This is a genomic window from Gilvimarinus sp. F26214L, from assembly GCF_054401055.1.
In genome coordinates this window covers 75,662-191,004 of record NZ_JBTIYG010000007.1, presented here as the reverse complement: position 1 = coordinate 191,004, position 115,343 = coordinate 75,662, and the positions used below count along the sequence as shown (strand labels likewise).

At 59.9% G+C, this 115,343-nt stretch carries 99 protein-coding genes (1 of these 99 cut by a window edge); 44 read left to right on the top strand and 55 right to left on the bottom strand.

Annotated features, from left to right (window positions below; genetic code table 11):
• Positions 1-1,331 carry the 3' portion of a choice-of-anchor D domain-containing protein gene (locus ACURWW_RS10130; RefSeq protein ID WP_445617147.1) on the top strand. Its footprint begins 1,171 nt before the window's first position, so 1,331 of the gene's 2,502 nt are visible here — the last part of the coding sequence; its start codon lies off the left edge, out of view; its stop codon occupies positions 1,329-1,331.
• 96 nt (positions 1,332-1,427) lie between these two features.
• Here the strand turns inward: ACURWW_RS10130 and ACURWW_RS10125 are convergent, their stop codons facing one another.
• A complete protein-coding gene (locus tag ACURWW_RS10125) occupies positions 1,428-1,943 on the bottom strand; it encodes a winged helix-turn-helix transcriptional regulator (protein ID WP_445617146.1) in 516 nt (171 codons plus the stop codon).
• Positions 1,944-2,087: 144 nt separating this feature from the next.
• On the opposite strand from ACURWW_RS10125, the gene ald reads away from it, so the two are divergent.
• Positions 2,088-3,206 carry an alanine dehydrogenase gene (gene ald, locus ACURWW_RS10120; protein WP_445617145.1) on the top strand — a complete coding sequence of 373 codons (1,119 nt, stop codon included), beginning with the start codon at positions 2,088-2,090 and terminating at the stop codon, positions 3,204-3,206.
• Positions 3,207-3,274: 68 nt separating this feature from the next.
• Here ald and ACURWW_RS10115 read toward each other — a convergent pair whose 3' ends face one another.
• Positions 3,275-4,195, bottom strand: coding sequence for a LysR family transcriptional regulator (locus ACURWW_RS10115; protein ID WP_445617144.1), 921 nt, complete (start codon positions 4,193-4,195; stop codon positions 3,275-3,277).
• A 183-nt stretch (positions 4,196-4,378) separates the two neighbouring features.
• Between ACURWW_RS10115 and ACURWW_RS10110 the strand changes: the two genes are divergently transcribed.
• Both ACURWW_RS10110 and aptA read left to right on the top strand, forming a co-directional pair.
• A complete protein-coding gene (locus ACURWW_RS10110) occupies positions 4,379-5,824 on the top strand; it encodes an NAD-dependent succinate-semialdehyde dehydrogenase (protein ID WP_445617143.1) in 1,446 nt (481 codons plus the stop codon).
• Positions 5,825-5,891: 67 nt separating this feature from the next.
• Positions 5,892-7,202: an omega-aminotransferase AptA gene (gene aptA / locus ACURWW_RS10105; RefSeq protein WP_445617142.1), complete on the top strand. Its 1,311-nt coding sequence runs from the start codon at positions 5,892-5,894 to the stop codon at positions 7,200-7,202.
• 69 nt (positions 7,203-7,271) lie between these two features.
• On the opposite strand, the gene ACURWW_RS10100 is transcribed toward aptA, so the two are convergent.
• The 3 genes from ACURWW_RS10100 to ACURWW_RS10090 form a co-directional block, all read right to left on the bottom strand.
• Complete coding sequence (locus ACURWW_RS10100; protein WP_445617141.1) at positions 7,272-8,909, bottom strand: tetratricopeptide repeat-containing sulfotransferase family protein; 1,638 nt, start codon at positions 8,907-8,909, stop codon at positions 7,272-7,274.
• 120 nt (positions 8,910-9,029) lie between these two features.
• Complete coding sequence (locus tag ACURWW_RS10095; RefSeq protein ID WP_445617140.1) at positions 9,030-11,435, bottom strand: TonB-dependent receptor; 2,406 nt, start codon at positions 11,433-11,435, stop codon at positions 9,030-9,032.
• 101 nt (positions 11,436-11,536) lie between these two features.
• On the bottom strand, positions 11,537-12,397 hold the full coding sequence (locus ACURWW_RS10090) for a carbon-nitrogen hydrolase family protein (RefSeq protein WP_445617139.1): 861 nt from the start codon (positions 12,395-12,397) through the stop codon (positions 11,537-11,539).
• 328 nt (positions 12,398-12,725) lie between these two features.
• On the opposite strand from ACURWW_RS10090, the gene ACURWW_RS10085 reads away from it, so the two are divergent.
• The gene (locus ACURWW_RS10085; protein WP_445617138.1) at positions 12,726-13,949 is read left to right on the top strand and encodes an MFS transporter; all 1,224 of its coding nucleotides are present in this window, start codon (positions 12,726-12,728) and stop codon (positions 13,947-13,949) included.
• 21 nt (positions 13,950-13,970) lie between these two features.
• On the opposite strand, the gene ACURWW_RS10080 is transcribed toward ACURWW_RS10085, so the two are convergent.
• A complete protein-coding gene (locus ACURWW_RS10080; RefSeq protein WP_445617137.1) occupies positions 13,971-15,776 on the bottom strand; it encodes an aminotransferase-like domain-containing protein in 1,806 nt (601 codons plus the stop codon).
• Between the two features lie 214 nt (positions 15,777-15,990).
• On the opposite strand from ACURWW_RS10080, the gene ACURWW_RS10075 reads away from it, so the two are divergent.
• Positions 15,991-17,514 carry a carboxylesterase/lipase family protein gene (locus tag ACURWW_RS10075; RefSeq protein ID WP_445617136.1) on the top strand — a complete coding sequence of 508 codons (1,524 nt, stop codon included), beginning with the start codon at positions 15,991-15,993 and terminating at the stop codon, positions 17,512-17,514.
• Between the two features lie 152 nt (positions 17,515-17,666).
• On the opposite strand, the gene ACURWW_RS10070 is transcribed toward ACURWW_RS10075, so the two are convergent.
• The 3 genes from ACURWW_RS10070 to ACURWW_RS10060 form a co-directional block, all read right to left on the bottom strand.
• Positions 17,667-18,098: a hypothetical protein gene (locus tag ACURWW_RS10070; protein WP_445617135.1), complete on the bottom strand. Its 432-nt coding sequence runs from the start codon at positions 18,096-18,098 to the stop codon at positions 17,667-17,669.
• A 297-nt stretch (positions 18,099-18,395) separates the two neighbouring features.
• Positions 18,396-18,737, bottom strand: coding sequence for a rhodanese-like domain-containing protein (locus tag ACURWW_RS10065; RefSeq protein ID WP_445617134.1), 342 nt, complete (start codon positions 18,735-18,737; stop codon positions 18,396-18,398).
• Positions 18,738-18,755: 18 nt separating this feature from the next.
• Positions 18,756-19,967 (bottom strand): sulfite oxidase, encoded by a 1,212-nt coding sequence (locus ACURWW_RS10060; protein WP_445617133.1) that lies wholly within the window; start codon positions 19,965-19,967, stop codon positions 18,756-18,758.
• Positions 19,968-20,356: 389 nt separating this feature from the next.
• Here ACURWW_RS10060 and ACURWW_RS10055 point away from each other — a divergent pair, with 389 nt between their 5' ends.
• A complete protein-coding gene (locus ACURWW_RS10055) occupies positions 20,357-20,845 on the top strand; it encodes a class I SAM-dependent methyltransferase (protein ID WP_445617132.1) in 489 nt (162 codons plus the stop codon).
• Between the two features lie 10 nt (positions 20,846-20,855).
• Here ACURWW_RS10055 and ACURWW_RS10050 read toward each other — a convergent pair whose 3' ends face one another.
• The 3 genes from ACURWW_RS10050 to ACURWW_RS10040 all read right to left on the bottom strand — a co-directional run bounded on the left by ACURWW_RS10050 (position 20,856) and on the right by ACURWW_RS10040 (position 24,647).
• Positions 20,856-22,133: a PQQ-dependent sugar dehydrogenase gene (locus ACURWW_RS10050; RefSeq protein WP_445617131.1), complete on the bottom strand. Its 1,278-nt coding sequence runs from the start codon at positions 22,131-22,133 to the stop codon at positions 20,856-20,858.
• A 14-nt stretch (positions 22,134-22,147) separates the two neighbouring features.
• Positions 22,148-22,570, bottom strand: a complete 423-nt coding sequence (locus ACURWW_RS10045) for a DUF2231 domain-containing protein (RefSeq protein WP_445617130.1) — start codon at positions 22,568-22,570, stop codon at positions 22,148-22,150.
• 265 nt (positions 22,571-22,835) lie between these two features.
• Positions 22,836-24,647 carry a redoxin domain-containing protein gene (locus ACURWW_RS10040; RefSeq protein WP_445617129.1) on the bottom strand — a complete coding sequence of 604 codons (1,812 nt, stop codon included), beginning with the start codon at positions 24,645-24,647 and terminating at the stop codon, positions 22,836-22,838.
• A gap of 443 nt (positions 24,648-25,090) precedes the next feature.
• Between ACURWW_RS10040 and ACURWW_RS10035 the strand changes: the two genes are divergently transcribed.
• Positions 25,091-26,911 (top strand): ABC transporter ATP-binding protein, encoded by a 1,821-nt coding sequence (locus tag ACURWW_RS10035; RefSeq protein WP_445617128.1) that lies wholly within the window; start codon positions 25,091-25,093, stop codon positions 26,909-26,911.
• Between the two features lie 46 nt (positions 26,912-26,957).
• On the opposite strand, the gene ACURWW_RS10030 is transcribed toward ACURWW_RS10035, so the two are convergent.
• Together ACURWW_RS10030 and ACURWW_RS10025 are read right to left on the bottom strand one after the other, a co-directional pair.
• Positions 26,958-27,407 carry a hypothetical protein gene (locus ACURWW_RS10030; protein ID WP_445617127.1) on the bottom strand — a complete coding sequence of 150 codons (450 nt, stop codon included), beginning with the start codon at positions 27,405-27,407 and terminating at the stop codon, positions 26,958-26,960.
• A gap of 13 nt (positions 27,408-27,420) precedes the next feature.
• The gene (locus ACURWW_RS10025) at positions 27,421-28,065 is read right to left on the bottom strand and encodes a YceI family protein (RefSeq protein ID WP_445617126.1); all 645 of its coding nucleotides are present in this window, start codon (positions 28,063-28,065) and stop codon (positions 27,421-27,423) included.
• A 227-nt stretch (positions 28,066-28,292) separates the two neighbouring features.
• On the opposite strand from ACURWW_RS10025, the gene ACURWW_RS10020 reads away from it, so the two are divergent.
• Together ACURWW_RS10020 and ACURWW_RS10015 are read left to right on the top strand one after the other, a co-directional pair.
• Positions 28,293-29,168, top strand: coding sequence for an NAD-dependent protein deacetylase (locus tag ACURWW_RS10020; protein WP_445617125.1), 876 nt, complete (start codon positions 28,293-28,295; stop codon positions 29,166-29,168).
• 128 nt (positions 29,169-29,296) lie between these two features.
• Positions 29,297-29,587: a putative quinol monooxygenase gene (locus ACURWW_RS10015; protein WP_445617124.1), complete on the top strand. Its 291-nt coding sequence runs from the start codon at positions 29,297-29,299 to the stop codon at positions 29,585-29,587.
• 45 nt (positions 29,588-29,632) lie between these two features.
• Here ACURWW_RS10015 and ACURWW_RS10010 read toward each other — a convergent pair whose 3' ends face one another.
• Positions 29,633-30,151, bottom strand: coding sequence for a CinA family protein (locus tag ACURWW_RS10010; protein WP_445617123.1), 519 nt, complete (start codon positions 30,149-30,151; stop codon positions 29,633-29,635).
• A gap of 197 nt (positions 30,152-30,348) precedes the next feature.
• On the opposite strand from ACURWW_RS10010, the gene ACURWW_RS10005 reads away from it, so the two are divergent.
• Positions 30,349-30,597, top strand: coding sequence for a GlsB/YeaQ/YmgE family stress response membrane protein (locus ACURWW_RS10005; RefSeq protein ID WP_445617122.1), 249 nt, complete (start codon positions 30,349-30,351; stop codon positions 30,595-30,597).
• 65 nt (positions 30,598-30,662) lie between these two features.
• Here the strand turns inward: ACURWW_RS10005 and ACURWW_RS10000 are convergent, their stop codons facing one another.
• From ACURWW_RS10000 to ACURWW_RS09990, 3 genes are all read right to left on the bottom strand, one after another.
• The gene (locus ACURWW_RS10000; protein WP_445617121.1) at positions 30,663-31,520 is read right to left on the bottom strand and encodes an acyl-CoA thioesterase; all 858 of its coding nucleotides are present in this window, start codon (positions 31,518-31,520) and stop codon (positions 30,663-30,665) included.
• A gap of 158 nt (positions 31,521-31,678) precedes the next feature.
• Positions 31,679-31,975: a hypothetical protein gene (locus tag ACURWW_RS09995; protein ID WP_445617120.1), complete on the bottom strand. Its 297-nt coding sequence runs from the start codon at positions 31,973-31,975 to the stop codon at positions 31,679-31,681.
• A gap of 3 nt (positions 31,976-31,978) precedes the next feature.
• Positions 31,979-32,971 (bottom strand): LysR substrate-binding domain-containing protein, encoded by a 993-nt coding sequence (locus ACURWW_RS09990; protein ID WP_445617119.1) that lies wholly within the window; start codon positions 32,969-32,971, stop codon positions 31,979-31,981.
• 150 nt (positions 32,972-33,121) lie between these two features.
• Between ACURWW_RS09990 and ACURWW_RS09985 the strand changes: the two genes are divergently transcribed.
• The gene (locus ACURWW_RS09985; protein ID WP_445617118.1) at positions 33,122-33,829 is read left to right on the top strand and encodes a glutathione S-transferase family protein; all 708 of its coding nucleotides are present in this window, start codon (positions 33,122-33,124) and stop codon (positions 33,827-33,829) included.
• A gap of 58 nt (positions 33,830-33,887) precedes the next feature.
• Here the strand turns inward: ACURWW_RS09985 and ACURWW_RS09980 are convergent, their stop codons facing one another.
• A complete protein-coding gene (locus ACURWW_RS09980; protein ID WP_445617117.1) occupies positions 33,888-34,166 on the bottom strand; it encodes a hypothetical protein in 279 nt (92 codons plus the stop codon).
• Positions 34,167-34,387: 221 nt separating this feature from the next.
• Between ACURWW_RS09980 and ACURWW_RS09975 the strand changes: the two genes are divergently transcribed.
• Positions 34,388-36,232 (top strand): DUF885 domain-containing protein, encoded by a 1,845-nt coding sequence (locus tag ACURWW_RS09975; RefSeq protein ID WP_445617116.1) that lies wholly within the window; start codon positions 34,388-34,390, stop codon positions 36,230-36,232.
• Positions 36,233-36,238: 6 nt separating this feature from the next.
• Here ACURWW_RS09975 and ACURWW_RS09970 read toward each other — a convergent pair whose 3' ends face one another.
• Positions 36,239-36,670 carry a secondary thiamine-phosphate synthase enzyme YjbQ gene (locus ACURWW_RS09970; protein WP_445617115.1) on the bottom strand — a complete coding sequence of 144 codons (432 nt, stop codon included), beginning with the start codon at positions 36,668-36,670 and terminating at the stop codon, positions 36,239-36,241.
• Positions 36,671-37,006: 336 nt separating this feature from the next.
• Between ACURWW_RS09970 and ACURWW_RS09965 the strand changes: the two genes are divergently transcribed.
• From ACURWW_RS09965 to ACURWW_RS09935, 7 genes are all read left to right on the top strand, one after another.
• Positions 37,007-37,582 carry a TetR/AcrR family transcriptional regulator gene (locus ACURWW_RS09965; protein WP_445617114.1) on the top strand — a complete coding sequence of 192 codons (576 nt, stop codon included), beginning with the start codon at positions 37,007-37,009 and terminating at the stop codon, positions 37,580-37,582.
• Between the two features lie 32 nt (positions 37,583-37,614).
• A complete protein-coding gene (locus ACURWW_RS09960; protein WP_445617113.1) occupies positions 37,615-37,902 on the top strand; it encodes a YciI family protein in 288 nt (95 codons plus the stop codon).
• A 746-nt stretch (positions 37,903-38,648) separates the two neighbouring features.
• Entirely contained in the window at positions 38,649-39,674 is a 1,026-nt protein-coding gene (locus ACURWW_RS09955; protein WP_445617112.1) for a hypothetical protein, read from the top strand.
• Positions 39,675-39,819: 145 nt separating this feature from the next.
• Positions 39,820-40,299 (top strand): GNAT family N-acetyltransferase, encoded by a 480-nt coding sequence (locus tag ACURWW_RS09950; RefSeq protein ID WP_445617111.1) that lies wholly within the window; start codon positions 39,820-39,822, stop codon positions 40,297-40,299.
• 37 nt (positions 40,300-40,336) lie between these two features.
• Positions 40,337-40,777, top strand: coding sequence for a DUF1499 domain-containing protein (locus tag ACURWW_RS09945; protein WP_445617110.1), 441 nt, complete (start codon positions 40,337-40,339; stop codon positions 40,775-40,777).
• A gap of 15 nt (positions 40,778-40,792) precedes the next feature.
• Complete coding sequence (locus ACURWW_RS09940) at positions 40,793-41,242, top strand: GNAT family N-acetyltransferase (RefSeq protein ID WP_445617109.1); 450 nt, start codon at positions 40,793-40,795, stop codon at positions 41,240-41,242.
• 37 nt (positions 41,243-41,279) lie between these two features.
• The gene (locus ACURWW_RS09935; RefSeq protein ID WP_445617108.1) at positions 41,280-42,383 is read left to right on the top strand and encodes an alpha/beta fold hydrolase; all 1,104 of its coding nucleotides are present in this window, start codon (positions 41,280-41,282) and stop codon (positions 42,381-42,383) included.
• A gap of 61 nt (positions 42,384-42,444) precedes the next feature.
• On the opposite strand, the gene ACURWW_RS09930 is transcribed toward ACURWW_RS09935, so the two are convergent.
• The gene (locus tag ACURWW_RS09930) at positions 42,445-42,831 is read right to left on the bottom strand and encodes a hypothetical protein (RefSeq protein ID WP_445617107.1); all 387 of its coding nucleotides are present in this window, start codon (positions 42,829-42,831) and stop codon (positions 42,445-42,447) included.
• 322 nt (positions 42,832-43,153) lie between these two features.
• Here ACURWW_RS09930 and ACURWW_RS09925 point away from each other — a divergent pair, with 322 nt between their 5' ends.
• Together ACURWW_RS09925 and ACURWW_RS09920 are read left to right on the top strand one after the other, a co-directional pair.
• The gene (locus ACURWW_RS09925) at positions 43,154-43,525 is read left to right on the top strand and encodes a VOC family protein (protein WP_445617106.1); all 372 of its coding nucleotides are present in this window, start codon (positions 43,154-43,156) and stop codon (positions 43,523-43,525) included.
• Between the two features lie 75 nt (positions 43,526-43,600).
• The gene (locus tag ACURWW_RS09920; RefSeq protein WP_445617105.1) at positions 43,601-44,134 is read left to right on the top strand and encodes a DinB family protein; all 534 of its coding nucleotides are present in this window, start codon (positions 43,601-43,603) and stop codon (positions 44,132-44,134) included.
• Between the two features lie 93 nt (positions 44,135-44,227).
• Here ACURWW_RS09920 and ACURWW_RS09915 read toward each other — a convergent pair whose 3' ends face one another.
• Positions 44,228-44,371, bottom strand: a complete 144-nt coding sequence (locus ACURWW_RS09915; RefSeq protein ID WP_445617104.1) for a DUF3096 domain-containing protein — start codon at positions 44,369-44,371, stop codon at positions 44,228-44,230.
• 282 nt (positions 44,372-44,653) lie between these two features.
• Between ACURWW_RS09915 and ACURWW_RS09910 the strand changes: the two genes are divergently transcribed.
• The 6 genes from ACURWW_RS09910 (at position 44,654) to ACURWW_RS09885 (ending at position 50,602) form a co-directional block, all read left to right on the top strand.
• On the top strand, positions 44,654-45,898 hold the full coding sequence (locus ACURWW_RS09910) for a sterol desaturase family protein (RefSeq protein ID WP_445617103.1): 1,245 nt from the start codon (positions 44,654-44,656) through the stop codon (positions 45,896-45,898).
• 14 nt (positions 45,899-45,912) lie between these two features.
• Positions 45,913-46,500 carry a CPBP family glutamic-type intramembrane protease gene (locus tag ACURWW_RS09905; RefSeq protein WP_445617102.1) on the top strand — a complete coding sequence of 196 codons (588 nt, stop codon included), beginning with the start codon at positions 45,913-45,915 and terminating at the stop codon, positions 46,498-46,500.
• A 114-nt stretch (positions 46,501-46,614) separates the two neighbouring features.
• Complete coding sequence (locus tag ACURWW_RS09900; protein WP_445617101.1) at positions 46,615-47,664, top strand: type III polyketide synthase; 1,050 nt, start codon at positions 46,615-46,617, stop codon at positions 47,662-47,664.
• 2 nt (positions 47,665-47,666) lie between these two features.
• Entirely contained in the window at positions 47,667-48,404 is a 738-nt protein-coding gene (locus ACURWW_RS09895) for a methyltransferase domain-containing protein (protein WP_445617100.1), read from the top strand.
• 181 nt (positions 48,405-48,585) lie between these two features.
• Positions 48,586-49,722, top strand: coding sequence for an NAD(P)/FAD-dependent oxidoreductase (locus tag ACURWW_RS09890; RefSeq protein ID WP_445617099.1), 1,137 nt, complete (start codon positions 48,586-48,588; stop codon positions 49,720-49,722).
• Positions 49,723-49,828: 106 nt separating this feature from the next.
• Positions 49,829-50,602, top strand: a complete 774-nt coding sequence (locus ACURWW_RS09885; RefSeq protein WP_445617098.1) for a DUF599 domain-containing protein — start codon at positions 49,829-49,831, stop codon at positions 50,600-50,602.
• Here the strand turns inward: ACURWW_RS09885 and ACURWW_RS09880 are convergent.
• Entirely contained in the window at positions 50,559-51,038 is a 480-nt protein-coding gene (locus tag ACURWW_RS09880; protein WP_445617097.1) for an LEA type 2 family protein, read from the bottom strand. The two genes, ACURWW_RS09885 and ACURWW_RS09880, sit on opposite strands and share 44 nt — an antisense overlap.
• 178 nt (positions 51,039-51,216) lie before the next feature.
• Here ACURWW_RS09880 and ACURWW_RS09875 point away from each other — a divergent pair, with 178 nt between their 5' ends.
• On the top strand, positions 51,217-52,839 hold the full coding sequence (locus ACURWW_RS09875; protein ID WP_445617096.1) for a hypothetical protein: 1,623 nt from the start codon (positions 51,217-51,219) through the stop codon (positions 52,837-52,839).
• Positions 52,840-52,964: 125 nt separating this feature from the next.
• On the opposite strand, the gene ACURWW_RS09870 is transcribed toward ACURWW_RS09875, so the two are convergent.
• From ACURWW_RS09870 to ACURWW_RS09845, 6 genes are all read right to left on the bottom strand, one after another.
• Complete coding sequence (locus ACURWW_RS09870; RefSeq protein WP_445617095.1) at positions 52,965-54,014, bottom strand: hypothetical protein; 1,050 nt, start codon at positions 54,012-54,014, stop codon at positions 52,965-52,967.
• A 254-nt stretch (positions 54,015-54,268) separates the two neighbouring features.
• The gene (locus tag ACURWW_RS09865) at positions 54,269-58,585 is read right to left on the bottom strand and encodes an AAA domain-containing protein (RefSeq protein ID WP_445617094.1); all 4,317 of its coding nucleotides are present in this window, start codon (positions 58,583-58,585) and stop codon (positions 54,269-54,271) included.
• A gap of 43 nt (positions 58,586-58,628) precedes the next feature.
• Entirely contained in the window at positions 58,629-59,273 is a 645-nt protein-coding gene (locus ACURWW_RS09860; RefSeq protein ID WP_445617093.1) for an OmpA/MotB family protein, read from the bottom strand.
• Positions 59,270-60,079: a MotA/TolQ/ExbB proton channel family protein gene (locus ACURWW_RS09855; RefSeq protein WP_445617092.1), complete on the bottom strand. Its 810-nt coding sequence runs from the start codon at positions 60,077-60,079 to the stop codon at positions 59,270-59,272. Before ACURWW_RS09855 ends, ACURWW_RS09860 begins: the two co-directional genes overlap by 4 nt.
• 11 nt (positions 60,080-60,090) lie before the next feature.
• Positions 60,091-61,230: a hypothetical protein gene (locus ACURWW_RS09850; protein WP_445617091.1), complete on the bottom strand. Its 1,140-nt coding sequence runs from the start codon at positions 61,228-61,230 to the stop codon at positions 60,091-60,093.
• 360 nt (positions 61,231-61,590) lie between these two features.
• Positions 61,591-63,078, bottom strand: a complete 1,488-nt coding sequence (locus ACURWW_RS09845) for a GEVED domain-containing protein (protein ID WP_445617090.1) — start codon at positions 63,076-63,078, stop codon at positions 61,591-61,593.
• A 408-nt stretch (positions 63,079-63,486) separates the two neighbouring features.
• Here ACURWW_RS09845 and ACURWW_RS09840 point away from each other — a divergent pair, with 408 nt between their 5' ends.
• The gene (locus tag ACURWW_RS09840) at positions 63,487-64,467 is read left to right on the top strand and encodes a transposase (protein ID WP_445617089.1); all 981 of its coding nucleotides are present in this window, start codon (positions 63,487-63,489) and stop codon (positions 64,465-64,467) included.
• Between the two features lie 348 nt (positions 64,468-64,815).
• On the opposite strand, the gene gcvA is transcribed toward ACURWW_RS09840, so the two are convergent.
• Complete coding sequence (gene gcvA / locus ACURWW_RS09835) at positions 64,816-65,715, bottom strand: transcriptional regulator GcvA (RefSeq protein ID WP_445617088.1); 900 nt, start codon at positions 65,713-65,715, stop codon at positions 64,816-64,818.
• Between the two features lie 141 nt (positions 65,716-65,856).
• Between gcvA and ACURWW_RS09830 the strand changes: the two genes are divergently transcribed.
• Together ACURWW_RS09830 and ACURWW_RS09825 are read left to right on the top strand one after the other, a co-directional pair.
• A complete protein-coding gene (locus ACURWW_RS09830; RefSeq protein ID WP_445617087.1) occupies positions 65,857-66,552 on the top strand; it encodes an FMN-dependent NADH-azoreductase in 696 nt (231 codons plus the stop codon).
• A 16-nt stretch (positions 66,553-66,568) separates the two neighbouring features.
• The gene (locus ACURWW_RS09825; RefSeq protein ID WP_445617086.1) at positions 66,569-67,075 is read left to right on the top strand and encodes a DoxX family protein; all 507 of its coding nucleotides are present in this window, start codon (positions 66,569-66,571) and stop codon (positions 67,073-67,075) included.
• A 19-nt stretch (positions 67,076-67,094) separates the two neighbouring features.
• Here the strand turns inward: ACURWW_RS09825 and ACURWW_RS09820 are convergent, their stop codons facing one another.
• The 3 genes from ACURWW_RS09820 to ACURWW_RS09810 form a co-directional block, all read right to left on the bottom strand.
• Positions 67,095-68,117 carry a hypothetical protein gene (locus tag ACURWW_RS09820; protein WP_445617085.1) on the bottom strand — a complete coding sequence of 341 codons (1,023 nt, stop codon included), beginning with the start codon at positions 68,115-68,117 and terminating at the stop codon, positions 67,095-67,097.
• Between the two features lie 225 nt (positions 68,118-68,342).
• A complete protein-coding gene (locus ACURWW_RS09815; RefSeq protein WP_445617084.1) occupies positions 68,343-69,602 on the bottom strand; it encodes a hypothetical protein in 1,260 nt (419 codons plus the stop codon).
• A gap of 214 nt (positions 69,603-69,816) precedes the next feature.
• Positions 69,817-70,275, bottom strand: a complete 459-nt coding sequence (locus ACURWW_RS09810; protein ID WP_445617083.1) for a nuclear transport factor 2 family protein — start codon at positions 70,273-70,275, stop codon at positions 69,817-69,819.
• A gap of 196 nt (positions 70,276-70,471) precedes the next feature.
• Between ACURWW_RS09810 and ACURWW_RS09805 the strand changes: the two genes are divergently transcribed.
• Complete coding sequence (locus ACURWW_RS09805; RefSeq protein ID WP_445617082.1) at positions 70,472-71,752, top strand: amidohydrolase; 1,281 nt, start codon at positions 70,472-70,474, stop codon at positions 71,750-71,752.
• Positions 71,753-71,778: 26 nt separating this feature from the next.
• On the opposite strand, the gene ACURWW_RS09800 is transcribed toward ACURWW_RS09805, so the two are convergent.
• The 4 genes from ACURWW_RS09800 to ACURWW_RS09785 form a co-directional block, all read right to left on the bottom strand.
• On the bottom strand, positions 71,779-73,374 hold the full coding sequence (locus ACURWW_RS09800; RefSeq protein WP_445617081.1) for an MFS transporter: 1,596 nt from the start codon (positions 73,372-73,374) through the stop codon (positions 71,779-71,781).
• A gap of 145 nt (positions 73,375-73,519) precedes the next feature.
• Positions 73,520-74,197: a 7-cyano-7-deazaguanine synthase QueC gene (gene queC / locus ACURWW_RS09795; protein ID WP_445617080.1), complete on the bottom strand. Its 678-nt coding sequence runs from the start codon at positions 74,195-74,197 to the stop codon at positions 73,520-73,522.
• A gap of 34 nt (positions 74,198-74,231) precedes the next feature.
• Positions 74,232-75,224 carry an SDR family NAD(P)-dependent oxidoreductase gene (locus ACURWW_RS09790; protein ID WP_445617079.1) on the bottom strand — a complete coding sequence of 331 codons (993 nt, stop codon included), beginning with the start codon at positions 75,222-75,224 and terminating at the stop codon, positions 74,232-74,234.
• Between the two features lie 89 nt (positions 75,225-75,313).
• Positions 75,314-76,138 (bottom strand): mechanosensitive ion channel family protein, encoded by an 825-nt coding sequence (locus ACURWW_RS09785; RefSeq protein ID WP_445617078.1) that lies wholly within the window; start codon positions 76,136-76,138, stop codon positions 75,314-75,316.
• 196 nt (positions 76,139-76,334) lie between these two features.
• Here ACURWW_RS09785 and ACURWW_RS09780 point away from each other — a divergent pair, with 196 nt between their 5' ends.
• Complete coding sequence (locus ACURWW_RS09780) at positions 76,335-76,652, top strand: hypothetical protein (RefSeq protein ID WP_445617077.1); 318 nt, start codon at positions 76,335-76,337, stop codon at positions 76,650-76,652.
• A 60-nt stretch (positions 76,653-76,712) separates the two neighbouring features.
• On the opposite strand, the gene ACURWW_RS09775 is transcribed toward ACURWW_RS09780, so the two are convergent.
• Positions 76,713-77,843 (bottom strand): PepSY-associated TM helix domain-containing protein, encoded by a 1,131-nt coding sequence (locus ACURWW_RS09775; protein WP_445617076.1) that lies wholly within the window; start codon positions 77,841-77,843, stop codon positions 76,713-76,715.
• 22 nt (positions 77,844-77,865) lie between these two features.
• Positions 77,866-79,962, bottom strand: coding sequence for a TonB-dependent receptor (locus ACURWW_RS09770; RefSeq protein WP_445617075.1), 2,097 nt, complete (start codon positions 79,960-79,962; stop codon positions 77,866-77,868).
• 163 nt (positions 79,963-80,125) lie between these two features.
• Here ACURWW_RS09770 and ACURWW_RS09765 point away from each other — a divergent pair, with 163 nt between their 5' ends.
• The gene (locus ACURWW_RS09765) at positions 80,126-80,824 is read left to right on the top strand and encodes a hypothetical protein (RefSeq protein WP_445617074.1); all 699 of its coding nucleotides are present in this window, start codon (positions 80,126-80,128) and stop codon (positions 80,822-80,824) included.
• Between the two features lie 741 nt (positions 80,825-81,565).
• Here ACURWW_RS09765 and ACURWW_RS09760 read toward each other — a convergent pair.
• Positions 81,566-83,101: a hybrid sensor histidine kinase/response regulator gene (locus ACURWW_RS09760; protein WP_445617073.1), complete on the bottom strand. Its 1,536-nt coding sequence runs from the start codon at positions 83,099-83,101 to the stop codon at positions 81,566-81,568.
• A gap of 252 nt (positions 83,102-83,353) precedes the next feature.
• Between ACURWW_RS09760 and ACURWW_RS09755 the strand changes: the two genes are divergently transcribed.
• Positions 83,354-83,809 carry a YaiI/YqxD family protein gene (locus tag ACURWW_RS09755; protein WP_445617072.1) on the top strand — a complete coding sequence of 152 codons (456 nt, stop codon included), beginning with the start codon at positions 83,354-83,356 and terminating at the stop codon, positions 83,807-83,809.
• Between the two features lie 9 nt (positions 83,810-83,818).
• Here ACURWW_RS09755 and sodC read toward each other — a convergent pair whose 3' ends face one another.
• Entirely contained in the window at positions 83,819-84,352 is a 534-nt protein-coding gene (gene sodC, locus ACURWW_RS09750; protein ID WP_445617071.1) for a superoxide dismutase [Cu-Zn] SodC, read from the bottom strand.
• 449 nt (positions 84,353-84,801) lie between these two features.
• Here sodC and ACURWW_RS09745 point away from each other — a divergent pair, with 449 nt between their 5' ends.
• From ACURWW_RS09745 to dauA, 3 genes are all read left to right on the top strand, one after another.
• Positions 84,802-85,509, top strand: coding sequence for a sortase domain-containing protein (locus ACURWW_RS09745; RefSeq protein WP_445617070.1), 708 nt, complete (start codon positions 84,802-84,804; stop codon positions 85,507-85,509).
• A gap of 338 nt (positions 85,510-85,847) precedes the next feature.
• Positions 85,848-87,662, top strand: coding sequence for a phosphoenolpyruvate carboxykinase (GTP) (locus ACURWW_RS09740; RefSeq protein ID WP_445617069.1), 1,815 nt, complete (start codon positions 85,848-85,850; stop codon positions 87,660-87,662).
• 215 nt (positions 87,663-87,877) lie between these two features.
• Positions 87,878-89,626: a C4-dicarboxylic acid transporter DauA gene (dauA, locus tag ACURWW_RS09735; RefSeq protein ID WP_445617068.1), complete on the top strand. Its 1,749-nt coding sequence runs from the start codon at positions 87,878-87,880 to the stop codon at positions 89,624-89,626.
• 74 nt (positions 89,627-89,700) lie between these two features.
• Here the strand turns inward: dauA and ACURWW_RS09730 are convergent, their stop codons facing one another.
• The 3 genes from ACURWW_RS09730 to ACURWW_RS09720 all read right to left on the bottom strand — a co-directional run bounded on the left by ACURWW_RS09730 (position 89,701) and on the right by ACURWW_RS09720 (position 94,997).
• On the bottom strand, positions 89,701-92,796 hold the full coding sequence (locus ACURWW_RS09730) for an efflux RND transporter permease subunit (RefSeq protein WP_445617067.1): 3,096 nt from the start codon (positions 92,794-92,796) through the stop codon (positions 89,701-89,703).
• 157 nt (positions 92,797-92,953) lie between these two features.
• Positions 92,954-94,027 carry an efflux RND transporter periplasmic adaptor subunit gene (locus tag ACURWW_RS09725; RefSeq protein ID WP_445617066.1) on the bottom strand — a complete coding sequence of 358 codons (1,074 nt, stop codon included), beginning with the start codon at positions 94,025-94,027 and terminating at the stop codon, positions 92,954-92,956.
• Between the two features lie 181 nt (positions 94,028-94,208).
• Positions 94,209-94,997 carry an enoyl-CoA hydratase gene (locus ACURWW_RS09720; RefSeq protein ID WP_445617065.1) on the bottom strand — a complete coding sequence of 263 codons (789 nt, stop codon included), beginning with the start codon at positions 94,995-94,997 and terminating at the stop codon, positions 94,209-94,211.
• Positions 94,998-95,142: 145 nt separating this feature from the next.
• On the opposite strand from ACURWW_RS09720, the gene argS reads away from it, so the two are divergent.
• On the top strand, positions 95,143-96,879 hold the full coding sequence (gene argS / locus ACURWW_RS09715; protein WP_445617064.1) for an arginine--tRNA ligase: 1,737 nt from the start codon (positions 95,143-95,145) through the stop codon (positions 96,877-96,879).
• Positions 96,880-96,915: 36 nt separating this feature from the next.
• Here the strand turns inward: argS and dinG are convergent, their stop codons facing one another.
• Both dinG and ACURWW_RS09705 read right to left on the bottom strand, forming a co-directional pair.
• Complete coding sequence (dinG, locus tag ACURWW_RS09710; protein WP_445617063.1) at positions 96,916-99,060, bottom strand: ATP-dependent DNA helicase DinG; 2,145 nt, start codon at positions 99,058-99,060, stop codon at positions 96,916-96,918.
• Between the two features lie 137 nt (positions 99,061-99,197).
• The gene (locus ACURWW_RS09705) at positions 99,198-100,403 is read right to left on the bottom strand and encodes a 1-acyl-sn-glycerol-3-phosphate acyltransferase (protein WP_445617062.1); all 1,206 of its coding nucleotides are present in this window, start codon (positions 100,401-100,403) and stop codon (positions 99,198-99,200) included.
• 336 nt (positions 100,404-100,739) lie between these two features.
• Between ACURWW_RS09705 and ACURWW_RS09700 the strand changes: the two genes are divergently transcribed.
• On the top strand, positions 100,740-101,954 hold the full coding sequence (locus tag ACURWW_RS09700; protein ID WP_445617061.1) for a diguanylate cyclase: 1,215 nt from the start codon (positions 100,740-100,742) through the stop codon (positions 101,952-101,954).
• On the opposite strand, the gene ACURWW_RS09695 is transcribed toward ACURWW_RS09700, so the two are convergent.
• The 9 genes from ACURWW_RS09695 to ACURWW_RS09655 form a co-directional block, all read right to left on the bottom strand.
• A complete protein-coding gene (locus ACURWW_RS09695; RefSeq protein WP_445617060.1) occupies positions 101,951-102,961 on the bottom strand; it encodes an aspartate carbamoyltransferase in 1,011 nt (336 codons plus the stop codon). The two genes, ACURWW_RS09700 and ACURWW_RS09695, sit on opposite strands and share 4 nt — an antisense overlap.
• 113 nt (positions 102,962-103,074) lie before the next feature.
• On the bottom strand, positions 103,075-104,520 hold the full coding sequence (gene sbcB, locus ACURWW_RS09690; protein ID WP_445617059.1) for an exodeoxyribonuclease I: 1,446 nt from the start codon (positions 104,518-104,520) through the stop codon (positions 103,075-103,077).
• Between the two features lie 359 nt (positions 104,521-104,879).
• Positions 104,880-106,385, bottom strand: coding sequence for a fumarate hydratase (locus ACURWW_RS09685; RefSeq protein ID WP_445617058.1), 1,506 nt, complete (start codon positions 106,383-106,385; stop codon positions 104,880-104,882).
• A gap of 223 nt (positions 106,386-106,608) precedes the next feature.
• A complete protein-coding gene (locus tag ACURWW_RS09680; RefSeq protein WP_445617057.1) occupies positions 106,609-107,373 on the bottom strand; it encodes a hypothetical protein in 765 nt (254 codons plus the stop codon).
• A 329-nt stretch (positions 107,374-107,702) separates the two neighbouring features.
• A complete protein-coding gene (gene sodB / locus ACURWW_RS09675; RefSeq protein WP_445617056.1) occupies positions 107,703-108,287 on the bottom strand; it encodes a superoxide dismutase [Fe] in 585 nt (194 codons plus the stop codon).
• Positions 108,288-108,583: 296 nt separating this feature from the next.
• Complete coding sequence (gene groL, locus ACURWW_RS09670) at positions 108,584-110,230, bottom strand: chaperonin GroEL (RefSeq protein ID WP_445617055.1); 1,647 nt, start codon at positions 110,228-110,230, stop codon at positions 108,584-108,586.
• Between the two features lie 74 nt (positions 110,231-110,304).
• Positions 110,305-110,595 (bottom strand): co-chaperone GroES, encoded by a 291-nt coding sequence (locus tag ACURWW_RS09665; RefSeq protein ID WP_445617054.1) that lies wholly within the window; start codon positions 110,593-110,595, stop codon positions 110,305-110,307.
• Positions 110,596-110,846: 251 nt separating this feature from the next.
• The gene (locus ACURWW_RS09660) at positions 110,847-111,305 is read right to left on the bottom strand and encodes an FxsA family protein (RefSeq protein WP_445617053.1); all 459 of its coding nucleotides are present in this window, start codon (positions 111,303-111,305) and stop codon (positions 110,847-110,849) included.
• A 148-nt stretch (positions 111,306-111,453) separates the two neighbouring features.
• Positions 111,454-112,479 carry a DUF481 domain-containing protein gene (locus tag ACURWW_RS09655; RefSeq protein WP_445617052.1) on the bottom strand — a complete coding sequence of 342 codons (1,026 nt, stop codon included), beginning with the start codon at positions 112,477-112,479 and terminating at the stop codon, positions 111,454-111,456.
• 104 nt (positions 112,480-112,583) lie between these two features.
• Between ACURWW_RS09655 and ACURWW_RS09650 the strand changes: the two genes are divergently transcribed.
• From ACURWW_RS09650 to ACURWW_RS09640, 3 genes are all read left to right on the top strand, one after another.
• Complete coding sequence (locus ACURWW_RS09650; RefSeq protein WP_445617051.1) at positions 112,584-112,889, top strand: MGMT family protein; 306 nt, start codon at positions 112,584-112,586, stop codon at positions 112,887-112,889.
• Positions 112,890-112,991: 102 nt separating this feature from the next.
• The gene (locus ACURWW_RS09645; RefSeq protein WP_445617050.1) at positions 112,992-114,587 is read left to right on the top strand and encodes an AmpG family muropeptide MFS transporter; all 1,596 of its coding nucleotides are present in this window, start codon (positions 112,992-112,994) and stop codon (positions 114,585-114,587) included.
• Between the two features lie 35 nt (positions 114,588-114,622).
• Positions 114,623-115,216, top strand: a complete 594-nt coding sequence (locus ACURWW_RS09640; RefSeq protein ID WP_445617049.1) for an arylesterase — start codon at positions 114,623-114,625, stop codon at positions 115,214-115,216.
• The last annotated feature ends 127 nt before the right edge of the window (positions 115,217-115,343 follow it).

The following is a 115,343-nucleotide window of genomic DNA, read 5'->3' as shown; positions in this document are numbered from 1 at the left end:
CGCCGGGGCGCGTCTGGAATGAAACCAGCGATAATGGTTACAGTCGCGCGGCGCTGCCGTTCGCATTGCAGCAGAAGAATGCCAACTGCATTCACAACGGCGTAATGACTTTTCTGTTCAAGAACGACGGCTCGGTTTCCGAGGTGGCCTATCAGATCGCCGGCGAGACCTGCCTGTATTTCAAGGTGGATATGTGGGGCCAACTGGACGCAAGCTATACCCCCCACAATGTCGGCAACTCCGCCACTCTGATCGCAAACTACCAGGCTGAAGTAAATGGCCGGATGCCGGTGAAGCCACTGGCCGCACTGGCGAGTGATTATCCGGGAACGGATCCGGACAAGTTCGCCGCGCCCGGCGGCAAGGACCCTGCGCACATGTCCCTGGTAGGATATGTGATCGACGGCAACCATTATGTGGGCGGCTGCGCAACACGCCGGGGCAGCTACCCCTACTGCGAATCGCTGGCGGTGCCCTCGTATTCAAGCGCAAAATCCGTGTTTGCCGGCAGCGTGCTGATGCGCCTGGAGCAGAAGTATCCCGGCAGCTTCAGCCAGGTCATCGGCCATCATGTTCCGGACTGCGCGAGCAACGGCAACTGGAATGATGTGACATTTGATAATGCCCTGGATATGGCAACCGGCAACTACAACCTGTCCGGCTACATGAGCGACGAGGGCGCAGTTCACACCAACGACCTTTTCCTGCCCGAGGACCACGCGTCCAAGATCAACTACAGCTGCACCGAATACCCGCGCAAAGCCATGCCGGGCAGCCAATGGGTGTACCACACGAGCGATACCTACATCCTGGGAACGGCGATGAATGCCTACCTCAGGGGCCTCGCCGGGAGCAGTGCGGACATCTTCACCGATATCCTCATCGATGAGGTGCTCGCCCCCCTGAACGTGAGCCCGACCGCGCACTTTACCCGTCGAACCTACGACTCGGTTGCGCAACCGTTTACGGGTTGGGGGCTGATGTGGTTGCGGGACGACGTGGCCAAGATTGGCAGCTTCTTCTCGGGTTCCGGACAGTCGGTTCTGCATCAGGGTCAACTGGATGCGGCACTGCAGAGAAATCCGGCGGACCGCGGCCTGGACCCCCTCGCCGATTACAAGTACAACAACGGGTTTTGGGCCCATGAGATCAGTGGCAACCTGTCCGCTTGCTCAGGGGACGTCTGGCTGCCCTTCATGTCCGGCTATGGTGGCATCTCGGTGCTGATACTGCCCAATGACAGCGTGTACTATTACTTCTCCGATGACGACGAATACCCATGGATGGATGCGGCGGTGCAAGCCCACGGAATCCGCAGCTTGTGTGAGTGAATGTGCGTGACTTTTTGAATGGCAGAACGAACCAAGGGCGCGCCTCGCGCCCCTTGGTTCGTGCGGTGTAAATCCTGGCTCGTTGCCGGAACCCCGTTAAACTGCTTCGCTCACCGGTTTTCCATCCAGGAGGGACAACGCTCTCTCGACGCCCACGATGTGGGTGTCCTTCAATTCCTCCATCACCACGTAGCTGGCTGACTCCTGAACCCCTGGCAGTGCCAGAATCGTTTCTCCCAGAAACTCCCGGTACTCTGCCATGTTGGCCACTCGTGCCTTGATGAGGTAGTCAAACCGGCCCGATACCAGGAAGCACTCCTGCACCGGTTCGAGGCCCATGACGATCTCCTTGAACCGGCGGAAGATATCCCGGGATTTGCGCTGCAGCGAGACCTCCACGAACACCAGCAGGCTGGCGTCAAGGCAGGCTGGGTCGATCTGGGTACTGTATCCGCGGATAATCCCGGCGCGCTCCATTTTTTTGACTCTTTCCATGCAGGGCGAGGTACTCAAGCCGACTTTCTCAGCCAGCGCCGAATAGGTGATGCGCCCGTTCTCCTGCAGCTCTTTTAAGATTCGAACGTCGATTTTGCTCAGTTGATGTTTCTGCATGGGACCGTTTGCTCGGAAAATTTTATTGTGTGCTTCAATATTTCAAAAAAAATACTCTTTTTGGCCCCGTGATTCAATAAATTTATCGGCACCATCCCTCCTATACTGCGCCCCTCGTTCGACCGAACCAGGAGGCAATCCACAATGTTGATAGGCGTACCCAAAGAGATAAAGAATCACGAGTATCGAGTCGCGATGAGCCCTGCCGGGGTTCGTGAACTGAGTGCGAGAGGCCACTCGGTTCTGGTCGAAGCCGGGGCTGGCGAGGGCAGCGGTTTCAGCGACGAGGATTTCCGCACCGCTGGCGCCGCAATCGCCGACAGTGCGGCGGCCGTCTTTGCTGAGGCAGAGATGATTCTCAAAGTGAAAGAACCCCAGGATGGGGAGTGCCGGCAGCTGAAGGAAGGGCAAACCCTGTTCACCTTCCTGCATCTCGCACCGGACCCCGAGCAAACTGCATTGCTGATTGACTCCGGAGCCACCTGCATTGCCTACGAGACGATTACGGACGACTCCGGCAGCCTCCCGCTGCTGGCACCCATGTCGGAGATCGCCGGGCGGATGTCCATCCAGGAGGGAGCCTGGTGCCTGGAGAAAGCCCGCGGAGGCTGCGGCGTTCTGCTGGGCGGTGTCCCCGGTGTGGAACCCGCCAACGTGGTGGTGATCGGCGGTGGCGTGGTTGGCCTTAACGCCGCGCGCATGGCCTACGGACTGGGGGCTCACGTCACCATTCTGGATCGCAGCCTGCCGCGCCTCCGGCAGATCGACGAGATGTTCAACGGGCGATTGCGGACGGTCTATTCCACCACGGACAGTATCGAGAAGCACCTTGCGACGGCCGATCTTGTCATTGGTGCGGTGCTGATTCCCGGCGCGGCGGCGCCCAAGCTTGTCACGCGGAAAATGCTTTCGATCCTGAAGCCCGGCGCCGTGCTTGTGGATGTGGCCATTGACCAGGGTGGCTGTTTCGAAACCAGCCATCCGACCACCCACGAAAACCCCATCTACGAGGTGGATGGCATTGTTCACTATTGCGTTGCCAACATGCCCGGGGCCGTCGCGCGCACCTCGACGCTGGCGCTGACCAATGCCACCCTGCCCTATGTTTCGATGCTGGCCGACCAGGGCATTACCACCGCGCTCAAAAACAACCCCCACCTGCTGAACGGCCTTAACGTTCACCGGGGGCAAATCACCTCACAGGTTGTGGCGGAAGCTCTGAACTACTCCTTCTGCCCGCCCCTTCAGGCGATCGACGCATAGTCCCCAGGCTAGCCCTTCGCCGGGGCCGTTTGCCGAAGAGCGGAGATCGGCCCCCAAGCGTCGGCGACTCAGGGATCGATGACCAATGATTCCAGGAACAGGCGCACGGCCGGATGCTCCGCCGCACTGCGCTTGAACGTCGCCGCATTCTGAATCCGGTAGCGGAACCGCTCGGGACGCAGCGCCACCAATTGCCCGCCTTTCACGTACCGCTCGGCCAGATACTCTGGCAGAAATCCCACGAACTGCCCCGACAGAATCATGGCGAGTCGCGCGGCCATATGGTTCGCGGTGGAGCGGTGCGGAAACAACTGGTACAGGTGTGCCGCTCCCGAGAGCACGGCATGACTGGGGGCGGCGAGTTCCTGCCGGGTGATCAGCTCCTCGCTTGCGTCACCCGCCTGCGCCAGACTGTGCCGGCCACCGCAGTACAGCAGTGAGTCGTGGTCGAACAGGGGCTGGTAGTCCAGACCGGGCCGCCGGGCGTGGAGTGGATTGATGCCCACATCGGCACGGCCCGCCAGTATCTCCAGTTCCAGTTCCTGGGGCGCGGCCAACTGAACATCGAGCTTCAGTTGTGGCGCCTGTTCGCGGATGCGGGAGATGGTGGCAGGGAGGTTCAGGCGCGGGATTTCCAGAACATCGTCCGGGAGAACAATGCGCAGACTGCCAGTGAGCTGGGATTGAATGGCGTTGACCTGGCTCTTGAAGGTGTCCAGATGGCCATCCAGTTCGAGGATGGCTTGATAGACTGCCTCGCCGTTCTGCGTGAGTTTGAAATCGGAACGGCCTCGCGACCGGATACAGAGCTGCATCCCCAGGCGCGCCTCCAGGTCCGACAGGTGGACACTGATGGTGGAGCGGCTGATGTTCAAAGTCACTTCCGCTGGCGCCAGGCCGCCGGCGCGCACGACCTCGCGGAAGACACGCAGGAGGCGCAGATCCATATCGGTCAGGCGGCCGCCCAGGGCCGTGCTCGTCTTGCTCACCTTTGCACTCTCCCAGATCCTCCCGGGCAGCGGCGGGCAGTTAGTTGCCCACCGGACCCCACGGTTCGTTCAGCTTAGGTCAAAATTTGGTAATCGTAAATTTTAGTTGCAAAGATACTACTATTCACCGCGCCCCGCCCGCGGGAGAATGGGTGAAAACCATAAACTCCCGGGAGATATGCGGTGCAACTGTTCAATCGTGATTTGTTGAAGCTTCAGAACTATATCGACGGCGAATGGCGAGACGGGGCTTCCACATTGGAGGTGCGGGACCCGGCCAACGGAGAATTGCTGGCCCGGGTGGCCGACGGCAGTGCCGCCGATGCGGAGGCCGCTGTTGCGGCGGCCAGCGCGGCGTTTCCGGCCTGGAAAAGCAGGACCGCAGGGGAGCGCGCGGCGGTGCTGAAGCGCTGGTATCAACTGATCATGGACAACGCCGACGACCTGGCCCGCATCCTCACCCTGGAACAGGGCAAGCCATTGACGGAGGCCCGGGGCGAGATTGTCTACGGCGCCTCCTATATCGAGTGGTTCGCCGAGGAGTGCCGCCGCGCCTACGGCCAGACGATCCCCACCCACAACGCCGCGATGCGTCTGAACACTATTCGCCAGCCGGTGGGCGTGGTTACCTGCATCACGCCCTGGAACTTCCCCAACGCGATGATCACCCGCAAGGCGGCGCCGGCGCTGGCGGCCGGCTGCACGGTGGTGATCAAGCCCGCGGCGGAGACGCCGCTGTCCGCCCTGGCCCTCTGTTATCTGGCCGAAGCGGCCGGCCTGCCGAGGGGCGCCATCAACGTGGTGGTTGGCTCCGACCGCCGGGGGATCGGCAAGGTTTTGACTGAAGATGCGCGGGTGGCCAAGTTCACCTTCACCGGCTCCACCGCCGTAGGGAAGCTGCTGATGGCCCAGTGCGCCACCGGCGTCAAGAAGATGTCCATGGAACTGGGCGGCAACGCGCCCTTCATCGTCTTCGACGACGCGGACCTGGACACGGCGGTAAGCGCATGTGTGGCCACCAAGATGCGTAATGCCGGCCAGACCTGCGTGTCCACCAACCGCATCTATGTACACCAAGCAGTACATGACCAGTTTGTCGAGAAGCTGGGGGTGGCCATCTCCGAGTTGAAAACCGGTCACGGCTGCGATGACGGGGTAACGGTCGGCCCGCTGATCAACCGTGCCGCGGTGGACCGGGTGAGCGACCTCGTGCAGGACGCGGTTGCGGCCGGGGCGAAAGTGAAACTGGGCGGCGAGGGTCTGCCGCAGGGCGAAAATTTCTTTGCGCCGACACTGATCACCGATGTGACCGACCGGATGCGCATCGCGCAGGAAGAGATCTTCGGCCCTCTGGCGCCGGTGCAGAAATTCACCGACGAGGACGAGGTAATCCGCCGCGCGAACGCGACACCTTACGGCCTTGCCGCCTATGTGATGAGTGAAAACATTCGTCGCGCCAACCGCGTGGTGGAGGCCCTGGAGTACGGAATGGTTGCCTGCAACACCGGCGTTTTCTCCACCGCGGTTGCGCCCTTCGGCGGCTGCAAGGAGTCCGGCATCGGCCGCGAAGGTGGTGTTGAGGGCATGGCCGAGTTCTACGAGACCAAGTACTGCTGTTTTGGGACCTGATGGGCATGCGCGATGCGCATGCTCAATCGACACCCGACATAATCAGAAAACAAACGGAGCAAAAACCATGTCCGAACCAAAGACCGACGCCTTCTGGATGCCCTTCACCCCCAACCGCGCCTTTAAATCCGCGCCGCGGTTTGTGGAACGCGCCGAGGGTATCTACCTGACTGAAAAAGGCGGCCGCCAGATCATTGACGCGACCGCGGGCCTCTGGTGCTCCAACGCCGGCCACTGCCGCCCGGAGATTGCCGAGGCGATTCACCGGCAGGCCAAAACGCTGGATTACAGTTCCATCTTCAACTTCGGACACGAATTGAGCTTCGAGTACGCCGAGCGCCTGGTGAGCTACACCCCGGACGGCCTTGACCATGTATTCTTCGGTAACTCCGGTTCCGAGGCGGTGGAGAGCGCGTTGAAGATTGCCCTGCAATATCAGCGCGCACGGGGCAAGGGTACACGCACGCTATTTATCGGTCGCGAGAGGGCCTATCACGGCGTGAACTTCGGCGGAATCTCCGTGGGCGGTATCGCACCCAACTACCAGAGCTTTGGTCAGCCGGTTAAGTCCACCCACATGCGCCACACCCTGGATCTGGAACGCAACGCCTTCAGCCGCGGTCTGCCGGAACACGGTGCGGAACTGGCGGAAGACCTCGAGCGTCTGGTGGCCTTTCACGGCGCGGATCAGATTGCTGCGGTGATCGTCGAACCCTTTGCCGGCGCCGGTGGCGTGATACTACCGCCAAAAGGGTATCTGCAACGCCTGCGGGAGATCTGCAACAAACACGACCTGCTGTTAATTTTCGACGAAGTAATTTCCGGCTGGGGCCGCACGGGCTCTCCCTTCGCTTCCAGCGAATTCGGCGTGACCCCGGATATGATCACCTCCGCGAAAGGAATCACCAACGCTGCCGTGCCCCTCGGCGCCGTGTTCGTAAGCAACGAGATTTACAGAACGGTGCTGGACGCAGCGCCGGAAGGGGCAGTGGAATTCTTCCACGGCTATACCTATTCCGCGCATCCGGTCGCCTGTGCCGCGGGCATGGCAACCCTGGACATCTATGAGCGCGAAGGGCTGCTGACCCGCGCCGGCGGTGAGGTGGGCCAGCATTGGGAAGACGCACTGCACAGCCTGTCGGACCTCGACAATGTGATCGACGTGAGAAACTACGGCCTGGTGGGCGCCATCGAACTGCGCGCGCCTGAAAATCTCAAGGGCAAGTTCGGGGGCAAGGTCGCCGGGCTGGCCTGGGACGCTGGTGTGATGGCACGCGGAATCGGTGATGCGCTGTGCATGTCTCCGCCGCTGATCATCGAGCCCACGGAGATCGACGCCATTGTCGACAAGTTGCGCGGTGTGATCGGCTCGTTGTAAAACTGGACGCAGGGCGTGGGCACGACAAAACCCGCCTCACTCCACCTTGGCAGTCTGTTGAAAAACTTCTCAGCAGTCTGCCAGGCCCCCCGCATTCAAAACCTCGGCGAGGGGCTGCAGCTGTTGGCGGTAGTTCTTCCACTTGCCCACGGAGGATTTGTACACCGGCTGGCGAACCTGGGCCGCGCTGGCGGTCGCAGTCCCCTGCTTCTTCTGCTGATGGAACTCCAGCACCGACTCCGTCCATTCCAGTCCGCAGAAATCAAATAACCTGCGACTCTCCTCCTCCAGGTTCTCCACCAGCTTTTCGTAAGGGGTGTCGTATATAAACCCGGGCAGCACGTTGTGCCAGTGCTGCATCAATCGGCGGTAGGCCAGGTAGTACTGGCCAAGCTCAGACTGGTCGTAGGAGAACGGGTAGGCATTGCGAAACTGTGTTTTCAAAATTGCGTAACAGCTGTCCATGGGATCGCGGCACAGGTGCACGATACGCGCTTTCGGCAGTGCCATGCGGATCAGGCCCACATAGAGGAAGTTCATCGGGTTCTTATCGATGATGACGCAGGCCCCATCTGCCACCAGCCGTTGCTTCAGTTCGGCCTGATAGCGGCGGCCCAGCCCTGCGAAGTCGATGGCAGAGGACCGGCGTACAAAATCGGCCGGTCCCTCGATCGTTGCCGCTGTTCCGGTTTCCTTCCGGACCGGAGCCTTCAGCTCTCGAACGGCAGAAGTCAGCTCCCGGGCGAAGGTCCCCGGCTCTCCAGCGGAGTACACGCTGTCCGCCCCGCATAACAGACGGTCCACGAGTGTGGTACCGGTTCGCGGCATACCCAGTACAAAAATGATGCCTTCGCCGCGAGCGTTCTGGTCCTGTGCTTGCTCGTAGCCGCCAATCAGTTCTCCCGTGTATACGTTCTGAATGGCTTCCAGCCTTTCCAGGTCCTGCTCCAGACTGTAGCGGATACCGCTGCGCCGCAGTCGACAGGCTTCCGCGAGCGCGGCAAAACTCTTCTCGTAATCCCCCAGATCTTCGTATTCCTTGGCCAGGGCAAACCCCAGTTGGCTTGCTCCTGCAGCGGGAAGATTTGGTCGGGAGCAAGCCCTCTGTAGCTCGGCGATATGGTTTCTCTCGTCCGTCTGCCTGCGAAGGTCGCTGCGATTCTTCCAGGCTTCGAAATCGTCCGGACGCCGGGCAATCACCTGGTCATACAATGCTTCGGCTCTTTCCAGGTCGCCCGTGGCCCGATTCGCGGCCGCGCAATTGAAAAGGATCTGAACATTCTCCGGCGCCAACTCGAGAGCGCGTTCGTAAAGGGATTTCGATTCCGAATGGGTTTCGCAAAGCGAATAGAGGTAGGCTGCCTGGGCGAGAGGTTCTGGATGCTCAATGCCGGACAGGGAAAGCCCATCGAGCGCTTCCCGGGCTTCACCCAGCCGGCCCGCCCTGATGAGTACCTCGGTCAGGTGCAGGCTGACATTGATCCATTGAGCCGAGCCTGGCTCGGCGCAGCGCTGCCCCTGTTGCAGATACTCTATGGCCTTGTCCAACTGCCCCAGGCCAGCAACGCTGTCCGCCAGCAAGCGCCAAACCTTGATCAGCAGAGGGTCCAGTCCCAGAACTCGCCTGGCGGTTTCGGCTGCTTGCAAAAATTCCTTGCGCCGCAACTGGGACAACGCAGAGTTGTACAACTGATTTGCGTCACTCATGATCTTACCAGTGTCAGTATCATCTGACGGTCAGCATAGCATCATGATCAAGGGAAGAACGGGAACGGCTCCACCATCGACGCCAAAAAAAGCCGGCCAGGGCGGCCGGCTTTTTTGCAGTCAGAAGCGGTAGCTTCCGGAGAGGCCAATGGTTCTCGGCAGGCTGATATAGTCCTTGGACGAGTTGCCGAGAAAGTTTTCACTCGGGTCTGTACCCATGTAGCGTTCGGGCATCAGCCCGGTCACCCCGTCCTCGTTGAAGACGTTCTTGACGAACAGACTGGCGACCCAGCGGTCGGCTACCAGGGAGGTGTTAAGCCCCCAGAGTTGGAAGGCGTCGATCTCCGCTGCGGTCAGGCTGTTGCCGATGGCGTTCTCGGTGTCGGACTGGTAGTAACCGTTGATTCGCGAGACCCAGTCAATTCCGTCGGTCAGCGAAGTGGTGTAATCCATGGCTATGGAAACGGTATTTTTGGCGGTGCTCGGGAGACGCTCGCCGTCTTCGGCGATGGTAACCCCTGTCGGGGTCACGAAATCGTCCGTCAACTCCCCGTCCACGTAGGTATAGCCGAAGGTGTAGGCCAGACTGTCGGTGAGATTGCCATCCATCTCGAATTCCAGGCCCTGCACCCGCGCCGATTCACCATTCATGGCCGCGAAGAAGCCCCAATTGGGTGTCGCCGTGTTGAGTTGCGGGTCTTTCCAGTCTGTGTAGAACGCTGAAAGTGTATAGCGGAACGCGTCGGCCGTGCCTTTAAGACCCAGTTCGTAGTTCAACACCGAGTCCGAATCGTACTGCAGATAACCCGTGTCTTCGGCGTAAAATCCGATGGTGGGCACTGCGTTGGAACCCCCACGGCGATAACCCTCGGAAATGGTCGCGTAGCTCATCAGCCCCTCGGAAATGTCCCACGACAAGTTGCCCTTGAACAGGGTGTCGCTTTCTTTCACTTCAAAGGACGCGTCGCCGTTGCCGAGCGTCGGCCAGATCGGCAGCGCCAGTTGCGACTCGTTGACCAGCTCGTTGCGGAAGCTTCGGATGCCCACAGTCATGCGCACTGCATCGGTGAAGTTGAAGGTGGCCTCGCCGAACAGCGCCTTGTCGACGAAGTTTCGACTGCGGCGGAAGTAGAAGTCCTGATCCTGTACGTCGGCTGCCCACCCCGTCAGAGTATCCGCAAGACTGACGCTCGGGTCCCAGGGCGTAGGCGCGGCGGCGGTCCACTCGGCCCACCCGGGCATGATGCTGTTCTGACCGGCCTTGGAGTCCTGATCCATGTAGTACAGGCCAAAAACCCAATCCACCGCCGCATCGGCTGCATTGGAAACCAGACGGAGCTCCTGCACCAGCGCCGAGTCTTCGTAGAAGCGCTCGGCCTTCGCCACGGGGCGCGGGGTACCGTAGTAGAGCCCTTCAAACCAATCCATCGCCGCGTAGAAACCGGAGTTGTCGCTGATACCCGTTCCACTGTGGTTGTAATCGGCGGTGCTGGAGGTGAGGGTCGCGAAGCCCATATCCACCTCCACTTCCAGGGAGGTCAGGTCCACATCACGCTCGGACGGTTCGAGAATGACCGCGCCGTTCTCGTAATCGTCGTAGGGCTGCTCGGTACCGTTGACCCAGTGAGTCCCTGTAGTGACCTGACGGCGCCCGCCAATTTCATCTTCCTGCTGCTGATAGGAGAGTTGTACCGTGGCGTTGTCCGTTGGTTCGAACAGAAAGGCCGCACGCCCGTAGGTGATATCGACGGTGTCCGCATCCTCGACGCTTTGAAACACCGGTCTACCGTTGGTGAGGTCGCCGTCTTCGGCAACCGGTCTACCGTTGTTCGTCCGATAGACGTTGGTATAATCGACGATGCCGTCATTGTCGATCTGGCCGATGTTCGCGCGGAAGGCGACCTTCTCGCCCAGCGGCAGATTGACCAGCGCATCGGTTTTGAGGTTGTAGCCTTCGGAACCTTCTGTCTGACTGAAGCTGGTGCCTACCTCGGCCTCAAACTCCCCAAGCCGGGGCTTGTTCATGATGTAGCGCACAGTACCGGCGAGGGAACCCGATCCATAAAGGGTTCCTTGCGGGCCGCGCAGAACTTCCACCCGCTCGATGTCCTTCAGTACAAAGTTCGCATAGAGCGGGGTATCGTCGATGTAGGTCGCAACGGTGCCTACGGCCGACAGGGGTACATCGCCGTTGGCCCCCGTGTCGATGTTCATACCGCGAATGACCACACCGTTCACGGTGCCCGAGTTACGGTAGCCGCGATCCACGACGGTCAGGCCTGGAACACCGCGCATCATTTCCGCTGCGTCGGTGACCTGAGCTGCCTCCAGGTCCGCACCGGATACTGCGGATATGTTGTAGGGGATGTCCTGAACGTTCTGAGCGCGGCGGGTTGCGGTCACAACGATCTCTTCGAGAAGTTGCGCCTCTTGCGCGAAGGTGACGCCGGGGGCCGACAGTGCATAACTGGCCGAGACCGCAGCGACGGCTGTTGCAAGGCTGGATTTTCTGAATTTCTGTTTCATGATTCCCTCTGCGTTTTTATAGTTGAGGCGTGCTGTGCCGAACACGGGTTTGGGTGGCAATAGATTGCAAACCTTCCGGTCGACTCAGTTCCCGGGGGCAATCAGTCGGGGACCTTCAATGGGCCCAGCTCTTCATAGGCTGGCGAGACTGCGCCGGCTTCGTATTGCGGGTAGCGCACCGGTGTGTCGCGAAAGCTCTTGAGAGTCTGCCCCAGGCCTTTCATGCCCCGCTCGCGCACCCGCCTTACCTTGGAAAAGTCTGCTTCGAAGGCGATCACTTCCTCGTTCACCGAGGCTTCGTGGATCACCTCGCCCTCGGGGCCGACGATGATCGAACGGCCGACGCCCTGGGTGCCCGCGGAATTGACGTCCACCACGTAGCACTGGTTGGTGACCGCGCTCGCGCGAACAATGGCCAGTTCCTCCCGGCGATCGATGGTGTCTGTTTTGGTGGGATGGATGATCATTTCCGCCCCGAGCCAGGTCAATGCACGCGTGGTTTCCGGAAACCAGATGTCGTAGCAGATGGAAACCCCAAAGCGACCCACCTCCGGCACGTCGAATACCAGGAACTGGCCACCGCCGGTAACGCCCCTCTCGTAGGGAAGGAAGGGGTAGATCTTGCGATAACGCCCCACCACTTCGCCGTCCGGGTTGATGACCGGAGTTGTGTTGTAAACCGCGCTGCCACACTTCTCGTACATGGAGCCCGGAACCAGCCAGATGCCCAGTTCCCGTGCGGCACTGCAAAAGGCCGCTTCCTCTCTTGATGGCAGTTCGCGGGCGTGTTGGACGCCCACGCCCCGCAGCGCCAGTTCGCTCAGCACGACCATCTTCACCCATGGGAAGCGCAGCTTGGTCTTCTGAATGCGCTGCAGCAGCAGCTCAAGATTGTCGGCGTCGGCGAGGGTCAATTGCAACGCCGCCACGCCAAAGTGTTTGCTCCCGTTGATCACGCTCATTGCCAGACCATTCCTGCTGTACCGGGGCCGCGCCAAGTGCGGCCGACTGTATGGGCCTATCTTGAAAGAAGCGAGCGGTGGACAATAGGTCCAGTTGCTCACATCCCATGAGTCCAATCGCCCGTGCTGGCTTTTACGGAGCGTCTCTCCGGGCTTTGGCTCCATTGTCTGAATGCATCTGGCCCTATATTCTCGCTCACGATCGGTTAGCGTTGTTCCGGGCTGTGGGGCAAATCTGCCGCACCGGTCCTGTTCCCCCTGGATGGCCGCCGGACCTCTACAGGGCGACTATCAAATAATGAATCTGGCATATCCACCGGGAGTTATCATGAGCAACAATGCGGAAAGTGTGGCAGGAAATAACGGCGAAGCCCTCGGCAATGTGATCCGGAGCTTTCCTTCTGCGGATCCCCAGGGCTGGACAGCCAGCATACTACTCGCGTTTTTGTCCTCTGCCGGCCTTTATTACGTCAACATCTTTCCGGTAATCGTGGATTCCCTGATGGCCGGCGCCGGCCTGTCGGCGGGACAGGCGGGGGAGATCACCTTTGCCAATACCATGGGTGCAGTGATCGGCGCGTTTACCGTGTCGCTGCTGGTGCGAAAAATCCCACGGTGGAAGCTGGCCGCGTTCGTACTCCTCATCTGCTCCATTGGCATGGATGTGCTGACCATCTCCCTCGCCAATGCGGCACTTCTGATCCCGCTCCGATTGGTGCATGGGATACTCGGTGGTGCGCTGGTGGGTCTGAGCTTTGCCGCGATTGCACGCAGCGGCATCGCCGGTCGCGCCTACAGCATGGTGCTGCTGGTGCAATACACCGGTGGCGCACTGGGCCTGGGCTTTCTGCCGGCGCTGGTATCCCTGTACGGGACCTACGTACCGTTTTATGCGCTGATCACCTTCAGTCTGCTGACGCTGGCCATGCTGCCCTTTCTGGCCGACTACCCACTGCCGAGCAAGCAGGAGGAGAGGAAAGTACGGGAGAGTGCCAGGGTAGCGATCACGCCAATGCTGATCACACTGGTGTCCCTGTTCTGTTTCCAGTTTGCCAACATGGCCCTGTTTGCCTTCATCTTCGATCTGGGGAAGTCCTTCGGACTGCCGTTGCCATTCATCAGTCAGACGCTGTTCTGGGCCAATCTCATCGCCATCGGTGGAGCTGCCCTCGCCGCCTATACCGGGCAGCGTTACCCGCTAACTCTGCCGTTGGCTGTCGCTCTGGTGGTGACGCTGCTGGGGCTGGCGATGTTTGTTTTCAGCCACATGAAAGTGGTGTTCATTCTCGCCAATATTGTGACGGGCTTTACCTGGGCCTTCTGCGTGCCCTACCTGCTGACCATGACCTCCCGGTTCGATGCTGCGGGACAGATGGGAGCTTTCGGTGGCTTCGCCTCGAAAATGGGGCTGGCCTGCGGGCCTCTGATCGCCGGCTATTTCATATCCGGTGGGGGCAGCTATACGCAGCTGATAGCCATAGCCTGCGGGATGCTCGCTATATGCCTGGCGGCCCTGCCGGCGGCGGCGCGGCTGGATAGCGCTTCTACCTAGGGTGGGCCCTCGCGGTCGCCCTTATTCCCGCGCGAGAACGGCGGTATCGATCAGCTTGCCGCCTTCGTCAAACCACTTGATGCGATGTTCGTCCGCCACTACGTAAAAACTTCTTTTGCGTCCGTAGGACCAGTTCCGCCACTGACGCACCCACATATCACCCTGCAACCACCAGCGTCCTGCGTCAGTCTCGTCCACGTCCACGTCGTTACGGGCGTATCCGAGCATGGTGCCGTCGGCCAGCAGTTGGATCCGGTAAGACTCTCCCAGGGTATTGGTGCCCAGCAGTACCGCGCCCGGAAATTCTGCCTGCAATTCAGCGGCACCAAGGCGGCGCCCGCTAGCGGTTTGGAGGGTTTCCTCGGTATCGGAGATCTCGCCGTTGATCAACTGCGCCAGCACCTTGATGCCCGCCTCGATTTTATCTGTAGCGATCGCTGAAAAGCCGAGGCGCAGTGAGTTCGACTCCCTTACACTTTCGACCAGCAGACCCTCCTGCTCCGCGCGTTTGTGCAGCTGCTCCACATCGATGCTATGGGGCAACTCCAGCCAGCAGGCGGTACCACAACTTGCGCGGCGCACGTGCAGTTTGGGTAAGTGATGCATCAGCGCTTCGCCGAGTGCTGTCCAGCGCTCGCGCAACTGCTGAGTGATACGGAAGGTGGCCGCATCCAGATGGCCCGATGCCACAAACTTTGCGAGCAGCCGTTGATTGATCGCCGGGACCCGCTCACGCAGCGTATAGCGCAGGGCACGCAGCCGCTGCACCACCGGTTTGGGCGCGACCACAAAAGCGAGTTGCATTCCCGGATCAATCACCTTGGGGAACTGGTAGAGATAGACCACCGATTCGCCGCCGCTCATGCTCTTCAGCGGCGGCAGCGGGCTGCCGTGATAGCAGAATTCATGGCCGCAGTCGTTCTCGATAATGACCGAGCCTCGCCTCTCCGCTCGCTCCAGCAGTTGCCGGCGGCGCTCCAGGCTGGTGGTGACGGCAGTGGGGTTATGGGCATTGGGTTGCAGGAACCAGCAGTCGCCAGTTGGCGCTGCTTGATTGACGAGGGGGCCGTCGCTGTCCTGGGGAAGCGCATGTATCTGCGCCCCCGTGCGGCGAAAAATTTCCCCGATTTCGGTGCAGACGGGCTGTACCAGAGCAAGGGAGCGATTGGCGTTCAGCAGTAACTGCCCAAGCAGATAGCAGGCCTGGTGCAAGCCACTGGTCAATAGAATCTGGCCCGGCTCGACGTAAATGCCGCGACGGGGCAGGAGACGGGTACAAATCTGTTCCACCAACTGCCGGTCATCTTCATTCGCCCCGAGCGTTGCCCACTGAGCCACCTCGCGGCCTGTGTAAATGTCCCGGGTACACTCTCGCCATTCGGCGCCAGGATAGAGGCGCGGATCGTATTCGTCGCTCACAAAGGGAAAGGGGTACTGAAGCCAGTTGGCCGGCCGCGATTGCAGGGCACGGCGACTGACGGAGACGGGGTTGCAGTGGTCGCGCCAGAAGGCGCGGTCCACATCGGTATTGCTGGCCCCCTCTGTGGACCCGGTATGACTGACCACGCCCTGTTGCAGAATCGCCTCGTTGACATAGAAGCCGCTGCGCTCACGGGTGACCAGGAAGCTATCGTCCACCAGTTGCTGGTAGGCGAGAACGACTGTATTGCGAGCAACCCCAAGCTGCTCCGCCATTCTGCGCGAGGATGGCATCTTGTGTCCGGCAGGGATGCTACCGGAGAGAATGCCCTGGATGATCTTTTCCCGTATCTGCGCCTGCAGACTCTTGTCCGCCTGCGGGTCCAGTACAATCAGTGATTCTGCCATGGTAGGGCCGCTGGGTTTTTGCGCCGCCGTACGAGCAACCGCATGTTTCCGGGAGGGAAATAATGCTCTCCATGGCGTGGGTAAATCAAGGCAGGAAGAGTTGCACAATTTCGGAGATGAACACAAGGTTCCCCCCGCGATCGGTGGAAATTGATGTTTGTTTCCAATACTATCCAGTCACCAATATAACGATTATAAAAAAGGGGTGAGCCCTATGAACAAGTTGAACCTCCGAAGTGTGACTGCCCTCCTGATTAGCGCCACTTTTCTGGTCGGCTGCGGCGAACAATCCAGCAAGTCCCAACAAACCGCGACACCGACGGCAGAGGCTGAAACCACCAGTGCTGACACGGGGATGGTCGGCGAGGTGGTGGAAACGCAATGGGGCGCCGTTCGCGGCGACACCGTGTCCGAAGCGGGTGTTTCGGCCCGGATATTCCGCGGCATTCCCTATGCGGCGCCGCCGGTCGGTGACCTGCGGTGGCAGCCGCCGCAGCCCGCCACGGCCTGGGAGGGTGTGCGCGATGCGACCGAATGGCCCAACCGCTGCCCGCAGGGGGAAAGCAGCATGGGTGCCGGTGGCCCCATCAGCGAGGACTGTCTTTACCTCAACGTTGTAACGACTGCCGAATCCGCCAGCGCCAGGCAGCCGGTGATGGTGTTCTTTCACGGCGGCGGGCTGACCTCGGGAACCGGCAACTCCACCACCTACAACCATCCCAAGTTGCCCAGCAAGGGGGTGGTGGTCGTAACGGTCAACAGCCGGCTCGGACCGATTGGCTACCTGGCTCACCCCGCTCTTTCCGCTGAATCCGGGCATGGTGCCTCCGGCAACTACGGTACATTGGACCTCAAAGCCTCTCTGGAATGGGTGCAAGCCAACATCGCAGCCTTCGGCGGTGATCCTGACAATGTCACCATTTTCGGAGAATCCGGCGGCGGCACCAAAACCATTTCGCAAATGGCTTCGCCATTGACCGAGGGCCTGTTCCACAAGGCAATTGTGCAAAGCGGCTCCGCTCTCGTATCGACCCAGCGAGTGACCATGCTCGAGGATGCGGAGGCAACAGGCGAGAAACTGGCGGCTGCACTGGGCATCGACAATCCGGAGAATGCGCTTGAACAGATGCGTCAGGCCAGCTGGCAGGACCTTATTGCGGCAGCGCGCAAACCGGAGGTGGGGTTTCGCGCAAACGTGGTTGTTGATGGCTACGTGATTCCCGATACGGTCAATGAACTGTTCAAGCAGGGCAAGCAGCACGATGTGCCCCTGATCGTGGGCGCGAACGAAGGAGAAACCAGCCTGCAGACCAGTGTGCCCCTGATGGCAAACCTGCACAGCACCACCGCATCGGCCGATACTTACGTGTATAACTTTTCCCACCTGCCGAAGGGCTGGCGGAAGGAAGAAGGTTGCGTGGCCTTCCACGGCCTGGAGTTGACCTATGTCTTTGGAGCCGTTCCCACCGGCCTCACCTCGCCCACAACTCTCTATCTCGCCGGACGCGGCGGTTGCTCCCAGGAAGTTCCCGAGCACGACGATCTGGATATGACAGTAGCCGACAACACCGCCACCCTTTGGGCGCAGTTTGCCAGGACGGGCAACCCGAGTGTGGATGGCCTGGTGAACTGGCCCGCCTATACGGAAGAGAACAATCGCTATCTTGAGATTGGCAGCATGCTTGGAGCAAAGACCGGCATCGAAAGTGCGTACGTGGCACCGCCGGTTGGCGAGTAAGGGAGGGCATGCGTCGTACCCGAACGGGTGGGACGCATGCGCCCCCGAGCCGCTTTTGGCTCAGCGAAAGATCGCCTGGTGCGAAAGAAAGCGATCCATGTCTCGAGGGAAACGGCTGAAGCCCGGCCGTCTCCCGGCGAGACCCGCGATGGCTAGAAGCCCAAACAGCCATCCACATTGACTCCGTTACCTTCGATCGATGGGGCTGCACCCGGCAGGTGATAGGTTGTGTCCGGACTGCACTTCAATCCGGTCTGGTTACCTGTGATGTCGTTGACATCGCCCAGAGACACTGTTGTATTCTTCCGGGCTTCAAGGCCGATGCGATTGCCCGTAATCACGTTGCCATTGCTCAGTTGCACCACCGCGTTGGTATGAACGTAGATGCCGAACCAGATTGATCCCTGCACCGTTGCCTCGGCGAAGTGCAGGTGCCCCCCGAAACGGCCAAGCGCTCCGATAAACCGGTTGCGCAGTGTGACTCCACTGGTCGGGAATCCATCGGGCCCGGTTCCGGATACATTGATCACACCCGAGGCAGAAGATACAAGTCCGTAGTCATTGTCTTCGATCAACTTCACCACCGTCGCTCAGCTCCACCGGGATGGCGAGGTCGTGGGTGAGCAGGCGCTGGATTTCACCGGAGTTTTGCGGGTCAGGTAACGGCGCCGGAGGCTGGCGACTTCGTCCTGACCGTCTACTCCCATCAGGCAGGAATGGGCAACGCCGGTGTTTACGAAAGGAAACTGAACATCCAGTAGCGGGGTTGTGCTCGGACCGGGGAATCGTCCAGCTTTCTTTTAGAACCGCTCATCATTTGATGAGCCGAACTTCACGCGTTCTGGTCAATTCCAGGACGCGTGAAGCAGACACGCGAAAGGCTAGTTTTCAAGCTCGGCCCTTAATTTGCGGGCCTGATCAAGTCCGCCCGCGTTCTCTACGTTACTGTAACCCAGGCTCTCGAGCGTTTGCTTCGCCATGCCGGCGCGGCCACCGCTGCGGCAGAACAGTTTGATCGGAGCGGATTTGTCCAGATTGAGCTTGGCAATTCCATCGGCGATTTCCGTGTGCGGTATCAGGGTACTGTCTTCCATGTGGTCGACTTTGTATTCCGCTTCGCTGCGAACATCAATCCAGACGTTGTGCCCTTGGTCTTCGGCCAGAGCCACCAATGACAACAGGCTCAGCAATGCAATACTGATGGTATATTTAATAGAACGCACAATAGACTCCTTTTTTGTTTAGATGATTACTGTTCGGGGCACCTGAGCGTAGTTTTCCCAGTAAGTGGCTTTTTCGGGAACAGCGCTTAGCTCAGGCTGAACATTTCCTTTTTTGTCCGTGACGCGCGACACCAGGGTGTGTTCGCCGGGCGCGGGAGCTGTCCACTGGCATGAGAACAACTTCCAGGAGTAGCGGCCGTTCTGCTCGTGCCACTGGGCCGGTCGCCATGGGCCGTCGTCAATCTTGACTTCGATGCTCTTCAAAGGCGTCCCGTCGTTAAGGGCGAAACCGCTCACTGTGTATTCATCGCCGCGTCTCGTGAGGCGGGTGATAACCGATTTCAAGTTCATCCGCCCCACCGAGCTTTCGACCCAGCGATCTTCTTTGCCAGGGTCGCGCTTCAGCGTGACGTAGTCGCGCGCCATGAAACGGCCCATGTAGCGCGTGTCCTGCACATGGATACGGCTGAGCCATTTCACGTTGGCAACACCGTACCAGCCGGGCACGATCAAACGCAACGGTTTACCGTGAAACAGCGGTAGCGGTGCGCCGTTCATCTCATAGGCGAGCAGTGCACCGCTGTTCATTGCGTCCTCGACCGACAGGCTGCGACCGAAATGTTGCTGTACCTTGCGGCCGCGAATCTCTTCTTCACCCACGTCGGCGCCAAAGAATACCACTTCAGTCCCTTCCGGCTTAATCCCGCAATCATCCAGCACCTCGTCCAGGCGCACACCGGCCCACCTGGCGTTGCCGATCAGACCATGGAACAGACGGTCCTGGTTGCCGCCGCATTCAAACCCGACATCGAGCTCCCTGCGACGGTAACGTTTAAGTTGTTCCAGAGGGAAGGTCTGCGGTTTCTTCACCAGGCCCGTAACGCCCAACTCGAAACTGCCCGGGTCGAGATCCGGCTGTCCATAGTGCTGCACCACGTAAAAGTCAGCGTTATTGGTGTAGAACGAGGATATCTGCCGCGTGTCGAGGTAGTGCATGGCACCGGGTTGCGCCGGGCCACGGGCAAAATCGGCCGGCATATCACTGAAGGGAACCAACTCCTCACCATCGGCCAGGGCCGGCATCATCCAGGCGGGGAGCGCGGCGAGGGACCCCGCCAGAAGACCTGTTTTGATCGCCTCGCGCCGTTCGCGTGCCTCAGGGGAATCTAAAGCGGGTTGGTCGTCAGCCTTGTTGATAGTATCGGCTGTTGTCCGGGGTTGCTTGGGCATGGGAGGGTCCCTGGTTTTTGCTGAATCATGACATTACTCAGCAGTTCGCTATTGTTCAAGCAAATAATAGTTAGCGCGGGAGTCCTTTGTCGTTAGTCTGGGACCTGTCAGCGCTCTAGTGATTGTGAAAGACAGTTGGGCTGCTGCCGTTTGGCTTCAGGGCGGGTTTTGCTATGCTCAGCGCTGTTCTCCATCGACCGGAATCGAACGACTCTTCTGATGCCCTCTTCAGCCCTAAACTGCACTGTGCAGTCGCTCCTTCCAGACGCCCGTATCGAGCCCTTTGCACCCCCCGATTTGCCCCTCGAGCTTTACTTGATCAATGCCGACTTTCCCCGCGAGCGCATTCCACCGGAGGTGGCCTTGCGGCTGATGGAGGAGCCCTTCTATTGGGCGTTCTGTTGGGCCTCCGGCGCGGTGCTGGCCCGTTACCTGTTGGACCACCGGCCCTGGTGGCAGGCAAGCGGGTGCTGGATTTCGGCTGTGGCTCGGGGGTGGTTGCTATCGCCGCTGCCATGGCGGGCGCCGCCGAAGTTATCGCCTGTGATATCGACCCGCTAGCACGCGCTGCCACAGACGCCAACGCCGGCCTCAACCGGGTGGCTTTGACGCTCAGCGAGGACTTTGATCAGGTGCGCGGCGAGATCGACGTAATCGTCGCCGCGGATGTGTTGTACGACCGCGGGAACCTTCCCTGGCTGCACCGGTTTCGGGAACGGGCAAACGGAGTGCTGGTTGGGGATTCGCGCATCAAACTTTTCGATTTTCCCGGATACCGGAAACTTTGCGAAACAGGCGGCTGCACCCTCCCCGATCTGGATGAAAGTGCGGAGTTCCGCAAGGTCAGCATCTATGCGAATGATGCGCTGTCGATTTAATCTCCGACAATCACTTTCTGGCGGGAACAACACGCCAGATTGTGTTCGACAGATCGTCCGCAACAATGAGCGCACCGCGCGGATCCACCGTCACCCCCACCGGCCGCCCACGAGTCTTTCCGTCAGCGCCCATAAAGCCGCCTACAAAGTCCACCGGCTCGCCCCCTGGCCGGCCATCGCTGAATGGAATGAAGATGACCTTGTAACCAGCCGGCTCTTCTCGATTCCAGCTCCCGTGTTCGCCTACAAACACACCTTCTGCAAAGGACTCGCCCATGGCAGGGACTGAGAAATCCAGGCCGAGGGCGGCCACATGCGAACCCAGGCTGTAGTCGGGAACGATGGCCGAGGCGACCTTGGTCGGATCCTGCGGGCGTACGCGCTCATCCACATGCTGGCCCCAGTAACTGTAGGGCCAGCCGTAGAACCCCCCTTCCCGCACGGAGGTGAGATAGTCAGGGACCAGATTCGGGCCCAGTTCGTCCCGTTCGTTCACCACTGCCCAAAGTTGGCCGATGTCGGGGTGGAAGGCAAGCGCCGTGGGATTGCGAAGCCCGGTGGCATATTGCCGGTGAGCTCCGGTTTCGGCGTCAATCTCCCAGATCACCGCCCGGTCCACTTCAGCTTCCATGCCGCGCTCGGTGATGTTGCTGTTGGAGCCAATGCCCACGTACAGGAACCGACCGTCCGGTCCGGCAGCGAGTGCCTTGGTCCAATGGTGGTTGATGGCTGAGGGCAGCCTGGTAACCGTCTGCGGGGAACCACTGGCCCGAGTTTGCCCGGCGCGGTATTCGAAACGCACGAGAGCGTCCTGGTTGGCCACATAGAGGTTATTGTCCACCAGAGCGAGCCCATAGGGAGCATTGAGGTTCTCCGCGAAGACCTTCTGGAGTTCATACTCACCATCCCCGTCGGCGTCACGCAGCAGCGTCAGGCGGTCGCCGCTCTCAACCTGGGTGGTGCCCTTCGCCTTGATGTAACCGGCAATCACATCTTTTGGCTTCAAGGCCGGCGCGTTGCCGCCCCTTCCTTCAGCGACAAGAATGTCGCCGTTGGGAAGAACCAGCGTCTGCCGAGGAATCTTGAGATCGGTGGCAATGGCCGTGATGGTGTAGCCTTCGGGCACTGTCGGAAGCTGCTCGCCCCAGGGAGCCGGGTCGGCAATGGTCATACTGGGCAATAAGCCACGCTGCGGCTCTGGCAGGACCGGGTCCGGCCCTACGAGCCTCTGGTCGGGATCAGCGCCGTCGCAGCCAATCAGCAACGCCATCAGCAGTGATATAGTCAAACCTCTCCACGACTTCATCGCGCACCTCCCACCCGCCGGACGGAAAAGCCTGCCCATGTCGCTGCGCATGCGAGCAAAAGCACGGCAGCGGAAAGAATGAGACCATCTGGCATGCTCCCCCAGGCATCGCGCGCGTGAACCAGGGCGTTGATGAAACCAAAAAGCCAGGTGGCCAGTAGCAGAAGCGTATAGATCAGGACATGCATTCCGCGGCCACGGATCAGATCGACGACGGCCCACAGTATTGCGAATCCCGCGAACACAAGACCACCAGCAGTAAGCCAGGAAGCGAAACTACTCCATTGGATCTGGTACGTCGAAAAGTAGGCGATGTCGCTTAATAGTGCTCCCAGGAACAGGGGCACACTCCCTGCGAGCAGGACTGAATGAACAGGGTGGACCATTATCTGATGTGCTTGATCTTCCGTGACTGGCACAGGATTTACCTCAATGCTGTTTGCGAGGAGCGCTTCCCTTAACTTCCCTCCCCAATGCAATAATCGACCCGATCAGGGCAGTTGCCAGGCCGAACAGGGACGTTCGGCTCGCGAATCGAGCACGTAAGTTCTTGGTTCGTGGTAGAGGGTTTGCGGACATGCGCCGCATTGAACAAACCCAGGACGGCCTTTTTCAACCCGCTGCCAGAAATCGCTCACAAAAAAAAGGCGCCCCGAAAGGCGCCTTTTTTCGAATCCCCATCTGCTACTTGCTCGCCACTTCTTTTTTCTGGTCGTCAGCGATGTAGTAGGAGAAGTATCCGATGAACATTTCGTCCCAGGTCTGCAGACCGAAAGTAAGCTCCTTGCTGGGGTCCGGGTTCGCCGGGTTGTACTTCGAGTTGTCGAAGGCTCCGGACACGCGGACCTTGGTGCCGGCCGGAAGCCTGATCGGTTCTTTCAGCGCGAACGTGGGCTGCCAGTTGTAGCTGTAGTCGGGCACGTTCATCAACACCTTGGTGCTGCCGTTGGGCAGTTCCGCAGTAAACTTCATGTCCTTGCCACGGAAGTGCATGTGCGGGCGCAGACCGTAGAGGACGATCTCTTCCTCGAACAGGTGGCTGGCCTCGGTCTTGTGCTCGAGAGCGTGCGGCGGGATTGTGAACTGGGTGGCAACCGCCGTGTTCAGGTACTCGTGCTCGGGAAGCTCGTCCTCGTCGTAGAAGTAAACACCCAGCAGGGTTTCGTCGGTGGTGGCCTTGCCGTTGGTGGTGTAGTGGAACTGCATGGCCAGGTGATGACCCTTGGGCACAAACACCCCGGTGTTCTCCGGGAAGGTCATAGCGTCCACTTTGCCGGGGGCATAGCCTTCAAGGAACTTGCGGGAGTTGAGGCCGGCCGCGGGACCGTCACCCCGTCGACGGGGCGGCGGGGCTTCGCCGATCTCGCCCTGCACTTCCTGACCCGGTACGAATTCCTCGGTGGGTGGGACCACATAGGTCAGCAGGTGGTGGAGTACCGCGGGATCGCCGGGAATGAACTGCACGGCCTTGATCCACTTGTCCTCTTCGAGACCGAACGCAACAGTGGTGTTGATGTAGTCCAGTACCCCGGTGGCCGGTATGTCATGTTTCGGCAACTTCAGGACCAGATCCGGCTCACCCATCTGCCATGCGCGCAGGTCCGCGTGCGCGATTTTGGTCAGCGGATCTTCCGGGCTGTCGCCGCGCGGGGCGCCCGCATCGATCCAGTGCACCAGGGTCTGCAACTCGTCGTCGGACATGTAGTTGGCGTTGGTAAAATGATTGAAGTGCGGGTCCACCTGCATGGGCGGCATGCGCTTGGTCAGGAGCACCTCTTTGATCATGGGGCCGAAACCAAGAACCATTGCGTGGTTGTTCATGGCAAAGGGCCCGATGCCGCCCTCACGGTGGCAGTAGGCACAGTTCTTCTCGATCACTGGAGCCACGTCAGTCGCGTAATCAGGCACCGCTTTCTGGTGGGCCATCTTCACCGGGAAGCTGATGTCGCACCCTTTGGGGGTTTTGACTTCGGTCATGCCGCCCGGAGTACCGGCCACAATGTTCTGCAGGGTTTTGCCGATCTGCCCGCTCACCGGACCCCGATAGTTGATGGTCATCTGCTCGGGGTCGAGCACCACCACCTGACCGGCCTTGGTGATGCCGAGCTTTTCGGCAATCAACTGTGAGGAATCATCAAGAATGGGAAAGTCGATGGACTTGGCCTGGGCCGTCTCGATGAGCGAAGCGCGGTTCTCATCAGCCACGGAGTTCATCATGTAGAAGGCCACGTCTTTGCCCTGCCATTTGTCGCGCAATTTACGCAACTGCGCGACGCTCTTGTCGGCCGCCTTGCAGCTATTGGCCTGGGAAAAGATCACCAGGGCTTTGTTAAAGCGCTGGCGACTGACCTTCATGAATTCACCCTGATGATCGATCAGGGCGAAATCGCCTATTTTTACGGGGGCTTCGGCGCCGGTGGTGTTGGGCGTGGCGAGTGCATAGGAAGCCAGCAGAGTGGCACCGAAAGCCAGCATCAAATTGCGGGCATCAATCATGTTATTTACTCCTTCCGGTGAAAGCCGTCGGCGCTATCCTAACTTGTCCAGACAGACATTGGGGTTAAGTAGGTTTAAGCTATACCTTCAGCGTCTATCAGGGTTACCGTTAATAACCAAACTGGCAGACGACGGAGTGCGGAACAGGGCTTGGTGTTGGGTTACGGCCTTCGGCCTAACCCAACCTACAAAAGCGCATGCCACGAAGCCGTGCGTAGGTTGGGTTAGCGCAGCGTAACCCAACAATCAGGGTGCGATTAAGTTGCATGTTGCGTAGCCCCGTGATGGGTGCGCCGCCAGCGGTGTTGGGTTACGGCCTTCGGCCTAACCCAACCTACAAAAACGCATGCCACGAAGCCGTGCGTAGGTTGGGTTAGCGCAGCGTAACCCAACAGCAAGCCGTGCCCTGGTACGGCGCCAGCAGTAGAGAGGAAGCAATGGATATGAGAGTGAGAGCGGCCGAGGCGCACAACGAGCGACGTTTGCGTGCGCTGGACCCGGCACGGGCGCCGCGGGGCCGAGGTTTTCTGTCCTGGATGGGATTTGCAATCGGGCCTTACCGGCGGACCTTCTGGCTGGTCACGCTGGTCATGGCCATGCGCCATACTATGGCCGCGGCCATTCCTCTGTTCTTTTCCTATTTTATCGGGCTGGTCGCCGCGGGCGGGCTGGACTTCGGCGATGCCATGGTTCGCGCCACGCCCTATCTGGTGGTCTTCGCCCTTTTTCTCGCCAGTGTGGCCGTGCTCTATCCGCAGCTCATCATGGTGGACCTGGCGACGCGCAGCCTGGGCATGTACGCACTGGACCGGATGATCGCCATGGACACAACCTGGCACGAGGACAAGGCCAGCGGTGCGAAAGGCCAAAAGATCAACAAGGGGCGCGAATCCTTCAAGATCCTGCTGGACAGTTTCTTCTGGGCCATTCTCGCCCAGGTAGGCTTGTTCGTGTCCCTGGGCGCAGCCATTGCCGTGCTGGATGTGCCGCCGCTCTTCTATGCGCTCTACCTGCTTTTTGGCCTGAGTTACTGCGTTATCGCCGTATTCACACTTCCGGCCCTGCGGCGGCGCTTCGACCGGTTCTACGCAGCGTTTGAGGAATTGTTCGCCAACGTTTACGACTTCCTGTCTTCGGTGACGACCATCAAGATTTTCACCCTGGAACGCCCGATTCTGCGCCGTGCCCGCACCGTGGAGTTGGCGGGCCATCAAACGGCCCAGCGTCTGTACAGCTTCCAGGGCTTGCGCTGGATACTGCTGAATCTTCTGGCGGGCCTCTGGATCGCGGGTATCTTCGTCGTGGCCCTCTATTTCGCCACCACCGGAGCGATGCCCCTGGAAGCGTTCACCCTGGTCCTCATGTTCACGGTCAGCGCCTGGATGCGTTTCGAATGGCTGGCCTACGAGCTGAACGCCATGGTGGAGGCCTATGCCGGCTTCCAGCGTCTGACGGATGTATTGGCCGACGCCCGGGATGCGGTGGAAGCGCCTGATGCTGCGACCGGCGAGATCTTCACGCCACGGCGGGGCGAGATCACGCTTTCCGACCTCACCTTTGCCTACAAGGCCTCCGTCGATCCGGTCATGAAAAATCTGAACCTGTTCATCCCCGCGGGCCAGAAGGTGGGACTGGTAGGGCCGTCGGGGGCGGGCAAGTCGACTCTGCTGAAACTGCTGTTGGCACTCTACAAACCTCAGAGCGGCTGCCTGGCCGTGGACGGGAGATCGGTTGCCGACCTGGACGTGCATGCCTACCGTCAGGCTTTCGCGGTGATTCCCCAGGAGCCGGCCATATTCAATATGTCCCTGCGGGACAATATTCGTTTTGCGCGGCCGGAGGCCACCGATGGGGAGGTGGAGGCCGCCGCCCGTGCGGCCCATGCCCATGACTTCATTGCGACCTATCCACAGGGATATGAGACCGTTGCCGGCGAGCGCGGGGTGATGCTGTCCGGCGGCCAGCGCCAACGCATTGCCATTGCCCGCGCCGTGCTGCGCGACGCACCGATCGTCATTCTGGACGAGGCCACCAGTGCCCTGGATTCGGAAACCGAACAGCTGGTGCAACAGAGCCTGGACAATCTGTTTGCCGGCCGCACAGTAATCGCCATCGCCCACCGCCTGTCGACACTGGCGCGATTTGAACGCATCGTGGTGATGGAGCAAGGCCATATCGTGGAAGACGGCTCCCACGACGCCCTGATTCACAAAGCGGGGATTTACGCGCGGCTATGGGGCTTGCAGGCGCGCACGGCGGATTAGCGGGCTGTAAAAAGTCGTTCAACACTGCCAGGCTCGCCCGGGAGTTTTACCAGGGCCACCACTGGGTTCCGCCGCGGCCATAGTCCTGCGCTGCCCTTTCGAAACGGTTGCGCAACGGTCCGGTAAATCCCCCGGCCGCCAGGTAGGCCGGCAAGAACAGGATTCCCAGAATTTCCGATTGGCGGGTATGCGCCTCTTCGTGACGACCGACGTTTACTGTTGGGTCGCCAAAAGCACCATAGTGTTCGGGCTGAAGGCGACCTCCATAGGACACGGTGTTGCCAATAGTGATGGCGCAGCGGTTCACGGTGAGCGGGTTGCCATGGAACTGGATGGCATTGTGTCCCAGGCTCCAGGTGGGCCGGCATTGCGTCAGACGCAAGGCAAAGCCGATATTGCCGATCCCGTAGCCCAGCAGGCCGTAGGCAATGCCAATGACGGTGTTGGGCAGATTCCACACCTTGCCGACCACGCTGCCAAGTACCACCCGATTCATCGCGGCTGAATAGCTACTCTTTCAACGGTGGACCACTGAACTCGGCTTCAATGATGATCTGCACCTCGTTGCCGACGCCCATGGTGCTGCCTTCCGGCGGCAGGCCGAAGTCCATGCCGTAGTCGGCGCGCTTGAGAGTGCCGGTGGCCGAAAATCCCACCCGCGCGTTGGGGTCCATCTCGTGCCCCGCGTAACCGCCGTTGTAGCGCACATCCAGAGTCAACGGTCGGGTGACGCCGCGCAGGGTGAAATCGCCTGTCACCTGCACCTGGTTCTCACCGACCGTCTCCACCTCTTTGGAAACAAAACGAATTTGCGGATGCTGTTCCGCTGCAAGCCAGTCCTCGCCCTGCAACATGGCATTGAAGTCCAGTTGCTCCGGGGTTGGGAAATCGGTCTCCAGTGAGCGGGCATTCACTTCCGCCTGCAACTTCGATGCTTCGAGATCTTTCGGGTCAAAGTAGAGCTCGGCATCAAAGTCGGTGAAGCGGGCCGTATACATGGAGAACCCCAGATGATCCACCTTGAAGATTACGCTGGCATGGGCGCGATCCAGTTGGTAGTCGCCCGCCGGCACCGGCGCAGTGGAGGGTTGCTGGGCGAGGGCCGTCGTGGCCAGCAGCAGAGTGGCAGCTACGAGAGTTTTTAATCCAGTCATAAGTCATCCTTTGTGAAGTTGAATCAAGCCCGTCGGAATCGAGCAGCTATTCTGCGAAACTCTTTGGCTTTGACAAGTAGCTTGTCGATGGTTGGACGGATAAATCGACAGCGCTCACTCCTCCTGGATGCCCAAGCTTGCGTCGCAACGTCAGCCGGTGCACATGGCCCTTTGTCGGATAGCGACACTCGGTTACAGTAAAGAACTCTCACGAGATAACCGTACCCATGACCCTGAGCAATCCCTGCACTGCCCCGCCCTGCCCCGGAGCCAACTGCACATCCACCGGCAAAGCGGCTGCGGCCCTGGCACAGTTCATTCGACACCACCCCCGCCTGATGATCCTGACGGGCGCGGGGGTGAGTACCGACTCCGGCATTCCCGACTATCGGGACGAGGACGGCGCCTGGAAACGCAAGCAGCCGGTCCAGCATGGAGATTTCATGTCCAGCCTGGCGACGCGGCGCCGCTACTGGGGGCGCAGTCTGGTGGGTTGGCCGGTGATGCAGCAGTCGCGCCCGAACTCTGCCCACCGGCTGCTGACGGAGCTGGAACAGCGGGACCACAGCCAGCTGCTGGTGACGCAGAACGTGGATCGCCTGCACCAGCGCGCCGGAAGTCAGCGGGTTATTGATCTGCACGGCCGCGCCGATGAAGTGATCTGCATGAGTTGCGGGTACCGCTGCGACAGGCAGTCAGTTCATGAACGGTGTCTGGCGATGAATCCCGATTTCCAGCGCTTCCGCGCCACCACGGCACCGGACGGAGATGCGGACCTGGAGGTGGACTTCAGCAATTTCCGGATCGCGGACTGTCCCCATTGCGAGGGCATTCTCAAGCCTGATGTGGTGTTCTTTGGTGACCACGTGCCCCGCGAACGCGTTCAGGCCGCCATGGATGTACTGCGGGCCAGTGACGGGCTGCTGGTGGTGGGCTCGTCGCTGATGGTCTACTCGGGCTTTCGCTTTTGCCGGTTCGCCCGGGAATGGGGCAAACCCGTGGCGGCCCTGACCCTGGGCCGCACCCGGGCCGACGATTTGCTCCACCTCAAGCTCAATGCCCGCATCTCAGAAACGCTCGCCCTTGCGCTGGGGCAGCTCTGAACATGGAGGCACAGATGGCTGAACTCCCGACCAGAACTTTCACTCGCCGCACACTCATCAGATTGGCGGGGGCAAGCGTAGCGGCGGTTGCTGTCCCCGGGTGTGCCTCGACCACAGGAGCTAACACCATGTACGGTTTGATCGGACAAATTAACGCAGCGCCCGGCGAACGGGACAATCTGGTCACGATACTTCTGGAGGGCACAAGAGACATGCCGGGCTGCCTCAGCTATGTCATAGCGGAAGACCCGACAGACGCCGACGGGATCTGGATTACGGAGGTCTGGGACAGCCGGGAGAGCCACCAGGCCTCCCTGTCCCTGCCCTCGGTGCAGGACGCCATGGCAAAGGGCAAGCCGCTCATTGCCGGGTTTGGCTATCGCTTCGAGACCTCACCGGTCGGCGGTCGTGGTTTGTGACGGCCAATCGAGGCGCATGAAAGGCGACGTGCCCGACCGCCTGGCCTAGACTCCGCCGTGGGTCGCTCCGTGGTCGTCCAGTGCTTTGCGATGGAAATGCGGAAGCCGCTCGAGCGCATAGTGTGCGGCGGCCAGACGGACCTGGTTGCGGTCGCCGTCGAAATGACCAGTCTCGCTGTAAGCATAGGAATTCTTGCCGCACCTGACCGCCCATGCGAAGCAGACTGTGCCCACCTCCGTGCCGTCATCGGCGGGCGCCGGGCCCGCGAGGCCCGTGTTGGCAACCGCCACGTCGGCGTTGTTGCGATTGAGCGCGCCCATGGCCATTTCCAGTGCGACGGGCTCACTGGTAAGGCCGTGATGCTCAATGGTGTCCAGATTCACGTTCAGATAACGCTTCTTCGATTCCGGTGAATACACCGCCAGTCCGCTGTCCAGGCAGCCACCACTGCCGGGAACGCGCGCAAGTTCCGAGGCGATCAGACCCGCCGTACAGGATTCGGCGGTGGCCAGGATCAGCTTGTTCTCTTTCAGATAATCGACGGTTTTTTCCAACAGCTCCATACGCGATCCTCGCGCGACGTGTTGCGGGTGCCTCGTTGAGGGTATGCAAGCGCCAGACCTTCGCAGCCCCCCAGTCGGTTCGAAGGATGGAAAGTGCGCCGACTTTGTTTGCTGGCGCTTTGTGCCTCAGTGGTCGCCAAACCTGCCCCTTCAGCTGCGGTCCTAACTGCGGACCCACACAACAATGGAGGTTGGCAATGGGAATCCTGTCGTGGATAGTCATGGGCCTGATCGTAGGCGTGCTCGCGAAACTTATCATGCCGGGCAAGGATCCCGGCGGTTTTATTGTCACGATCCTGCTGGGAGTCGCGGGGGCGTTCGTCGGCGGGTTTATTGGCTCTGCGCTGGGCCTGGGGGAGGTGAGCGGATTCAACCTGGGGAGCTTTCTGCTGGCGACCGGGGGAGCAATTCTGCTGCTGATTCTGTACCGCGTAATCAAGAAATAGCGGGGCACCAGCTGGCACGGCCCGCCCGCCTTTCGGGCGCGCCGATTGCCTCGGCTTCGCCAACCCTATAACGCGCGAATGAGACCTTCCTGGGCTACGCTCGCCAACAGGCGCCCGTCCTTTGCGAAGATGCTGCCGCGGTTCATGCCCCGGGCATTACCTGCCCACGGGGTGTCCATGACGTAGGCCATCCAGTCGTTTGCCTGGATATTGTTGTCGTGAATCCAGAGCGCATGATCAATGCTGGCCGACATCAGCTTACCTTGCGCCCAGCTCAGACCGTGCGGCCGCGTACAGGTACTCAGCAGAACACTGTCCGAGGCGTAGGCCAGTGCTGCCCGGTGCACTCTCTGGCTGTCCGCCAGGGGGTCGCGAACACGAAACCATATTGCCTGCTCGCGCTTTCTGGGGGTCACGAGGAAGTGCGCGGATTCATCCACGGACCGCACCTCCACCGGGCGCTCCCTTTTTACCACCTCCAGCACCTTGGGACTCAGCTCACTGTGATGTTTGTCGGCCAGCAGTTCGTCCGGGAGCAGTTCGTCGGGGTCCGGCAGACTGGGGGCGTCCAACTGGTGCTCCAGTCCGGGCTCCACCCCCTGAAAGGAGGCGGTGAGGTTGAGAATGGGTTTGTCGTTTTGCAGAGCGACCACCCGGCGATTGCTGAAGCTGCGCCCGTCCAGATCGAGATGCACCTGATACCGAACCGGTAGCTCTGCGTCGCCGGGGCGCACGAAATAGTTGTGGCTGGAGTGAACAAGCTTGGTGGCATCCACCGTCTTGGCCGCGGCCATCAATGCCTGCCCCAGCACCTGGCCGCCGAACAAACGCCCCGTTTCACCCGCCAGGGGTTTGCCCAGGAACTGGTTGTCGCCCAGATCCTGGACGTCCAGCAGTTGATTCAGCAGCGATGTTGGTGTCATGGAATTCCCGAGTGGCTGTGGTCAGAAGCAGGAACCGGCCGGCGCGGCCGCCCCAAGCGGAGAGCGGGCATTGTACAAGCGGAACAGATTTCCTCAAGCTGCTTGCCCCGCCATATAGACTGGAACATGGAGCCCCGGTGGATGTGCGGACATTCGTTTCAATGCAGTCCGTCGTCGTCCTCGAACATTCTCACCATGTACCCCGAATCCAGCGCCTGCCTGAGCGCCTGATCGGCCTGCAGCAGGTTCTCGTCCCGAAGCGTCGCGGGGGCCATGAACTGGCGTTTTTCGATGTCGACGTCCTTGAAACCGGCTCGTAACAGGTAGAGTTTGCAGAGCTGCTCGGCGCCGAACGCATCCTGAAAATTGATGTAAACCATGAAATGCATGCGCCGCCCTTCCGGTACGCCGCTTTGTGTTCCTCTGGCTGTGGCATTGGCTGAAAATACGTACATGAGTTATCTCTCTGTTGTCTCCCTGGCGATGTCCTGAGAGGCGATGTCCTGAGAAGCCGTGCCCTGAGGAGCAGTGCCCTGAGAAGCAGTGCCCCGAGAAGCAGTGCCCTGAGCGGCGATGGCTTCGGCCAGCGCATCACACACCACCCGAACCGAGGGAAGCAAACCTCTCCGGTGCGGAATTAACAGCGTCGATAGCACCTCGCCTGCAGTCCAGTCCGGCAGAACCCGTACCAGCTTGCCCGTTTCAAGCTCCCGCTGACAAAGTTTCCGGGGCAGGCGGGCAATGCCGAGCCCTGCGGTCGCGGCTCGCAACAGAACCGTTGATTCGTCGGCCGTGAAGCGTCGCTTCGGCCGAACCTCAGTCTGGCGCCCGGCTTGGTCCCGGAGTATCCAGTTGTCTTCGGATTGGGAGCTCAGCAGACCCTCGTGTCCGGCCAGGTCTTCGGGTCGTCCCGGCACGCCCTGCTCTTCGAGGTATGAAGGCGCTGCGATCAGGAAGATGGACCCGCTGCCGATGCGGCGCTGCACCAGCTCCGAATCCGGCAGCGGCTTGAAATGGTCCCGCACCGCGATATCGAAACCTTCCTGCACTATATCAACGAAGCGATCGGTGGCGTGAACCTCCAGCTGTATCTTGGGATAGGTACGGGCAATGGTCGGTAGCAGGTCGGCGAGGGAAATCTGTGCGGTTGGAACGGAACAGGTGATGCGCACCGCTCCGCTGGGTTCGGCGAGGCGGCCCTTGACCAGGTTCTCTGCCGCTTCGGCTTCGATCAGCGCTGCAACGGCGTGTCGGTAGAAGTTGCGGCCCATTTCGGTGGGTACGAAACTGCGCGACGTGCGGTGGATCAGGCGCGCCCCGACGCTCTTTTCCAGCTCCGCCACTCGCTTGCTCAGGGTCGACTTGGGGATGTGGAGCTTTCTTGCGGCGGCGGCAAATCCCCCGTGATCCATGACATGCACAAAAAAATGGAGGTCGTTGAGATTCAGCACTCTGATGCCCCTGGATCGTTTCTGTTTGTGAACGATGCAACCACGGTCAGCAGTCTACAGAAGCTGCGTCCACAACCATATACTTTCCCTCGTCGGCCGGCGGCAAACCTGAAATCGCAACCTTCTAATCGCAACAAAAGGAACCGAAACATGGAACCTGTACTGTTTTATGGTGTGCCTGCTGGCTGCTCCTTTGGGTCCATAGTGGCGCTGGAGTGGCTGGAACAGCCCTATCTTCTTTCCCGGGTCGGAATGCTGGAACAACCCTGGGATCAGCTCTTTGGCAAGGTCAATCCCCGCTTCCAGACCCCGGCGTTGCTAACCGCCTCGGGGGAGACTCTCACGGAAAGCATCGCAATTCTGAACCATCTGGTCGCGCGCAGCCCTGGCTCCAGCCTGTCACGCCCAGCCGGGAGCGTGGAGGACGATCAGCTAACCGAAATGCTTGCCTATCTGAACACGGACTTCTTCTCAGCTTTTGGACCGTTGTGGACACTCTATGAAGCCAACGGACTAAGTGGGGAGCAAGAAAGCCTTCTGCGCTCTCTCGGTCGTGACGACGTCGCCAAACAGTGTGCGTTTCTGAACGGCTTGCTGGCGGACCGCCAGTGGTTGCTGGGACCCAAGCGCAGCATCGCGGATGCCTACCTGGCCGGTGTCGGCCGCTGGGTGCATTACCACGCTCTGTTCGACCTGGACAAAGAGTATCCTCACCTCGCCCGCCATCTCCGTAAACTTGCCGAAGATCCGGCGGCCGTCTTCGCCGCCGAAATCGAAGACGGTAGAGAGCCCACAGGCGGCGGGTACTTCAGGGGCCACGTTACCCTGGACGAACTGCGCTCCCGCCTCGCCGCGTGAGTTTCTGCAGGGTCGAACAGGGACGTTCGGCCGGCAGACACAATGCCACGTGGCTTCGCTATTCGGGATCCATATTCATCCAGATCTGCCCCACCACCGCGTACAGGGCGATCAAGCCCCAGCCCCCGTACATCAATCCTTTGGAGCCCAGCTTCTGGTCTCTGTGCAGACGAAATCCCCACAGGATCAGTGCCGCAATCAGCGTCTGCAACACCATGATGCCCATGGCACCCCGGCTGGTACCGATGCCCGGATCGATTCCGAAGGCAATGACCCCGGCACCGACGATGCCAAAGGTCAGCAGGAAGAAGCTGAATATGCGCAAATATTGAAGCATGGTTCTCCTTGTGTTGGGGCTGGGTTTGACATTTTTCACGTGCATTTTGCACGCCGCCGGCGTCTTGCGGGCCACTGGGAGATGAGGCGTTGACCGGTGATTCACCTTTGTCCACTGCTGATCGTACCACTGAGGTGGCTCCGCCAGCTCGGGCCCGATACAATCCATCCGGCCCAGCCGCAGCCGCGGCGTCCCCCAATTCGATCGACGCAGGACTCATCATGCGAACCCTTGCCAATACTCTTGCCACCACAACCACGACACTGATGCTGCTATTTCTGGTTGCCTGCAGTTCGGGCAGCCGGCCAGCGGACACACAATCCGCAGCGACTCAGGAAAGCGAACGCCTCAACGCCTGGCTGAATGAGCAATTCGAGGAGGATCTGGACTTCAGCCCGCAGTTTCGTACGCGCCTGGGCGAAAAGAAGGATTACGACAAACTTGATGATGTGTCCGAAGCTGCGATGGATCGCCACCTGGAGTGGCGCCGGAACAGCGTCGCGGAGATGCGCTCGATGTTTGACTACGAGATGCTGACCCCGGAGGCGAAAACCTCCTACGACATCTGGGAATACCTTCTGGAGCGGCAGGAGGAGGCGCTGCCGTTCCGTCGCCACGAATATCTGCTGGGTCGCGGGGGGCCGCACGCTTCCTTGCCGAATTTTCTGATCAATTTCCACAAGGTGGAGACGGTCGAAGACATGGAAGCCTATATCGCGCGTCTGCGGGAGGTGGGCCCGGTACTGGAAACCTACCTGGCGCGCGCGCAGGCCGCCGCGGCAGAAGGCATACGCCAGCCGCGCTTTGACTATGACTTTGCGGCGGCAGAGATCGAACGGGTTCTCGATGGCGAGCCCTTTTCCGGGGAAGGCGACTCGCCTTTGTGGGCGGACGCGACGAGCAAAGTCGAATCTCTGGAAGAAAGTGGCGCAGTTTCCCCGGACCACGCCGCTGAACTGCTCGACCAGGTCCGCGACGCGCTGCTGACCAAAATGCAGCCCGCTTACGACCGAACCCTGGCCTGGCTGGTTCGCGACAGCGAGAACGCCCCCGAACCGGCGCTGGGGGTCTGGGCTCTTCCGGAAGGCGAGGCCTACTACACCAACCAGTTGCGCCAGATGACCACCCTTGACCTGAGTGCGGACGAGATCCATGAGATTGGGTTGAAGGAAGTCGCGCGCATCCGCGCCGAAATGGAAGCCATCAAGGAGCAGGTGAACTTTGACGGCACACTGCAGGAGTTCTTCGTGTTCCTGCGCGAGGATCCGCAGTTCTACTTCCCCGACACGGAGGAGGGCCGACATGCCTACCTGGATCTGGCGACCCGTTATCTGCGCGACATGGGCGAGCGGCTGCCCGAGTATTTCGGCATTCTGCCCAAGGCGGACTTGCTGGTAAAACGGGTAGAACCCTTCCGGGAGCAGGACGGGGGCGCCCAGCACTACATGGCCGGGACTCCGGACGGCAGCCGCGCCGGGGTGTTCTACGCCCACCTGTCCGACATGTCGGCGATGCCCAAGTACCAGCTGGAGGTGATCGCCTACCACGAGGGCAATCCGGGCCATCACATGCAGATCTCCATCGGGCAGGAGTTGGAAAACATTCCCCGCTTTCGTACCCAGTACTACTACACGGCCTACGTGGAGGGCTGGGCCCTTTACTCGGAATTGCTGGGCAAGGAGATGGGATTTTTCCAGGACCCCTATTCAGATTTCGGCCGCCTTTCCACCGAGATGTGGCGCGCCATCCGGCTGGTTGTGGATACCGGCATGCACGCCAAACAGTGGAGCGAAGAGCAGGCGGTTCAGTACTTCCTGGACAACTCGCCGCAGCCTGAGGCCGCGGTTCGGTCGGAAATCCAGCGCTATCTGAGCTGGCCGGGCCAGGCGACGTCCTACAAGATTGGCATGCTCAAGATTCTCGAACTGCGGGCGATGGCCCGCGAACGCCTGGGTGAGCAGTTCGACATCCGTGGCTTCCACGATACAGTGCTGGGCGGCGGCGCCCTGCCCCTGCCGATTCTGGAAGATCGTGTGGAGCGCTGGATCGAACAGCAGCGCGGCTAGCCGCTGTCAGGTCGGCTCCCCCTCGCCCTGCACTGTTACCACCAACGACCGGGCACCGCCGTGATTGCGGTGCTCGCACAGGTAAATTCCCTGCCACGTCCCCAGATTCAACTCGCCGTTGGTGATGGGGATGTTCACGCTTGTCCCCAGAATGCTGGCCTTCAGGTGGGCCGGCATGTCGTCGCTCCCTTCCAGGGTATGCAGGTAGTAGGGCTCGCCTTCCGGGACAGCGCGATTGAAATAGCTCTCGAAATCCTGCCGTACAGTCGGGTCGGCATTCTCGTTGATGGTCAGTGACGCGGATGTGTGTTTGATGAAGACATTCATCATACCCACGCTGACCGCGCGAAGCTCCGGCAACTGCCGAAGAACCTCCGAGCTGATCAGGTGAAAGCCCCGCGGTTTTGCGCTGAGCCTGACTTCTTTCTGAAACCACATGGATTGCCACCTGCATTCGTTGATTGCCCGAGAGAGAGTCCGCTGAATCACTCGAGGCCGCGGACGCCGGCGCAGCATAAACGGTGCCGTGACATTGCGGCAACGTCCGGGAGCCCTCTCACCAAACCCGCTCCTTCACATTGGCAGCCTGGTGAAAACGCCCGGCTGGACTTTTTTGCTATGGCGCCTGTCCGCGCCCCCTTCATATCAAGCACCCGGCGCGGGATGAGCGAGCCGTTGAGCTCAACCTTGACAGATTAGGACGACCGCCCTACTGTATCGCGAACCTAGGACGTGCGTCCTACCCAAACCCATGTGACAGTTCGGACGAGCGTTATGAAGGCAGCTTCAACCCGGAACCAGATCGTTCAGGCTGCAGATCAACTGTTTTACCAGAAGGGTTTCGAACATACGTCCTTCGCGGATATTGCCGCGCAGGTGAACATTTCACGCGGCAACTTCTATTACCACTTCCGCACCAAGGACGAGATTCTCGATGCCGTGATCGAGCTGCGCCTGGCCAACACTCAGGCCATGCTGGACGACTGGGCGGCGCAAGGGGACAGTCCGGAAGAGCGAATTCGTTGCTACATCCGTATTGTCATCGCCAATCAGAGCAACATCATGCTTTACGGCTGCCCGGTGGGCACCCTCTGCTCCGAGCTGGCCAAGCTGGGCCATCCTGCCCAGAGCGATGCCAGCAGAATTTTCACTCTTTTCCGCACCTGGTTGCGCGAGCAATTCGTGGAGCTTGGCCGCAAGAAGGATGCGGATGCTTTGGCCATGCATGTTCTCGCCTGGAGCCAGGGGGTTGCCACACTGGCGACCGCCTTCCATGACCGAACGTTTATCAATCAGGAAGTGAAGGGTCTGTGTAACTGGCTGGAAACCTGTAAGCAGCAGGCCACGTAAATGCGTTATCAATAACTCAGAAAGGAGGAGTGATGTTTATTGTTCTTTTCAGATTTTCGACCAACAGGGAGCAGGCCGGACAGTATGTGGAGAGTCACAAGGCCTGGATCAAACGCGGCATTGACGATGGGGTGTTCCTGGTCGCGGGGAGTCTTCTGCCGAAACAAGGGGGTGCCGTACTGGCCCACAATATCACCTTGCCGGAGCTCAAGAACCGGGTGAATGACGATCCCTTTGTTGCTGAAAGTGTGGTCAGCGCGGAGATTCTGGAAGTCGCACCCGCGATGGTGAGCGAAAAGCTGCAGTTTCTTCTGGGTTGACCAACCGGCAAACAGCCGCGTTCTGATTGCACGTTCTGTTTTAATCGCCCGATTAGTGCCCTTTTTGGAAAGTCTTCCTAATTGGAAGTTCTTCCTAATTGGACGGTCTTCCTAATTGGACAGGCATCCGAAATGGGCATCCGAAATGGGCCGGAGGTAAGTGCCACGGCAGCACTTCGAGGTTCGCTCCTGTGACACGCCGTGGATACATCCCTGTAGGCTCGGACGCGGCATCCATGCCGCGTACGGTCACAGGAGCAAACCTCGAAGCGCCGCCCGCGCGCCAGGTACAGACCTATGCTTTGGATGGACCTCATTCCGAAGTAAACAGAACAGGCACAGTAACCAGTACAGTAACCAGTAGCGACGAAGTAAACAGGACAGGCACAGTAACCAGGCACAGTAACCAGTAGCGAGCGCAATCAGGACAGCCGCAATAAGGACAGGCACAGCAGTCAGTTCGCAGGACAGGCACCACCACCCCACTTACCCTGCATGCGTCAAGATTTGTAAATTGTCGGTTAACCTATCTATAACTTAATCGGGTCATGAACAGTTCCCAAGGGTCGGGTCCGCTGATATGCTCACAAACCCGGAAGGCGACCCGCGACTTACAAAAGAACTTACAAATATTCGCAGCCAAAGCTGCTGTAAAAAGCACCACAAAAATATTCGCCTTATCATCTGTTTATAACCAATAATCGTACGGGCGCGATCTGACGCGCTTATTGCCGGAGTAATACGAAATGCGACGTTCTCTACTTTCCAGTTCAACCATTTGCGCGGCTGCGCTGCTCGCCACCCTGAGCATGGGCGCAAACGCCAAGTCATCCGACTACGAGGCCCCGCGCAATTCTCTGGGCCAGCCGGATCTCAGTGGTTTCTGGAGCAACGCTTCACTGACTCCGCTGATGCGTCCGAAAGAGGTATCTGACCGGCTGGTCTACACCGAAGAAGAGGTTGCGGTGATTGAAGGTCGTGCGGAGACCTTGTTCGAAGAGAACAACCGGCCGACCGATCCCGATGCACCTGCCGAGTACCGCCACAAGACCAGTGTGACGCGTCCAGAATTCGAAGCGGCCGGCGGTGATGTAGGTGGGTACAACACCTTCTGGCTCGACCCGGGCAATATGGTTATGCGGGTCGGTGGCGAGCCACGCACTTCCATCCTGACCACCCCCAATGGCCAGGCGCCCGCACGCAAGAAGAATGCACCGCCACCGCCCGCCCGTCACCGGGCACCGGCTGGGGAAGCCCATTATGAGACCCGCTCTCTGGGCGAGCGCTGCATCATCGGCTTCGGACGCAACGGCGGACCGCCCATGTTTGCCAACGGCTTCTACAACAATAACTACCACATTGTGCAGGCGCCGGAGCACGTGATGATTCTGGTGGAAATGAACCACGACGCGCGCATTATCCGGCTGGATGACGAGCACCGTACGGATGACGTCCGCCCCTGGTTCGGTGATTCCATCGGCTGGTGGGAAGGCGACACGCTGGTGGTTGAGACCATCAACCTGCCGCCCGAGCAGCATTTCTTTGGCGCATGGGAGAATCTGAAGGTGACCGAACGCTTTACCCGCGTTGCCGAAGATCGCCTGCACTATGAGTTCAGCGTCGAAGATCCGACTGTATGGAAAGATGCATGGGGCGGCGAATATGAGTTCTCTCCGCTGGACGGCGAAATTTTCGAGTACGCCTGCCACGAAGGTAACTACTCCCTGCCCGGGATCTTATCCGGCGCGCGCATGGAAGCCGAGAAAGAATAAGCTTCCAACCAACAGCCTCTCGTCAGGCCCGGGGGTCTCCCCGGGCCTGTACTCCAGCAACCACCTTCCTGTCTACGCCCCTCTCCCCGGTATCGCTTCAGCTCCGTATAATCGGCTTCGTTATGGTCGAACCTGGAGCCCGAAGATGAAACGCCTTGCCGAGATTTCCGACCAGCCGGCCGTCTTTTCCATCTACATGCACGAGTCCGTGGTGCCCTACCTCGGCTATGATCCCATGGACCAGGAGGCCTTCGGGCCGATCTACCGTGACCTGATTGCGGATGGGACCTTCTATGTCTATGAAGTGGACGGCGAGGTCGCCGGGTTCTACCGCTCGATGCGGCGGGCCGGGCGCACCCGGCATGTGGCGATGCTGGGGACGCTGGCGGTCGCGCCGGCCTTCCAGGGGTCCGGGCTGGCGAAGAAAATGGTGGAGGCCGAGATTCGTGACCTCAAGGCCAGCGGCATAAGTCGGATTCAGCTCACGGTGGAAAGCGATAACGCCCGGGCGATACGCTTTTACGAGCGCCTTGGTTTTTCCGTCGAAGGCAGGCTACGCAACTACTACAAGCGCAGTCACGAGTCCCATTACGTGGACGACCTGATGATGGCCCTGTTAATCTGAACGGCCGCTGCTCAACGCCTTGGCAAAAGGACCGACCATGAAGAAACTGCCACTGCTCCTCGCCCTTGTTCCGGCCTTTGTGGGCTGCGCTACCGGCTCCGGGCGGCCACCGCCCGGACTGTCCGACGGCATGTTGCAGGCGTGCCCATCGAGCCCGAACTGCATCTGCAGCGAGTACCCGGGAGACGAAGAACACTACACAACGCCTGTGAGCACCGCCGTGGATGCCAATACCATTCGCCTGGTAAAGGAGGTGGCGAAGGATATGGGCGGGCGGCTGGAGGCCGAACAGGAAAATTATCTCGCCTTTACCTTCCGCTCCCGCGTGTTTCGTTTTGTAGACGATTTTGAAGTGCGCCTGGTCCCCGAGGACGATTTACTTCATATTCGTTCCGCGTCACGGGTGGGCCATAGTGACTTTGGAGTCAATCGACGTCGCGTGGACCAGTTCAAAAATCAACTGCAAGAACGTTTGTAAGTTTCCGGGGACGGTGTGATTAAATGGCAGTGGAGCGCGTTCGACGCTCTGAGTGCGGGCGAGTTGTACCGGATCATCGCCGCTCGGGAGGCGGTGTTTGTGGTGGAACAGAATTGCCCCTACCTGGATGTGGACGGAGTGGATCCGGACGCGATGCATCTGATCGCCTGGGACGACGGTGTGTTGTTGGCGTACATGCGCGTGGTGAAGCCGGGCATCAAGTATGCTGAGCCCTCCCTCGGCCGGGTGCTGACTTCACGTGAAGCGCGCGGGCGCGGCCTGGGCCGGGAGCTTATGCGCAGAGGCCTGGAACAGGTCGATAAGTTGTACCCCGGAATGGCGGTGCGCATCTCCGCCCAGGCCTATCTGGAACACTTTTATGCCGACTTCGGTTTCCTGCGGGTTTCCGAACCTTACGATGAGGACGGCATACCCCACTTGGAAATGCTGAAACGGGGCCCTTAACGGACGCCCTGAACAAAAAGAAAACAGGAAGGAAGCCATGAAAGCCCTCGCCATTTGTATTGCCAGTTCCCTGCTCTTCAGCTCCCCTGCCTTCGCGCAGACCTGCCCCGACACGAGCCGCTTCAACGAAGCCCGGGAGGTGGTTCGCGACCTGAACCGGATTGTCGCTCCGAGCGGAATCCAGGATTCTTACAAGACCAGAGTGGGCGGTATCGATCAGTGGCTCAACGTTCGCGGGCAGGACAAATCGAACCCCATGATATTGTTTGTTCATGGAGGCCCTGCCGCACCGGTGACTCCCAGTATGTGGCAGTTCCAGCGTCCGTTGGAGGAGTACTTCACCATTGTTAACTGGGACCAGAGAGGGGCGGGCAAGACCTTCGGGGAGACGGACCCGGCCAGGATCAGCGATACGATTCGAATCTCCCGCTTTGTGGACGACGCCATCGAAGTCGCCGAGCACATCAGAGAGCGCTACAAACAGGACAAGGTCCTGTTGATGGGCCATAGCTGGGGAACGATCGTGGGAATGCACGCGGCGCTGAAGCGCCCCGATCTTTTCCACGCCTACGTAGGCATCGGTCAGGTGATCAACACCCGGGAAAATGAACGCATCAGCTTTGAATACGGCCTGTCCCAGGCCAGGGCGAACGATAACGAGCCCGCGGTGCGGGAACTCGCGTCCATTGCTCCCTACCCCGGCGACGAGCCGATTACCCGCGAGCGGATCGTGCTTGCGCGCAAGTGGGCCCAGTACTATGGCGGGTTAAGCGCCTTCAGGAATGAGTCGAACTATTACTACAAAGCGCCACGCCTTTCGCCCGAGTACAGCGACAAGGATCGCTGCTCAATCAATGCTGGAAATGTTTTTACCCTGGGGCGAATCCTTCCCGAATTTCTGGAAGTGGATTTCAGTGCGGTTGACGAATTTCCTATCCCAGTGGTGATGCTGATGGGCCGGCACGACTACACCACTCCCTCGGAGCCCACCGCCGCTTGGATGAAGAATCTGGATGCGCCCTACAAACGCGCCGTCTGGTTCGAGCGCTCCTCCCATATGGTTCCCTGGGAGGAGCCGGGAAAGCTGCTGGTGACACTTCTGGAAACCGTACACCCTCTGGCGACACAGTCCACCGAATAGCGGATGCGCCCGTCACCATGCACCTCCCGGCAAGTGGGGGAGGTGCGCGCCTGTGGCAGCCTCACTCCAGCACCACCCCCAATCCGGAAATCGCACCGAACAGGAACAGCACACTCAGGAGGATGCCGCCCTCGAAGAGGGGCCGCCGCGGGCAACTCAGATAGCTGCCAAGGCTGCACACGCTGACAAGGACGGTATCTCCCGGCGACTTGTTCGGCCCCATGGCCGCTTTGACGAACAAGCCTTGGCGACGCGACACATACTCGCGCCCGTCGAACTGATAGGTGTACACGAGCAACCGGTCCCCTTCCCGACCCGCCGGGGAATGGGTGGGTCTCCCCTCCTCAATCCGAACGACCCGCCCCGCAACCGTCGGCCAGGACAGATACCAGAGATAGAACCCGAGCAGGAACAGCGCAACCCCAAGAAGGCTGATAAACATCAACATTTTGAATCCTTCCGCACTATGTTGATTGTCGGCACGCGAAATCAGGCCAAGGCCACATCCTTTGATCTTGCGAGGTGGACCCGATCCACACGATCCAGAACGGACATGATAAACACAAAATCACCCGTGTCCATGTGGCGAACGTCTCCGAATGTGTACGAGTGGGTGCCGTCCGTCGCATTGGCAATGGCTCGACAGACTGCTGCTCGTTGCCCCGTGGCGACCGCGGCTGTAAGGTGTATCCGTTCGGTGCGGTCGACGTCCGGCAGTTCCGCCCTTCGCCTTTCATTCCTTCACCTTCAGTTGTCAGGAGCACAGAACCATGCACAGAAGCCGACTCGGTGGATTCATTATCGATTGCCATACGGACGACCTGGAGAGCGCCGCGCAGTTCTGGAGCGCAGCTCTCGGCATGCCCATCACCGACGACAAGAGCGAAAAATACATCCAACTTGAAGACCCGGGGGATCGCCTCAGCGTCGAGGTGCAGCGGGTGGAGCATCCCAGCCGTGTACACCTGGACATTCAGGCGGACGACATCGAGGCGGAGGTAAAGCGACTGGAGAAGCTCGGCGCCCGGAAAGTGGAAGCGGTCGCCACCTGGGTCGTGATGGAGGCACCCACGGGCCAGCGCTTCTGTGTCGTCCGGCCGCAGAGCGACAATTTCGAGAAGGGCCTGAACACCTGGGAGTGATACTGTGCCCATGGCAACAGGTGATTTGTCGCTACTGATCGACAAAATCCATGTGATAACAAGGGAGATATGACGATGGGCAGGAAGCGACACTTCCAAATGCTGGCCGATTACAACCAATGGATGAATGGCAGAATCTATGAGTGTGCCGGGTCGCTGCCGGCGGGGAAACTGGCGGAAGATCGCGGCGCTTTTTTCGGCTCCCTGCTCGGAACGCTGAATCATCTGGTGGTTGCGGACACCGTATGGTTGCAGCGTTTTGTGGAGCACCCCGCCTGCGCCGATGTTCTGAAGCCGGTCCGGGAGTACGAAACGCCTCGGGAACTGGATCAAATTCTGTTTTCCGAACTGGCTGGCCTCACCGAACGACGCAATATGTTGGATGAGCTGATTCTGCAATGGGTTGCAGCGCTACGAGAAGAGGATCTGGATACGATTCTGAGCTACAGCAACATGAAGGGCATACCCGCGCGGCGCCGGTTAGACAGCCTGATGATGCATTTTTTCAATCATCAGACCCATCATCGCGGACAGGCCACGACGCTGCTGTTTCAGATGGGCTGCGACCCGGGAGTTACGGATCTGCTGGTTCGACTGGCGGAGGAGTGACTTCAAAAGTTAACGGGAGTTGACGGGCCGAGAGGCACGAACTGCGGATACTCAGGATGAGTATCCGCAGGCCGCGCGTTCTCAAAGCGTGGATCAGATGCGAATGCCCAGGATTTCTATGACGCCGATGGCAATCAGATAAATGGCCACCACGTAGTTGAGGAGTTTTGGTTTTACCAGCACCAGAATGCCGGCGAGGATGGACAGCAGAGGAATCAGTTCAAGGTGCAAAGTCATGGGTCTTCTCTCAGTGTTGTTGTCGTTCGTCACATCATAACAATGCAGGCGCCAGGGGGAATAGCAGCGGATCACACATTGGCTGTCCGGTTCAGCCCTCAGGCGAGTGCGCGTTCCGCGCAGACCACGCCAAAGGTTTATAGCCGAAAACGCTGACCGAACAGCGACTTATACGCCACGGGCACCGCGTCCGGACAGTCATCGTAAAGTCGCGCGCAACTCGTGGCCACTTCCGCCCAGATGGCTTAAGCTTCGACGATCGCTGTCAAAGGGGGCGCTGCGATGGACTTGGTACAGTTGGCCGTTCCATTCTTCATCCTGGCCATGGGGCTGGAGTTTCTTTATGGGACGCTGCGGGGCCGGCAATATTACCGACTGAATGACACAGTCAACAGCCTTTCCCTGGGCGTGCTCAGCCGGATCGTGGACCTCCTTCAAATCGGCTTTGCCGCCGTTGTCTTCGGCGCGCTGGTGCAGTGGTTCGGCGTCCCCCAGTGGTCCATGGAGGCAGCCTGGCAGTGGGTCGCCGCCTTCGTCGCCTATGACTTCTGCTACTACTGGAAGCACCGTTACGGCCACGAATGGCGCATCATGTGGGCTTCCCACGTGGCGCATCACCAAAGCGAGGAATACAACCTGAGCACCGCGCTCCGGCAGACGGGCACCGATTACATCGGCTTTGTGTTCTACATTCCACTCTACCTGGCGGGGCTTCCCGCACATGCAATCATCACCGTAGGCAGTCTGAATCTGATCTATCAGTTCTGGGTGCACACCCGCCACGTGGGCACCCTCGGCCCCCTGGAATGGGTTTTCATTACCCCGTCCAACCACCGGGTACACCACGCCCGCAACCCGGAATATCTGGACAAAAACTACGGCGGCGTTTTCATCCTCTGGGATCGGTTGTTCGGCACCTACCAGCCCGAGCGGGCGGACCTGCCCTGCGCCTACGGCATTACCACGGGCCTGCATAGCTGGAACCCGGTGTGGGCCAACTTCCACGTCTGGGTGGACACAGCCCGGGTCGCCGCCCAATGCCGCTCCTGGAAGGACCGTCTGAGCGTCTGGTTCCGTTCGCCGGGCTGGCTGCCGGAACACCTGCGAGAACAAGCCACCCAGGCCCTTCCCCCGGACGCGCCAAAATACGATCCGCCAGCCGATCGCTGGACCCGCCTCTACGCCTTTGCGCAGTTCTGGCCCGTCACCGCACTCTCCCTGTGGGTGCTGACAGTCCAGGCCGAGTTGGCGCGCCCGCTGGTGCTCACGCTGTTCGGCTGGATGGTGTACTCCCTCTATGTATTCGGCAGCTTGCTGGAGAACCGAAGCTACGCCTGGAAACTGGAAGTTGTTCGCCTGCTTCTGTGCCTGCTGGGCGCGGGATACCTCAGCCTTGTTCCCCTTGCGGCTTACCCCGCTCTGCCGGCCGTCGCTCTTGGCTATGCCAGTATCAGCGCGCTGGCCATTCTGGGGCGGCGCATCCGGGTACCCTCACTGATTACGAGCGGGGCACGCACAGGGCAATAGCCGGGAGGGCGCCCATGCTGACGCGCTTTCTCAATTACCTTCTCGACAACCCCCTGGAAGGCTTGCGCACCTCGCCGTTCCGGGCGCCGCCGCGCACCTGGCTACCCATTCCTTTATTCGCCCTGTACGCACTCGGCGCCGGCTTCGGTGGCGGGGTGTTGCGCCTGGAACCGGTAGTGTCCGATTGGGCTGTGTTCCTGGCCATCAGTCTGTTCTTCTCCCCCGCGGTGCTGGAAGAGCTGGTTTTCCGTGGGCTTCTGATTCCACGTCGCATTGGTCAGCACGGGCGCCGCGCCACCGCACGCGCAATCGGCTGGAGCACCTTCCTTTATGTGGCTTCCCATCCTCTGGGCGCACTCACCACCAGCCCGGGCGCGGCGGACTACTTTCTCGACCCGGTTTTTCTGACCATTGTCACCGCCCTCGGACTGAGCTGCGCCTATGCCTATGTGGTATCCCGATCCCTCTGGTGTCCCGTTCTGATTCACTGGCTGGCGGTGATCACCTGGGTGTTTCTGCTGGGCGGTTACGAGGTGGTTCTGGCGCTCGAGGGGCATGCCTGGCGTGCGCCGGGGGGAACAGGCCCAACGGAGTCGGGATAGTACGGCTGAGCCAGGAGCTGGCGCCCACCATCGCGGAAACTCCGGACCTGGAATGGATCCTGCGGGGAATGAGACAGGCCCACCTCGGCCGCTCGCGAGCAGAAGGACCCTCACATGCCGGATGCCTACCTGAACCAGATTGCCACCGCAGTGCCCGACTACGACGTGCATAGCAAATTTGTCCAATACGCGCCGCGCCTCCTCCCGGACCCGCGCAGCCGGCGCCTGTTTCAGCGCATGGCGGAGCGGGCGCAGATCGAGCACCGATTCTCTTTCATGGAGCCCCACCCGGACGACGACAGGCTGGATACTCAAGGCTTCTATTCGCCGGAGGTTTTTCCCGACACAGCACGGCGCATGGCGTTTTACGAAAGCAGCGCATTTGGGCTGGCGCGCCAGGCGCTCGACCAGCTGGATCTGGCCGGGGTCAGCCATCTGATCGTTACCACCTGCACCGGATTCTATGCGCCGGGGGTCGATCACCAGATCATCGCGCACTACGGGCTCTCCCCCGAGGTCGAACGCACGACCGTGGGCTTCATGGGGTGTTACGCCGCGCTGAACGGTTTGAAGCTTGCGCGCCACATCGTGCGCTCCGAGCCCGGTGCGCGGGTGCTGCAGTTGAATCTGGAGCTGTGCACCCTGCACTTGAAACCATCGGGCAGCCTGGAGGAAATACTGTCCTTCCTCATCTTTTCCGACGGCTGTGCGGCCAGTATTGTGTCTGCGCAAAAGGAGGGGCTCGAGTTGCAAAGCTTCCGCGCCACGGTGATTCCCGGAACGGAGGACCAGATCACCTGGCGCATCGGTGAGATGGGCTTCGACATGAACCTGTCGGGCAAGGTGCCTTCCACCATCGCCGCAGGCCTTCCCTCGCGACTGGGTGCCATTCTGGAAGGCTGCACCCCCTCAGACATCATCCACTGGGCCATCCACCCGGGCGGCCGGACTGTGCTGGATGCGGTTCGCGAGGGGGCGCATCTTGAAGAGGAGCAACTGCGCCCCTCCCGCAACGTATTACGCAACTACGGCAATATGTCCTCGGCCACCATCATGTTCGTGCTAAGGGAAATCATGGACGACGACGCCACCGGACCTGGTTGCGCAATCGCGTTCGGCCCCGGACTCACGGTGGAGAGCATGCGTTTCGCAAAGGCGGCGTGAACATGAGCGGCCTCGCGGAACTGGATCGGCGGAGCAGCGAAGCAGAATTGATGGATGACGCTTCGATCAGCTTCGATGAATTTCATCACTGTTTGCGCAGCCTGGAGACCATCAACCACCTGACCCTTGCCTACCGTCCCACACTGCGCTGGCTGCGGCCCTGGCTCCGCACCGGGCAGCCCCTTCGGGTACTCGATGTGGGCAGTGGTGGGGGCGATATGCTGCGGCAAATCGAGAGCCAGGCCCGAAAGGAAGGTCATTCCCAGGTCGACCTGGTCGGCGTGGACCTTAACCCGTGGTCGAGGCGCTCGGCGCTGTTGAGCGAAGCTGACTCGCAAATCCGCTATCTGACGGGGAACGTCTTAGACTTCGAACCCGATGTGCCGGTCGATCTGGTGATTTCCTCGCTGTTCACCCACCACCTGTCCGACCCCCAAGTGGTGGACTTTCTGCGCTGGATGCACGGCCGTGCCCGCAAGGGATGGTTCATCAACGACCTGCACCGCCACCCTCTGCCCTACTATTTCATTAGGTCCGCCACCGCCCTGCTCAGCCGCAACCGGCTGATTCGAAATGACGCGGCGGTTTCCGTGGCCCGATCATTTACCCGGGAGGATTGGCAACAGTTGCTGCAACGAGCGGGGATCGACGGCGACATCCGCATCCAGTGGCATTTTCCCTTTCGAATCTGCCTGTCCTGCGTAAAAAATGTCGCCGCAACCCATGCCTGTCCTGTTTAGTAGCGGTTCAACCTATGCCCGGTTCAACCTATGCCTGTCCTGATTGAAGGGGGCGCTGCCCGGGGCGCTGCCATGCGGTGCGTTGCCATGCCTGTCCTGATTAGAGAAGAGGGCCGCTGTCATGCCGGGCCGCTGTCATGCCTGTCCTGATTAGAGGGGGAGATGCCCGGTGAGTGGTGGTGTGTTGGAGTCCTTGGTGATTGGGGGTGGTCCGGGAGGCGCGGCGGCGGCAATACAGTTGGCGCGCCAGGGCCGGCCCGTGCGGTTGCTGGAGCGTAGCCGGGGGCTCCACCATAAAGTTTGTGGTGAGTTCATCAGCTGGGAGGCGGCGGCCTACCTCGCCGAGTTGGGGGTTGATCTGCAAGCCCTCGGCGCACTGCCGATTCAGCGCCTGCATCTGATCAGTGCTGGCGATGAGCTGGAAGTTCCTCTCCCCTTTCCCGCCTGGAGCCTGTCGCGCAAGGTGCTCGATGGCGCGCTGCTGGAACAGGCGGAGTACGCAGGGGCACAGGTCGACCGTGGCTGTGCCGCGCGGGATCTGGATCGGCGCAACGGGGAATGGCGGGTGCGTACAGGGGCCGGGGAGTTGAGAGCCGGTTCGGTTTTCCTCGCCACCGGCAAACACGAACTGCGGAACTGGCGCCGGGCCCCCGACCGCGAAACTGATTTGATTGGTCTGAAAATGCACATGCGCCTGTCCCGACAACAAACGATGAAGTTGCGCGGCGCGGTGGAGCTCTACGTATTTGCGCAAGGCTACGGCGGGCTGGAACTGGTTGAAGATGAGGTTGCCAACTTCTGCGTTCTTGTGAGCAAAAGACTGTACCAATCCTGCACGCTGAAATGGCCTGTGCTTCTGGAACATCTTCGGGGGAATTGTCCGCGCCTGCGCGCCCGGCTGATGGATGCTGAATCCCTCTGGCCGCGCCCGCTCGCGGTGGCCGGGGTTCCTTACGGGTATCAGGCGCAGGGGCCCGCGCCGGACGGACTGTTTCGGATCGGTGATCAGGCGGCTGTCATTCCCTCCTTTGCGGGTGACGGCATTGCCATGGCTTTGCACTCCGCGTTCCTCGCCGCAAAGGTCCACTGCTCCGACGGCGGGGCATCCGCTTACCAGCGGGAAGCCCACCGGCACTTTCGGGGGCCGGTCCGCAACGCCCGCCTGTTTTCCGCATTGCTGGCTGCCCACTCCAGCCGCAGGGCCATGTTTCTGCTGGGACGGTGGTGGCCGTCGCTGGCCCGGAGCGCCGCTCGTCGAATGCGAATGTCCGCATACAATCTTCAGGTGCAGCCTCCGTTGAACTTTGAGCGACGTTGATCACGTTATCAATTCAGTCTGCTCGGTGTCTGTCGTTTGTAAGATTATCCGGGTTAGAATGAGATGGCACCCTGCCCAAAACGCCACGCAAGAGCCGTCATCGTTCATGGACTTCGCCGATATTCGCAGTTTCTTTCAGCTCAATACCGCCAACCTGATCGCCCTTGCCTGGTTTCTGCTGTGCTACCGCGGATACTTTCTCTACACTGAGGTGAAAAGCCGCACTCACCCGACCCTGTCCTACGCGATGCACCGGCACCGCCAACAATGGATTCGTTCGGCCCTGTCCCGGGACAATCGCATAGCGGACACCAACATCATTGCCAACCTGGAGCGGAACGTCAGCTTTTTTGCGTCCAGCACCCTGCTGGTCCTTGCGGGTTTGATGACGGTGCTCGGGTCGTCGGACACTGTGACCGTTCTGCTCAACGACGTGCCCTTCTCGGACCCGGCTCACCGGGGCGAATGGGAGTTGAAGATTCTGTTGCTCGTGTTTCTCTTTGTTTACGCGTTCTTCAAGTTTACCTGGGCACTGCGTCAGTATGGCTTCGTTGCGGTGATGTTGGGCGGCGCGAAGCTGGAGGACTACGACAGATCGGCGGGTTCCCGGTCGATGGAGAGTATCGCTAAAATGGCATCCAAGGCGGGAGGTAATTTCAACAACGGCCTGCGGACCTATTATTTCAGCCTGGCCATACTGGGCTGGTTCATCAACGCCTGGGTGTTCATGGCCCTTTCCACCCTCATGGTGCCGATTCTCTACCGTCGGGAGTTCAGCTCCGAAACCTTGCGCGCCTTGCTCAGCATTCTTCCCGAGGAGCCATCCGGAGCCTCCCTCAGCGAGGCAGAGACTGCATTTCAATCAGCCCGTCCTCGCTGATGTTCAGGGTCGGCCGCCAGCCCTGGAGATCGATACGGGCGTTCAATTCGTAGCGGAGTTTTTCCTCGGGCTTGCGCGCAAGGGAATTGATCAGGCGAGCCACCGCCATCAGATCCGCACTCCCTTCCAGAGTGACGGCAGTTTCCGAATAGGGCTCCAGAACCGGCACCTCACTGCTTACGCCGGTGACCAGGTCGAAGCCGTTGAGGGTCAGGGTGTAGCTCATGCCGGTGACCGGCAAGGCGGCACTGTTCGGGTTGGTGAGCAGCAGGCCAATCTGAAAGCGTTGATCCAGGCCCGCCGACTCCACCATCTTCAGAGAGTTGATGGTGACGTTTGGCTTTTGCAGAGCGGGACTGAAGCCGGCGCAGGCCTGGAGCAGGATTGCCGCGGCCACCAGGAGTGCGACAGTGGGCATTCTCGTTTGTAAGCGCATGAAATGACTCCAGAGATCCGTTTCCAATGGACACCGCCGGCGGCATTTAGTTGACCTTCCGCCCCTCCAACCTGGAGCCCGCCCCCTTTACCCCGAAATGGAAGGATTTATGCACCGTTATGGATCGATGTACCTGATATGAACGCATGGCCACCCGTGCCGTGCGGGGAGGAGCCACATGAACAAGGTATTTTGGTCCGGCTGGATCCTCGCCCTGGTTATTTCCAGCGGTGCTGCCCAAACCGATCGCGATGCAGGTGCGGACCGGACGGAGGCACTTGGAGAGGTGGATTTCCCTGTGTCCTGCAGCGCGTCGGCCCAGACGGAGTTCAACCGCGGCATGGCCCTGTACCACTCCTTCTGGTTCGATCCCGCCAAGGAATCTTTCGCACAGGTTCGGGAGTTGGACCCCGACTGCACCATGGCCCTGTGGGGCAGTGCAATCAGCACACTGGGGAACCCCTTCGGTTGGCCGCCAACTCCCAAGGCCATGGAAGCGGCCGGTTCAGCTATTGCCCAGGCAAGTCAGGCAGGTGCGCCGACCCAGCGGGAGCAAGCCTACATTGCGGCACTTCAGGAGTTCTTCCGTGGACAGGACATCGAGCACCGGCAACGGGCGCTGGCCTTCGAGTCCGCCCTGGGCCGGTTGGCGGAGCGCTATCCCGATGATGTTGAGGCCCGGATTTTTCACGCGCTCCTTCTGAACGCCACCGCTGACGCAAGCGATAAGAAATACACCCGACAACTGCAGGCCGCAGAGATTCTTGAGCCTCTGTTTGAACAATACCCCCAGCACCCGGGGATAACCCATTACCTGATTCACAGTTATGACTATGCGGAACTGGCCGAACGCGGTCTGCCGGCCGCGGAAACCTTTGCGCGCATCGCCCCGTCCGTGCCTCACGCTCTGCACATGCCCACCCATATCTACAGTCGGGTGGGCTATTGGCCGCAGATGGTGGAAGGAAACCGGGCCTCCTATGAAGCGGCCAGGTCCGAACTGACTCGGGAGACCCTCAGCGCCACCACTTACGACGCACTGCACGCGATGGATTACATGGTGTTCGGGCATTTGCAACAGGCCCAGGACCAGGCCGCCCGACGTTATCTGGACGAGTTGACTGCCGTTCGGAAAGTGAACGTGGAAAACTTCGTGGCGGCCTACGCCTTCGCCGCAATCCCCGCCCGGTTCGCGCTGGAACGGGGCCAATGGCAGGAAGCAGCGAACCTGACGCTGCCCGCCAGTCTGGACTGGGACAAGTTTCCGCAGGCGGAAGCGATCCTGGTCTATGCCCGCGGACTGGGTGCAGCGCACGTGGGCGATGTTGGCGCGGCCCGGGAAGACCTTGCGCGCCTGCAAGAACTGCAGCAGGAAATGCGACGAGCAAAGGCCGACTATTGGGCAAAGCACGCCGATGCTCAAATCGCCGCTTTGGAAGGCTGGACGGCGTACGCGGATGGCCGCAATGGCCTGGCTCTGAAACGGCTGCGGGTCGCTGCGGACGAAGAAGATGCCAGCGACAAGCACCCGGTGACCCCGGGCCATGTGCTGCCTTCCCGTGTGCTGCTGGGCGAGTTGTACATGGAACTGGAGCGCCCCCACGAAGCGCTGGTTCAGTTTCAGCGCTCCCTGGAGCGAGAGCCAAATCGGTTCCGCGCGGTTTATGGCGCCGCACGCGCGGCGGAGGCTGCCGGCCAGGACGATATCGCCCAGGCTTACTATCACAATCTGCAGGAACTCTGCGTCGATCGGGATACGGAACGGCCGGAACTCAGGCACGCCGCTGCAGCACTGCAGTAGGCGCGATCACCGGGTCAGGAAGACAGCTTGGGGTGGAGATTCTCAGATGGAACTCAACGCCGCGGCTGCACCGCGGCGTTGAGTTAACGGGCCGTTGCCAGGAGGGCAACGCCCGCAAGCGGGACTTAACGTCCCTGCTTCGCCTGGTCGGCTTCCTTCATGCGGGCGCCGCGAAGGATGTTTTCGATGGAGTAGTTGCCTTCGTGGCAGGCATACTCATAGATCGGACCGTCAGAGGGATAGAAGGCCAGTTCCGCAGTCCAGGGCTGGGTGTAGAGGCTGTCGTCTTCCACAATGAAGCGGTAGAAGATCTGATTCTCATCCCAGCGCTCAAAACGCTCGGTAATGCGGCCGTTCTCGCTGATGCTGACGCTGGCCTGGGCCATTTGCTCGGGACGGATGTTGGTGGTCTCAACGTACAACGCACCATCTTCATACCAGCCAACAGAATCCCCGTACCACAGCTTCATTTCATCCGGACGATGATTCGTTCGCGCTTCCTCGGCGTTGTCGTATATGGGGACGATCCGCGCATCGTGAATCATCTCCGTGAGGATCATCACGTGGTCGTCGGTCTGAATGAACTGGTAATTGTTGTTGTAGAGCACGCTCAACATGCCTGGGCCGGCGGTGTTACCGAAGCTGATGATGCAGCGTTCGGTCAAAGGCAGTGCTTCGGGGTCGGAGTTGGCTCCCTCGCCCGTTACATAACGGATGGCATTGGCCCGGCTTGGCTGCTTGCCTTCGCGCCAGGGGATCTGGCCATTCTCCGGGTCCACGATGTAGGAGGTGCGATAGCCGTCCTGCACCTTGGCGAGGCTCTCACCGGGGTCGATCCAGAAGGAGTCGTAACCGCGAACACCGAAGTCCTTCGCACCTTTTTCGGGTGCACCCGCGTTGGGATCAGTTCCGGAAGCAGCGTCCCGGCGCTCGCTGGCGGAAATGCCGGCGACCGGGAGGCCCTGGGCAACGCGCTCCGCTTCTTCGGCAGTCAACTCCAGTTTGTCGATACCCGCTGGGCGGGTCAGTCCGGTCATGGAAATGTTGGTCCAGATTCCGTTCAGGTCGGGACGCTCCTGGGTTTGGGTGGTTTGGGTTTGTGTGGCACACCCCACCACCGCGACGGTGAGTGCAGTGAGCCCGAATTTGGTCACCAGTGACACTTTGTTACTCATCTCATACCTCTTGATGGACAGCCAGTTACCAGCGATTCGGCAACACGGGGTCGGCATTCTAACAGGATGACGCGCGACTGCATCCGCAGGCAACGGTCACGCGGGAGTGCGCCTCTGGAAAAAGGAGGACGGAGGGAAGCAACCGGTTCGCAAACGATCTTGCGGGCGCGCTGTCGGGTTGCGAAACCTCGCAGGATGGGCCCAGGACACAGCTTGCAGGAAAACCCGACCCTCCAACTTTGCGAAACTTTGCATCAGGCCGGTTGCAGTTCAGCCGCATCGCTGGCCTCGGGAGTACTGTTCGCGCGGGCAAGGTCGAGCTGTTCCAGCTTGTGGAGGAGTGAACGAAAGCTCTGACCGCTTTCGTCGATCACTTCATGGGGAAACACAAACACCGGATCGATGCGCGGCGAAACACGTTTGAGCTGAAAATAGTAATCCACCACTCGCTGCCCCACTTCCCCATCGCTGCCGAAACCGCTCAGGTCCACCAGGCCGATCACCCGCCGGGCGTCGCCCCGGGGAAAGGCGATCAGATCCACCACCCGGCTTGCATCCCCCACACGAATCTCCGGGCGGAACTCGATCGCCCGGTCTTCCAGGTGCTGGCGAGCCTCACGGGTGCTGCGCTGGCTGGAGGTTTGCAGATTCAGATTGAGCAGCACGCCGAGCAGCGAATCGTGCAGCGCATCCCCCTGCTCCCCCTTCGCCTGAACCTTGTCCTCCTGCCGCTGCCAGGAGCGCCACAAGTAGCTGCTGATGTTGGTGCGGCTGTGGTCCAACTGCTCGAAGTTGCGGTGCAGGAAATGAAAGGCTTTCTTTTTCGGCCGGCTCATGAGTACATTCAGCTCGCCCTTGCGCTTGTCCGCGTCATCCCCCTGCTTGAACGCGCCCAGGTTGTGCCGGGTCATGTCCCAGAGATAGAAGATGTAATCGCGCTCCTTGCCCTGCAGGGCGGCGCCCGCCCCGTCCAGCACATCCTCGCCGCGTTTCAATTTGCGCAGGTAAGTGTCCTTGACGGCTTTAACGTAGGGCTCGTTCTTGAGGAGGAAGTAGCACAGGGCAACATCCGTTTCCATGTTGATCTTTTTGCCAGTGGTTTTTTCGATCCGCTTGACGGAGCTGACCACGTAATCCATAAAGCGGTCGATCATGCCCGTTTCGATGCCCTTGAACTTGCCGCTGGTGGCTTTCTTGGAGGTTTTCACCGACTGCTCGGAATAATCCACCACCACGGCGGAGGGATGTTCCGGCAATCGCCACTGCATGATGTTCAGCTCATTTCCGTACACGTACCGGTTGGAAAACTCGATGATGTCTGCCGGGCAGCGATAGTGTTCATCCAGCAGTACCGAGGCTTCCTTGATGGCCTTCACCAGACCGAATATGTGGGAACCGCCACCCTTGAAGCCGCGCGCCTGGGTGGAGCGCAGGTGTTCATCCAGTTCGTGATCACGGAACAGATAGTCATCGATTGCCGAGTCCTTTTGCAGCACGGTCTGACGGTCGTCGCCGACCACCAGCATTTTCCTGGCGCGAAACATGAGCGACAGGGAATCGTCCACCCGGCATTGGGTGGCCTCATCCACCACCACCAGGTCGAAGCTCTGCTCACTGCACGGCAGCAGAAAGGGAACGGCCTGCTTGCGCACCAGCCAGACCGGAAACGTCTCGAACAGCTTCTGGCGAAGGTCTTCGAACACACTGCCCGCTTCCCCCAGTGAGCTGAATTGCTTCAGATCGTCCACCAGTGCCATGATGCTGGTAATCCTGTCGGTGCCCCCCCGGCGTCCGGGGCGGGTGGCTCCATCCACGATGTACCGGAGTTTTTCCACCAGCCGTTGGCGAACCAGCTTGTCCTGCTGGCGGTAGCAGTCGTCCAGCTCTTCCAAATCCCCCTGAACGGAGGCTTCCGCGGAGCGGCCGGAGGACCGGCCTTGGAGGCTACGGAACAAACCCAGGGCGCGATGGGCCTCACCGAGGCGAATCGATTCATGCAGCTCGCGGAGCAGATCCAGCAACTCGGCCGACCAACTGTCGGCCTGTTCCAGCAGCGCAATCTGATCACCGACCATTGCCCGCAGGGTCGCGGCGCGGCGTTGCAATGGCTTGCGCAGCGTCCAGCGAAGCTTGCGCATAAATCGTTGCAGGCCGTTGCCCGGTTGTGCCAAATGAGCCTGAACCAGTGAATCCAGATACCGGATCACTTCGTGGCGGGGATGGCCCTCAATGATCGCGTCGAATTCCTCGGGACTGTTCGGGCGATTCTCGATGATATGATCGAGAAGTTTCAGATCGTCTTTCAACATCTGCACGTCGCCGGCAAAATTCCGGGTGGGAACCTTGAAGAACTGATAGCAATCCGCCATGTCGTCCCGGAGTTGGCAGCGATTCTCGATGAAGGCGGTAATGATCTTATGCGCAGTGCCGTTGCTGTGGTTTCTGTCGAGCAGCCGGTCCAGAAACTCGCGCAGACTCTCGATTCGGCTCTCGTCCTCCGCCTTCCCCAGTACGCGACGGTCGAACGGTACTTCCTCCCCCACCTGGCTCAGCATGGTTTGATTGATGCGGGTTCTCAGTGCATCGATTCGGCTTCCGAGCTGGCGCAGGTCCTTTTCCAGCTTCTCGCCCCGGGGCGCCGCCCCGGCGTCCGGCTCCTGGACCTTGAAGCTTTTGGCCAGATTCGCGACCAGTGCCTCCAGGCTTTGTTCGCCGGTCTCCACCTGATCGACCACCTTGATGGCACTGAACAGGAGATCCTTCCAGCGACGCTCCGCCGCACCGCCCCGGTCGTCGCCGATCAGGTAGTCTTCCAGTTTTTCCACCAGAGCCTCAATGGCTGCCTGCTGGTCGCTGACCACCAGTACTCGCTGACCGCTGTTGATGCAATGCAACAGCAGATTCATGATGGTGTGGGTCTTGCCGGTTCCGGGCGGTCCTTCCAGCAGCACGATATCGTGGTGATTCAGCTTGTCCACCAGATTGCGCGTACTCTGGGGCAGTGCGCCGGGCATCCACAGCTGAGGCGCGAACTCCCCCGCATTCTTCACCGGCGCGTCCTGCTCCGGCGTGAGGAAGCGACCCAGCAGTGAGCTGTAGAAACGTTTGCTGGAGTGGTGAGCCACCTCGTTGATCTGATCCAGGTCCAGGTCCAGAGCCTGATCAATCGGATTCAACAGCTTTGGTGCTCGATAGAGGTAGACGCTCTGCAGGTCACATTCGATTCCCCGCACGTTCAGGTCCGCCAGAATCCCGCCCTTGCCGTTCTCGTCCTGGTAGCCAAAGAGGATTTCCCGGGTGCGGTCGAATACGGCTTCTTTCACCGGCATGTGACGGGACACGTGAATGCGATCGTTCAGGCGATCGATGCTGATGTCCTGGGCCAGCAAGTTGGTGAAGAACCGTTCCACCACATCGGTGCCCGCCTGGGACTCGCTGAACTTCTCCACCAGGTGCGCCAGCGCGAGGTAGTTGAGATGAAAGCGGCCTTCGTGGGCCAGTTCCAGATGGACACCGCGACCGGATTCACGAATGCGGACGCGGGCGTAATACAGCGGGAAGCGAAAGGTACGAACGGAGCGGTTGAAGCTGAACAGCGCATCCACTATCTCGAAGCCAACAAAAAACTCCGCGGAGCGGTCCCCGATGAAGCGCTCGCGGAAATCGGAGGCCTCTTCCGGGCTCAGTTCGAAGTAGTATTTCCCGGTCTCGAACCGCTTGATCTCCGCGCCGGTAAGGGGCACGGGAAACTGGGACAATGCGCTCTTGCCCCGGGGGATTTTTTCGCCATCACCCTCGGAACCGGAGCCTGCCGAAGCCAGACTGATGCGGCTGCTGCCGAATATCTCGTCGTAATCAACCCGGATATCCTTCTCGTTGAATCGCTCGCCCAGCTTGGGTTTGTAGAGTTTTGCCTGGGCCTTGGTTTTGGGTGCGGCCTTCCCCGGTGGCTGCTTGGGTTTGTCCTCCGCACTCTTGGCCCGGGTGTCCACCTCCACCGTCTTTTGCGCCAGACTCGGCGTGTAGCGCTCAATGGACTGCAGCACGTCCTTGCGCAGGATCAGGTCGCTGGTGATGCTCTTGCTGCCCTTCACAAAGCTGAACTGGAAGAGCTTGTGATAGGCAATGATTTCCTCCAGTACATCGTTGGGGTGCTGAAGCTTGTCGCTGTAGAGGAGTTGATCCAGCGCCTGCAGACTGCTGCGGCCGACGGTGATGTAACCGGAGGACCCCTCGCGCTCTTCGATGTCCTGTACGATCAAATTATCAATGTCGGATGCAGAGGATTTGAAGTAGTAATAATCCCGATTAAGAAAGCTGACAGAGCTTTCGAAAGGGAGAGGCTCGGGGCGACTGATCTCGTCCTTCAGGAGGTTGCGAACGCAGGCACGGAAACGGCCGAACACAAACCGGGGCACAAAAATCTTGCGCCCTTCGGCGGTATTTTCGAGGGCGTAGACTTGAAAACCGTGGTCGTTGGTAAACCGCTCGATGCGGAACGCATTGCGCCGATCACCCCGCCGGGTGAGCTTCACCTCGATGCCCTGCCGTCGTAAAGCGGGTATTGCCATGGTGCTGTTCTGCCTTTATTCAGCTCTTGCGAAATCGTGCCGGTCAGCGAATCAGCAGGGAAACCCTGCGGTTGCGCGCCCGCGCCTGTTCAAGTTCCACACCCCGTATGCCGTCGACCGGCACAATAGGCCGGGTGTCCGCGTAGCCCACAGCGCGCAGACGCCCCGGCCCGAAGCCCATGGAGCGCAGATGCAGAATGACGCTGCTGGCCCGCTTGCCGCTGAGACTCCAGTTGGTTTCCGTTTCCCCGTCGATCACCCGGTAATAGGGCACGTCGTCACTGTGCCCCTCAACGTCCACCTGGTAGTCGGTGTGATAGATTTCTTCCAGGACCGGCTCCAGTTGCACCAGGGCGTTGGTTTTGATCACGGCGCTGCCGGGCGCAAACAGGGCCGCGGTATCCAGATTGACCCGCACGCCGTCCTTCGCCAGCTCCACGTTGGCACCGGGTACCCCCGGAGATTCCTCGACGATGATGCGCAGGGATTCGGCCAGTTCCACCAGGGTGTCGTCGGTGCTGCCGGTCATGACGCTGCGCAGCCGCTCGAAGGACCCCACGTCCACCTTGCTCATGGACAGGAGCATTACGAAGAACACGCACAGGATCACCATCAGGTCCCCGAAGCTGATATAGAAGGAATCCAGCCCTGCTTCGTCCTGTTCGGTGATCAGTTGATCCAGCTTCATGCCTCGTCCACTTTCCGGTTCATCCGGGTGATATCCAGTATGCGGTCCTCGCGCCGGATCAATACGCTGACCCGGTTCATCAGCAACTTGTGGGTTTCCACATAGACACTATTGTGATGCTCCAGTCGCCCCGCCAGGGGCGTAAACACCAGCGAACCGAGCACGGAGCCAAATGCCGTCGTCATCAGTGCCAGGGACATGGCCGGGCCGATGTTAGTGGGGTCATCCAGGGATTGGAGAACTTCGATCAGGCCGATCACCGTGCCCAGCAGACCCAGGGCCGGGGCGACCTTGGCCCCTTTGTTCAGCAGGGCCACGGCGATTTTGCGGCCCATGAAGATCGTGGCGATCCGGTTGCTGACGAAATCCTCGATCTCCTCGTAAAACAGCTTCTGACGGATCATGTAGATGATGTCGTTCAGCAGCTCTCCGGTGATCTCTTTGCCTTCGCGCAGATCCATGATACTGCGGGATTTGATGATGGTTTCGTCCAACTCCTCGATCGTGGGGTTCAGGTGCTTGACCGGGTTGGCGATAAAAGAGCGCAACACCAGCCCCAGAGTCTTCACCAGGGTCTCAAGATCAAACTGAAAAAGGAGCACGCCCAGGGTTCCGCCCACCACGAAGAAGAAGCTGCGAAAATCATTGAACAGGATCAACTGATCCGATCCGCCGCCTTCCCCGAGGTCCATGCCGACGGCGTTGAACAGCACCGCCACCAGAAGGCCAACGCTGAAGACCACAGTGATGGGATCGAAACGCTTTTTACTTACGGACAGATACTTTTTGTCGATCAGACTGTTCACGATGCTTCCTGTTATGTTTCGGAGGTGGCTGATTCAGGGGGCGCGCTGTCAGCCGGCGCGCCGTCGCCCGCAACCGGCACCAACTGATTGCGGCCGATGTCGCCCACAATAAACTGCTCATGGACTCTGAAGATAAAATCTTTCGGTTCCAGCTCGGTCAACTGCGAGAAGCGCACGACATAGCCTTCGCTCATGGAGACCAATACCTTCATTCCCCGACGCAAATGGCGGATGGTGTCGGCCTCCACATCGTTGACGGCCTTCACCTGCAACTCATTGCGGCGCGAATCCCGGGCCTTGAACGCGTCACCCTCCACGTACAGCAGCTCCGCCGTGCGCCGCTCCACATTGGCCGCTTCCTGATTATCGAGGAAGATAATGCCCACCGGCACTTGCTGCTCATCATCAAAGATCGTGAGGCAGCGGGCCTGGAACTGGGGCACCCGATCCAGCAGGTGGGTGGGTATGTCGAACTCCTTGCGCTGGCTGCTCAACTTCACCATTCGGCGCTTCAAGTCCACCTGCTCCACCTTGCAGATGCGGACATTTTCCGGCAGCGCCTTCTGGGAATCGAGAGCGCGTGATGCGCGGCTCAGGGACTTCTGCTCCCGGTTCAGCTGCATGGTGAGAGCGCTCACCTGGTCCTGCAGATCCCGGTTCTCCCGCTTGAGATCCGCGACCTCCTTTTTCAGATCCTTGAGTTGTTTGCGCTCCGGGTCCGGCAGAGGTATTTTGCTGTCGCCGTTGTTCTGGGATTCATAGCGGGCGATCTCGTCATAGAAACTTTGCAGGATCGCGCCGATCTTGTTCTTCTGCGGGAGTTCGAAGCGAATGCAGGGGTAATACTCACTGACCTTCAGGGCGGCGCCTTCCGGATTCTTGTTGGCCGATTTGGCGTACACACCGAAAACGAAGCTGTCGAGGCAGGCGAGGATGTTTTCCAGGTTGGGGACGAAACCGTGCGCGTCCAGTACAGTTTTGATGGTGGAGGTGGGATCGGCGAACAGCACTTTGTCCAGGGTGATGTAAAAGAACTTGCCGTCGGTATCATAACCAACGGCGGACAACTCCTTGCTCAAGGACGCCCGGGACAGGTCCGCTTCGCCCTTGGCCGCGATGACCTTCGGCTTCGTTTTATCGAAGATTGCCACTTACCTCACCCCAAGTTTGCTGCGGCAAATAAATGCAAATTCTTATTGTCTGCCCGGAGTTGGGCTGAACGGCCGAGTATATACGACTTTAGAATGAAGGATATGGGCTGAGGGCTGATCCTGCCAACGGCGTAGGTCTGTGGTTGCTTCGGGGCGTGTTCAGTGTGAACAGGTTCACAAGCGGAGGCCTGGTTCGAGGCTGGACTGTGCTCTGTGCTCGACATCCATCGAAGCTGTTGGGCCACACTTGTGGGGCGGGCGCGGCAGAACGGGGCCCCTTGGCAGGATCGAACGCGAGGAGAGTAGAAGGGCCTTCCCTCCGCGCCTGAGCGGCGGGAGAGAAGGCGAAGGTTTCAGAAGCTATTGAACCGTATACTGGACCATGTTCGACACCGGCTGGTAATAACCGTCGATGAATTCCTCCAGATAGACCTGAATGACGCTTCCGGGAGTATTGCTGTAATAGGTGTAACTCAGCTCATTTCCGGCGGAGCGCTTCAGAGCCTGGCTTCCATCCTTGATGACCACCCACACCACGTTGTCCCCAAGGCTGCCCGACCGCATGACCTCATAATTGCTACCCAGAGTAACCGTATAAGGATAGCTCGACGGTACGTCGTACACGACCACATTGGACACGACCTCATACGCACCGTCGACAAACATTTGAAGCCAGACACGGAACGAAGACCCAGGCGAGTTGTTGTAATAGGTGTACTCAAGCTCGTTCGCCGCGTTACGCTGCAGCACGATCGCTCCATCCTTCTCAACAACCCATTGGACCGAGTCACCAAGCTGCCCGTTGCGACTCAGGCCGAACAGCTGGTCCACAGTCAACGTGAACTGGCCCTGGCCCACTTCATACTCAATGGTATTGGATACCACCTGGTATTCACCGTCGATGAACTGCTGCACCCATGCCCGATACTTACTGCCATCGGTATTCCCTAGGTAGGTGTACACAAATTCATCCGTGGCATTGCGCTCCAGCACAATCTCCCCGTCTTCTTCGATCACCCATTGGACACTTTCTCCATACCAGCCGGTTCGGGACAACTCATAACCCTCCCCAATGTTCAATTGGATCTTGTCGGTGATTCCCGGGGTGTATTCGATAACATTCGATACGCGCTCGTAGCTTCCAGCAATGTACTGCTCGAGCCAGATTCGGATGTCGCTGCCATGAGTATTGTTCCAGTACTGAAAGGCCAGTTCGGATTTTGCGTTTCGCTTCAGAACTATTGCTCCGTCCTTCTCCACGACCCACACAACGGTATCCCCAATACTGCCGTTGCGCTGAACTTCAAAATCATAATCAGCCACGAGGTGGTAAGGGAGATCAGGACCGTCCTCGCCTTCACCTTCGATAAAAACGGTGAAGTCTTCCGTTTCTCCGTACGTATAACTTCCACACGGTTCCGGATAGCCACCCCACTTCATGGCAATCCTGAGTTTTGAAGTACCCTCGGTCCCGTCTGGAATGTGGACATCAACATCATTGCTGGTATTACCCGAGAACTCGAACAGCACCTCCTCTTCTTCGAAAATACCGTCGCTGTTCAGGTCGATCCAGGCTCTCCAGTGCTCCACGTAGGCGGAACCACCGTAACCCGGATTCACGCTCAGCGAATTATCACCGGAATGCATTCCGACTATCCCGGGATGGGCGTGGTACCCCCCGTTTTGTCCTGAGACAAACTCCTCGCCGTTGATAGCCACCGATTCAATCCATTCGGTATTGGAGTACAGGCCGTTTGACGCGCAGTACTCCGGTTCTTCCAGAGCCTGGACACCAATACTGGAGAGCGCAAAACCAGAAAAAAGTATGATCTGACGAAAGTTTTTCATAGACTCCCTTTTATTTTATGCCGCAGCCTTACTGCGTGTTTCCGTAAACAAAATAACGCCAAAGCAAATTACCTCAGCCGCACCCAACGCGCAACCGATCCCTTTCTTTGCCTGGACACACAGGCTTGCCCTTCTTTCCTTGGACATGCATGGTTTATCCATTTGTACAGCGCTCCGGTCTGGTGGTCATGGTGATTGAACAGCGTGGCCCGGCAAGCCGATTTGATTTCCCTTGCCAGGACACACAGTGATTTGCCAGGACACACAGAATGTGCTCGCTTCGAACACAACACCGATCATTGGGGACACGATTGCGGGACACGCATTCACGCTTCACTTCGAGGGTTTGACCAAACCCGATCCAATACTGTATATTCATCCACGGGCAACAACACAAGGAACGTTGACGTGCCAATCCCTCGCAAGAACATCGTTTCGCTTGAGGCAACTCCCTACTACCACGTGACCGCCCGCTGCGTACGGCGAGCATTCCTGTGTGGTGTCGATGCGGTCTCCGGGCGATCTTTCGAACATCGACGAAAGTGGATCGAAAACAGGATCCTGGAGTTGAGCCAGGTGTTTTCGATCGACATCTGCGCTTATGCAGTCATGTCGAACCATTTTCATGTTGTTCTGCATGTAGATCGCGACAGAATCGTTCAGTGGAGCGATCTTGAGGTGTGCCAGCGGTGGCATCGCCTATGTCGCGGAACTCCGCTTTCGCAACGATTTGAGCGCGGACGCCCCCTGTCCGAGGACGAGCGCGATGAGCTTGCGCCCAAGTTGGACGAGTGGCGGAATCGGCTATGCAGCATCTCCTGGTTCATGAAGCTTTTGAACGAACCGATTGCGCGGGAAGCCAATCGGGAAGACAACTGCACGGGCAAATTCTGGGAGAGCCGATTCAAGTCTCAGGCACTTCTCGACGAGAAAGCACTGGCCGCTTGCATGACCTACGTCGACCTCAACCCCGTCCGGGCGAAACTGGCCGACACCCCTGAACAGTCAGAGTACACCAGCATCCGACGGCGTCTTGTTGCCGTGGCGGACGGCGCAATTTCACAACAACCTGTTTCGCTGATGCCTTTTGAAGACAGCGCCCGCAAGCCGACCTCAAAGGCGATGCCTTTTAGCTGCCACGACTACATCCAACTCGTGGAGTGGACTGGTCGTATGGTTAGAGAAGGCAAGCGTGGAGCGATCAAAAACACCCTTCCTCCCGTTCTTTCACGGCTCCAGCTCGAACCGCGTCACTGGCTGTTCATGGCCACCAATTTCGAATCCAGGTTTAAGTCGATGGTTGGCAACTGGTTTGAGCTGAAAAGGGTTTGTAAAACGCTCGGCTACCGACGAACACCTGGGCTTTCTGTGTGCCGACAGCTCCTTTGAGCGACAACTTCTACCCGCCGTACTGCATCAATCAAGTCTCCTTTGCGGGACTGTCACCTTCTCCCTGATCTTCTTCCATTTTACCTTCCCACGCTACAATTCCATATCTGTGCGTTGCCGATCTACTACGGGAAACCGATGCCTGTCCATGCGCGCAGACATATGCAAGTAAGCGAGCTGTGTGTCCCGGTAAGGGGATTCCCAACCAAACATGTGTGTCCCGGTAACACCGGTAACCAACCAAACATGTGTGTCCCGTTAAGAAGCACCGGTAACAGTAGGCGTGTGTGTCCCGATAGAAAGGGTGAAAATCCACACCGGTGTGTGTCCCGAGAGGAGGAAGAGAGGTTATTCGGTGGGAGTGAGGCCGGGGCCGCTTCGAATCCAGTCTCGGATCGCGAGGATTGCGGGTTCGTTGCTACGCTGTTCGGGATAGACGAGGAAAAAGGGCTTGCCTTCGAGGACCGGGCCGAAGGGTTCGATCAGGCGGCCCTGATCTATTTCTTCTGCAACCAATGCGCGGCTCATGAGGGCGACGCCTTGTCCAGCCAGGGCGGCGCTGACTGCGTGGGTTTCGTCGGAGAACACCAGGCCGGCGGTGACGTCCAGGCCCTGGATCTGCGCCCGGCCTTGCCAGGCGGCCCAGTCGACCGGGTGGCTGATGGCGCCGGGTGGCTGGAAATGAATGAGAGGGTGCCGGGGCAGATCAGCGGGGTCGTTCAAACCAAGGGAGGGACTGCAGGCGGGCACGAAGATGTTATCAAACAGTTTTTCCGATACGAGTCCCGGCCAGCGGCCATCGCCATAACGGATCGCGACGTCGGCACTGGTTCCGTCCAACGGCACAGGCTCGTGGGACGCATGAATTCGCAGGTCAATCTGCGGGTGGAGCTCGCGCAGCTGACACACCCAGGGAAGCAGCCAACGCACCGCAATGGAGGGGGTAGTGCTCAGGGTGACAGCTTGCCGGGCCGGCGCGGCTTTCAAGCGCTGCACCACGCTCTGGATGTTATGGAATGCGGATTCCAATACCGCCTGCAACTCGCGGCCCTGGGGCGTGAGTTCCAACTGACGCGGCTTACGGATGAAGAGCGCGAGCCCAAGCGAACTTTCAAGGGCGCGGATCTGATGACTGACCGCCGTGGGTGTTACGGCGAGTTCCTCCGCTGCCCGTTTGGCGCTTTGATGGCGCGCTGCCGCTTCGAAGGCGCGCAGGGCGGAAAGTGAAGGGAGTCGACGTTGGCTCATGGATGAGAAAATTTTTACCGGAATCGAAAAAAATCGTCGTTTGTGGAGCCCGGAGTATCGAACTAGCCTGCACTCACTGTCAACGTCGCTGATTGCCAAGCGGCGGTGGATGAATTTGATTCAGGATAAGGAGCTGTCACGATGACTCTGCTGCAACTGGACGCCAGCGCCCGCCCGGGCCGCGCCGGCACCCACTCCCACGGGTCGCTTACCCGCCGATTGACCCATCGCTTTGTCCAGGGCTGGAAGTCCAACTGCCTCGGCGATGAGGTGATCTACCGGGACCTGGGCGCCACCCCTCCCTCTCATATCGATGGCGCATGGATTGAGGCGGCCTTTGCCGGACCGGAACAATGGGAGCCGCGCATGGCGGCCGTACTGGCCGAAAGCGATCGGCTGATCGAAGAGGTGCTGGCCGCTGACGTTCTGCTGATCGGGGCGCCGCTCTATAACTTCGGCATGCCCGCCGCTCTGAAAACGTGGATCGACCAGATTGTCCGGGTCGGCAAGACCGTGGATTTCGACCCAAGCAAGCTGGACGACCCGTTCACCCCCCTGCTTACGGACCGTGAACGCCACGCCGTCATCCTGAGCTCACGAGGTGGGCAAGGACTTGAACCCGGCGGCGAGCTGGCCCATATGAACCACCTGGAGCCGCACGTGAAAACCGCACTCGGGTTTATCGGCATCGAGCAGTTTCACTGCGTCGCCATCGAATGCCAGGAATTTGGCGGCGAATTGCTGGCGGCATCCATCGCCAATGCCGAAAGTCAGGTGGACCGGCTGGTGAACTCGCTGGCCAAGAGTTTGAACCCCGTGGCGCTGGCCTCGGCCTGAACAGCGAGGATGCTCCATGACAACTCCCGCGATTATTCTCGGTCTGCTGTTTCTGCCCGGCCTTGTGGGCTTGATTCTCTGTCACCTGCGCAACGCGCCGCCGGATTTCCCCCGCTGGGCGTTCACGGGACTCGGGCTGAGCTTTCTGTTCTTCGCCCTGGGTCACTTCGCGCGCACCACCGCGATGGTGGCCATGCTGCCTCCATGGGTTCCAGCCCGGGAACTACTGATTTACGCAACCGGCGTTCTGGAGGTGGTGATCGGTCTTGCCTTGTTCAGCCGCAGGTATGGACACCTCGCCGCCTCGGCAGCGCTCGTGGTTCTTGTTACCTTCTTCCCGGCGAACATTTACGCGGCCTGGAATCAGGTGGGCATGGGGGGACATGAGTGGGGACCCGTTTATCTGCTCATTCGCGCCCCCTTGCAGATGCTGCTGATCGCCTGGGCGGATTTTTGCCGGCGCTCGCCACGCGCCACCCCCCTCACCTTCCACCAACGCGGGTTTGAACCCGAAGTCGATTAGGTTTTTGGTTAAGCGGCCACTACTTGCTGGCCGCTTTTTCTTCCTGCAGGCGCGCGCCGCGGAGAATATTCTCCATGGCGTAGTTGCCCTCGTGACACGCGTATTCATAGACCGGACCTTCGGTGGCGTGGAAGCTCAGTTCTGCGGTCCAGGGCTGGGTATAGAGGGTATCGTCATGCACGGTGAAGGCGTAAAAGATCTCCGTATCCGAATGGCGTTCGAAGCGTTCAATGATGTGGCCCTTGTCGGTGATGCGAATGGAGCTGTTGGCCGCCTGCTCCGGGCGGATGTTGATGGTTTCCACAACGAGGGCATCGCCTTCGTACCAGCCCACGGAGTCTCCGAACCAGGGTTTCATGACCGCGGGCCGGTGGTTCGCGCGTGCTTCGTCAGCCGAATCAAAAATTGGAATAATGCGGGCATCGTGCACCATCTCCACCAGAATCATCAGGTGGTCATCGGTCTGCACGAACTGATAGTTATTGTTGTACAGAACGCTGAGCATGCCGGGCCCTGCGGTGTTTCCGAAACCGATCAGGCAACGTTCTGACAGTGGCATGGCTTCGGGCCCCTCGTTGCCGCCAATGCCCGTCACGTAGCGATTGATTCCGCCCCGCTGTTCCCAGGCACCGGCGCGGCGGGGAATCTGCCCGTTTTCCGGCTCTACGATGTAGGAGGAACGATACTCGCCCTTCACCAGCGCCAGACTCTCGCCGGGATCGGTCCAGAAGGCGTTGTAGCCACGCACTCCAAAATCAATACTGCCGGCGGGCGGCGCACCTGCGTCCGGGTCCGTGTAGTCATCGGCTTCGATCTGGTCCCGGGGGATACCGGCAATGGGCAGCCCCTTCGCCACGTTGTCCGCCTCCTGGGGTGTGAGCACGAGTTTATCGATCCCCTTGGGGCGGCTCAGCTCCGTCATGGAAATATTGGTCCAGATCCCGGTGAGGTCGGGGCGCTCGGCGGCGAAGGCGGGGATGGTGAAAGCAACGGCGAGTGTGGTGATTCCGAGTTTTGCGGCAAACGATGACTTGATCGTCATGATGGAAGCTCCTCAAGCGACTGGCCTTACCCTGGGACTGAGCCGCGCGGGCAAGAATCATTCTTATGGGTTGTTATGGTCGGATGGTGCCGGGCATTGCCAATATCTGGGAAGCATCCATCAGAGCGTTGCCCTTGTAAATATCGATTGAGAAGTACTTCGTAAATTTTTTTAAATGGGCGTGGTGATTCACCTGTGACTGGTCGGACAAGCAGCGATTGGCGTTCAGGAGTTCGAATCTTCCCCACCGGCCAACAGGTCACTGGCGAGCACTCGTGAACGCTTCCCCGTAAGCGCCTCCACCCTGTCACGCAAATCCTGCAACGAGGTTTTGCGGTCCATGAGCTGCGGGACTACATCGTCCAGCGTGTAGCCGCCCCGGCTGTGCTTGCGGATTTCCTGGTCAAGGGAGCGAAACAAAATCGTGGCGCGCGCAGTTCGCGCGCCGGTTGAGTGTGGTGCAATCAAGGTTTCTACATCCGCTCCCCACTGGCCCAGGTCGTCGAACACTTTTTCCCGGCGGGCATCGGTCATTCCCCCGGCACGGTGAAGCAGCTCCACGGCGTAAAACTCCGCGATGCCCTCGGCAATCCAGTCATGGCCTTTTTTGCCGCGAATGCTGCCCACCATATGGACCAGTTCGTGGATCAGGGCACTGGTTCCATTTTCGCTCACCAGCGGGCGGTCCGCGTGCAAAAAGAGCGAGTTGGGTCCGGAGAGGCCGCCCCGCCACATGGGCTCTCCCGCGCCAACGATCAACAACCGGGGTGGTGTGGCCCGGAACACATTTTCCAGTTCCGGCCACACGAAGTTGAGAAAACTGAGCACATCCATGCGGTGCAGACGGGTGCCCACCGGAGCGCTGACGGAGATTCGGGTCTGCCCGACCCGGTCGCGACGAGTGCCGGTTTTTCCCGCGATCATCCAGCCCGTGGGCCGGTCAAAGCGGCGTTGCGGATTGTCCACCAGAAAGCCCTGGCCTGCCTCATCCCGGGGCCAACCGGTATTGACGCTCGGCCAGCCCTTCGGCAAGTCGAAGTGCAAGGTGGCCCGGGATTCAGCTCCTTTTACAGAACGCACGGTCGCCGGGGGAACCAGGTCATCGCCGCGAAATATGGCCCAATCATCGTTGATGTACGCATCGTACTCACCCGGGTCGCGCTCGCTGGGGATCTTCACTCGCAAGGTGAGCCGCGCGTCGTCCGCGGGCGGAGTCCATCGAGCCCGTTCGTTTTCCACCTCGAGTGTACCGTTGGCCCGGAACTCACTGTGGACCCGGGAATCAATCCGGAAATCCAGTTCCCGCAGCAGGCGCGCGTCGGGAATGGCCACGGTCACAAGGGCAGCCTGCTCTGACGGAAGCAAGTCAACGTTGTAACGCAATTCATAAGTGCTTGCGTCTGCCGTCCGGGCGGTTTCAGCCGCAATTGCGGCGAAGAAAAACAGCACACAGGCTAGAAGCAGAACTGATCGACTGGATGACATCAACGTCCGTCCTTGCTGCAACATGAACATTTTTTACAAGATCGCATTACTTTACAGGGCCGCAACAAGCCGGCGCCGGAACTGGCTCAGCGAAAGCATCGAAACGGGATCACAAGTCTGCGGAATGCGTCGCGCGGTGCTCTGAAGGAGGTAAGACGCGCAGGTGGGAGTCGGGGTTCCGCACGAGGTGCGAAACCCGACAGGGAGACGGGAACTACTTGGCCTGACCGGTCTGGACGCTGCGCTTGCTGAACCGCCAACCGTCACGGGTTTTAACCAATTCATCGGAATAGGTCCCGGTGGAGAGAATCGTGGCAGGCTGAGTGCTGGTGTCCACGAGCATCAGATACACGGAACCTTTGGCGGTCTTGCCGTCGCCGGTAATCCTCAGGTTGCTGTTCCAGTGCTTGCGGGTAGCGCCGTTCATCTGCTCGGTCCAGCGTTTGATGAAGCCCACCAGCGCATCGCGGCCTTCGAAGCTGTTGAAAACTCCGTCGGGTGTAAACGTGTCCGCATAGGCTTCCCCGTCGCCCGTGTCGATGGCCCAGTTGTACTGCGCGTAGAGCTGCTGGATTTCCGCATAGTCCTGGGCCTTGAGGCCGCCAGCCAGTGCCGGCACCGCGCTCGCGATGGCAAGGGTGCCCAGAAGCAGGGCAAAAATTGATTTTTTCAAGCTCATAAGTCCTCACTATTGGTTATATCGGTGTAGCCATTCCATAGGTCCTGGCATCATACACACAGTCGCTGGCGAACAGCAGATCCCTAACCTTTCCATACATGAACCATTTGATGCACGCTCCTGCGCGCCGTACCATCTCCGGTTAACTGCCGATGAATCAGCCCGCCCCCGGAATCCGAGGAGAATGACCATGCGCACCCTGCTCTTGCTGCTACTTGCACTGCCTCTTTGCAGCCAGGCCGAAAACCTTAACGCGATCGCCGATGGATTGCTCAGTACGGTGGAGGACAAGGTGGTCGCCTGGCGACGGGACATCCACCAGCACCCGGAACTGGGCAACCGGGAGTTTCGTACCGCGCAACGGGTGGCGGAGCACCTGCGCTCGCTGGGCATGGAAGTGCGAACAGAAGTGGCCCATACGGGCGTGGTGGGTATCCTTCGGGGCGGACTGGACGGACCTGTCATCGCCTTGCGGGCCGACATGGATGCGCTGCCGGTCACGGAGCAGGTGGATCTGCCCTTCGCCTCCACAGCAACAACCGAATACCTGGGCAAGGAAGTGGGCGTGATGCATGCCTGTGGCCACGACAATCACGTGGCCATCCTGATGGCCACAGCACAAGTGCTGGCAGAAATGCGGGACAACATTCCGGGCACGGTCAAGTTCATATTTCAGCCTGCGGAAGAGGGCCCTCCTCCTGGTGAAGAGGGAGGCGCGGAGCTGATGATCGAAGAGGGCGTCCTCGAAGATGTGGAAGCGATTTTCGGTCTGCATGTTGGACCTTCACCGCTGGGCACCATCGGCTACCGGCCCGGGCAGTTCATGGCCAGCTCCGACAGTTTTCAGATCGCGGTGGAAGGCAAGCAAACCCACGGCGCCGTGCCCTGGGGCGGGGTGGACCCTGTGGTGGTGAGCTCCCAGATCGTGATGGGCCTGCAGACCATCGTCAGCCGCCAGCTCAATGCCACCCTCACCCCCTCCATCATATCGGTGGGCCGAATCCAAGGCGGTGTTCGCAGCAATATCATTCCCGAGCAGGTGGAACTGGAGGGGACGATTCGCACCTTTGACGAGAAGGTCCGGGCGGACATTCACCGGCGCATTGAGCAGACCGCCACCGCAATCGCCGAGGCCGCTGGCGCCAGAGCGACGGTGAACATCCAGTCCGGCCCGCCGGTCACCGCCAACAATGTGGAACTGACCCGGCGCATGATCCCGACGCTCGAGCGGGTGGCGCTGAATAACCAGGCCATGGAGGTGCCGCGCGTCACCACCGCCGAAGACTTCTCCCGCTATCAGCTTGAAATCCCGGGCATGTTTTTCTTCCTCGGCGTGGCGGACCCCAATGACCCGAACCCCGCGCCAAATCACTCGCCCCGCTTCTACGCGGACGAGCGGGCCCTGCCGATCGGAGTGCGGGCCATGACCCACCTGGCTCTGGATTACCTGACCATGAGCGGCGCCGAGTAACGGCCCGCTCGGCGGGGCCGGTTCGGCTAGCCGGGGCCGGGATTTGCGCCAGACTCTTCGACGGCTCCGTCGCGGACTGTGGGGGGCCGCAGGAACACGGCTGTAAACACCGCTGTGCCCAACAGAATCACTGCCCCGATCACCGCGTTGACATCGAGCGCGGTGCTGAATGCATCCTGCGCCGCCCGCACCAGGATTGCGCCGGAAGTGCCACTCAGTTCCGCGGCCGCTGCCAGTGCGCCGCCGAGGGAATCCGTGGCAAGAATGGCGGTTTCGGGCGGCACGTCCACGGGCAGCGTTTTACCCAGCGTGTAGCGGTATACAGCAGCAGCGGTACTGCCGATGACCGCGATACCCAGTGCAAACCCCAGCTCCGTTGCCGTTTCCGAGGTCGCGGATGCTGCTCCGGCTTTCTCGCCCGGAGCGGAGCTGACCACCAGATCGGTGCCCAGCACCATCATGGGCATGACGCCCGTGCCCATGATGACCGAGCTCAGGATGAACAGCGCCACGCTGTTGGGGCCGCCCACCTGAGTCAGGAGCAGAAACCCCGGCGCCGCGAGAAGCAGACCGGCGGGTATCAATCGCTCTGCACTGAATCGTTGGGCATAGCGGGGCAACAGAAGCGCTACGGCCACCTGAACCACGTGAGAGGGGATCGTCACCAAACCCGCCTCCAGCGGCGACAGGCCGAGCACTCCCTGTAGATATTGAAAGAGCATCAACCAGGAGCCGGACAGGGCCAGAATGGTGAACAGCATGGCCACCACCGCCGCGCTGAAACCGGGGTTCCTGAACAGCCCCAGTTCGAACATGGGGTCCTCAAGGGTCCGCTGCCGGCGGACGAACACCAACCCCACCATCGCGCCAAGCACAATCACCAGTAGAGGAACCAGGGCAAGGCCATTGCGAGCCATGTCCTTCAGGCCGTACATGATCATCAGCAGACTGGCGATGCTCAACAACGCGCTGGCAAAATCCAGCCGGCCCGCATTTTCATCGCGAAATTCCGGCAGCAGAATGGGGCCGCTGATCAGCAGCAATACCATCACCGGCACGCCCAGCAGGAAGGCGGCGCCCCACCAGTAGAACTCCAGAATGGCGCCGCCGACCAGGGGGCCGATGGAGCTGCCCACCAGGAATCCGGCCATCCAGACGGTAATGGCAATCGTGCGCTCACTGTCCACCTGGAACATGTTGCGGATCAGCGACAGAGTGGACGGCATGAGGGTCGCGCCCGCAATGCCCAGCAGTGCCCGGGTGGCAATGAGCATTTCCGCGCTGGTGGAGAATGCAGCCACGGCTGAGGCAGCACCGAAGGCGGTGGCCCCTGCCAGCAGGAGCTTGCGGCGACCGATTCGATCCCCAAGAGTGCCCATGGTGATGAGAAAGCCCGCGATCATGAACCCGTAAATGTCCAGAATCCAGAGGAGCTGGGCGCTGGTGGGTTTGAGATCGGCGCTGAGCGCGGGCACGGCCAGATGCAGCACCGTCATGTCCAGGGCCAGCAGAACGGTGGGCAGGATCAGAACCGCCAGGCCCCACCACTCGCGTGCGCTGGCCCTGCGCGGATGAACGTCCTGGCCCGATTGCGGGGCTTCGCCCGGTATAGCGGCTGTCATTCTGAATCTCCGACGATCAAAAAGGTGGGCGAGTCTAATTCCTCAAGCAGGCTTGTGGTCAAGCAGAAGAGGGACTCTGATTGAAGAAAATGTGATGACCGGGGATATGCGCGGATGATCGTCCGGGGTAGACCTTATCGTCACCTCAAACCTGGTAACGGGTGGGGTCCGACACACCGGCGGCGGCAAAACCGGCCCGGCGCAGGCGGCAACTGTCGCAGCGGCCGCAAGCCTCCCCCGCGGAATTGGCCTGGTAGCAGGACACCGTCAGGCTGTAATCCACCCCCAGCGCTACGCCCTGCTGGATGATCTCAGCTTTGCTGAGCTTCATCAGCGGCGCGCGGATGGCCAGAGTCCTGCCCTCCACGCCGGACTTGGTGGCGAGGTTCGCCATTTTCTCGAAGGCTTCAATAAAGGCGGGCCTGCAGTCGGGATAGCCGGAGTAGTCCACCGCGTTGACGCCGATAAAAATGTCCCGGGCGTCGAGAACCTCCGCCCACCCCAAGGCAATGGAAAGGAAGACCGTGTTACGGGCCGGCACGTAGGTGACAGGAATGCCCTCGCTCTCCGCCTCGGGAACCGCGATGGAGTCGTCTGTCAGGGCGGAACCGCCGATGGCGCGTAAATCGAGGTTGACCACCTTGTGCTCCACCGCATGCTGGGCGGCGGAGCAACGCTGCGCCGCATCCAGTTCGGCACGGTGGCGCTGGCCATAATCGAAACTGAGCGAATAACAGTCGTAGCCCTCATGGCGGGCGATGGCGAGCAGAGTGGTGGAATCGAGGCCGCCCGAGCTGAGGACGACGGCTTTTTTGCGGGACACGGGAACTCCTTCGGGGCAAAACGACAATAGCCCGTTATTTTATCGCGCCCGCTGCCTTGAGGTGAAACTCCGGGCCCAACACAAAGGGCTGGTCCACCATCTGCTCCGACATGAGCCAGAGCCGCTCCGCCGCCTTCGGGTCCCGCGCGTGGGGCCAGACGCCCGAATCAGCCTTCCCGTCGGCTGCGGGCTCCGCCACCCGGCAGTCCTCACAGTAGGCGCCACCATGGCCAATCAGGGCCGGTGAAGTGGCGGCCCACACAATGCTGGCCGCCCCCTGGGCGGGGGATTTCAGCCACCTGCGCAGGCGGCCCTCGCCGTCCATCCAGCCGAGCTCTTCAATTTCCCGGCGAGTGAGGTGACGCTGCAGATTGGTCATAATCGTGCCGGGGTGCACGGAAAACGCGGCGCCGCCCACCGGACGCAACCGGGCGTTGAGCGCCAGCGCGAAGAGCGCATTGGCGGTTTTGGATTGACCGTAGGCCTGCCACTTCTCATAACCGCGGTTTTCGAAATTCGGATCCGAGAAATCCACGGGGGCAACCCGGTGGGCCGAGGAGCTGAGCGACACCACCCGGCAGGACGGACTCGCCGCCAGGGCCGAGGCAAGGCAGGCGGTCAGCAGAAAGTGCCCCAGGTGGTTGACGGCGAAATGCAGCTCAAACCCCTGCAGGCAGCGGGACTCGGGGCAGGCCATCACGCCCGCACAGTTCACCAGTACATCGAGGCGCGGGTACTCGCTCATGAAGTTGTCGGCGAAGCGGCGCACACTGTCGAAGTCCGCCAGGTCCATTTCATAGGTGCGGATCTTGCCATTGCCCGTCTCGGCGATGAGCCGGTCCGCTACCATCGACCCGAATTCCAGATTTCGCGCGGGCAGGATTACCTCGGCACCGGCGGCCGCCAGCGCCAACGCAGTCTCCGCCCCGAGGCCGGAGGTGCCGCCAGTGACGATGGCGGTTTTTCCACGCAGGTCAATGCCCCTGACAAGATCCAGGGCCGCACTATTGCGACCGAGCCGTGACATAAGCAATTCTCCTTAATGGCTTATTCAGAATCCGCTGATTGCAGCGGGCGCGGATTCTACCGTGTTGGTGACAGCCCGGTAATTCGGGATCAGCGGGCTGCGACCTGGTGCACGTACACATCACGTTGTGGATAGGGAATCGTGATCCCATTGGCATCGAAGGTCAGTTTGACCTTTTCTATCAGATCGCTGCGCAGGGCCCAGTAGTCAGCCTGACTGACCCAGGGGCGAACATTGAAATTGACGCTGTTGTCGGCGAGTTCGCCCAATTGTACGACGGGCTCGGGCTCGGCAAGCACCCGCTCGTCTTCCCGGAGTGTTTTTTCAAGGATGTCCTTTGCCAGCTTCAGGTCGTCGTCGTAACCAATGGAGAACACAAGATCAAGCCGGCGTGTGTCCAGAGCCGAGTAATTGACAATAGTATTTTCGTAGATGCTCCCATTGGGGACGATTACCCTGCGATTGTCCGGTGTGGTCATGATGGTGCTGAAAATCCGGATCTCCTTGACTACACCCGCGGTGCTCCCGGCCTCCACATAGTCGCCCACCTTAAAAGGTTTGAATAAAATTAACATGACACCGGAGGCGAAATTTCCGAGAGAATTCTGCAGGGCAAGGCCGATGGCAAGACCCGCGGCACCAATCAGCGCCACGAAGGAGGTGGTATCCACGCCCAGTTGATCGACGGCGGCAATGACCACCATAAGGACCAGCAGTCCGGTGAGAATCGAGGCGATAAAGCGGACCAGCATCGGATCCACTTTCGCACGTGTCATCACTGCTTCCGCGACACGCACAACAATGGCCACCGCGAAGCGACCCAACAAAAGAATAACCAGAGCCATCGCGATATTGATGGCCCAGGGTACGGCGTAGGTGTCCACCATCTCCGCAGCGTTAAAATTCTCCAGCATGAAGAGCTCCAAAATTGACCAAAGGTTTCCCGGGCAGAGGTCGCAGTTTTTGCAATTGGACAGTATGCCCGGTCAAAACCATTTGTACATGACAGTTGAGCTCGGGGTAAGATCCCCCTGGGTTGATTTATTCTGCCGGTCGCATCGGCGGTAGTCAGCGCCTTACGAGATCAGTAGTCGCGCGGAGTTGTACACGATGAGAATGAAGCACGTTTCCAGGCTTATGGCTGCGGCTTTGTGCCTCGCCCTGGCCGGTACCAGCCTGGCCAGGAACCCCCACGTGGACGGGGAAGGGCTGCCACCGGGTTTGCAGAAGAAACACCAGGCCGGCCAGAGCCTGCCCCCGGGTTGGCGGAAAAAACTCTCCAAGGGACAGATTCTCGACGAATCAATCTATCTGCAGGGCCGTGTCGTGGTGCCGCTGGGGCGGGATGGATCCATTTCCATCGATGTGGATGGCACGCTTCTGCGCCTGCATGAAAAGACCCGACGGATCTTGGACATTCTGCACTGATCGAACCTGGCAGGCTTTCGGACAAGAACCTTCCAACAGCCCCGGACACTTTCCGGCGCCTCAGCTTTTCGACAATCTGTTCGCCACCGCCCGGCGCCGTGCAGCCTTTGCAGCTTCCCTGACCTTCCGCTTTCGCAGCCACATGTAAGACCCGGTTACAAAGAACAACGCGGGCAGAATGCCACTGATGAACACCAGCCATCGTCCCGGCAGGCCGAGCGCGTCGCCGTTATGCAGGGGGAACTGCCAGCTTAAAAATTTACTCCCGGCCGCAATTTGGGTCGCATCCCAGTGGGCCAGTACCCTGCCGCTGTACTGGTCCACCCAGACGGCGCTGGCGGCATGCTGCGACCAGGGCTCTCCAGGCAGATTGAAGGCGAGTTGGTAGGCACCATCGGCTCCCTGCGGCAGGTAGATCCGTTTAAGTTGCCCCTGCGGGAATACGCCCTGGCCGATCGCGGCGGCCTGATCCGCATCGATGCCGGTCCCCGCGCCACTGGATTGCGGGCCAGGCCGTGAATCCACTTCGAAGAGTGCATCGGCCAGCGCTTCCACCGGCGCGTGGAATACCAGCGAAACTCCGGAGAAGGCAACGGCCAACAGGACCGGCAAAAAATAAACGCCCGCCGTTTTATGCAAATCGAAATTGAATCGGTAGCTGCCCGCGCCGCGGCGAATGGTAAGGGCCCGTCGCCAGCGCCCGTGGCGCGGCCACCAAATGATCAGTCCACTAACCCCGAAAAATAGAAGAAACAGCCCGGCAATGCCCACAATGGTTTTGCCAGTGGCCCCTGCCAGCAGGGTGTAATGCAAGCGGTAGATCCAGCTGACCGGGTACTCACCCCAGGTTCGCTGCGCCAGAACTTCGCCGCTCGGGGCTACGCTCACTTCGATGGGCCCCGGAGCGCCTGCCGGGCCGGGAAAACGAACCACGTGGGGACTGCCGGGCTGCCGCGCAAGATAGATGCGCTGTGCCGCCGGGGCGCCAGGCACTGCGGCCCGCGCCACCTCCAGAACCTGTTGGAGCGGGGCCTGATCTGATGAAGGTCGGAACGCCACCGTCTCCGGCGCCAGCCTTTCGTCCAATGCGTGATCGAAAACCAGCACACTGCCGGTCAGGCCGATGACACTGAGCAGCAGCCCAAGCGCCAGGCCGAGGTATTTGTGCAGGGCGATCAGCAGTGGGCGCATGTAGATAACCCTCCCCGAACCCTTAAAACTCGCGGTGGTAGGACAGGCTGAAGCTGCGACCCATGCCCGCGAAATTGCGGCTGTCGTTGCCCATGGTCTGGGCATAGTAGGTGAAGTAGTTCCGGTCCCCCAGATTCTGGACACTCAGATTGAAGGCCCCTCCCAGCGCCAGGACTTCCAGGTTCAGGTCTACAGTGGTGTAGCCGTCAAATCGCGCGGTGGTGTTCCCCGCCGCATCCTTGAACCGTCGGTCCAGCAGATGATTGAGCTGCAGACGGGAGTTGATGCTCTCGGACCAGCCGCGCTCCCAGCTCAGGTTGAGCCGGTCCGGCGCAACATTGGCTCCGTCCAGGTCACTGTCCACGCGGCCATTGTCGTCCGAGTCATACTCCCCTTCCGTTGCGGCGTAGCGCAGACCCAGGGTGTCTGCCTGGGTGGCCAACCAGTTGAATCGAAATTCAATTCCGTCGATGGCTGTGCGTTCGCGCTGCACGCTGTAAAAGCCGTCGGCATCCGCTTCGAGCCGCTGCCCGAAATCCGAGTCGGAGGTAAAGTAGCTCAGCTGTGCCGACACCCTGTGAGCATTGAATTCCGCTCCCAGTTCGCTGTTTTCGGTAATAATGGGGTCAAGAGCCAGGAAGCTTTCCACGCTCTGATTCGGAACGTCGATGCCGCGCAGCACCCGACCCACATCGGGCATCGAGAAGCCTTCGGAATAATTGGCAAACACACGCCAATGCTCGGTGGCCTGGAAGGTCAGGCCCGCGTTATAGAGAGTCTCTGCGAAATCGGGATCACCCCCCGTCACGTACTGGCTGCCATAGGACGCCAGAGTGACGAAGTCGTCCACGTTCAGTTTTGAGTCTTCGTGACGCACGCCAGCGGTTACCGTAAGACCCGCAAGGCCCGAAAACTCCGCCTGCAGATAGGGTGCTATGTTCTCGTACTCCGTTGCCGGCACCCAATTGCGGCCGGTCTGTACCAGCTCCTGGTAGGTGGTATCGCGCAGGTAGTCCACCCCGTAGACCAGATTCAACGGTAAACCGGCGATATCGTCTTTCACGAGTGTGAGTTTCAGGCCACGTTTTTCCGAGTTGTTCTGGGACTGGTCAAACAGGTCTGGACCGTAGGCCGGGTCCTGAAACGTTGCATACTCTCCACCGCCGTATGTAGCGGCAAAGTCCTGATGGAATATTTGCAAGCGCAGGCGCTGATCGAGGACCTCCTCGTTGCTGTAGTTCGCACTGAACATCGTCACTTCATTGCGCGGCTCATCGCCCGGAATGCGGCCCTCGATCGCCGTGGTGGGAATACCTGCCGCCTTGTCGCCCTCCACGGCCACCCAATCGGTGCTGCCAGTGAGATCGAAATGATTGACGGTCAACTCCAGGCGCTGGTCGTCCCACTGGTAACCACCCTTGACGAAAACATTCACCATGTCGGAGTCCATGGTATCGCCCTGGGCGTTGTCGAAGCCGATCGGCTCACCATTGCCGTCGTAATGGATGCCGCTGCTGCGATAACCGACGCTGGCCATCACATCGGCCCGCTCACCACCGGCCGAGAGGTTGTAGTTGAGGCCATAGCCCAGACTTTCACCCAGATCTTCTTCCTGAGTGAAGGACTCCGCGCGCACACTCTGCCGAAAACCTGCAGCCGGTTTGCGGGTGATCAGATTGATAATGCCCCCCGAGGCTCCCAGACCATGAATGGCATTGGCCCCGTGGATCACCTCCACGCGTTCCAGCATCAGGGGGTCAATGGTGTGACCATCACGGGAACCGTCCCGCAGGGGATTGGACTGGGGCACCCCATCCACGAGATATAGCGGGCTGCGGCCCCGCAGGCTTTCGCCCGCATTGGTGAGCTTCTGACGGCTGGGCGAGAAGCTGGGTACCAGGTTCCCAAGCACTGTCGATAGATCGTGATTGATACTGAGTTGTTGCTCCAGGTCCTTCGCATCGATGAGCGTGACCGTGTTGGGAATGGTGCTGAGTGGTCGTTCCGAGCGGCTGGCAGTCACCACAATTTCCTCGGTGATCTGCCGTTCAGCGCCCTGTGCAGCCAATGAGGCGGTAAGCGTCACTGCAAGCGCGAGAGATGATCGGCGACAGGTCATAGGGTACTTCCCGTGGTTATTCAGTGGACGCCAGCTCGGCGAGGAGATGCGAATTCTAGAGCAAATGATAATTGTTATCAATATCAATTACGCCACCGATGGGCCCTCCTCCTGAGCGTGGCGCCAAAGTGGTAGGATCATTTCCTTTTGCAGGCGAAGACTCATGAACGAGGCGGCGAAAAAAGACCCGACCATGGACCGGGCACGGCGGGTTCACTGGTGGGTGGTGGTCATACTGCATCTGTTGATGGCTGGGGAGCTGGCGGTCGCCGTGTACAACGGGTATTGGATGAATGTGTTTCTGATAGGCGCCATCATGTCGGTGATCTTCATTCCTCTGGTGCTGGGGCGCCGTTTCCAGCTGCAGATTCCCTCTGAGTTTCAGATCCTGGCGGTCATTTTTACTTTTGCCGCTCTTTTTCTGGGTGAGATTCGCAGCTATTACGAACGGCTGTGGTGGTGGGATATAGCCCTGCACGCCAGCTCGGGCCTGCTGTTGGGAGTTCTGGGTTTTCTGCTGGTCTATGTGCTGAACGAGAACGAACGGGCCGCGCTCCACATGCGGCCCCGCTTTGTGGCTCTGTTTGCTTTCGCGTTCGCTGTGACGATGGGCACGTTGTGGGAGATCTTCGAGTTTGCCATGGATGAACTGTTCGGCATGAACATGCAGAAACCGATGCTGGGGGACCCGTCCGGTCTGACTGACACGATGTGGGATTTGATGCTGGACGCGGTCGGGGCTTTTGTTATCAGCGGTATCGGCTGGTGGTATATGATCCGCGAAGAGCATTCGTTCATCGAACGTTGGATCCAGAAGTTCATCCGTCGCAACCCTCATCTGTTCAGACGATTGCGGGAGTAGCATCCGCGCCGTGCCAGGGCAGGCTTTCAGGTTCTGAATCCTGTTCGGAATGTCGCATTCCAAGGTTCGAGGCTTTGAAGCCGTTCGCGAAACCCCTCCCCCGTCAGCCCAAACGGGTTAAGGACTCCGCACCCTTCGAGGCTAAAACCCGGTAGCCATCTCGCCTGGTTTATAGACCCGGTTCGAAATAGGCCCTGAAAGATTCGAGGTTCTAGAGCCGTTCGGGATCGGGGTGGACCTTTCGAAATCGCGGTGAATACATCCTTGTAGCTCCCTCGCGGCATCCATGCCGCCAGGGTTTCGAAAGGTCCACCCCGATCCCGAACTCAGATTGTGCCGGCTGGGAGATCGTCGATTCGCCACGTTATCACTCGGCAGCGAATTCACGTTTAGCGTTTCTTATCGTTGGGTTACGGCCTGCGGCCTAACCCAACCTACGGACCCGACAGCAGTAGGTTGAGTGTTCTTCGCATTTCCACTGCGCTGCTAGATCGTACTGCAATGGGAGTTTGCGGTGGCGGGGAGGGGTTTCGAGACCCTCACGGCAGGGAAGCCGTGAGGGAGCTCCAGGGAGGGATTCACGCGTTCTCGAAACCCCTCCCCGCCAGCGCAAACGGGTTAAGGACTCCGCGTCCAGACCTTCCCCCAGGGGGCAGACAGCCGGCGCCCCCATTTACCAAACGCGAGTTTGGGAGCGGGGTATTAGAGCCGTTGAAGGCACGCAACTTACAGGTCCGTCAGTCACTGCAAATGGTGCCCACTTCCACTGAGAATTTTTTCCAGCAGCTCCAGGCGCACCGGCTTGGTAATATGCTCGTCGAACCCCGCCTGAGCGCTGCGCCGACGGTCTTCCGGCTGGCCATAGCCGGTGGTCGCAATTAGAGGGATGCCCTGAAGTTTATCGTCGGCCCGAACCCGGCGCGCGAAATCATAGCCGCTCATTCCTGGCAGGCCGATGTCGCAGAGAATAATGTCCACGTCTTCGTGGGCGAGAATGTCCAGCCCCTCCGGCGCGGTGCGCGCAGTACGCACCTCATGGCCTTTCAGTTCCAGCAAAGTGGCCAGTGTATCCGCCGCATCCTCGTTATCCTCCACGATCAGAACACGCGTCTGTTCGTGCTCCTCGGGAACCGGCGTCTGACGCGTGCGGCTCTTGTGAATGAGCGGCAGGCATACCAGGAACTCAGCGCCCTTACCAGCCCCATCACTGTGAGCTTCGATGCGGCCTTCGTGCAGTTCAACCAGATTTTTCGCCAGCGACAACCCCAGGCCGAGTCCGCCTGTGGTCCTGGATACGTCCTGCCACTCCTGCAGAAAAGGTTCAAAGATCCGGTTCAGGATTTCCGGGCGTATCCCGACGCCCGTATCCCGAACATGAACCTTGGCCAGATCCTCCTCCTCATCCAAGCGCACCTCGATGGTGCCCGGTGACTGCGTGAATTTAATGGCGTTACCGATGAGGTTGTCGAAAACCTGAACCAGACGAACCCAATCGCCGTTTATCATGACCGGCCGCCGCGGGTAATGCTGTCGCAATTGCAGGCCCCGCTTCTCAATGCTGTCAACGCGATCGTCCAGGACGGATTTCAGAACATGCACGAGATCCACAGGCCTGCGGTCCAGGTGGATTTTACCCCGGGCAATTCGCGACACTTCCAGCAGACCGTCCACAATGCGGGAGATATGATTGGATTGCCGCTCCAGGACATGAATTGCATGCTGCAATCGGGGATCATCCGTATGGGCCAGTTTTGCGAGTTGAGTTGCCGCGGCTATACCAGCGAGCGGGTTGCGCAGTTCATGGCCCAGCATTGCCAGGTATTCGTCCTTGCGCTGGGCGGTCTCCTGTAACATTTCTTTGACCTGACGCTGCTCAGTGATGTCGGTGCTGGTGCCGAGCCACCGGACTACGGCACCGGCGTCGTTGCGTATCGGTCGAGCCTGGGAAAGAAACCAGTGGTATGCACCCTCTTTACTGCGAATGGGGAACGTGTCCTCCCAAGGCTCCCCGCTTTTGAGATGACGGTTGAACTTCGCATCCACAGCGCGGGCGTAATCCGGGTGGACAGTGCCCTGCCAGCAGCGTCCCGCGTTTCTTTGGGGTTCGGTTCCCGTATAATCCTGCCACGCGCGGTTCGTCCAGAGCATGCGTCCACGCCGGTCGGTCATCCAGGCGAGCTGGGCGATACTGTCGGCGAGTGTGCGAAAGCTCTCTTCGCTTTCGCGAAGAGCTGCCGCCGTAGAGCCCGCTGTTATTTGCGCTTTATGTCCCCGCACCTTCTGGGTACCTGTCGTGGCTGATCGTGAGTACAGTGTTCCGGGCCTTGCGTCAGCCCCAACGGGGATCGAAGCTCATGGCCAAACACAACGCTGTGTATCAGAGCGAAATAAAGCAATTATCAGTCCCACAAGGGACCGTGACGGAGTGCCTCGGCAGGCCCACGTACACGAGGGAGTAGGACCGCAGCGTTGCGGCCTGCCCCCCTTAGCCAGTAATGTCTTGCAAAAGCGCGCGCACGAGGAGACGAGATGAAAATCTGGGTGGACGCTGACGCATGTCCGGCGGTGATCAAGGACATCCTCTTCCGCGCGGCCCAGCGGAGCAGAGTGGTTGTGACCCTGGTGTCGAATCACGCGTTGAGCGTTCCGACCTCGCCGTTCATCAAGCGGGTACAAGTGGAACAAGGTTTCGACAAGGCCGATGAGGAGATCGCCGCACGGGTGGAGGCCGGGGACCTGGTCATCACCAGTGACATTCCTCTGGCCGCGGAGGTCATTGACTCAGGTGCGCTGGCACTGAGCCCTCGCGGAGAGGCCTACAACAAAGACAACATCAAGGGCCGGCTCAATATGCGGGATTTTCTCGATACCATGCGCGGCAGCGGGGTGCAAACGGGCGGGCCTGCCGCAATGAACCAGGCCGAGCGCCAGCAGTTTGCCAACCGATTGGACCGGATTCTGAGCCGGGCTTCGCGGGATCAGTGAGCGGGCGATTCACTCCTTCTCAATGATTCCGCAAGCGACTCTGCCGCCCCCTCCGCCCAGAGGCTCCGGCTCGTCCGCATAGTTGTCCCCGCCTTCGTGGATCATCAGCGCACGGCCGCGGACATCCGAGAGCTCCAGATCGTCCTTGTAAACCGGATGGGTGGCGGTCTGATCGTCCTCCACATAGAGCGCCGGGAGGTCACCCAGGTGACCCTCCTCCCAGGGTGCCTTGTGGACCCCCTTGTTTTCAGGGTCGTAGTGCCCACCCGCTGCCAGTGCAGGCCCGGTTTTTCCGTCCGGGCCCTGGGGGCCACAGTCCGGGTTCTCGTGTACGTGAAAACCGTGAATGCCCGGCTTCAGTCCCTCTAACCGAGGTTCGAACACGAGTCCGTCGTCCACTTCTTTGAGTGTAATCTCGCCGATTGCTTGCTCCACTCCCGTGTCGCTGACCGCGTGCATGGTTACCACATACTCTTCCGCGGCGACCTCTGCACCCAGCATTGCCAAGCCGGCCAAGGCCGAACGCTGTAACAGTTTCTTCATCACTTCCCCCTGCTGCCGTTACTTATGCGCTGTTAGTCACGCGCTGTGAGTTACACACTGTCCGTTACACGCTGTTTCAACGCGCCGCCACCGTGCCGCGGGAACGCCAAAACTGTTCACCCTAAGGCTCAGGATGCCACGGCTAAAGGATGGATAGCAGGATGCAGACCAGCATCGAACCGAGCAATGGTTTCCGGTCCCTCGCGGCAGCTGATGCCAACCGAAGGTCAACAGCGGGCGCACAAATTGCATCGACCCAGCTCCCGCGCTCGCTCGCCATCGGATTCAGGCACTTCGCGCAAGGCATGGTGCCTTGCAGACCTGGACTTCGTCGGTCTGCGCACGGGTCGCTTACAAGCACATTGGTAAAACTTACACAAACACTTCAGTTATCCACAGGACGGGCGCGTGGCGTGGACCGCGTCCACATTGCAGAGGGGGAAGCGATAATGACAGGAAGACTGGAACACCTGTTCTGGATCTTGGGCGCTGTGCTCGTACTGCCCTTCATCGTTCACCATGGAGTGCTGACAGGAAAGCAGGACGAGGTCAGACAGACGATACCTCAGCTTCGTTCTGTGCCCGTACTCCCGGCTGTCATGACATCGCTGACCCCCGCGGAGGAGAGCCCAGCGTCCAGCATCGTTCAACCCGGAGGCCACCACGCGCGCGATCCGCGGTGGCAGGAAGCGGCGGAGCGGTTCGAAGCGCCTGTGGCCCGGCTGGTTATTCCCGCTCTCCAGTCCGAAGTGGCTGTATTTGCCAGTGGCGGTGAGTGGGCCTTGAGCCAGGGTGCCGGCGTCATTGCAGACACAGCCGATTTGAATCAGGCCCGCAATATCGGCGTTGCGAGCCACGCCGACGGGCACTTCCAACAACTGGATCGACTGGCTCTGGGAGACCTCTTGCTCCTGGAGACGGATTGGACCCTGCGTCAGTTTCGGGTGGTCGACAGCCGCCGGGCAACGGCGCCCGAGGCACTGGCAGGTTTCGACGGTCAATCCACCATGACCCTGGTCCGCTCCCCCGCCGGGAACGGCTCCGACTACCTGATCGTGAGCGCTCTGGAAGTGCAGCACACCCGCGCGGCTGCTGATCAGCCGGCGCTGCCCCGACCCGCTGCCTATGGCTATTCAGAAAAGACCCTGAAGTTCTGAGTTTCCTGAAGTTCCGGGTCGCAGCCATCAACCCCAGTTGTGGGGCTTATGGCGACCATTCATGCAAACTATGTCATTTTGCCAAGCAATAGATAGCTTGAATCGTATGACCGAGGAGTGACATAATAGCGGCCCTGTAAGAAGGGGTCCCGGAGAGTCCGAAAGAGCTGGATTCAGGGAAGAGATCCAACCGCTCGACCACACCATCATCCTGCTCGACCCCGACTTCCTGCGTACTCCGGCCTGCTCCACCAGAGAGTCTTTACCCTGGCATTGCAGGGCCTCACCCGATATAAATCCCGGCGCGTACCCGCGGCCCAGACGAACGAGGTAGATCAATGGCTTCCAGTATTACCACCAAGAACACGGCGTTGAATAAATGGCTTGAAGAAATGGTGGCCCTTTGCCAGCCCGATCAGGTGGTGTTGTGTGATGGTTCGCGGGAAGAATACGACCGCATGTGGGAGTTGATGCTCGCCAACGGCACGGCCGTCAAACTGAACGAGGAAAAACGCCCCAACAGCTATTACGTCCGGTCGGTTCCGGAAGACGTGGCCCGCGTTGAAGACCGCACTTTTATCTGCTCCAAATCCGAACAGGACGCCGGCCCCACCAACAACTGGTGTGACCCGTCCGAGATGCGCGGCACCCTCAGCGACCTGTTCGCAGGTTGCATGAAGGGCCGCACCATGTACGTCATCCCCTTCAGCATGGGCCCCATCGGCTCCCCGATCGCGCACATCGGCATTCAGCTCAGCGACTCCCCTTATGTCGTCACCAACATGCACATCATGACCCGCGTTGGCGAGAAGGTGCTGGAACAACTGGGCGAGAACGGCAGGTTCGTCCCCTGTGTACATTCCGTGGGCGCCCCGCTGGCGGAAGGCGAGAAAGACGTGGCCTGGCCCTGCAGCCCGGATAACCGCTACATCGTTCACTTCCCCGAGAGCCGCGAAATCTGGTCCTATGGCTCCGGTTACGGCGGCAACGCCCTGCTCGGCAAAAAATGTTTCGCCCTGCGCATCGCCTCGGCCATGGCCCGTGATGAGGGCTGGCTGGCCGAACACATGCTCATCCTGAAGCTCACCAGCCCGGAAGGCGAAGTGAAATATGTGGCCGGCGCGTTCCCGAGCGCATGCGGCAAAACCAACCTGGCCATGCTCACTCCCACCCTGCCCGGCTGGAAGGTGGAAACCATCGGCGACGACATCTGCTGGATGAAGTTCGGCGATGACGGTCAGCTCTATGCCATCAACCCGGAAGCGGGTTTCTTCGGCGTCGCACCCGGCACCAGCATGGATTCCAACCCCAACGCCATGCTGTCCATGAAAGAGAACGTGATCTTCACCAACGTGGCCCTGACCGACGACGGCGATGTGTGGTGGGAGGACATGAGCGAAGCCCCCGCCCATCTGACCGACTGGAAAGGCAACGACTGGACCCCGGAATCCGAAACCCCCGCCGCGCACCCGAACGCGCGCTTTACCGCGCCTGCCAGCCAGTGCCCGGTGATCGCTCCGGAATGGGAAGACCCCAAGGGTGTGCCCATCAGCGCCATCCTGTTCGGCGGACGACGCGCTTCCGTAGTGCCTCTGGTCAACGAAGCTCGCGACTGGACCCACGGCACCTTCCTGGGCACCATTATCGCCAGTGAAATGACCGCCGCCGCGTTCGGCCAGATTGGCAAACTGCGCCGCGACCCAATGGCGATGCTGCCCTTCTGTGGCTACAACATGGCCGATTACTGGGGCCACTGGCTGAACATTGGCAAAAAGGAAGGCGCCAAGCTGCCGAAAATCTTCTACGTCAACTGGTTCCGCAAGAACGAGCAAGGCAAGTTCATGTGGCCGGGCTTCGGTGAGAACAGCCGTGTCCTCAAGTGGGTCTTCGAGCGCTGCGCCGGAACCGCAGAAGCGATTGAAACGCCGATCGGTAATCTGCCCGCCATCGACGGTCTCGATTTCTCCGGCCTGAATCTGAACGACGAAGCCGCTGCCCAGTTGTTGCGCGTGGAAGTGGACGGCTGGCTGCAGGAGATTCCGCTGATCAAGGAATACTACGAGCAGTTCGGCGATCGCCTGCCCAGTGCCCTTCTCGACGAGGTGGAAAAACTGGAGCAGCGTCTACAGGAAGCCAAGGCAAACGTCGCCTAAGACGTTTTACTCCCGGCCAACCCCGGCCGGGGCTTGCGTCCACGCTGCGGCTAAAGCCGCACGCGGGCGCGGCTCCGGTGTTAATCGGGGCGGGCGCCTCGACGGGGCTCCCTATAATCGCGCCTCCTGGCCCGCCGCCCGATCGGGTGGACGTGCACCAGATCGTTCCCCTTCGTGATTTCACCTTTCTGTGAGTCACACTCAGGATTCGTTTCATGCCCCACCGCGCACATCTTTTCTCTCTCCGTTTGGGTCACGCCATGCGGGAGAGCTGCGTTCGCGAGCCCTATAGCCGGGCGCGTTTTCTCAAAGATCTCATGGCCGGCACAACCGTCGGCATCATCGCGATACCGCTCGCCATGGCGCTGGCGATTGCCAGCGGTGTTGCACCCCAATACGGTCTCTACACCGCCATCATCGGCGGTTTTCTGATTGCGCTGACGGGAGGTTCCCGTTTTAGCATCTCGGGCCCGACCGCCGCGTTTGTCGTCCTGCTCTTTCCCATCGCTGAGCAGTACGGACTGGGCGGCCTGCTGATCGCGGGCCTCATGTCCGGGGTAATACTCATCGTCATGGCCCTGCTGCGCCTGGGCCGTTTGATCGAATACATACCGGAAGCCGTTACCCTCGGGTTTACCGGCGGGATCGGCATCGTCATCGCCACCTTGCAGATCAAGGACTTTTTCGGCCTGCCCGTTGGGGAAATGCCGGAGAGCTATCTGGAGAAATTGGTGGTGCTGGCGGAGCACGCCCCTTCGTTTGCGTCCGGCGACACGCTGGTGGCTTTTGTTACGCTCGGGGTCATGTTGCTGTGGCCGAAATTGAAAACCGTCATTCCCGCCCACTTGCCCGCAGTAATCGTGGCCGCATTGCTGGCGATCCTGCTGGGCCGCTACGGGGTTGATGTGGATACCATCGGCAGCCGGTTTTCCTACCTGCTGCCATCCGGTGAAACCGGCGCAGGCATTCCGCCGTTTCTTCCCGAGTTCAAATTACCCTGGCTTCAGAGCGGCGCGGACGGCAGTCCGGTTCACTTGAGCTGGCAGTTGATCGAAAGCCTGCTGCCGGCCGCATTCGCGATTGCGATGCTCGGGGCCATCGAGTCCCTGCTGTGCGCGGTGGTGCTGGACGGCATGACCGGCAAACGACACAGCGCCAACAGTGAATTGCTGGGTCAGGGGATCGGCAACATCGTGGTGCCGTTTTTTGGAGGGATCACCGCCACGGCGGCCATCGCCCGTTCCGCGGCCAACTACAAAGCGGGCGCGGAATCGCCGGTGTCCGCCATGGTTCATGCAGGCGTGGTGTTGCTTGGTCTGGTGGGGCTGGCGCCCTTGCTGTCCTTTGTGCCAATGGCGGGCATGGCGGCATTGCTGATGGTGGTGGCCTGGAACATGAGTGAGGCACCCAAGGCCGTGCATCTGATAAAAACTGCCCCCAAAAGCGATGTGCTGGTTTTCTCCGTCTGCCTGGGGCTGACAGTGTTGTTCGACATGGTGATTGCCATCACCACCGGCATCGTGCTCGCCTCGCTGCTGTTCATGCGGGAAATTGCCGAAATGACTCGCGTCAGTGACGTCACCCACAACAGGAAACTGGTGGATCGGGAGCTTCCTCCCGGGTGGCTGGTGCTGAAAATCAGCGGGCCTTTGTTTTTTGCTGCTGCGGACCGCATCTTCGGCGAGATCGCCAACATGATTGAGGGCAAGCGGGGAATCATTCTCTACATGGACGGCGTGCCGGTTCTGGATGCGGGGGGCCTGGCCGCCATGAACAAATTGATCTCTAAATGCGAGCGACTGGGCATCGACGTCGCAGTTGCGGATCTTCAGTTCCAGCCGCTTCGAACCCTTGCGCGTTCCGGGGTCAAACCTGTTCCGGGAGTGTCCTCATTTCACAGCAGCCTCGCGGCGGCTCTTGAGGCAGTGAGCGGCGGGAAAGCGACAGCCATTGACCCGCGCTGAAACCCGGGACGCCGGGAGCGCCGAGTCTGGCAAAGCGTGGGATGCTTTTGCCAGCCCGGCCCACGATACTCCCGTCACGCTTCTGTGCCCAGATCTCGTTCGAGCCTCTGCCTGGCCAGTTTCGGCGAGCCCGTGCGGCGGGCCCACATTTGAAAGGCGACGGGAACCACGTAGATGGTAAACAGAGTTGCGACGCTGACCCCGGTAATCACCACGAGACCAATCACGAAGCGGGTTTCGGTTCCCGCGCCGCTGGCGATGACCAGGGGCACCGCACCGGCGACGGTCGTTACTGCTGTCATCAGGATCGGACGCAGGCGCTGACTGCAAGCTTCGATGATGGCGAGGTCGAACTCCATCCCTTCATCCCGCAACTGGTTGATGAACTCCACGATCAGAATACCGTTCTTGGCCGCGAGGCCCACCAGCATTATGATGCCGATCTGGCTGTAGATGTTGAGCGACTGCCCCGCGAAATAGAGCCCCAGCAATGCACCGGCGACGGCCATGGGAACGGTGAGCATGATCACGACGGGCTGGATGAAGCTTTCGAACTGGGCGGCGAGAACGAGGAACACCACCAGCAACGCCAGTACGAATACGAAGTAGACGGAATCACCGGACTCCTTGTACAACAGCGACTCACCCTTGTAGTCAAAGGACGCGTAACCAGGAAGTATTTCCCGGGCGGTGGTCTCCAGGTAGTCCAGTGCCTCACCCAGGCTGTAGCCGTCCGCCAGGCTGCCGCTGAGAGTGATGGAACGCAGGCGGTTATAGCGGTTGAGGGTGTCGGCGTCCGCAAACTCTTCGATGGCCACCAGGTTCGAGAGAGGAATCAGAGCATTGCCGGCGGAGCGCACGTAGATGTTGGTCATGTCCAACTTGCTCTCATGGTCCTGACGAATCCCTTCAACGATCACATCCCGCTCTTCGCCGTTGATCATGAAGGTGGTGACCAGCCGCGAGCCCAGCATGCTTTCCAGTGTGCGACCGATGTTGGTCACTGATACGCCCAAATCTGCCGCACGATCGCGATTGATGGTCACCCGCAGTTGGGGTTTGGTTTCCTGGTAGTCGTGGTCCATGCCCACGAGGCCCGGGTTGTTGGCCACTTCTGCGAGCATCAGATCCCGCCATTCCACCAGCTCCTCGTAAGTGCCGCCCTGCAGTACAAACTGAACCGGATTGCCACCCATGCCGCCGAAGGCCTGGGGCGTCATGGCAAAGATCCGCGCCCCGGGGATGTCCGCTGTGCGCCTTCGCACTTCGTTAGTGATCTCCCAGACCGAGCGACGCTTGTCCCAGTCTTCCAGCACCACCACTGCGCGCGCGTCATTGAAGCTGGAGCCCGAAGGGCCAAAGCTGCCGGGCGCACGCACCAGCAAACGCTTGATCTCGCCGCTGTCCACCAGCGGCTGCATACGCTCCTCCACTGCCATGGCTGATTGCATGGTGTCTTCAAAGGAAGCGCCCTGGGGACCCTGAATCATCATCATGAACATGCCGCGGTCTTCGCGGGGCGCGAATTCGGACGGCACTTTGGTAATGAGAAACCCAATCAGAGCGAGGATGAGCACATAGGCGAAGTTTACGGAAACGGGCTGCTTGAGCACCTGAGCCAGGGAATTGCGATAGCCGTTCTGGATACGGGCGAACCAGTTGTTCTCGGCAGCGCGAATTTGCTCCTCGGTCTCGGGTTTCAGTACCAGTGTGCAGATGACCGGCGACAACGTGAGGGCCACCAGCATGGAAAAGAAAATCGCGGCAGCCATGGTTACGGAAAACTCGCTGAACAGGCGGCCGATCTCGCCCTGGAGGAAGGTGATGGGCACAAAGACAGCGATTAACACCAGCGTAGTGGCCAGTACCGCAAAACCCACCTGCCCCGCCCCCCGAAATGCCGCGACCCGGGGCGACTCGCCCAGGCGCATGCGGCGGTGGATGTTTTCCAGCACCACGATGCCGTCATCCACCACCAGCCCGATGGCGAGCACCAGAGCCAGCAGGGTCAGCAGGTTGGCACTGAAGCCCAGTGCCAGCAGAACAATGAAGGTCGCAATCAGCGAAACGGGCAAAGTGACCGCCGGCACCAGCATGGCCCGATAATCCCCGAGAAAAAGATAGATCACCAGGACCACAAGGACGGCAGCGATGAACAGGGTTTGATACACCTCCTGGACCGCATGCTCCACAAAAACGGTACTGTCGTTGCTGAGGATCAAAGACATGCCGGGCGGCAGGTTCGCGGACAGTTTTTCCGCCTCGGCCTTCACCGCGCGGGCCATGGTGAGAGTATTGGCGGTACTTTGCTGCACAATACCCACCCCCACCATGGTCACGCCGTTCCCCCGAAAGGAGGTGCGGTCCTCCTCTGCGCTCAGCTCCACGCGGGCCACATCGCCGAGCCGCACAAGGTAACCATCGCTACCCCGTTGCAAAACCAGATTGCGGAAGTCCTCTTCGGTTGTGTAACCACGCTCCATACGCACGGAAAAATCCCGCGCTTCGGATTTGACGGTACCCGCCGGGAACTCCACGTTCTCCGCACGCAAGGCGTTCTCCACATCGCCCACCGTCAATCCCCGGGCGGCGAGTTCGCGGCGTTCGATCCAGATGCGCATGGCATAGCGCTTGGCGCCCGAAACGTTGACGTTGGCCACGCCGTCCACCACGGATAGTGGGTCCACCAGAAAGCGCTCCGCGTAATCCGTGAGCTCCAGGGCGTTCATGGAGTCCGACGACAGATTGAACCACATGATGGGGCGGCCATCGGACTGGGACTTGCTCACCTGGGGTGGGCTCGCCTCTTCCGGCAGAACCCGCAGCACGCCGGACACGCGATCGCGAATGTCGTTGGTGGCGGCTTCCAGGTCCCGGTTCAAGTCAAATTCGATGTTGATGCGGGAGATGCCGTCCGAACTGGAGGATGTAACGGTTTTGATGCCCTCCACCCCGGAGATCCGGTCCTCGATCACCTGGGTGATGCGGTTCTCCACCACAGACGCGGACGCGCCCCGGTAGGTGGTGGAAACAGAAACCAGAGGCCGGTTGGTGTCGGGATACTCCCGAAGGGGCAAACGATCGAAGGCAACGAGACCAAAAACCACCAGCACCAGGCTGATGACCGTTGCAAAGACAGGGCGCTTGACGGAAAAATCAGAAAGAAACATACGCGCGTTCGCCTGGTTGATGCATGCTTGATTACAGGTGAGTCAAAAACGGAATCTTAATGGCATCCACGCTACCCGCGTAGCTTGGGTTAGCGCAGCGTAACTCAACAGTGAACTGCAAACGGCGCGTTGCCAGGTCCACCTTTCCAGGCAGCCGCTAGCCCTCAGCCGGCCTCACAATATTCAAGGAACTGTTGTTGTTCACCGTGTGAGTGCCGCGGGTGACGACCTGCTGCCCCTCTTGGAGGCCGGAGAGGATTTCTACCAGACCGGGGCGGCGTACGCCGATCTCCACTTCCTGCATCCGCGCGCGAGGCGGTTCTCCTTCCTCGACCGCGTAGACATACTGACGGTCACGAACGGGAACCAGTGCGCTCTCGGGCACCACCAGGGTTTCGCGTCCGGCGAAGACCACTTCCACATGCAGCAACATGCCGTGTTTGATGGTGTTGTCGGCATTGGGAATCTCTGCCCGCACCTTGATGGAGCGATCCACTTCATTGATCCGCGAATCGATGCTGGCCACCCGCCCTTCGAAAACCCGGCCAGGCACTGCCGGACTGCTTGCCTGCACCGTTTGCCCCGCTTTCAGGCTGCCCAGATGAATGGAGGGGACTGCGAAATCCAGCTTCATGGTGTCCGTAGCGTCCAGGGTGGTGATGACCGTGCCGGGGGACACCAGTGTTCCCGGGCTTACCTGCCGCAGTCCCAGTACCCCGGAGAACGGCGCCCGGATGGTGCGATCCCGAAGGCGGGCCCGGGCGGCGGACACGCGATGCTGGGCCGTTTCCCGAAGAGTGATCCGTTCGTCGAGCAGGCTCTGGGATACGGACTTGCTCTCGATGAGCCCCTGAAGTCGCTTGACCTCCCTTTCCTGCTCGGCCAGATTGGCCTGGGCGGCCCCGAGCTCCGCTTGTTCTTCGTTGTGGCTGAGGATCACGAGCACGTCGCCCTCCTCCACCATCTGTCCGTCCCGGAAATGAATGGTTTCCACGGTATCGCTCACGTTGGCGGTGACCGACACCGACTCCCGGGCGTAGGCGGTACCCACCGCTTCGGCTCGCACCTCCATGATCTGGCGAAGCACCCGGCTCACCTCCACCGCCACCGCCATGCCGCCGGATCCCCGTCGCATACCGGGCCCCGGATCAGGTTTTGTGCTCTCCTTGAACACCACGGCACCGACCAGCAGGGCACTCACCGCAAGGGTGATGATGAGGGGCTTTTTCATGAAACGGCCTATCCCGGGATGTCAATAGGCCGAGTTTAACCCATAACTTCAGCAGTACAGTAAGGGCCTGGGGTTAAGTATCGTTATCTGAAGGGCCCGCTGGAGGGGTCGGATATGCCCGGTGTGAACCGGGCGGGAGGGGCAAAGCTCGAGGCCGCCGGGCAGCGGCCTCGGGGAAGAGTCAGGAGAATTTGGAGAAGTCGGGCTCGCGCTTTTCACCAAACGCCGCAACCGCTTCGGCGAACTCGGGGGATTGCAGCCCCTGGCGGAAGAATTCCTGCTCGCGCTGCATGATGGCCTCAGCGCTCTCGCGGATATCCTTCTTGAGCAGACGCTTGGTTGCACGCAGCCCCGAGGCGGGTTGCCGGCTCAGGGTGGCACAGCGCTCCAGAACCGTGGGCAAAAGCTCCTCGCCCGAAAACACCTGGTTGACGATGCCCACTTCCCGGGCCACATCGGCGGAGAAGGATTCGCTGAAGTACAACAGCTCCGCGGCGCGGGCGTGCCCCATCAGCCGGGGCAATACCACACTCGAGGCGAATTCCGGGCACAGCCCCAGTTTGGCGAACGGCAGCTGGAAGTAGGCGCTGTTGTCGGCGTACACCAGATCGCAATGCAACAGCATTGTAGTGCCAATCCCCACAGCCGGCCCCTGAACGGCAGCCACTACGGGCTTGTCACAATCGAGCAGGGCACGCATGAACTTCGGGGTCGGGTTCTCTTCCGGATCCAGTTGCCCCTTGTGGCGGGCGAAATCCCCCAGATCATTGCCACTGGTGAAGCTACCCCCGGCGCCGTGGATGAGGATTACGCGAACTGAAGGGTCCTCGCTTCCGGCACGGATGGAATCCCCGAGCTTTTTGTACATGGCCAGCGAGAGGGCATTCTTGCGCTCCGGGCGGTTGAGCTGGATCTGCAGGATACCGTTTTCCGCAGAGACCTGAACCAGGTCGGTGTTCGCTTCAATCATCTTCCTCTCCTTTCTACTAAGGGAATCATCCGGCCCAGTGCCGCAGTCGCACCGGAATGCGTTCACCAGTATAATTGAGCGTTTTTACGGGGAAAAGCAGCCGAACCGCGCGGTCCCCTTCTTTCTTCATCCATACGAGCTGTCTATGAATATCCGAGCCCATCTTGCCGAGAAAATCCGCCAGGCCATGACGGCAGCCGGCGTCGACCCCCAATTCGATGCCCTCGTGGTTCCCAGCAAGCGCGTCGACTTCGGGGATTATCAGGCGAACGGCGCCATGGGCGCCGCAAAGGCGATGAAGAAGAACCCGCGGGAGCTGGCCCAGAGCATTCTCGACAAGCTGGACCTGAGCGATGAGGCGGAACGGCTGGAAATCGCCGGACCCGGTTTTATCAATATCCATCTTAATAGGGAGTGGCTCGCCGGGCAGCTGCTGGGCAGCATGGCGAAGCCTGCGCTCGGGGTCGGCGCGAGCGACCAGCAAACCATCGTGATCGATTACTCCTCGCCGAACCTTGCGAAGGAGATGCACGTGGGGCACCTGCGTTCCACCATCATCGGCGACACCCTCGCAAGGGTGCAGGAATTTCTCGGCCACAAGGTGATCCGCCAGAACCACGTGGGGGACTGGGGCACCCAGTTCGGGATGCTGATCGCGCAACTGGAAGCCCACCTGGAGCACGGGGAAAACGCCGAATTTGCCCTGCAGGACCTGGAAAGCTTTTACAAAGAAGCCAAAACCCACTTCGATGCGGACCCGGAATTCGCCGATCGCGCGCGCAACTATGTGGTGAAGTTGCAGTCCGGCGATACGCGGGTTAAAGCTCTGTGGGAGCGGTTCCGTGCAATTTCGCTCCATCACAGCGAAGTGATTTACGACAAATTGAATGTCTCTCTGCGACCCGGGGACGTACGCGGGGAAAGTTTCTACAATGACGATTTGCCGAGCGTCGTCAAGGATCTTGAGGCCGCCGGCCTGCTGCAAGAGGACCAGGGCGCAAAGGTGGTCTTCCTGGACGAACTGGCCGACAAGGAAGGCAACCCCAATGTTGCCATCGTTCAGAAAAAGGACGGCGGCTATCTCTATTCCACGTCCGACCTGGCGGGAATTCGCTACCGGGTAAGAACACTCAAGGCAGACCGCATTATGATTTTTGTGGATGCGCGGCAATCGCTGCACTTCAAGCAGGTGTTTACCATTGCTCGCAAGGCCGGCTTCGCTCCACCGGACCTGCGCATGGAGCACTACCCCTTTGGCACCATGCTCGGGGAAGACGGCAAGCCCTTCAAGACGCGCAGCGGCGGCACGGTGAAACTGGCCGACCTCCTGGACGAAGCGGTGGAGCGCGCAGAACAGCTGATTGCCGACAAGGACCCCCAACTGGACGCGGAGCAGCGAAAAACTGTTGCGCGCAAGGTGGGCATTGGGGCGGTCAAGTATGCGGACCTTTCCAAGACGCGCACCAACGATTACGTGTTCAACTGGAACGCCATGCTCAGCTTCGACGGCAACACGGCCCCCTACCTCCAGTACGCGTACACGCGCATCCAAAGCATATTCCGCAAGGCCCAGGTCGACCCGGCGGACGTTGCCGACCCAGTGGTGATCGAAGCCGCTGAGGAAAAACAACTGGCCATCAAATGCCTGCAGTTTGGCGAAGTGCTCGAGCAGGTGGCCGATGACGCCTACCCTCACGTGCTGTGCAACTACCTCTACGACCTTGCTTCGTTGTACATGAAGTTCTATGAGGCCTGCCCGATCCTCAAAGAAGGCGTATCCCGGGAACTGCGTCAGTCGCGCCTGCGAATCTCCCACTCAGTGGCGGAAACCCTGCGGGTCGGGCTGGATCTGCTGGGGATCGAGGTGATGGAGAGAATGTGAGATGGGAGCCGTGTAACTCGAAACGGCTCGGGTGTCTCACACCTCCCTGACAAAGCCTGGCAGGGAATCGAGAATCGCCTTCCCGTAATGGCGCGTGGTCAGGCGGCGATCCATGATGGTGATGGTGCCCGTGTCGGATTCGCTGCGGATGAGGCGGCCGCAGGCCTGGATCAGTTTGAGGGAGGCGTCCGGCACGCTGATTTCCATGAAGGGGTTGCCGCCCCGATCCTTGATCCACTCCGCCAACGCGGATTCCACCGGGTCATCCGGTACCGAGAAGGGAATCTTCGCCACCACTACGTGGCTGCAGTATTTTCCGGGCAGGTCCACACCTTCCGCAAAGCTGGCAAGACCAAAGATTATGCTGCCCTGCCCGCTGTCAAGGCGACGCTTGTGTTCTGCCAGAGTCTCCTGCTTGGAGCGATCGTCCTGCACCAGGATGAGCTGCTGCCAGGAGCTCTCGAGCCCATCGTAGACGTCGAGCATTTGCCGGCGTGAGGAAAAGAGTACCAGGTTCCCTTCGTCCCTGTTCAGGAGCTGCGGCAGATTCTGAATCAACGACTCGGTATGCTGAAAGGCATCGCCCGCGTCCCGCGCTTCCTTCGGTATTCGCAGGGTTGCCTTGCTGTAGTCGAAGGGGCTGGGAACGATCTTGTAATTGCTGTCGGCCGGTGTTCCCGTGTGCAGCACCAGGCGGTCGAAGCGGCCCAGAGCGGTCAGTGTGGCAGAGGTGAGTACGGCGCCGCAGCAGCGGGACCAGAGCAGTTCGTCGAGGGTGTGGGCGGCCAGGATCGGGGATGACGAAATGCCCACTTCCATCCCGCTGTTGGTTTCGATCTTTTCGACCCACCGGGCATCGGGAATCTCGCCCACGTCGTTGCTGGCGTAGCTCATCCACAGGGCGAGGTTGGCCTCCGCCCGCGCCAGCCAGGAGCCGAATACCGGGAACCAGTTTTCAAGATCCACCCGGGGCACGGCGCCACTCGACTGGTCGAGACTTTCGGCCAACTCCTCGGAGGCCTGGGTGAGAATGTCCACCAGACGGCCAAAGCTTTGGGTAGCTTCCGCGGCGGCTTCCACGATGGGCCCCGGTACGATGCCGTGCGCAAAACGGTAGTGATTGGAGCGGCGATTGAAGGACTGTTGAGATGCCTCCTGCGCAGCTTCCGCTGTTTCCAGGCAGTCCAGCAGGAGGGGCTGGAGGTAGGTGAGTTGGCGTTTGCAGTCTGAAAGAACGTCCGGTAGCTGCTCCAACTTCCGCTTCAGGTCACCGGCCTCTCCCACCTCCCTGGCGGCAGGTTCGAGGGACTGGCGACATTCGTCCAGCCATTTCTGGGTGGATTCTAGTCGGCTGTATTGCGAGAAGTGGTTGCGGGCCTTGTCCGCCAGGTGGTGGGCCTCGTCGAAGATGTAGATGGTATCTTCCGGCGACGGCAGGATTGCACCCCCACCCAACGCCAGGTCGGCCAGGACCAGATCATGGTTGGTGACGATGCAATCCACTCCCTGTATCTGCTCACGGGACTTGAAGAAGCTGCAACTGGACACAAACGAACAGCGCCGACCACTGCACTGGCGATGATTGGTGGTGACGGGGCGCCACTGATCGTCGTCCAGCGCCTTGGGCCAGTTGTCCCGGTCGCCATCCCATTTGCCCGTGGACAGAGCGTCCATCATCGAGTGATAGAGTCGAACGGTTTCCTCGTCGGAGCGGGCCTGTTCTTCCGGGGGCACCCCCAGCGGTAGTTCCTGTGGAGCCTGGAATTCGTTGAGTTGCCGGTCCAGCCGCGCCAGGCACAGGTAGCGCCCGCGGCCCTTGGCGAGGGAATAGTTCACCGCGAGTTCGCTGTGCTTTTTCAGCTCCGGCAAATCTTTGTGGACGATTTGCTCCTGCAGGGCGACCGTTGCGGTGGATACAACCAGGTGTTTGCCGAGGGCCCTGGCGATGGGCAGGGCCGCAAGAAAATAGGCCACGGTCTTGCCCGTGCCGGTGCCCGCCTCGATCACACAGATGTGTCCATTGTTGCGGCGCTGGCCTTCATCGTCCAGTTCGATTCCGCCCAGGGTTCGGGCGATTTCCGCAATCATGAGCTTCTGGCCGTAGCGGGCCCGAAGCTCCCGGGACTCGAGGAACTGGCTGTAGGCTTGCTGGATCTGCTGTTTGGTTTCCGTGGAGAGCATGAATGGAGGACGGGTCCTTGCGATGGCGATGGAGCCGGCCAATCGAGCTGCGCCGGGTTCGTTTCACTGGAATTTTGCGTTGTCAGGCGAACTTCCGTGTTAAGCCGCACAGGCCGACCGCCACTCGCCAATGAACGTCAGGAGCCCAGGTTCTCCATGGGCAGTACGGGTTGATCGTTCTCCCGCAGGCGGGCTTCCAACTCCAGCTTGCTGACGATGGGGTTGGCGTACATCTCCCGGATGAAGGGACGGTAGCGCGGCGCAACCGCACGCAGTCGCCGGGCAAACATCCGCCGCTCCTTTTGAAACCTGTCTTCCCGGAAGGGGACGCCTTCACTGCGCACCCGCACAGCCGGAACCTTGCCATAAAGTGCCTTGTAGGCAAAGCAGTTGCTGGGTTGCAGAACGTAATTCTCAATCACCTGGCGATCGATCTCGGCGGCCAGTTCGTCCGCGTCGTTGAAGTCACCAACAAGCGGATCTCCGAAGGCCAGGTGAACATGGCCCTTCATCCCGGCAATGCCCTGAGCGATGTTGTACACGTCCTCGTGCTCCGCCTTGGTGTAGCCGCCGAAGTTCGCCTGGTGATAAAGCTCTCGGGCCTTGGCTTCGTCGCAGGGATCCCATTCATAGGAAATGGAGATGGGAACGATGCTGAGTTCGCGGATGTAGTCGGCAAAGCCCTGAGGTTTGGGCTTGTTCATGGCGAACATCTTCATCAGCGCGGTCTCGGTGCGATCCCGACCGTCCTTGGCCCGCCCTTGCCGCTGTGCAATCCAGCAGGAGGTGTTATCCACCGCGATGGAATGATGAATGTAGTCCGACAGATGCTTGAGAGCCTTGAATTTTTCCTTGTTGCCCTTGGCCGACCGTTTGACGATGAAACTTTTGTTCAGCCGCATCATGTCGGAGGCAAAAGGCATGGTCAGCAGGTTGTCGCCGATGGCAATGCGAACGGTATCCCGATCGTTCATGTGCAGCACCCAGTCCACAAAGGCCGGGTCCATGGCGATGTCCCGATGGTTGCTCACGAACAGGTGCGCGCGGGAAGGGTCCAGTTTGTCCAGCCCCGACGAGGTGAGCCGGGCCATGGTCTGGCCCATCATCCGCTCCATGTATTTCTGAACCACGGTCTGGACATCGGCGACGCTGTCCGCGTCTTTCAGTTCCCGCTTCACATACCAGGCCACGGCCACCGAAAGGGGGCCCGGCAGAATACGGCCCAGGCGCGGGAAGCGAAGGCGGGTGATGGCCCGGCGAAAGTCGCGATCGTTCAGGACCCTGTTGAGGGTCGGCCGGACTTCGTCGTCATTGTAGGGACGGATATCGTCAAACTTATCCATGAAAACTGGGGTTAACCTATGTACAGAGAGGAACTGGCCCGAGGTCGATGTCCCCGGGCAGATCGGGGAAGAAAATTATAGTCTATTGTGAGGGTACTGCTTCATCCCGGTGCTCACGCCTTTTGCCGGCCAGACGCCTCCCATGCAGTTCTCGCACCCATCGGTCAAATCGGGGCGCCAACATACCGAAAAGCTCTGTAAAATGCCACTGCCCCGGGGCCGCCATGGAAACTCCCCGTCCACCCCGGTCCGACCAGTCGAGGGTCTACACTCAAGGAAGAGCTTCCGTCGGTTTCTGACCGGCGGCGCCGCGAATCAGGAACAGGCCGAGATCCCATGAAAATACTTCTGGTGGAAGACAGCGCCACCCTTCGCTTCACCATGTGCGCCTACATCCAACATGCCGGCCACGAACCCCTGGTGGCGGAAAGCGGCGAGCAGGCGGTTCAGCTGATCGAAACAACACCTGTGGACCTGGTCATCATGGACGTGGAAATGCCCGGTCTGGACGGCTTCGAGACCACCCGCCTGATTCGGGAAGTGCTTGGAGAACGATGGGTTCCCATCATCTTCGTGACCGGCATGGGCGACGAAGCCAGTTATCAGCAGGGGATCGAGGCCGGCGGGGACGATTACATGATCAAGCCGGTCAGCCCCGCGATTCTGCAAGCCAAGCTGCGGGCCATGGCTCGGATCATCTCCATGCAGAAGCAGCTCCAGCAGCTCAATGCGCGCCTCCAGGCGCTGAGCCAGCGCGACGGTCTGACTGAGCTCTTCAACCGTCGCACTTATGAAGACAAGGCCCGGAGTCAGTGGCACATATCCACCCGGGCCCACGAGCCGGTGGCCGTGCTGATGATCGACGTGGACCACTTCAAGGAATACAACGACTATTACGGGCACCAGGCGGGGGATACCTGCCTGCAGCAGGTGGCGGCCGCCCTGAGCGCCGCCCTGCACCGGCCTGCGGACATACTGGCCCGGTACGGCGGCGAGGAGTTCATTGTCTTTCTGCCCGGAACCAGCCGGGCGGGCGCCCGCACCGTCGCGCACTCGCTCCGCTCCGCCGTAAAATCCCTGGCCATCCCTCACGCATCCTCCCAATCGGCCGATGTGGTGACGGTCAGCATCGGGGCGGCGGTTACGGACCGCACCACCGGTCTGAGCGAGCAGGAGCTGGCCCGGGAAGCGGACAACGCCTTATATCGCGCCAAGGCCAAGGGCAGGGACAGGGTGGAGCTGAAGCATATTTCGCCCCACCGCACCCTGCTGATTCTGGACTCGGACGCCGAAACTCTCGGCGCCATCAGCGAACTGCTGCGCGCGCACTACAACATCATCACAGCCACCAGCCCCGACGAATGCCTGGAAATCGCCCACAACTGCCACCCGGACATGGTAGTGCTCGGGGGCTGCACCGATGACCAGATCCGGGACATCATCCTCGACAGTCTGGACAACAGCCAGCATACGGCCGGCATGCCCATGATTCAGCACCGGGGAGAGAACGAAGAAGATTTGCTGGAAGAGATTCGGGGCTACTTCAGCTAGGAGCGGTTGTGGTACCAGGTTACCGCGTGGGAATGCTTGTCCACCTGGTTTTCCACATTCAGTACCAGGGCGAAGAGTGCCATTCGCACCAGCACCCCATTGTCGGTCTGGCGAAAGATGGCCAGGTTCGGATTCTGATTCAGGTCGCTGTCCAGTTCGTTCGCGTCGGCCCGGGAATCCCGCGGCAAGGGATGCATGATGACCGTGTTGGGCTCGCAGAACTGAGTGTAGATGGATTGATTAAGCCGAAAACGGCCCCGGTACAGATCCGCCTCTTCCTTGGTTTGAAATCGCTCCTCCTGAATACGGGTGGAATAGGCAATGTCCACCCGGGAAATGGCCTGGGTCAACTCTTCCGACAGTTCCACCTCGTGCCCCGCTGCCTTCAGTTTGTCCACGTAAACCTCCGGCATGGCCAGCTCCCGGGGGGAGACGAGGGTCACTTGAACGTTGTTGTACAGGGCGAGCAGGGAACACAGCGAATGCACCGTGCGGCCGTACTTCAGATCGCCAATCATGGCGATGCGCAGGCCATCGATGCCGCGGCCGCGACCGGCCATTTCCTTCTCGATGGTATACAGATCCAGAAGAGCCTGGCTCGGATGCTCGTTGCTGCCGTCGCCCCCGTTAAAGACGGGCACGCGGCTGGCGGCGGCAAACTCCGCCACGGAGCCCGGCTCCGGGTGGCGCATGCAGATTACATCGCTGTAGCCGGAAAGGACCCGCGCTGTGTCGTAGAGGGATTCGCCCTTGGCCAGGGCTGAGACCTGAATGCCGGTGGTCTCCCGGACGTTGCCGCCCAGCAGATTGAAGGCGCTGCCGAAGCTGACGCGAGTGCGGGTGCTGGGCTCGAAGAACATGTTGCCGAGAATGGCGCCCTCCAGAACCCGCGTGACCCGCTGGCGCATGGCGTAGGGCCGCATCCGGTCAGCCACCTGGAAGATTCTCTCGATATCGCCGCGCTCGAACTGGTCGATTGACAGAATGTGTCCACCGGTGAATTCCACTGTGCACCTCGATATCTGCTGGCCGGAAGTGCGCGCATGCTACCCGATTGAATTGTTTATGGGAATGGGAGAGCTCCTCGCAGCGCTTCTTGCGAGCGGCGCCCCCTGGTCCCTTACAGCAGCCCGGCGGTCAGCTCCCGCTCGTAGCGCGCCAACTGCTCGAGAATGAGCTGCTGTTCGGAAGACGTTGCCGGATCAGCCTGCAGTCGGGCGAGGCGCTCGCGGAATTCGATGACGGTAATACCGGCCCCCGCCTCCGGATCACTGAAGCGCTGGCTGCGAAACTCGTCCCACTGGAGACGCTCCGGCGCCGAAAGCGTGTGGGGGAAATTCCTCGCGCGGTAGCGAAACAGCAGTTCCGGCAGGCGCTCGTCATAAAAGCTGAAGGTTGTAGAGGCCAGATCCTCCGGACTCGCCCCGCGCACCTCGGCCATGGTGGCCTTGTCCCGGTCGTTGATGAAGCCGTCGTAGAGACACTGCTCCGGATCACTTTTGCCGGGGAAGCCATTGCGTTTGAACACTTCCTGCAACTTGCCGGCTAACTGACCGTCTGCAGCGGCTTCACGCAGGCCGCGCCAGTGGGTTTCACAAAGTGCCTTGTCAAGTTGCAGACGCTGTTCAGCGGCGGCATCCACAAGTTTGGGCGTCACCAGCAGCGGCGATTTGTTCAGGTGAATCACTTTCAAGGGCACCCGCTCCACGCCCTCTTCCAACTGATCTCTGGGCGTAAACAGGCGAGCCGCGATCTGTTCGGCGGACAGGTCGGTCAACAGTCCCGGGTCGGCCGCCAGGTCGAAAACGATCACACCGTTCTTGTTCACCGGATGGGGTGCCAGCGGCATGACCAACGCGGCGCAGCCCCTGGCGGCCGGATACTTCGAGGAGATATGCAGCAAGGGTTTGAATGAGCGCAGATCAATGAGTGATGCCACTTCGCGCTTCAGGCGCATGCGATAGGCATAATCGTAGAGCTTGGGCTGTTGTTCCCTGATCCGCCGGGCCAACCCGATCGTTGCGTACACATCGGAAAGCGCATCATGGGCAGCTTCGTGGGCCAGGCCATTGGCCGCGCTCAGCCGTTCCAGCCGAAAGCTCGGGGAACCATCTTCATTGCGGGGCCATTCGATGCCGTCCGGCCGCAGCGCGTAGGTCAACCGGACCATATCGATAATATCCCAGCGGGAGTTTCCGTTATTCCACTCGCGCTCATATGGATCGTAGAAGTTGCGAAACAGTCCGTTGCGGGTCACCTCGTCGTCGAAGCGAATGGAGTTGTACCCCACCGCGCAGGTCCCGGGTTTGATCAGCTCGTCGTGAATCCGCCCCATGAACTGGTAATCGGGTAGCCCGTGCTCGAGCGCGTGTTGAGGTGTGATTCCGGTGACGAGGCAGGCTTCGGGTTTTGGCAGGCAATCGCTGGCGGGCTGGCAATAAAAGGACATGGGCTCGCCGACGATATTGAGGTTTTCGTCGGTTCGCACACCGGCAAACTGGGAAGGTTTGTCCTGGTTCGGACTCTCTCCCCAGGTTTCGTAATCGTGCCAGAAGAGTGTATTCATTTTTTTGTGTCTGGGGTTTATTGGTGTCTGGTGCCTTCAACCCGTTTTGGTGATGGGATCAGCATTTCGAAAACGCGGTGAATACATCCCTGTAGCTCCCGCGCCGCGTCCTGCGGCGAGGGTTTCGAAATGCTGATCCCATCACCAAAACTCCCATCGCAGCGGATTGGTGCTCCGGAGTTCAGCCGGTCACGGTCTGACGGTACTCCGATACAGTTTGCCGTGGGTTTTGGAGCTTTCGAAACCCTCGCTTCAGGGATGAAGCGAGGGAGCTACAGGGATGTATTCACCGCGATTTCGAAAGCCCCAAAGCCCACGGCAAACGGCGCTTACTGGCACCGCTCCAATTCAGCACGCCTTTACAGCATTGATTTAATTTTTTCCTGCCAGATCTTGGGCCCAGTCTGATGCACCGATTCGCCGTTCGCATCCACGGCAACAGTCACCGGCATATCTTTCACTTCGAACTCGTAGATGGCTTCCATACCCAGTTCCGGGAAGCCGACCACCTCGGCAGATTTGATGGCTTTGGAAACAAGATAAGCGGCACCGCCAACGGCCATGAGATAAACGGATTTGAAATCCCGGATCGCATCGATCGCAATGGGGCCGCGCTCGGCTTTGCCGATCATGCCGGTCAGGCCGGTTTTTTCCAGCATGGTGCGGGTGAACTTGTCCATCCGGGTGGCGGTGGTGGGACCGGCAGGGCCGACCACTTCATCACGCACCGGATCCACGGGGCCGACGTAGTAGATAAAGCGGCCTTTCAGATCCACGGGGAGCTCTTCCCCTTTCGCAATCAGATCCACCATCTTCTTGTGGGCCGCATCGCGGCCGGTGAGCATTTTGCCGGACAGCAGCAGCGTATCGCCCGGCTGCCACTCGGCCACATCCTCCCGGGTGACTGTATCCAGATTCACGCGGCGGACATTGTCGCCCACCTCCCAGGAAATCTCCGGCCAGTCTTCAATGTCGGGTGGCGTCTGCAGCGCGGGACCGGAACCGTCGAGAGTGAAGTGCGCGTGGCGGGTGGCCGCGCAGTTGGGAATCAAAGCCACCGGCTTGTTGGCGGCGTGGGTGGGATAATCCTTCACCTTCACATCCAGAACGGTGGTGAGACCGCCAAGGCCCTGGGCACCGATCCCGAGCTGATTCACCTTGTCGAACAGTTCCAGGCGCAATTCTTCAGCCCGATTACTCGGACCGCGGGCCTGCAGCTCCTGGATGTCCACCGGCTCCAGCAGCGACTCCTTGGCCAGTTGCATGGCCTTTTCGGCCGTACCACCAATGCCGAGACCCAGCATGCCGGGCGGGCACCAGCCGGCGCCCATCTCCGGCACCACTTTCAGGACCCAGTCCACGACCGAATCGGAAGGATTGAGCATGGCGAATTTGCTTTTGGCTTCGCTGCCGCCGCCTTTGGCAGCAACATGGACGTCCACCTTGTCCCCCGGCACGATATCGTAGTGGATCACGGCGGGAGTGTTATCGCCTGTATTCTTGCGCGCGCCGTCCGGGTCCTGAAGGATGGACGCGCGCAGGACGTTGTCCGGGTGCTGATAGGCGCGGCGGACGCCTTCGTTGACCATATCCGTGAGACTCATCTGCGTTTCCCACTTCACATCCATCCCCACGGTTACAAAGACCGTAACAATCCCGGTGTCCTGGCAGATGGGACGGTGGCCCATGGCGCACAGGCGGGAGTTGATGAGAATCTGGGCCATCGCATCCTTCGCCGCGGGGTTGGCCTCTTTCTCGTAAGCCGCATTCATGGCCTGGATGAAGTCTTTCGGATGGTAGTAGGAGATGTACTGCAGGGCGTCGGCGACGCTGGAAATAAAGTCTTCCTGGCGGATGGTGGTCATTGCATGTACCTGAAATGAAGCCCAAATGAAGGGGGAACTCGAATTTGCGGGCGGTATTTTACACGATGGGGCGGGAGATCGCAGACGCGAGGCGCGGTCCATGCCCCGCCCACTTACGAAAGAAAAGGTTTACGGCCCGGTGGCGGTACAGACCCGCCCTATCGGCCACGACTTACCAAGGTCTCCGTAGTCGGTCTCTTTTACCGCTCGGCCTCACTATCGTCTACTGCCCCCCGCCAACGCGGGATTTCAGATCCTGGATATCGCTGTTGGCGGTCCGGCGGAATGCGTCGATGGCTTTGATGGCCTCCTCGTTGCCGGCCACGCGAGCGGTCAGGGAGTTTTGCAGCTTGTCCACCTGGGCTTTCATGGTGTTGCTCTGGTCGGTCACCTCGCGCAGGCGTTGCTCCAGGACGTCGATCTCTTCCGCAGCCCGGGTCAACACCAGTTGCTGTTCGCTGCTCTGGGTGCGCAGGGTCGCCAACTGGGACTGGTGCTGGGTGGCCAGTTCACTGGCTTTTTTCGCATCGGCCGCAGCGGTTTTGGCGATCTTGTCCAGGCCCTCCAACTGGCTCTTGTTGGTCTGGATGGCCTTGCGGTTGGTGTCGTAGGACACGCCCCACAGCTTGCGGATCTCCGAATCGGCCCAGTCCAGCTTTTCGTGGATTTTGGTCACGGACTGGTCGGATTCGGTGTTGGTCAGGTTCAGGCGCGCTTCAAGCTCGGCAATGCGATCGTTGGAACTGGCCAGTACCTTCTCCGCTTCAAGAAATTTCCACACCCCGAAACCACCGACGCCGATGCCTACCAGGGCCAGCAGGAACGCAAACACAGCCATGGAGGAAGTTTTACCCGACACTGGTGCGGCGGGGGGTGCGGGCCGGCTAGCGGACTGGGGGCGCTGATTGAGACGGTTCTGATGGCTGGCGATCTCGTCGCGCTCGGGCTTGATGCTGGAAAGCGTGGGTTCTTTGCGATCTTGGGCCATTATTGGAATCCTCGGGGCATCTGGCAGCCGGCGGGCGGCTTTGTACAATGATTAGCCGTATTTTATAGCATATGGATGCGATTATCCGCCGGGATGGCGGCACATTTCGCCGGAGAATGGGGCTCAAGCTCCAACTCGGCGGGAAAGTTTTCCCGGATTTGGTGGAACTCGCTCTGGCCCCGACCTGCGAGGCACGCGGGTAGCTCTAACCCGGCTATCAATGGGCAGAGCCGCAAAAAGGGCGGAAAGTTCCTGCCCCCAATACGCAACAGCCCGGCATTGCCGGGCTGTTGTCTACTTCCAGGCCGATAGCGGCCTGTTCACCGAACTCAGGCTCCGAAGTTCTTGCTCACGAAGTCCCAGTTCACTAAGTTCCAGAACGCATCCAGGTACTTGGGACGGGCGTTGCGGTAGTCGATATAGTAGGCGTGCTCCCACACGTCCGCTGTCATCAGCGTGGTGACGCTGCTGTCGGTCAGGGGCGTTTCGGCGTTGGAGGTGTTGACAATGGCAACACTCCCATCGGACTTCTTCACCAGCCAAGTCCAGCCGGAGCCAAAGTTGCCGGCACCTGCCGCGTTGAATTCTTCCTTGAACTTGTCGAAGGAGCCGAATGCCTTGTTGATTGCGTCCGCCAGCGCACCCGTGGGCTCACCGCCACCGTTGGGGCTCATGCAATTCCAGTAGAAGGTATGATTCCAGACCTGAGCCGCGTTGTTGAACAGGCCGCCGGAAGAGGTTTTGATGATCTCTTCCAGATCCTTGCCTTCGTTTTCAGTGCCTTTTACCAGGCCGTTCAGCTTGTCCACATAGGTTTGATGGTGCTTGCCGTAGTGATACTCGAGCGTTTCGGCGGAGATGTGGGGCTCAAGCGCGTTTTTCTCATAGGGAAGCGGGGGTAATTCGAAAGCCATAGTGATATTCCTTCTATCCGTTGCTGAATGTTTTGGTTGTCGACGGACCACAATCAGGTCGCGTCTGAATCACCTTACGAGCGGACTGTTGAATCAAAAAAGCCGCTACGGGTCGGACCGGAGCCGCCCAATCTTAAAGCATTTGCTATCGAGAACAAGCCCGTTTACCGATCAGATCGAGGCTAATCGGTTTATTCAACATTGAACAATGAAAGCTTGCTATTGGTGCCATTGATTCAGCGAAACTCCAAACAAAAACGGCCCTTGCGGGCCGTTCTGTGGATCTGCAAAGGCGCTTACATCATGCCACCCATGCCACCCATGCCGCCCATGTCCGGCATACCGCCGCCACCGGCGCCTTTCTCGTCCGGCTTGTCGGCGACCATGGCTTCGGTGGTGATCATCAGGCCAGCGATGGAACCAGCAGCCTGCAGCGCAGTGCGGGTTACTTTCGCGGGGTCCAGAATACCCATATCCAGCATGTCACCGTATTCGCCAGTGCCTGCGTTGTAGCCGTAGTTACCTTCGCCTTCGCGTACCGCCTGAGCGATCACGGACGCTTCGTCACCAGCGTTGCTTACGATCTGGCGCAGCGGCGCTTCCAGGGCACGACGCACGATGGTTACACCGGCAGTCTGCTCGTCGTTGTCGCCAGTCAGGGACTCGATGGCTGCCGCAGCGCGGATCAGAGCGGTACCACCCCCAGGCACGACACCTTCTTCAACCGCAGCACGGGTGGCGTGCAGGGCGTCTTCAACGCGGGCTTTCTTCTCTTTCATTTCCACTTCAGTGGCGGCACCCACTTTGATCACTGCAACACCGCCGGCCAGCTTGGCCACACGCTCTTGCAGTTTTTCGCGGTCGTAGTCGGAAGTGGACTCTTCCATCTGGGCGCGGATCTGGTTAACGCGCGCTTCGATGTCCTTGGCGGCACCGGCACCGTCGACGATGGTGCTGTTTTCTTTGGTCATGGTGACGCGCTTGGCCTGACCCAGGTGTTCCAGGGTGGCGCTTTCCAGATCCAGACCCACTTCCTCAGAGATCACGGTGGCGCCGGTGAGGATGGCGATATCCTGCAGCATGGCCTTGCGACGGTCGCCGAAGCCAGGTGCCTTACAAGCGGCCACTTTAACGATGCCACGCATGTTGTTGACCACCAGAGTAGCCAGGGCTTCGCCTTCCACATCTTCCGCAACCACAACCAGCGGCTTGCCGGCTTTCGCTACGGCTTCCAGCAAGGGCAGCAGTTCGCGAATGTTGGAAATCTTCTTGTCCACCAGGAGGATGTAGGGCGAATCCATTTCCGCGCTCATGTTGTCCTGGTTGTTGATGAAGTAAGGAGAGAGGTAACCGCGGTCGAACTGCATACCTTCCACGACGTCCAGGTCGTTTTCCAGACCGGAGCCTTCCTCAACAGTGATCACGCCCTCTTTGCCCACTTTGTCCATGGCACTGGCGATGATTTCACCGATCTCGGAATCGCTGTTGGCGGAGATGGTGCCCACCTGAGCGATGGCTTTGGAGGTTTCACAGGGAGTAGCGATGGAACGGACGTGGTTGACCGCTTCCTTGATGGCCTTGTCGATGCCGCGCTTCAGGTCCATGGGGTTCATGCCTGCAGCCACGGATTTCAGACCTTCGTTAACAATGGCCTGAGCCAGTACGGTCGCCGTGGTGGTACCGTCACCTGCTTCGTCGGAAGCCTTGGAAGCAACTTCCTTCACCATCTGGGCGCCCATGTTCTCGAACTTGTTTTCAAGCTCGATTTCCTTGGCCACGGACACGCCGTCCTTGGTGACGGTGGGTGCGCCGAAGGATTTTTCCAGAACGACATTGCGGCCTTTGGGACCCAGTGTGGTCTTGACGGCATCAGCCAGAATATTTACACCAGCCAGCATCTTGTGGCGGGCGTCATCACCGAATTTTACGTCTTTCGCTGCCATGATTGATTTTCCTCAATAACAAATCTGATGGGTTGAAGCCTGTGTGCTTTTTTCGCCTTGTTCGAGAGGCTCGCCTATTCAATAACCGCCTTGATGTCGCTCTCGCTGAGGATGATTAACTCTTCGCCGTCAACCTCGATGGTGTCGCTGCCGGCATATTTGCCGAATACAATCACGTCGCCCACCTTGACGTCGACAGCCCGCACTTCACCGTTATCGAGTACGCGGCCACTGCCGATTGCAATCACCTCGCCCTGGTTAGGCTTTTCCTTCGCAGAGCCCGGCAGCAGAATGCCGCCAGCGGAGGTTTCCTGTTCTTCCTTGCGGCGTACCACAACACGATCGTGTAAAGGACGAATTTTCATGGACTTGATCTCCAATAACCAACGTTACGTTTGAGTTTTTAGCGGGGCTTGCCCAATTAGGAGCCTCTGCGCCGGTAGCGCCTCGGCCGTTTTGCAACTTGCGCGGGAGCTGCTGCCCTCTCCCGGTCGCTCGCCGATCCTGGTCGGAGGCGAGGTTCAAAAAACCAAGTGAGGGGCATGATGGGGCTGGTTCAGGGGATTTCAATGGTCGCAGGCAAAAATTTTTGACTTTTCGCGTCGCTCTGCCGCGCTCAATCATCCCGGCGGTATTCACCTTCGATCGTGTGACGGTCCGGGGGTTGACGGCCCTGCTGGGGATTACGTGGACCGAAGGGGCCGGCCGGACCGCCGAACCGGACCACCTGAACGTGCCGCAGGATGCGGCCGAGCAGCCAGCGGCGTGGCCCGGGAACCAGGCAGGCCAGCCCGACCACGTCGGTAATGAAGCCGGGAGTCAGCAGCAATGCACCGCCGGCCGCCAGAAAGAGGCCCTCGCCCATCTCGGTGGCCGGAACTTCGCCGCGCTGCATCCGTTCATTGGCTCTCATCAGAGTGGATAGGCTCTGCTTGCGCAGCAGCGCCAGGCCGACCACGGCGGTGAGGAAAACCAGCGCGATGGTGGGCAGGGCGCCAATCCAGGTACCCACCTGAATCAGCAGCCACAGCTCCAGAACTGGCAGAAGGACGAAAAGAACTAAGAAAACTGGCACGGAATCCCCTTGAGAATAAAAGTGGGAGGTGGGGGCCGGTGCCGGCGATTACAAGCCCACCCGTCCTGGTTTGACTCGGAGATTCCGGGGATTATCCTCCCGACCGGTGGGAAAGGCGGAGTGAAGGCAGCTCATTGGCTGGCAGGAGCTACCAGGAGTAGCCCACACCCATGGTGACCTGCTTGTCCTCGCGCCGGTTGCCTTCCACCGGCTGGTTGTCCGTGTCGTACTCGAATTTGATTTCGCTGTACAGCCTGCCAGCAAGCGGCATGGAGATACCGGTTTCAGTCTCAAGCACCCAGTCGGAGCTCTCCTCCAGAGAGCGCACCAGCTGGTGCCGGTGGAACAGCTTGGCATTGCGGGGGAGCGTGTAGCGGAAGTCCACCGCCCAGCGCCAGGCAGCCCGGGTATTGTCTGGCTCGAACTCTGCGCTCGGGCTGTCCGGCGGGGTGAACCGCTCTTTCATGTAGTCCATACCGGTTTCCAGCGAGAGGGCGCTGGTGCTGGTCTCCCAGACCTGGTAACCGAGTCCCGTACCGTAGCTGTAGCGCTCCTTGATGCTGGCCGGCTCATCGAAGCTGGTGCGAACGCTGTTATACCAGAACCATTTTTCCTGCAGGAACCAGTCGAGACTGTAGTCCACCCGGCCCCGGCCCTGAGTAGGCAGGTCGTATTGAGAGATGCTGTCGTATTCGATGATGGTCTCGTGACGGAAATCGCCGCGGCGGAAGAAGGTCTCGCTGTCCACCATCCAGATCTTCTCTTCCCGGTTGCCGCTGGCGCGGCGGCCGGACACGGTCAGCTTGCCCCGATAGGTGCGGTCCCCGTTGATGTATTGGTCGTGAGGAATGACCATATTCAGGGACATGACATCCACAATACCCTCGGCGCCGTCCTCGCAGGCAAATTCCAGGGCGCCCTCGTCCATGGAAAGCCAATAACAGGGCTCCGCGTGGCCGTCCAGCTTGAACGCCATATTGGTGGAGACGCTCACCACCTCGGAGGTATTCACCGTCACCTGGCCGAGCTTATCGGACTGCCAGTGCAACTTGCCATTCTGCAGCTTTACAAAGTCGCCGGTCAGGCGATCTCCATTGGAGAGCACCAGCTCTCCGGCAATTGTCAGTGGGCTGATCATCGAGAACAGGATCAGGGACTTGGCAATCTGCTTCACTATATACTTCCCGCGAAAAAACAACTTCAAATCAAAAAACCGTTGTAAAACATCAATATGGATGGGCTGGCGCCTCTTCAGGCACTTTAAAAAACCAAGCTTAGATGAATATCAGCAATCGCGAGCGGATTTTTCAGGTAATTGTCCGCATCCCTCACGGACGGGTCGCCACATACGGCCAGGTCGCCCGATTGGCGGGCCTTCCCCGCGCCGCCCGGCTGGTGGGAAGCACCCTCAGGGGGCTGCCGAAGGACACCAAACTACCCTGGCACCGGGTGATCAACGCGAGCGGAAGGATTTCCCTGCCAACGGACGGGAGTGGGAAGGTTCAAAAGGAGCGTCTGGAAACAGAAGGTGTGGACTTCATCAAGGGACGTGTGAGTCTTCGGGACTTCGCCTGGCAGCTATAGTGCCGCGCCACTGCTATAGTAGCTCTACACGAACCACAAGGGTGTGTCCGCATACTCGGGCACACACCCCCGACCCTACTCGCCAAATTGCAGGGCAAGTCGTTGTTTGAGAACGCAAAACATTATCTCCATCCGCGCATACTGACGATCTTCTTCCTCGGTGCCGCACAGGGCTTCCCCTGGGTGATCATCAGTACCGGCCTGACCATCTGGCTGAAGGATTCGGGTGTGGACCGGGCCACCATCGGCTTCGCGGGAGCAATCCTGGTTGCCTACTCGGTCAATTTCCTCTGGTCTCCCCTGGTGGATCGTTTCAATCTGGGCCCTCTGGGCCGGGTTTTAGGCAACCGGCGGGCCTGGATCCTGGCCATGCAGGCCGCCATCGTTCTCGGCTGTCTGATCGCCAGCACCTTCGATCCGGTAACTCAGCTAAGGGCGCTGGTAATCGCCTGTTTCGCGGTCGCGCTGGCGGCGGCCACTCAAGACGTGGCCATCGACGCCTTTCGCATCGAGAGCTTCGAAGAGGACGAGACAGACTACCTGGCGGCGGGGTCCTCGGCTATTACGGCCGGCTGGTGGACGGGGTACGCGGCCATCGGCTTCATTCCCCTCTGGCTTTCCGACCCAAATAACCTGGGCATGGCCTGGCCGGACATCTACCGCCTCATGGCCCTGATCATGGTGGGGCTGATGCTGGCGCCCCTGCTGGCAAAAGTGCGCCCGGGCGCTCGCCAGGAGCGCCAGCACGCGGTGGAGGAGCGCTATGCACAACTGCTCGCCGCACAGCCCCCCGCGCGCAACACTGCACTGCTGGTGGCGATTGCGGTAATGATTGCGCTGGCCGGCTGGGCGGCCCTGGGCAGCCCGGGCCTCAGCCCCGTGGTCGCGGGCTGGTGGGGCTATGTTCCCCTGATACTTGCCGTCGAAGGGGCGATTGTTATCTTTATCCTGAGAGACCTGTGGTCATTCGACTCGGGCGCCTCGGGCACCGGTTCGGGCGCTCCCGTCACCACCTTTCATCACCTGCTGGCCTGGCTGGTCACAACCCTCATCCAACCCCTGAAGCAGTTTTTCATCCATAACGGCCTGAAACTGGGCCTTGGCCTGCTCCTGTTCATTTTCCTGTTCAAGATCGGGGAAGCCTTCCTGGGACGCATGTCCCTGCAATTCTACAAAGAGATCGGCTTCAGTAACACGGACATTGCCACCTGGTCCAAACTCACCACCTGGTGGGTGACCATCATCTTCTCCCTGCTGGGCGGCTTGATGAACATGCGTTTCGGGGTGGTAAAAGGGCTCCTGATAAGCGGTATCGCCATGTCTGCCACCAACCTGCTGTTTGCCGTGATCGCCCAGGTCGGGCCAAGCATCCCGCTCTACGCCTTCACCATCGTGGTGGACGGTTTCGCAACGGCCTGGTCCACGGTGGCCTTTGTGGCTTTGATTTCCATGCTGGCCGATCGCAGTTTCACTGCCTCCCAATACGCCCTCATGGCGTCGCTTGGGACCCTGGGTCGCACACTTCTGGCCAGTTCCAGCGGCTTGATGGTGGATTGGCTCGGCGGCAACTGGGCTCTGTTTTTTGTGATCACCAGTCTGATGGTCATTCCCAGCCTCATCCTGCTGCTTTTTCTTTCCGGAAAACTCAATCGCCGGGGGAAAGATCCGGAAGCCAATCAGGCAGCCCAGCTGTCATAATCAGCCCTTCCGGCCGAGAGACAAAGAGGAAATACATGCGCATCGCAGTGGTTCTGTTCGCCCTTCTGTTCAGCAGCACGGTTTTCAGCAAAACCATTCTGGTTATCGGGGACAGCATCAGCGCTGGCTACGGTGTTGAGCTGGAAGATGGCTGGGTCAATCTCTTGCGACAGCGGGTGCAGGAGTTTGGCGAGTACGAGGTGGTCAACGCCAGCATCTCCGGCAACACCACCACCATGGGCGTGGGCCGCACGCCGGCCCTGCTGAAGAAGCACGCGCCGGACATTGTGATCATTGAACTGGGCGGGAACGACGGATTGCAGGGCCACCCGTTGAAGGTTGTGGAACGGAACCTCAGTCAGATGGTGCGCATGTCCCGGGAGTCGGGAGCCGATGTACTGCTGGTGGGCATTCAGATTCCGCCCAATTATGGTCGGCGCTACACGGAAGAGTTCTTTTCAACGTTTACCACGGTGGCCGAGAAGTTCGATGTACCCCTCGTACCCTTCATTCTGGACAAGGTGGCCACCGAAGACGGGCTGATGCAGGCCGACGGCGTGCACCCCACCACCGAGGCTCAGCCGATTTTGCTGGAGAACGTCTGGCCCTACCTGGAACCCTTGTTGTAGCAGGTCGACCCATTGCCGTAACCGCCTCGGAAATCTGTTGGGTTACGCTTCGCTAACCCAACCTACGGTATCTCCCACAAATCGTGTAGGTTGGGTTAGGCGCAGCCGTAACCCAACATTCCGCCGG

Bases quoted from the DNA above. Each gene is read 5' to 3' on its own strand.
- ACURWW_RS09910 (WP_445617103.1), top strand. From the start codon at position 44,654: ATGGACTTGGTACAGTTGGCCGTTCCATTCTTCATCCTGGCCATGGGG.
- ACURWW_RS09880 (WP_445617097.1), bottom strand. From the start codon at position 51,038: ATGCGCTTACAAACGAGAATGCCCACTGTCGCACTCCTGGTGGCCGCG.
- sodC (WP_445617071.1), bottom strand. From the start codon at position 84,352: ATGAAGAAACTGTTACAGCGTTCGGCCTTGGCCGGCTTGGCAATGCTG.
- sbcB (WP_445617059.1), bottom strand. From the start codon at position 104,520: ATGAATACACTCTTCTGGCACGATTACGAAACCTGGGGAGAGAGTCCG.
- ACURWW_RS09755 (WP_445617072.1), top strand. From the start codon at position 83,354: ATGAAAATCTGGGTGGACGCTGACGCATGTCCGGCGGTGATCAAGGAC.
- ACURWW_RS09915 (WP_445617104.1), bottom strand. From the start codon at position 44,371: ATGACTTTGCACCTTGAACTGATTCCTCTGCTGTCCATCCTCGCCGGC.
- ACURWW_RS10095 (WP_445617140.1), bottom strand. From the start codon at position 11,435: ATGAAACAGAAATTCAGAAAATCCAGCCTTGCAACAGCCGTCGCTGCG.
- ACURWW_RS09785 (WP_445617078.1), bottom strand. From the start codon at position 76,138: ATGCTGGAGAATTTTAACGCTGCGGAGATGGTGGACACCTACGCCGTA.
- ACURWW_RS09765 (WP_445617074.1), top strand. From the start codon at position 80,126: ATGAACGAGGCGGCGAAAAAAGACCCGACCATGGACCGGGCACGGCGG.
- ACURWW_RS09905 (WP_445617102.1), top strand. From the start codon at position 45,913: ATGCTGACGCGCTTTCTCAATTACCTTCTCGACAACCCCCTGGAAGGC.
- ACURWW_RS09650 (WP_445617051.1), top strand. From the start codon at position 112,584: ATGAATATCAGCAATCGCGAGCGGATTTTTCAGGTAATTGTCCGCATC.
- ACURWW_RS09980 (WP_445617117.1), bottom strand. From the start codon at position 34,166: ATGCTTCAATATTTGCGCATATTCAGCTTCTTCCTGCTGACCTTTGGC.
- ald (WP_445617145.1), top strand. From the start codon at position 2,088: ATGTTGATAGGCGTACCCAAAGAGATAAAGAATCACGAGTATCGAGTC.
- ACURWW_RS10060 (WP_445617133.1), bottom strand. From the start codon at position 19,967: ATGCCCAAGCAACCCCGGACAACAGCCGATACTATCAACAAGGCTGAC.
- dauA (WP_445617068.1), top strand. From the start codon at position 87,878: ATGCCCCACCGCGCACATCTTTTCTCTCTCCGTTTGGGTCACGCCATG.
- ACURWW_RS09790 (WP_445617079.1), bottom strand. From the start codon at position 75,224: ATGTCACGGCTCGGTCGCAATAGTGCGGCCCTGGATCTTGTCAGGGGC.
- ACURWW_RS09895 (WP_445617100.1), top strand. From the start codon at position 47,667: ATGAGCGGCCTCGCGGAACTGGATCGGCGGAGCAGCGAAGCAGAATTG.
- ACURWW_RS09995 (WP_445617120.1), bottom strand. From the start codon at position 31,975: ATGTACGTATTTTCAGCCAATGCCACAGCCAGAGGAACACAAAGCGGC.
- ACURWW_RS09770 (WP_445617075.1), bottom strand. From the start codon at position 79,962: ATGACCTGTCGCCGATCATCTCTCGCGCTTGCAGTGACGCTTACCGCC.
- ACURWW_RS09970 (WP_445617115.1), bottom strand. From the start codon at position 36,670: ATGTGGTTTCAGAAAGAAGTCAGGCTCAGCGCAAAACCGCGGGGCTTT.
- ACURWW_RS10085 (WP_445617138.1), top strand. From the start codon at position 12,726: ATGAGCAACAATGCGGAAAGTGTGGCAGGAAATAACGGCGAAGCCCTC.
- ACURWW_RS10035 (WP_445617128.1), top strand. From the start codon at position 25,091: ATGAGAGTGAGAGCGGCCGAGGCGCACAACGAGCGACGTTTGCGTGCG.
- ACURWW_RS09665 (WP_445617054.1), bottom strand. From the start codon at position 110,595: ATGAAAATTCGTCCTTTACACGATCGTGTTGTGGTACGCCGCAAGGAA.
- ACURWW_RS09920 (WP_445617105.1), top strand. From the start codon at position 43,601: ATGGGCAGGAAGCGACACTTCCAAATGCTGGCCGATTACAACCAATGG.
- argS (WP_445617064.1), top strand. From the start codon at position 95,143: ATGAATATCCGAGCCCATCTTGCCGAGAAAATCCGCCAGGCCATGACG.
- ACURWW_RS10075 (WP_445617136.1), top strand. From the start codon at position 15,991: ATGAACAAGTTGAACCTCCGAAGTGTGACTGCCCTCCTGATTAGCGCC.
- ACURWW_RS10015 (WP_445617124.1), top strand. From the start codon at position 29,297: ATGTACGGTTTGATCGGACAAATTAACGCAGCGCCCGGCGAACGGGAC.
- ACURWW_RS09685 (WP_445617058.1), bottom strand. From the start codon at position 106,385: ATGACCACCATCCGCCAGGAAGACTTTATTTCCAGCGTCGCCGACGCC.
- ACURWW_RS10030 (WP_445617127.1), bottom strand. From the start codon at position 27,407: ATGAATCGGGTGGTACTTGGCAGCGTGGTCGGCAAGGTGTGGAATCTG.
- ACURWW_RS09930 (WP_445617107.1), bottom strand. From the start codon at position 42,831: ATGTTGATGTTTATCAGCCTTCTTGGGGTTGCGCTGTTCCTGCTCGGG.
- ACURWW_RS10100 (WP_445617141.1), bottom strand. From the start codon at position 8,909: ATGAGTGACGCAAATCAGTTGTACAACTCTGCGTTGTCCCAGTTGCGG.
- ACURWW_RS09780 (WP_445617077.1), top strand. From the start codon at position 76,335: ATGAGAATGAAGCACGTTTCCAGGCTTATGGCTGCGGCTTTGTGCCTC.
- groL (WP_445617055.1), bottom strand. From the start codon at position 110,230: ATGGCAGCGAAAGACGTAAAATTCGGTGATGACGCCCGCCACAAGATG.
- ACURWW_RS09870 (WP_445617095.1), bottom strand. From the start codon at position 54,014: ATGAGTAACAAAGTGTCACTGGTGACCAAATTCGGGCTCACTGCACTC.
- ACURWW_RS10000 (WP_445617121.1), bottom strand. From the start codon at position 31,520: ATGACACCAACATCGCTGCTGAATCAACTGCTGGACGTCCAGGATCTG.
- ACURWW_RS09955 (WP_445617112.1), top strand. From the start codon at position 38,649: ATGCGACGTTCTCTACTTTCCAGTTCAACCATTTGCGCGGCTGCGCTG.
- ACURWW_RS09885 (WP_445617098.1), top strand. From the start codon at position 49,829: ATGGACTTCGCCGATATTCGCAGTTTCTTTCAGCTCAATACCGCCAAC.
- sodB (WP_445617056.1), bottom strand. From the start codon at position 108,287: ATGGCTTTCGAATTACCCCCGCTTCCCTATGAGAAAAACGCGCTTGAG.
- ACURWW_RS09945 (WP_445617110.1), top strand. From the start codon at position 40,337: ATGAAGAAACTGCCACTGCTCCTCGCCCTTGTTCCGGCCTTTGTGGGC.
- ACURWW_RS09860 (WP_445617093.1), bottom strand. From the start codon at position 59,273: ATGAAGCTGGATCAACTGATCACCGAACAGGACGAAGCAGGGCTGGAT.
- ACURWW_RS09965 (WP_445617114.1), top strand. From the start codon at position 37,007: ATGAAGGCAGCTTCAACCCGGAACCAGATCGTTCAGGCTGCAGATCAA.
- ACURWW_RS09680 (WP_445617057.1), bottom strand. From the start codon at position 107,373: ATGGCCCAAGATCGCAAAGAACCCACGCTTTCCAGCATCAAGCCCGAG.
- ACURWW_RS09845 (WP_445617090.1), bottom strand. From the start codon at position 63,078: ATGAAAAACTTTCGTCAGATCATACTTTTTTCTGGTTTTGCGCTCTCC.
- aptA (WP_445617142.1), top strand. From the start codon at position 5,892: ATGTCCGAACCAAAGACCGACGCCTTCTGGATGCCCTTCACCCCCAAC.
- dinG (WP_445617063.1), bottom strand. From the start codon at position 99,060: ATGCTCTCCACGGAAACCAAACAGCAGATCCAGCAAGCCTACAGCCAG.
- ACURWW_RS10010 (WP_445617123.1), bottom strand. From the start codon at position 30,151: ATGGAGCTGTTGGAAAAAACCGTCGATTATCTGAAAGAGAACAAGCTG.
- ACURWW_RS09800 (WP_445617081.1), bottom strand. From the start codon at position 73,374: ATGACAGCCGCTATACCGGGCGAAGCCCCGCAATCGGGCCAGGACGTT.
- ACURWW_RS09720 (WP_445617065.1), bottom strand. From the start codon at position 94,997: ATGATTGAAGCGAACACCGACCTGGTTCAGGTCTCTGCGGAAAACGGT.
- ACURWW_RS10040 (WP_445617129.1), bottom strand. From the start codon at position 24,647: ATGATTGATGCCCGCAATTTGATGCTGGCTTTCGGTGCCACTCTGCTG.
- ACURWW_RS10020 (WP_445617125.1), top strand. From the start codon at position 28,293: ATGACCCTGAGCAATCCCTGCACTGCCCCGCCCTGCCCCGGAGCCAAC.
- ACURWW_RS09935 (WP_445617108.1), top strand. From the start codon at position 41,280: ATGAAAGCCCTCGCCATTTGTATTGCCAGTTCCCTGCTCTTCAGCTCC.
- ACURWW_RS09725 (WP_445617066.1), bottom strand. From the start codon at position 94,027: ATGAAAAAGCCCCTCATCATCACCCTTGCGGTGAGTGCCCTGCTGGTC.
- gcvA (WP_445617088.1), bottom strand. From the start codon at position 65,715: ATGAGCCAACGTCGACTCCCTTCACTTTCCGCCCTGCGCGCCTTCGAA.
- ACURWW_RS09830 (WP_445617087.1), top strand. From the start codon at position 65,857: ATGACTCTGCTGCAACTGGACGCCAGCGCCCGCCCGGGCCGCGCCGGC.
- ACURWW_RS09925 (WP_445617106.1), top strand. From the start codon at position 43,154: ATGCACAGAAGCCGACTCGGTGGATTCATTATCGATTGCCATACGGAC.
- ACURWW_RS09865 (WP_445617094.1), bottom strand. From the start codon at position 58,585: ATGGCAATACCCGCTTTACGACGGCAGGGCATCGAGGTGAAGCTCACC.
- ACURWW_RS09975 (WP_445617116.1), top strand. From the start codon at position 34,388: ATGCGAACCCTTGCCAATACTCTTGCCACCACAACCACGACACTGATG.
- ACURWW_RS09820 (WP_445617085.1), bottom strand. From the start codon at position 68,117: ATGACGATCAAGTCATCGTTTGCCGCAAAACTCGGAATCACCACACTC.
- ACURWW_RS10080 (WP_445617137.1), bottom strand. From the start codon at position 15,776: ATGGCAGAATCACTGATTGTACTGGACCCGCAGGCGGACAAGAGTCTG.
- ACURWW_RS09745 (WP_445617070.1), top strand. From the start codon at position 84,802: ATGACAGGAAGACTGGAACACCTGTTCTGGATCTTGGGCGCTGTGCTC.
- ACURWW_RS09950 (WP_445617111.1), top strand. From the start codon at position 39,820: ATGAAACGCCTTGCCGAGATTTCCGACCAGCCGGCCGTCTTTTCCATC.
- ACURWW_RS09740 (WP_445617069.1), top strand. From the start codon at position 85,848: ATGGCTTCCAGTATTACCACCAAGAACACGGCGTTGAATAAATGGCTT.
- ACURWW_RS09960 (WP_445617113.1), top strand. From the start codon at position 37,615: ATGTTTATTGTTCTTTTCAGATTTTCGACCAACAGGGAGCAGGCCGGA.
- ACURWW_RS09700 (WP_445617061.1), top strand. From the start codon at position 100,740: ATGAAAATACTTCTGGTGGAAGACAGCGCCACCCTTCGCTTCACCATG.
- ACURWW_RS09900 (WP_445617101.1), top strand. From the start codon at position 46,615: ATGCCGGATGCCTACCTGAACCAGATTGCCACCGCAGTGCCCGACTAC.
- ACURWW_RS10025 (WP_445617126.1), bottom strand. From the start codon at position 28,065: ATGACTGGATTAAAAACTCTCGTAGCTGCCACTCTGCTGCTGGCCACG.
- ACURWW_RS09985 (WP_445617118.1), top strand. From the start codon at position 33,122: ATGGAACCTGTACTGTTTTATGGTGTGCCTGCTGGCTGCTCCTTTGGG.
- ACURWW_RS09875 (WP_445617096.1), top strand. From the start codon at position 51,217: ATGAACAAGGTATTTTGGTCCGGCTGGATCCTCGCCCTGGTTATTTCC.
- ACURWW_RS09825 (WP_445617086.1), top strand. From the start codon at position 66,569: ATGACAACTCCCGCGATTATTCTCGGTCTGCTGTTTCTGCCCGGCCTT.
- ACURWW_RS10005 (WP_445617122.1), top strand. From the start codon at position 30,349: ATGGGAATCCTGTCGTGGATAGTCATGGGCCTGATCGTAGGCGTGCTC.
- ACURWW_RS10090 (WP_445617139.1), bottom strand. From the start codon at position 12,397: ATGAGCGTGATCAACGGGAGCAAACACTTTGGCGTGGCGGCGTTGCAA.
- ACURWW_RS09640 (WP_445617049.1), top strand. From the start codon at position 114,623: ATGCGCATCGCAGTGGTTCTGTTCGCCCTTCTGTTCAGCAGCACGGTT.
- ACURWW_RS09730 (WP_445617067.1), bottom strand. From the start codon at position 92,796: ATGTTTCTTTCTGATTTTTCCGTCAAGCGCCCTGTCTTTGCAACGGTC.
- ACURWW_RS09705 (WP_445617062.1), bottom strand. From the start codon at position 100,403: ATGGATAAGTTTGACGATATCCGTCCCTACAATGACGACGAAGTCCGG.
- ACURWW_RS09775 (WP_445617076.1), bottom strand. From the start codon at position 77,843: ATGCGCCCACTGCTGATCGCCCTGCACAAATACCTCGGCCTGGCGCTT.
- ACURWW_RS09815 (WP_445617084.1), bottom strand. From the start codon at position 69,602: ATGTCATCCAGTCGATCAGTTCTGCTTCTAGCCTGTGTGCTGTTTTTC.
- ACURWW_RS10125 (WP_445617146.1), bottom strand. From the start codon at position 1,943: ATGCAGAAACATCAACTGAGCAAAATCGACGTTCGAATCTTAAAAGAG.
- ACURWW_RS09805 (WP_445617082.1), top strand. From the start codon at position 70,472: ATGCGCACCCTGCTCTTGCTGCTACTTGCACTGCCTCTTTGCAGCCAG.